The sequence below is a fragment of the Halalkalibacter nanhaiisediminis genome (assembly GCF_007830185.1).
GTDB lineage: Bacteria > Bacillota > Bacilli > Bacillales > Bacillaceae_D > Halalkalibacter > Halalkalibacter nanhaiisediminis.
Genome location: NZ_VLKZ01000006.1, coordinates 57,672 through 173,014, shown reverse-complemented (window position 1 = coordinate 173,014; position 115,343 = coordinate 57,672). Strand labels below are relative to the sequence as shown.

At 36.8% G+C, this 115,343-nt stretch carries 118 protein-coding genes, 1 tRNA gene, 5 pseudogenes and 1 riboswitch (2 of these 125 cut by a window edge); of the genes and pseudogenes, 96 read left to right on the top strand and 28 right to left on the bottom strand.

Annotation, left to right across the window (positions count from 1 at the left end):
* The 23 genes and pseudogenes from IQ10_RS12085 to tnpB all read left to right on the top strand — a co-directional run.
* A protein-coding gene (locus IQ10_RS12085; protein ID WP_242009819.1) for a DNA polymerase IV crosses the window boundary here: on the top strand, positions 1-994 show its 3' portion. 242 nt of this gene lie to the left of the window's left edge; 994 of the gene's 1,236 nt are visible here — the last part of the coding sequence; the start codon falls outside the window, past its left edge; its stop codon occupies positions 992-994.
* 232 nt (positions 995-1,226) lie between these two features.
* Positions 1,227-2,939 carry a PAS domain S-box protein gene (locus tag IQ10_RS12080; protein ID WP_144450765.1) on the top strand — a complete coding sequence of 571 codons (1,713 nt, stop codon included), beginning with the start codon at positions 1,227-1,229 and terminating at the stop codon, positions 2,937-2,939.
* 194 nt (positions 2,940-3,133) lie between these two features.
* The gene (locus tag IQ10_RS12075; RefSeq protein ID WP_144450899.1) at positions 3,134-3,805 is read left to right on the top strand and encodes a GTP pyrophosphokinase; all 672 of its coding nucleotides are present in this window, start codon (positions 3,134-3,136) and stop codon (positions 3,803-3,805) included.
* Positions 3,806-3,957: 152 nt separating this feature from the next.
* Positions 3,958-4,030 (top strand) — tRNA-Val (locus IQ10_RS12070).
* Positions 4,031-5,103: 1,073 nt separating this feature from the next.
* Positions 5,104-5,469 (top strand): annotated as a pseudogene (locus IQ10_RS18415) (ATP-binding cassette domain-containing protein); the annotation flags it as partial.
* A 93-nt stretch (positions 5,470-5,562) separates the two neighbouring features.
* Entirely contained in the window at positions 5,563-5,820 is a 258-nt protein-coding gene (locus IQ10_RS12060) for a hypothetical protein (RefSeq protein ID WP_144450763.1), read from the top strand.
* A gap of 19 nt (positions 5,821-5,839) precedes the next feature.
* Positions 5,840-6,156 (top strand): annotated as a pseudogene (locus tag IQ10_RS12055) (transposase); the annotation flags it as partial.
* 225 nt (positions 6,157-6,381) lie between these two features.
* On the top strand, positions 6,382-7,290 hold the full coding sequence (locus IQ10_RS12050) for a PucR family transcriptional regulator (RefSeq protein WP_144450762.1): 909 nt from the start codon (positions 6,382-6,384) through the stop codon (positions 7,288-7,290).
* Between the two features lie 110 nt (positions 7,291-7,400).
* Complete coding sequence (locus IQ10_RS12045; RefSeq protein ID WP_144450761.1) at positions 7,401-8,498, top strand: ABC transporter ATP-binding protein; 1,098 nt, start codon at positions 7,401-7,403, stop codon at positions 8,496-8,498.
* Positions 8,499-8,766: 268 nt separating this feature from the next.
* Positions 8,767-9,150, top strand: a complete 384-nt coding sequence (locus IQ10_RS12040) for a hypothetical protein (protein WP_144450760.1) — start codon at positions 8,767-8,769, stop codon at positions 9,148-9,150.
* 195 nt (positions 9,151-9,345) lie between these two features.
* Positions 9,346-10,233 (top strand): carbohydrate ABC transporter permease, encoded by an 888-nt coding sequence (locus IQ10_RS12035; RefSeq protein WP_437177686.1) that lies wholly within the window; start codon positions 9,346-9,348, stop codon positions 10,231-10,233.
* On the top strand, positions 10,233-11,060 hold the full coding sequence (locus IQ10_RS12030) for a carbohydrate ABC transporter permease (protein WP_144450758.1): 828 nt from the start codon (positions 10,233-10,235) through the stop codon (positions 11,058-11,060). Before IQ10_RS12035 ends, IQ10_RS12030 begins: the two co-directional genes overlap by 1 nt.
* Positions 11,061-11,144: 84 nt before the next feature.
* Positions 11,145-12,443 carry an ABC transporter substrate-binding protein gene (locus IQ10_RS12025; protein ID WP_144450757.1) on the top strand — a complete coding sequence of 433 codons (1,299 nt, stop codon included), beginning with the start codon at positions 11,145-11,147 and terminating at the stop codon, positions 12,441-12,443.
* Between the two features lie 121 nt (positions 12,444-12,564).
* On the top strand, positions 12,565-14,337 hold the full coding sequence (locus tag IQ10_RS12020; protein WP_144450756.1) for a cache domain-containing sensor histidine kinase: 1,773 nt from the start codon (positions 12,565-12,567) through the stop codon (positions 14,335-14,337).
* Positions 14,318-15,301 carry a response regulator gene (locus tag IQ10_RS12015; protein ID WP_144450755.1) on the top strand — a complete coding sequence of 328 codons (984 nt, stop codon included), beginning with the start codon at positions 14,318-14,320 and terminating at the stop codon, positions 15,299-15,301. Before IQ10_RS12020 ends, IQ10_RS12015 begins: the two co-directional genes overlap by 20 nt.
* Positions 15,302-15,313: 12 nt before the next feature.
* On the top strand, positions 15,314-15,850 hold the full coding sequence (locus IQ10_RS12010; RefSeq protein ID WP_144450754.1) for a helix-turn-helix transcriptional regulator: 537 nt from the start codon (positions 15,314-15,316) through the stop codon (positions 15,848-15,850).
* Positions 15,851-15,984: 134 nt separating this feature from the next.
* Entirely contained in the window at positions 15,985-16,971 is a 987-nt protein-coding gene (locus tag IQ10_RS12005; RefSeq protein ID WP_144450753.1) for a LacI family DNA-binding transcriptional regulator, read from the top strand.
* 129 nt (positions 16,972-17,100) lie between these two features.
* Complete coding sequence (locus IQ10_RS12000; protein ID WP_144450752.1) at positions 17,101-17,823, top strand: ThuA domain-containing protein; 723 nt, start codon at positions 17,101-17,103, stop codon at positions 17,821-17,823.
* A gap of 68 nt (positions 17,824-17,891) precedes the next feature.
* Positions 17,892-18,917 (top strand): Gfo/Idh/MocA family protein, encoded by a 1,026-nt coding sequence (locus IQ10_RS11995; protein WP_144450751.1) that lies wholly within the window; start codon positions 17,892-17,894, stop codon positions 18,915-18,917.
* Between the two features lie 15 nt (positions 18,918-18,932).
* Positions 18,933-19,973: a Gfo/Idh/MocA family protein gene (locus tag IQ10_RS11990; protein ID WP_144450750.1), complete on the top strand. Its 1,041-nt coding sequence runs from the start codon at positions 18,933-18,935 to the stop codon at positions 19,971-19,973.
* Between the two features lie 12 nt (positions 19,974-19,985).
* Positions 19,986-20,954, top strand: a complete 969-nt coding sequence (locus IQ10_RS11985; RefSeq protein WP_144450749.1) for a sugar phosphate isomerase/epimerase family protein — start codon at positions 19,986-19,988, stop codon at positions 20,952-20,954.
* A gap of 164 nt (positions 20,955-21,118) precedes the next feature.
* Positions 21,119-21,289, top strand: coding sequence for a hypothetical protein (locus IQ10_RS11980; protein ID WP_242009818.1), 171 nt, complete (start codon positions 21,119-21,121; stop codon positions 21,287-21,289).
* Between the two features lie 49 nt (positions 21,290-21,338).
* A pseudogene (tnpB, locus tag IQ10_RS18795) lies at positions 21,339-21,656 on the top strand (IS66 family insertion sequence element accessory protein TnpB).
* 5 nt (positions 21,657-21,661) lie between these two features.
* Here the strand turns inward: tnpB and IQ10_RS18900 are convergent.
* From IQ10_RS18900 to IQ10_RS11960, 3 genes and pseudogenes are all read right to left on the bottom strand, one after another.
* A pseudogene (locus tag IQ10_RS18900) lies at positions 21,662-21,841 on the bottom strand (IS4 family transposase); the annotation flags it as partial.
* A gap of 15 nt (positions 21,842-21,856) precedes the next feature.
* Complete coding sequence (locus IQ10_RS18575) at positions 21,857-21,988, bottom strand: hypothetical protein (RefSeq protein ID WP_277878013.1); 132 nt, start codon at positions 21,986-21,988, stop codon at positions 21,857-21,859.
* Positions 21,989-22,185: 197 nt separating this feature from the next.
* A complete protein-coding gene (locus IQ10_RS11960; protein WP_144450748.1) occupies positions 22,186-23,136 on the bottom strand; it encodes a peptidylprolyl isomerase in 951 nt (316 codons plus the stop codon).
* 325 nt (positions 23,137-23,461) lie between these two features.
* Between IQ10_RS11960 and pdxR the strand changes: the two genes are divergently transcribed.
* The 4 genes from pdxR to IQ10_RS11940 all read left to right on the top strand — a co-directional run bounded on the left by pdxR (position 23,462) and on the right by IQ10_RS11940 (position 27,975).
* A complete protein-coding gene (pdxR, locus tag IQ10_RS11955; protein ID WP_144450747.1) occupies positions 23,462-24,895 on the top strand; it encodes a MocR-like pyridoxine biosynthesis transcription factor PdxR in 1,434 nt (477 codons plus the stop codon).
* A gap of 199 nt (positions 24,896-25,094) precedes the next feature.
* Positions 25,095-25,280: a BshB3 potential contributor to bacillithiol synthesis gene (locus IQ10_RS11950; RefSeq protein WP_144450746.1), complete on the top strand. Its 186-nt coding sequence runs from the start codon at positions 25,095-25,097 to the stop codon at positions 25,278-25,280.
* Positions 25,281-25,426: 146 nt separating this feature from the next.
* Complete coding sequence (locus IQ10_RS11945; protein ID WP_144450745.1) at positions 25,427-26,338, top strand: DMT family transporter; 912 nt, start codon at positions 25,427-25,429, stop codon at positions 26,336-26,338.
* A 260-nt stretch (positions 26,339-26,598) separates the two neighbouring features.
* Positions 26,599-27,975, top strand: a complete 1,377-nt coding sequence (locus tag IQ10_RS11940; protein WP_144450744.1) for a YjiH family protein — start codon at positions 26,599-26,601, stop codon at positions 27,973-27,975.
* A 55-nt stretch (positions 27,976-28,030) separates the two neighbouring features.
* On the opposite strand, the gene IQ10_RS11935 is transcribed toward IQ10_RS11940, so the two are convergent.
* The gene (locus tag IQ10_RS11935; RefSeq protein WP_144450743.1) at positions 28,031-29,212 is read right to left on the bottom strand and encodes a GTP-binding protein; all 1,182 of its coding nucleotides are present in this window, start codon (positions 29,210-29,212) and stop codon (positions 28,031-28,033) included.
* A gap of 765 nt (positions 29,213-29,977) precedes the next feature.
* Between IQ10_RS11935 and IQ10_RS11930 the strand changes: the two genes are divergently transcribed.
* Positions 29,978-30,946, top strand: coding sequence for a bile acid:sodium symporter family protein (locus IQ10_RS11930; protein WP_144450742.1), 969 nt, complete (start codon positions 29,978-29,980; stop codon positions 30,944-30,946).
* Between the two features lie 281 nt (positions 30,947-31,227).
* Here IQ10_RS11930 and sda read toward each other — a convergent pair whose 3' ends face one another.
* Positions 31,228-31,413: a sporulation histidine kinase inhibitor Sda gene (gene sda / locus IQ10_RS11925; protein ID WP_144450741.1), complete on the bottom strand. Its 186-nt coding sequence runs from the start codon at positions 31,411-31,413 to the stop codon at positions 31,228-31,230.
* 355 nt (positions 31,414-31,768) lie between these two features.
* Here sda and IQ10_RS11920 point away from each other — a divergent pair, with 355 nt between their 5' ends.
* The 5 genes from IQ10_RS11920 (at position 31,769) to IQ10_RS11900 (ending at position 34,877) form a co-directional block, all read left to right on the top strand.
* On the top strand, positions 31,769-32,179 hold the full coding sequence (locus IQ10_RS11920) for a sulfurtransferase (RefSeq protein ID WP_144450740.1): 411 nt from the start codon (positions 31,769-31,771) through the stop codon (positions 32,177-32,179).
* Between the two features lie 103 nt (positions 32,180-32,282).
* The gene (locus IQ10_RS11915; RefSeq protein ID WP_144450739.1) at positions 32,283-32,579 is read left to right on the top strand and encodes a rhodanese-like domain-containing protein; all 297 of its coding nucleotides are present in this window, start codon (positions 32,283-32,285) and stop codon (positions 32,577-32,579) included.
* A gap of 72 nt (positions 32,580-32,651) precedes the next feature.
* Positions 32,652-33,365, top strand: coding sequence for a hypothetical protein (locus IQ10_RS11910; protein ID WP_144450738.1), 714 nt, complete (start codon positions 32,652-32,654; stop codon positions 33,363-33,365).
* On the top strand, positions 33,362-33,901 hold the full coding sequence (locus tag IQ10_RS11905; protein WP_144450737.1) for a TlpA family protein disulfide reductase: 540 nt from the start codon (positions 33,362-33,364) through the stop codon (positions 33,899-33,901). Before IQ10_RS11910 ends, IQ10_RS11905 begins: the two co-directional genes overlap by 4 nt.
* A 130-nt stretch (positions 33,902-34,031) precedes the next feature.
* Positions 34,032-34,877 carry a sulfurtransferase gene (locus IQ10_RS11900; RefSeq protein ID WP_144450736.1) on the top strand — a complete coding sequence of 282 codons (846 nt, stop codon included), beginning with the start codon at positions 34,032-34,034 and terminating at the stop codon, positions 34,875-34,877.
* A gap of 184 nt (positions 34,878-35,061) precedes the next feature.
* Here IQ10_RS11900 and IQ10_RS11895 read toward each other — a convergent pair whose 3' ends face one another.
* Positions 35,062-35,376, bottom strand: a complete 315-nt coding sequence (locus IQ10_RS11895) for a hypothetical protein (RefSeq protein ID WP_144450735.1) — start codon at positions 35,374-35,376, stop codon at positions 35,062-35,064.
* Positions 35,377-35,440: 64 nt separating this feature from the next.
* A riboswitch (cyclic di-GMP riboswitch) is annotated at positions 35,441-35,527 on the bottom strand.
* Between the two features lie 297 nt (positions 35,528-35,824).
* Positions 35,825-36,553 (bottom strand): class I SAM-dependent methyltransferase, encoded by a 729-nt coding sequence (locus IQ10_RS11890; protein WP_144450734.1) that lies wholly within the window; start codon positions 36,551-36,553, stop codon positions 35,825-35,827.
* 209 nt (positions 36,554-36,762) lie between these two features.
* Between IQ10_RS11890 and IQ10_RS11885 the strand changes: the two genes are divergently transcribed.
* The 8 genes from IQ10_RS11885 (at position 36,763) to IQ10_RS11855 (ending at position 44,110) form a co-directional block, all read left to right on the top strand.
* Positions 36,763-37,029 carry a hypothetical protein gene (locus tag IQ10_RS11885; protein WP_144450733.1) on the top strand — a complete coding sequence of 89 codons (267 nt, stop codon included), beginning with the start codon at positions 36,763-36,765 and terminating at the stop codon, positions 37,027-37,029.
* 445 nt (positions 37,030-37,474) lie between these two features.
* Positions 37,475-37,606: a hypothetical protein gene (locus tag IQ10_RS18570; RefSeq protein WP_277878012.1), complete on the top strand. Its 132-nt coding sequence runs from the start codon at positions 37,475-37,477 to the stop codon at positions 37,604-37,606.
* 62 nt (positions 37,607-37,668) lie between these two features.
* Positions 37,669-38,115, top strand: a complete 447-nt coding sequence (locus tag IQ10_RS11880; protein ID WP_144450732.1) for a DUF6376 family protein — start codon at positions 37,669-37,671, stop codon at positions 38,113-38,115.
* A gap of 75 nt (positions 38,116-38,190) precedes the next feature.
* Positions 38,191-38,811 carry a protein kinase family protein gene (locus IQ10_RS11875; RefSeq protein WP_199757420.1) on the top strand — a complete coding sequence of 207 codons (621 nt, stop codon included), beginning with the start codon at positions 38,191-38,193 and terminating at the stop codon, positions 38,809-38,811.
* Positions 38,812-38,939: 128 nt separating this feature from the next.
* Positions 38,940-40,589, top strand: coding sequence for a catalase (locus tag IQ10_RS11870; RefSeq protein WP_206751988.1), 1,650 nt, complete (start codon positions 38,940-38,942; stop codon positions 40,587-40,589).
* A gap of 330 nt (positions 40,590-40,919) precedes the next feature.
* Positions 40,920-41,789: a cation diffusion facilitator family transporter gene (locus IQ10_RS11865; protein WP_144450731.1), complete on the top strand. Its 870-nt coding sequence runs from the start codon at positions 40,920-40,922 to the stop codon at positions 41,787-41,789.
* Positions 41,790-41,848: 59 nt separating this feature from the next.
* Positions 41,849-42,049 (top strand): YczO family protein, encoded by a 201-nt coding sequence (locus IQ10_RS11860; RefSeq protein ID WP_144450730.1) that lies wholly within the window; start codon positions 41,849-41,851, stop codon positions 42,047-42,049.
* A gap of 363 nt (positions 42,050-42,412) precedes the next feature.
* A complete protein-coding gene (locus IQ10_RS11855) occupies positions 42,413-44,110 on the top strand; it encodes a methyl-accepting chemotaxis protein (RefSeq protein WP_144450729.1) in 1,698 nt (565 codons plus the stop codon).
* A gap of 100 nt (positions 44,111-44,210) precedes the next feature.
* On the opposite strand, the gene IQ10_RS11850 is transcribed toward IQ10_RS11855, so the two are convergent.
* The gene (locus tag IQ10_RS11850; RefSeq protein WP_144450728.1) at positions 44,211-44,780 is read right to left on the bottom strand and encodes a CBO0543 family protein; all 570 of its coding nucleotides are present in this window, start codon (positions 44,778-44,780) and stop codon (positions 44,211-44,213) included.
* Positions 44,781-44,935: 155 nt separating this feature from the next.
* Between IQ10_RS11850 and IQ10_RS11845 the strand changes: the two genes are divergently transcribed.
* The 6 genes from IQ10_RS11845 to IQ10_RS11825 all read left to right on the top strand — a co-directional run bounded on the left by IQ10_RS11845 (position 44,936) and on the right by IQ10_RS11825 (position 50,616).
* Positions 44,936-45,076, top strand: coding sequence for a YfhD family protein (locus tag IQ10_RS11845; protein ID WP_144450727.1), 141 nt, complete (start codon positions 44,936-44,938; stop codon positions 45,074-45,076).
* Positions 45,077-45,209: 133 nt separating this feature from the next.
* Entirely contained in the window at positions 45,210-45,332 is a 123-nt protein-coding gene (locus IQ10_RS18565) for a hypothetical protein (protein WP_277878011.1), read from the top strand.
* 228 nt (positions 45,333-45,560) lie between these two features.
* On the top strand, positions 45,561-45,764 hold the full coding sequence (locus tag IQ10_RS11840) for a cold-shock protein (protein WP_144450726.1): 204 nt from the start codon (positions 45,561-45,563) through the stop codon (positions 45,762-45,764).
* Positions 45,765-45,885: 121 nt separating this feature from the next.
* The gene (locus IQ10_RS11835; protein ID WP_144450725.1) at positions 45,886-47,007 is read left to right on the top strand and encodes a mechanosensitive ion channel family protein; all 1,122 of its coding nucleotides are present in this window, start codon (positions 45,886-45,888) and stop codon (positions 47,005-47,007) included.
* Positions 47,008-47,964: 957 nt separating this feature from the next.
* The gene (locus tag IQ10_RS11830; RefSeq protein WP_242009817.1) at positions 47,965-49,464 is read left to right on the top strand and encodes a glycine betaine uptake BCCT transporter; all 1,500 of its coding nucleotides are present in this window, start codon (positions 47,965-47,967) and stop codon (positions 49,462-49,464) included.
* 114 nt (positions 49,465-49,578) lie between these two features.
* Positions 49,579-50,616: an HD-GYP domain-containing protein gene (locus tag IQ10_RS11825; protein ID WP_144450724.1), complete on the top strand. Its 1,038-nt coding sequence runs from the start codon at positions 49,579-49,581 to the stop codon at positions 50,614-50,616.
* A 238-nt stretch (positions 50,617-50,854) separates the two neighbouring features.
* Here the strand turns inward: IQ10_RS11825 and tenA are convergent, their stop codons facing one another.
* A complete protein-coding gene (gene tenA, locus IQ10_RS11820; protein WP_144450723.1) occupies positions 50,855-51,523 on the bottom strand; it encodes a thiaminase II in 669 nt (222 codons plus the stop codon).
* 581 nt (positions 51,524-52,104) lie between these two features.
* On the opposite strand from tenA, the gene aceA reads away from it, so the two are divergent.
* From aceA to IQ10_RS11790, 6 genes are all read left to right on the top strand, one after another.
* The gene (gene aceA, locus IQ10_RS11815; protein ID WP_144450722.1) at positions 52,105-53,397 is read left to right on the top strand and encodes an isocitrate lyase; all 1,293 of its coding nucleotides are present in this window, start codon (positions 52,105-52,107) and stop codon (positions 53,395-53,397) included.
* Between the two features lie 427 nt (positions 53,398-53,824).
* Positions 53,825-54,721: an AEC family transporter gene (locus IQ10_RS11810; protein ID WP_144450721.1), complete on the top strand. Its 897-nt coding sequence runs from the start codon at positions 53,825-53,827 to the stop codon at positions 54,719-54,721.
* A 142-nt stretch (positions 54,722-54,863) separates the two neighbouring features.
* Complete coding sequence (dapD, locus tag IQ10_RS11805) at positions 54,864-55,586, top strand: 2,3,4,5-tetrahydropyridine-2,6-dicarboxylate N-acetyltransferase (protein WP_144450720.1); 723 nt, start codon at positions 54,864-54,866, stop codon at positions 55,584-55,586.
* A 92-nt stretch (positions 55,587-55,678) separates the two neighbouring features.
* The gene (locus tag IQ10_RS11800) at positions 55,679-56,890 is read left to right on the top strand and encodes an aspartate aminotransferase family protein (RefSeq protein WP_242009816.1); all 1,212 of its coding nucleotides are present in this window, start codon (positions 55,679-55,681) and stop codon (positions 56,888-56,890) included.
* Between the two features lie 2 nt (positions 56,891-56,892).
* Positions 56,893-58,026 carry an N-acetyldiaminopimelate deacetylase gene (locus tag IQ10_RS11795; protein ID WP_144450719.1) on the top strand — a complete coding sequence of 378 codons (1,134 nt, stop codon included), beginning with the start codon at positions 56,893-56,895 and terminating at the stop codon, positions 58,024-58,026.
* 126 nt (positions 58,027-58,152) lie between these two features.
* Positions 58,153-58,404, top strand: a complete 252-nt coding sequence (locus tag IQ10_RS11790; protein WP_144450718.1) for a YkuS family protein — start codon at positions 58,153-58,155, stop codon at positions 58,402-58,404.
* 42 nt (positions 58,405-58,446) lie between these two features.
* Here IQ10_RS11790 and IQ10_RS11785 read toward each other — a convergent pair whose 3' ends face one another.
* Positions 58,447-59,295: a mechanosensitive ion channel family protein gene (locus IQ10_RS11785; protein ID WP_144450717.1), complete on the bottom strand. Its 849-nt coding sequence runs from the start codon at positions 59,293-59,295 to the stop codon at positions 58,447-58,449.
* A 350-nt stretch (positions 59,296-59,645) separates the two neighbouring features.
* Here IQ10_RS11785 and IQ10_RS11780 point away from each other — a divergent pair, with 350 nt between their 5' ends.
* The 3 genes from IQ10_RS11780 to IQ10_RS11770 all read left to right on the top strand — a co-directional run bounded on the left by IQ10_RS11780 (position 59,646) and on the right by IQ10_RS11770 (position 62,118).
* Complete coding sequence (locus IQ10_RS11780; protein WP_144450716.1) at positions 59,646-60,197, top strand: peroxiredoxin; 552 nt, start codon at positions 59,646-59,648, stop codon at positions 60,195-60,197.
* A gap of 110 nt (positions 60,198-60,307) precedes the next feature.
* Positions 60,308-60,760, top strand: a complete 453-nt coding sequence (locus tag IQ10_RS11775) for a TlpA disulfide reductase family protein (RefSeq protein ID WP_144450715.1) — start codon at positions 60,308-60,310, stop codon at positions 60,758-60,760.
* Between the two features lie 116 nt (positions 60,761-60,876).
* Positions 60,877-62,118, top strand: coding sequence for a peptidoglycan recognition protein family protein (locus IQ10_RS11770; protein ID WP_144450714.1), 1,242 nt, complete (start codon positions 60,877-60,879; stop codon positions 62,116-62,118).
* Between the two features lie 54 nt (positions 62,119-62,172).
* Here IQ10_RS11770 and rnjA read toward each other — a convergent pair whose 3' ends face one another.
* The 4 genes and pseudogenes from rnjA to IQ10_RS18410 all read right to left on the bottom strand — a co-directional run.
* A complete protein-coding gene (gene rnjA / locus IQ10_RS11765) occupies positions 62,173-63,840 on the bottom strand; it encodes a ribonuclease J1 (RefSeq protein ID WP_144450713.1) in 1,668 nt (555 codons plus the stop codon).
* 3 nt (positions 63,841-63,843) lie between these two features.
* The gene (locus IQ10_RS11760) at positions 63,844-64,053 is read right to left on the bottom strand and encodes a DNA-dependent RNA polymerase subunit epsilon (RefSeq protein ID WP_144450712.1); all 210 of its coding nucleotides are present in this window, start codon (positions 64,051-64,053) and stop codon (positions 63,844-63,846) included.
* A 478-nt stretch (positions 64,054-64,531) separates the two neighbouring features.
* The gene (gene def, locus IQ10_RS11755; RefSeq protein ID WP_144450711.1) at positions 64,532-65,074 is read right to left on the bottom strand and encodes a peptide deformylase; all 543 of its coding nucleotides are present in this window, start codon (positions 65,072-65,074) and stop codon (positions 64,532-64,534) included.
* Between the two features lie 141 nt (positions 65,075-65,215).
* A pseudogene (locus tag IQ10_RS18410) lies at positions 65,216-65,305 on the bottom strand (YjcZ family sporulation protein); the annotation flags it as partial.
* Positions 65,306-65,679: 374 nt separating this feature from the next.
* Here IQ10_RS18410 and IQ10_RS11745 point away from each other — a divergent pair.
* From IQ10_RS11745 to IQ10_RS11720, 6 genes are all read left to right on the top strand, one after another.
* On the top strand, positions 65,680-66,330 hold the full coding sequence (locus IQ10_RS11745) for a YkyA family protein (RefSeq protein ID WP_144450710.1): 651 nt from the start codon (positions 65,680-65,682) through the stop codon (positions 66,328-66,330).
* A gap of 489 nt (positions 66,331-66,819) precedes the next feature.
* Complete coding sequence (gene pdhA / locus IQ10_RS11740) at positions 66,820-67,905, top strand: pyruvate dehydrogenase (acetyl-transferring) E1 component subunit alpha (RefSeq protein WP_144450709.1); 1,086 nt, start codon at positions 66,820-66,822, stop codon at positions 67,903-67,905.
* A gap of 3 nt (positions 67,906-67,908) precedes the next feature.
* The gene (locus IQ10_RS11735) at positions 67,909-68,886 is read left to right on the top strand and encodes an alpha-ketoacid dehydrogenase subunit beta (protein ID WP_144450708.1); all 978 of its coding nucleotides are present in this window, start codon (positions 67,909-67,911) and stop codon (positions 68,884-68,886) included.
* Between the two features lie 93 nt (positions 68,887-68,979).
* Entirely contained in the window at positions 68,980-70,266 is a 1,287-nt protein-coding gene (locus IQ10_RS11730) for a dihydrolipoamide acetyltransferase family protein (RefSeq protein WP_144450707.1), read from the top strand.
* Between the two features lie 3 nt (positions 70,267-70,269).
* Positions 70,270-71,679, top strand: coding sequence for a dihydrolipoyl dehydrogenase (lpdA, locus tag IQ10_RS11725; RefSeq protein ID WP_144450706.1), 1,410 nt, complete (start codon positions 70,270-70,272; stop codon positions 71,677-71,679).
* 266 nt (positions 71,680-71,945) lie between these two features.
* The gene (locus tag IQ10_RS11720) at positions 71,946-72,242 is read left to right on the top strand and encodes a hypothetical protein (RefSeq protein WP_144450705.1); all 297 of its coding nucleotides are present in this window, start codon (positions 71,946-71,948) and stop codon (positions 72,240-72,242) included.
* 78 nt (positions 72,243-72,320) lie between these two features.
* Here the strand turns inward: IQ10_RS11720 and IQ10_RS11715 are convergent, their stop codons facing one another.
* From IQ10_RS11715 to IQ10_RS11705, 3 genes are all read right to left on the bottom strand, one after another.
* Positions 72,321-72,737: a thioredoxin domain-containing protein gene (locus IQ10_RS11715; protein ID WP_144450704.1), complete on the bottom strand. Its 417-nt coding sequence runs from the start codon at positions 72,735-72,737 to the stop codon at positions 72,321-72,323.
* A gap of 172 nt (positions 72,738-72,909) precedes the next feature.
* Positions 72,910-74,526, bottom strand: a complete 1,617-nt coding sequence (locus IQ10_RS11710; protein ID WP_144450703.1) for a glycine betaine uptake BCCT transporter — start codon at positions 74,524-74,526, stop codon at positions 72,910-72,912.
* A gap of 135 nt (positions 74,527-74,661) precedes the next feature.
* Positions 74,662-75,708 carry an FUSC family protein gene (locus tag IQ10_RS11705; protein WP_144450702.1) on the bottom strand — a complete coding sequence of 349 codons (1,047 nt, stop codon included), beginning with the start codon at positions 75,706-75,708 and terminating at the stop codon, positions 74,662-74,664.
* A 486-nt stretch (positions 75,709-76,194) separates the two neighbouring features.
* Here IQ10_RS11705 and IQ10_RS11700 point away from each other — a divergent pair, with 486 nt between their 5' ends.
* The 4 genes from IQ10_RS11700 to IQ10_RS11685 all read left to right on the top strand — a co-directional run bounded on the left by IQ10_RS11700 (position 76,195) and on the right by IQ10_RS11685 (position 79,166).
* Positions 76,195-77,037: a polysaccharide deacetylase family protein gene (locus IQ10_RS11700; RefSeq protein WP_144450701.1), complete on the top strand. Its 843-nt coding sequence runs from the start codon at positions 76,195-76,197 to the stop codon at positions 77,035-77,037.
* Between the two features lie 147 nt (positions 77,038-77,184).
* The gene (locus tag IQ10_RS11695; protein WP_144450700.1) at positions 77,185-78,252 is read left to right on the top strand and encodes a M23 family metallopeptidase; all 1,068 of its coding nucleotides are present in this window, start codon (positions 77,185-77,187) and stop codon (positions 78,250-78,252) included.
* Positions 78,253-78,441: 189 nt separating this feature from the next.
* Positions 78,442-78,894, top strand: coding sequence for a hypothetical protein (locus tag IQ10_RS11690; protein ID WP_144450699.1), 453 nt, complete (start codon positions 78,442-78,444; stop codon positions 78,892-78,894).
* 137 nt (positions 78,895-79,031) lie between these two features.
* Positions 79,032-79,166 carry a GapA-binding peptide SR1P gene (locus IQ10_RS11685; protein ID WP_437177685.1) on the top strand — a complete coding sequence of 45 codons (135 nt, stop codon included), beginning with the start codon at positions 79,032-79,034 and terminating at the stop codon, positions 79,164-79,166.
* A gap of 196 nt (positions 79,167-79,362) precedes the next feature.
* Here IQ10_RS11685 and IQ10_RS11680 read toward each other — a convergent pair whose 3' ends face one another.
* Entirely contained in the window at positions 79,363-80,838 is a 1,476-nt protein-coding gene (locus tag IQ10_RS11680; RefSeq protein ID WP_277878007.1) for an aminotransferase class I/II-fold pyridoxal phosphate-dependent enzyme, read from the bottom strand.
* A gap of 202 nt (positions 80,839-81,040) precedes the next feature.
* Between IQ10_RS11680 and IQ10_RS11675 the strand changes: the two genes are divergently transcribed.
* Together IQ10_RS11675 and IQ10_RS11670 are read left to right on the top strand one after the other, a co-directional pair.
* Positions 81,041-81,991, top strand: a complete 951-nt coding sequence (locus IQ10_RS11675) for an NAD(P)H-dependent flavin oxidoreductase (RefSeq protein ID WP_144450696.1) — start codon at positions 81,041-81,043, stop codon at positions 81,989-81,991.
* Positions 81,992-82,028: 37 nt separating this feature from the next.
* On the top strand, positions 82,029-82,277 hold the full coding sequence (locus IQ10_RS11670; protein WP_144450695.1) for a UPF0223 family protein: 249 nt from the start codon (positions 82,029-82,031) through the stop codon (positions 82,275-82,277).
* A 52-nt stretch (positions 82,278-82,329) separates the two neighbouring features.
* Here IQ10_RS11670 and IQ10_RS11665 read toward each other — a convergent pair whose 3' ends face one another.
* On the bottom strand, positions 82,330-82,977 hold the full coding sequence (locus tag IQ10_RS11665; RefSeq protein WP_144450694.1) for a YktB family protein: 648 nt from the start codon (positions 82,975-82,977) through the stop codon (positions 82,330-82,332).
* Positions 82,978-83,208: 231 nt separating this feature from the next.
* Here IQ10_RS11665 and IQ10_RS11660 point away from each other — a divergent pair, with 231 nt between their 5' ends.
* From IQ10_RS11660 to IQ10_RS11650, 3 genes are all read left to right on the top strand, one after another.
* Positions 83,209-83,397 (top strand): YkzI domain-containing protein, encoded by a 189-nt coding sequence (locus IQ10_RS11660; protein WP_144450693.1) that lies wholly within the window; start codon positions 83,209-83,211, stop codon positions 83,395-83,397.
* A gap of 142 nt (positions 83,398-83,539) precedes the next feature.
* On the top strand, positions 83,540-84,340 hold the full coding sequence (locus tag IQ10_RS11655) for an inositol monophosphatase family protein (RefSeq protein ID WP_144450692.1): 801 nt from the start codon (positions 83,540-83,542) through the stop codon (positions 84,338-84,340).
* A 3-nt stretch (positions 84,341-84,343) separates the two neighbouring features.
* Positions 84,344-85,234 (top strand): NAD(P)-dependent oxidoreductase, encoded by an 891-nt coding sequence (locus tag IQ10_RS11650; RefSeq protein ID WP_144450691.1) that lies wholly within the window; start codon positions 84,344-84,346, stop codon positions 85,232-85,234.
* A 33-nt stretch (positions 85,235-85,267) separates the two neighbouring features.
* Here the strand turns inward: IQ10_RS11650 and IQ10_RS11645 are convergent, their stop codons facing one another.
* A complete protein-coding gene (locus IQ10_RS11645) occupies positions 85,268-85,453 on the bottom strand; it encodes a DUF5325 family protein (protein ID WP_144450690.1) in 186 nt (61 codons plus the stop codon).
* Positions 85,454-85,703: 250 nt separating this feature from the next.
* Between IQ10_RS11645 and typA the strand changes: the two genes are divergently transcribed.
* Complete coding sequence (gene typA, locus IQ10_RS11640) at positions 85,704-87,542, top strand: translational GTPase TypA (protein ID WP_144450689.1); 1,839 nt, start codon at positions 85,704-85,706, stop codon at positions 87,540-87,542.
* Positions 87,543-87,716: 174 nt separating this feature from the next.
* Positions 87,717-88,046, top strand: a complete 330-nt coding sequence (locus IQ10_RS11635) for a YlaH-like family protein (RefSeq protein ID WP_437177684.1) — start codon at positions 87,717-87,719, stop codon at positions 88,044-88,046.
* Between the two features lie 19 nt (positions 88,047-88,065).
* On the opposite strand, the gene IQ10_RS11630 is transcribed toward IQ10_RS11635, so the two are convergent.
* Positions 88,066-88,266, bottom strand: coding sequence for a YlaI family protein (locus IQ10_RS11630; protein WP_144450688.1), 201 nt, complete (start codon positions 88,264-88,266; stop codon positions 88,066-88,068).
* Positions 88,267-88,471: 205 nt separating this feature from the next.
* On the opposite strand from IQ10_RS11630, the gene IQ10_RS11625 reads away from it, so the two are divergent.
* Together IQ10_RS11625 and IQ10_RS11620 are read left to right on the top strand one after the other, a co-directional pair.
* The gene (locus IQ10_RS11625; protein ID WP_144450687.1) at positions 88,472-88,927 is read left to right on the top strand and encodes a pyridoxamine 5'-phosphate oxidase family protein; all 456 of its coding nucleotides are present in this window, start codon (positions 88,472-88,474) and stop codon (positions 88,925-88,927) included.
* 189 nt (positions 88,928-89,116) lie between these two features.
* Positions 89,117-90,448, top strand: a complete 1,332-nt coding sequence (locus tag IQ10_RS11620) for a PhoH family protein (protein WP_144450686.1) — start codon at positions 89,117-89,119, stop codon at positions 90,446-90,448.
* A 101-nt stretch (positions 90,449-90,549) separates the two neighbouring features.
* On the opposite strand, the gene IQ10_RS18045 is transcribed toward IQ10_RS11620, so the two are convergent.
* On the bottom strand, positions 90,550-91,101 hold the full coding sequence (locus IQ10_RS18045) for a molybdopterin-binding protein (protein ID WP_158640038.1): 552 nt from the start codon (positions 91,099-91,101) through the stop codon (positions 90,550-90,552).
* Positions 91,102-91,211: 110 nt separating this feature from the next.
* On the opposite strand from IQ10_RS18045, the gene glsA reads away from it, so the two are divergent.
* The 4 genes from glsA (at position 91,212) to IQ10_RS11595 (ending at position 97,841) form a co-directional block, all read left to right on the top strand.
* A complete protein-coding gene (gene glsA / locus IQ10_RS11610; protein ID WP_144450685.1) occupies positions 91,212-92,141 on the top strand; it encodes a glutaminase A in 930 nt (309 codons plus the stop codon).
* Positions 92,142-92,250: 109 nt separating this feature from the next.
* Positions 92,251-92,532 carry an Fpa/YlaN family protein gene (locus IQ10_RS11605; RefSeq protein ID WP_144450684.1) on the top strand — a complete coding sequence of 94 codons (282 nt, stop codon included), beginning with the start codon at positions 92,251-92,253 and terminating at the stop codon, positions 92,530-92,532.
* Between the two features lie 255 nt (positions 92,533-92,787).
* A complete protein-coding gene (gene pyc / locus IQ10_RS11600) occupies positions 92,788-96,240 on the top strand; it encodes a pyruvate carboxylase (RefSeq protein WP_144450683.1) in 3,453 nt (1,150 codons plus the stop codon).
* 158 nt (positions 96,241-96,398) lie between these two features.
* Complete coding sequence (locus IQ10_RS11595; RefSeq protein ID WP_144450682.1) at positions 96,399-97,841, top strand: cryptochrome/photolyase family protein; 1,443 nt, start codon at positions 96,399-96,401, stop codon at positions 97,839-97,841.
* Between the two features lie 41 nt (positions 97,842-97,882).
* On the opposite strand, the gene IQ10_RS11590 is transcribed toward IQ10_RS11595, so the two are convergent.
* Positions 97,883-98,782, bottom strand: a complete 900-nt coding sequence (locus IQ10_RS11590) for a COX15/CtaA family protein (RefSeq protein ID WP_144450681.1) — start codon at positions 98,780-98,782, stop codon at positions 97,883-97,885.
* Between the two features lie 301 nt (positions 98,783-99,083).
* Between IQ10_RS11590 and cyoE the strand changes: the two genes are divergently transcribed.
* From cyoE to IQ10_RS11560, 6 genes are all read left to right on the top strand, one after another.
* Positions 99,084-100,022 carry a heme o synthase gene (gene cyoE / locus IQ10_RS11585; RefSeq protein WP_144450680.1) on the top strand — a complete coding sequence of 313 codons (939 nt, stop codon included), beginning with the start codon at positions 99,084-99,086 and terminating at the stop codon, positions 100,020-100,022.
* Positions 100,023-100,093: 71 nt separating this feature from the next.
* The gene (gene coxB, locus IQ10_RS11580; protein ID WP_144450679.1) at positions 100,094-101,125 is read left to right on the top strand and encodes a cytochrome c oxidase subunit II; all 1,032 of its coding nucleotides are present in this window, start codon (positions 100,094-100,096) and stop codon (positions 101,123-101,125) included.
* Between the two features lie 35 nt (positions 101,126-101,160).
* Positions 101,161-103,029 carry a cytochrome c oxidase subunit I gene (gene ctaD, locus IQ10_RS11575; protein WP_144450678.1) on the top strand — a complete coding sequence of 623 codons (1,869 nt, stop codon included), beginning with the start codon at positions 101,161-101,163 and terminating at the stop codon, positions 103,027-103,029.
* Positions 103,030-103,032: 3 nt separating this feature from the next.
* On the top strand, positions 103,033-103,653 hold the full coding sequence (locus IQ10_RS11570) for a cytochrome (ubi)quinol oxidase subunit III (protein ID WP_144450677.1): 621 nt from the start codon (positions 103,033-103,035) through the stop codon (positions 103,651-103,653).
* A 4-nt stretch (positions 103,654-103,657) separates the two neighbouring features.
* Positions 103,658-104,005, top strand: a complete 348-nt coding sequence (locus IQ10_RS11565; RefSeq protein ID WP_144450676.1) for a cytochrome C oxidase subunit IV family protein — start codon at positions 103,658-103,660, stop codon at positions 104,003-104,005.
* Positions 104,006-104,168: 163 nt separating this feature from the next.
* A complete protein-coding gene (locus IQ10_RS11560; protein WP_144450675.1) occupies positions 104,169-104,717 on the top strand; it encodes a DUF420 domain-containing protein in 549 nt (182 codons plus the stop codon).
* Positions 104,718-104,764: 47 nt separating this feature from the next.
* Here IQ10_RS11560 and ytvI read toward each other — a convergent pair whose 3' ends face one another.
* On the bottom strand, positions 104,765-105,823 hold the full coding sequence (gene ytvI, locus IQ10_RS11555; RefSeq protein ID WP_144450674.1) for a sporulation integral membrane protein YtvI: 1,059 nt from the start codon (positions 105,821-105,823) through the stop codon (positions 104,765-104,767).
* 199 nt (positions 105,824-106,022) lie between these two features.
* On the opposite strand from ytvI, the gene IQ10_RS11550 reads away from it, so the two are divergent.
* Entirely contained in the window at positions 106,023-106,478 is a 456-nt protein-coding gene (locus IQ10_RS11550; protein WP_144450673.1) for a TcaA NTF2-like domain-containing protein, read from the top strand.
* 48 nt (positions 106,479-106,526) lie between these two features.
* Here IQ10_RS11550 and IQ10_RS11545 read toward each other — a convergent pair whose 3' ends face one another.
* Positions 106,527-106,877 carry a YugN family protein gene (locus IQ10_RS11545; RefSeq protein WP_144450672.1) on the bottom strand — a complete coding sequence of 117 codons (351 nt, stop codon included), beginning with the start codon at positions 106,875-106,877 and terminating at the stop codon, positions 106,527-106,529.
* A 356-nt stretch (positions 106,878-107,233) separates the two neighbouring features.
* Between IQ10_RS11545 and IQ10_RS11540 the strand changes: the two genes are divergently transcribed.
* On the top strand, positions 107,234-108,313 hold the full coding sequence (locus IQ10_RS11540) for a CAP domain-containing protein (protein WP_242009825.1): 1,080 nt from the start codon (positions 107,234-107,236) through the stop codon (positions 108,311-108,313).
* A gap of 88 nt (positions 108,314-108,401) precedes the next feature.
* Here the strand turns inward: IQ10_RS11540 and IQ10_RS11535 are convergent, their stop codons facing one another.
* Positions 108,402-108,908 (bottom strand): PaaI family thioesterase, encoded by a 507-nt coding sequence (locus tag IQ10_RS11535; RefSeq protein ID WP_144450670.1) that lies wholly within the window; start codon positions 108,906-108,908, stop codon positions 108,402-108,404.
* Between the two features lie 131 nt (positions 108,909-109,039).
* On the opposite strand from IQ10_RS11535, the gene IQ10_RS11530 reads away from it, so the two are divergent.
* The 3 genes from IQ10_RS11530 (at position 109,040) to IQ10_RS11520 (ending at position 110,320) form a co-directional block, all read left to right on the top strand.
* Positions 109,040-109,465 carry a YlbD family protein gene (locus IQ10_RS11530; RefSeq protein WP_144450669.1) on the top strand — a complete coding sequence of 142 codons (426 nt, stop codon included), beginning with the start codon at positions 109,040-109,042 and terminating at the stop codon, positions 109,463-109,465.
* A gap of 3 nt (positions 109,466-109,468) precedes the next feature.
* Positions 109,469-109,747 carry a YlbE-like family protein gene (locus IQ10_RS11525; protein ID WP_242009815.1) on the top strand — a complete coding sequence of 93 codons (279 nt, stop codon included), beginning with the start codon at positions 109,469-109,471 and terminating at the stop codon, positions 109,745-109,747.
* Between the two features lie 147 nt (positions 109,748-109,894).
* Complete coding sequence (locus tag IQ10_RS11520) at positions 109,895-110,320, top strand: hypothetical protein (RefSeq protein ID WP_144450668.1); 426 nt, start codon at positions 109,895-109,897, stop codon at positions 110,318-110,320.
* Here IQ10_RS11520 and IQ10_RS11515 read toward each other — a convergent pair.
* On the bottom strand, positions 110,317-111,084 hold the full coding sequence (locus IQ10_RS11515) for an ATP-grasp domain-containing protein (RefSeq protein WP_144450667.1): 768 nt from the start codon (positions 111,082-111,084) through the stop codon (positions 110,317-110,319). The genes IQ10_RS11520 and IQ10_RS11515 overlap by 4 nt on opposite strands.
* Before the next feature lie 108 nt (positions 111,085-111,192).
* Here IQ10_RS11515 and IQ10_RS11510 point away from each other — a divergent pair, with 108 nt between their 5' ends.
* From IQ10_RS11510 to IQ10_RS11495, 4 genes are all read left to right on the top strand, one after another.
* A complete protein-coding gene (locus IQ10_RS11510) occupies positions 111,193-111,408 on the top strand; it encodes a hypothetical protein (protein ID WP_144450666.1) in 216 nt (71 codons plus the stop codon).
* Positions 111,409-111,476: 68 nt separating this feature from the next.
* Entirely contained in the window at positions 111,477-111,917 is a 441-nt protein-coding gene (locus tag IQ10_RS11505; RefSeq protein WP_144450665.1) for a YlbF/YmcA family competence regulator, read from the top strand.
* A gap of 144 nt (positions 111,918-112,061) precedes the next feature.
* Positions 112,062-112,340, top strand: coding sequence for a YlbG family protein (locus IQ10_RS11500; RefSeq protein ID WP_144450664.1), 279 nt, complete (start codon positions 112,062-112,064; stop codon positions 112,338-112,340).
* Between the two features lie 153 nt (positions 112,341-112,493).
* Positions 112,494-113,738, top strand: coding sequence for an MFS transporter (locus tag IQ10_RS11495; protein ID WP_144450663.1), 1,245 nt, complete (start codon positions 112,494-112,496; stop codon positions 113,736-113,738).
* Between the two features lie 26 nt (positions 113,739-113,764).
* On the opposite strand, the gene IQ10_RS11490 is transcribed toward IQ10_RS11495, so the two are convergent.
* Positions 113,765-114,154: a DUF7147 family protein gene (locus tag IQ10_RS11490; protein ID WP_144450662.1), complete on the bottom strand. Its 390-nt coding sequence runs from the start codon at positions 114,152-114,154 to the stop codon at positions 113,765-113,767.
* Between the two features lie 396 nt (positions 114,155-114,550).
* On the opposite strand from IQ10_RS11490, the gene rsmD reads away from it, so the two are divergent.
* On the top strand, positions 114,551-115,111 hold the full coding sequence (rsmD, locus tag IQ10_RS11485; RefSeq protein WP_144450661.1) for a 16S rRNA (guanine(966)-N(2))-methyltransferase RsmD: 561 nt from the start codon (positions 114,551-114,553) through the stop codon (positions 115,109-115,111).
* A 21-nt stretch (positions 115,112-115,132) separates the two neighbouring features.
* Positions 115,133-115,343, top strand: the beginning of a protein-coding gene (gene coaD, locus IQ10_RS11480) for a pantetheine-phosphate adenylyltransferase (RefSeq protein ID WP_144450660.1). 272 nt of this gene lie beyond the right edge of the window; the window shows 211 of its 483 coding nt (coding positions 1-211); its start codon is at positions 115,133-115,135; its stop codon lies off the right edge, out of view.

Sequence of the window (115,343 nt, the reverse complement as noted above, 5' to 3'; positions counted from 1 at the left end):
TTATATCGATGTATCGATCCAAATAACAGAGATTTTAGAACAATACACGAACTTAGTCGAGCCCTATTCAATCGACGAGCAATTCATGGATGTGACAGGAAGTCAAAAATTGTTCGGTGAACCATATGAAATAGCCAAAAAAATTCAAGATCATATTAGGTTAGAGACGAGTGTCCACGCAAGAATTGGTATTGGTGAAAACAAAGTTCTGGCGAAAATGGCTTGTGACAATTTTTCTAAGAAAAATAAATCAGGTATCTTTTGGCTTAAGAAAGATACTCTTAGCGAAACTCTATGGTTATTACCCGTTGAGAAAATGTTTGGCATTGGGTCAAAAATGAGTGCTCATCTACGGAATATGGGCATTCGAACGATCGGTCAACTTGCAGATCTACCACTAGAACGATTTAAAAAAAAATGGGGGATAAATGGTCAAGTGCTTTGGATGACGGCTCACGGGGAGGATTATTCACCAGTAAACACTACCTCTCATGAAGGTTCAAAGGCTATTGGACATGGTATGACTCTTCCGAGGGATTATAGTACTCTCGATGACATTCATGTTGTTCTTCTCGAATTGTGCGAAGAAGTTTGTATGAGAGCTAGAAAATCAAATGTAGTGGGAAAAACGATTTCTGTTAGTGTGAATGGAGCCAGTTTTGAAGTGAAAACCGGTTTTCATAGGCAGACTACTTTGTTTGAACCTACTAATTACGTCATGGATGTATTTCATGCTTCACATAAACTTTTTACTCAATTTTGGGATGGGCAGCCTATTAGACGAGTTGGAATTAGTCTTTCTAATTTATCTCCTGATCATGAATTACAGCTTAGTTTATTTGATACCGAAAGAGACAAAAAATTAGACCTTGGTTATGTAATGGATAAAATTAGAGAAAAGTATGGAGTAACATCTCTTGTTAGAGCTTCTTCATTAACCAAAGCCAGTCAAATGGTTGAAAGATCTAAAAAGATTGGAGGGCACTACAAATAATGTATACCTCCTATCAATATTTGATAGGACACTATGTCGTTTTGGCGACAGTTTTTTCAAACTAATAAATAAAAATCCCCCTTATAAAAAATAAGACAAAAGTAGTTAATTTGGATTTTATTGGTTATAAGAAAAGGGTTATTGCTCTTGTTGTCGAATAATAATGGAACGACTATTTTTGACATTGTTTAACAACATGTGATGATCATAGAGAAGAGGGGGTGGAGTATTGTTGAGCGAAACTATGCAAGTAGAGACTTTTAACCATATGATTCACAGCATGAATAAACCAACTTTATTGTATAGGGGTATGAGAGAAAAAGGACAGATTATCACCATTAATGATTGCGCATGTCAGATTTTAAAACAACAAGGGATGGTACTCACTGAGATCGAAGAACAAATGAACATGCCTCACCCTTTTACAGATAAAGAATGGTCAATAAAAATAAACAATCACATTCATGTTCATATTAAGCCACTTGTTTGGAATGAGCAGCATAGTTATTATCTTGCCACCTTTGAAGTTGAAGGTGAAACAGAAATAATTCCTGGACCTAGAACATTATTCCAAAAAAATAGTGATGCAATATTTATATTTAATACAGATGGATGTTTGATCGAATTCAATGAAAGAGCAAAGAGCATCGCTGGTTATGATAGAGATGCAATAAAAGGAAAGCATTTTGAGTTTCTATTATCAATAGAAGAGGAACGCAAACAAATTCGTACATATTTTGATAAATCTCTGCAAGGCCAGGTTCAGGTCTTTAAAGCTACCTTAAGGACACCTAGTTCCCAGAAATGTCTGTACGTCGTTATGATTCCATTCATCGAAAATGACAAGGTAACGTGTGTATACGGCATTGCAAAAGAAGAAACAAGTGAACAAGTATTTAGAAATTTACTAATGGAAACGGAAAACAAGTACAAGACGATTGTAGAGCATTCCTATGACCTTATATGCTTCATTGATCCCTTAGGTCAGTACAAGTTAGCTTCAAAGTCTTATGATGAAATTTTAGGCTATCATCCTCAGGAAATGATTGTAAAGAATGTTCTCGACCTCATTCACCCGCATGACCAACCAAGAATTCAAATGGTCATTAAAAGAATGATTGAAACAAAAGAGTCGTGTGAAGGATTAATGTATCGGAAGCTAAGAGCTGATGGGACTTATCAATTGTTTGAAGGGAGAGGCACCCCTGTCATTGATACATATGGGACAGTACAATCCTTTGTTTTTATTAGCCGAGATCTATCGAAAGTGCAAGAAGGGGAAGAATTAATGAGAAAGACAGAAAAGCTAGCGATTGTCGGTGAGCTAGCTGCTGGAATTGCTCATGAAATTCGTAATCCGTTGACGACTGTTAAAGGTTTCTTAGAGTTGAGCGCAAATAAGCTGGGAAAATACGAAACGATTATTTTGCAAGAGCTTAAACAAATTGACGACACCGTCGAAGAACTATTACTTGTTGCACGTCCGCGTCACTACATTTATGAGAGTGTAAGTGTGAGGAAGCTTGTCGAAGAAAGCGTTCAATCGGTCGGGAAAGAGGCATGGATGAAACATGTTTCGATTCGAATAAATGGCAGTGAGCAGCTTCGTATTCACTGTGTAAAGCATCAGATGGTACAAGTCTTAATTAATTTCTACAAAAATGCAATTGAAGCCATAGAGGAAGAAGGCGTGATTCACACCGACATAATAGCGGATAAAAACGATGTGATCATTAAAATAAAAGATAACGGATGTGGGATGAGCCAAAGCCAGATTAAGAAGCTTGGAGAACCATTCTACTCTACAAAAGGACGCGGGGCAGGCATCGGCTTAATGGTATGCTATAAAGTCATTGAAAACCATCACGGTGAGCTTAACATCTCAAGCGAGTTAAATGTTGGTACATTAGTAACGATTCGATTGCCAATTCATGATGCACTTTAGCAAAGGAAAGTAAACAGAAGAGCTAGTAAATAAAATAAAAGACCTTCCTAGATTGACTTTATGTCCTTAGTACATCAAAATTAAGAGGAGGAATCTTACCATATAAAAGACTGGAGAGGTATAAATTGAACCCGACAGTAACAAGCATTGATCTAAATCAGCTGAAAACCTATCGAACTGAAGCAACTCGATTTATGATGCTCTACAAATTTGCTTTAGATGAAATGAATACGAAAATTAAAATTTTGCAGGAAGAATTTCAATTAATGCATGAGTACAATCCAATAGAGCATGTTAATTCACGCTTAAAGTCACCAGAGAGCATATTAAAGAAACTTCACCGAAAAAATTATAAGATTTCCTTAGATAGTATTAAAGAAAACATAAAAGATGTAGCTGGTATTCGAATCACTTGTTCCTTTATTTCAGATTGTTATCACCTAAGCGAAATGATCCAAAAGCAAAGTGATATCAAAATAATCGAGGTAAAGGACTACTTGAAAAATCCAAAACCAAACGGCTATAAAAGTCTCCATCTTATTCTTGAAGTTCCAGTCTACATGTCAGATCGTCACGACAGCGTCTGTGTAGAAGTACAAATTCGTACAATTGCCATGGATTTTTGGGCAAGCCTTGAACACAAAATTTACTACAAATACAACAAAGAAATACCAGAAAGACTCATTCAAGAACTAAAAGAAGCCGCCGATTCAGCAGCGATATTAGACCAAAAAATGGAGGAGCTTCACAAAGAAGTCGATGAGCTCAAAGGCCAAGAAAAAACACATGAGCTAGAGCAGTTGTTAATGACTAATGAGAGCATTAACCTCCCACCAAATTTCTTAAAGTCCTTGTTTAACGATTAATTTTATGGTTAAGAGAACTAGCGTAAATCCAAACGCTGATTCTCTTAACAAATCCGTTCTTTTGATTAGAATGAAAAGCACCAATAAAAAACAATTGATTTCTCATTTTAAATGGTGTATAGTGATAGATGTCGACATCGACTACATAACTTGATCCGTTAGCTCAGCTGGGAGAGCGCTACCTTGACAGGGTAGAGGTCACTGGTTCGAACCCAGTACGGGTCATTCATAAGAAATTCAGTAATGACGCGCCATCTCAGGTTTTGAGAGGCGTGTTTTTTTTTGGTACCTTGAAGCGGTCAGTTCCTTTCCTTTCAATGATCAAGTGAAAAGATGCGCATCTCACGATTGAGGTGTGCTTGATTGTTTTGAGATACGACGAACAACAGTGATGATTGGTTGAAGTGTTCTTATTCTTTCCATTTTTAAGGGGTGAAATGATGAGTCAGTTAAAAATGATTGGAGCATTATATTGGAAAATTAATCCTATTACAAAATAAGTGCTTAATGCTTTTGAGTGAGGGAGCTTTTCTGTTTAAAGTGTACATGGACTCTCTATTCCTAATTAAGAACCTCCTGCTAGCAACGATTATATTAAATTTCAAGTGGTAAAATTGTAGTCGGTATGCTAATGTTCTAGACAAAGAATTTAAAGTAGGATGACTAAACTTACAAATTGATCTTTGAAGAATGAACAAGACTTACAATGCCGTATAAAATCTTTAGATAAAATGTAAGGGGTTTCTTTTATCTTATCCGGAAAGAAGGCTGAAATGTTTTTTACATTACGCAATCGTTTATTTCTTATTTTTACATGTTTGCTAACGATTCCATTTATTCTATTATCAATTATTATTCCAAGCTGGTTTACAACTATTATTAGAGATCAGGCACAAGATTTAACAATTGAAATGATGGATCAATATTTGTTGTATGTTGATTCGATTACGACACAGGCCGAGGATTTAGGCAAGCAGGTGCTCATTAATGAAACGACTCAAGAGTGGTTAAGGCTGGAAAAAGAGAATGGTGCGGATGATGAGACTTTGCTGGTGAAGAATGAACTAAGAAGATTGTTATCATCCATGATGGTGAACAATTCAAATTTTATGTCCATTTCAGTACTTCTTTATGATGGTACTGGGATTTGGGGGAGTAATCCAGACCTCGATGAGGAAGAGTGGTTCCAAGATTTTATTAAAAATGAACAACAGTTTGCTAAGTCACATATTGACCAATTGCAGCCATATCCAGGTGAAATAAACAGTTATATTTTGCCTCTCTTTGATACAAATACATTAGAGGATGGTTATTTTACAGAAGTAAATGAAAGAGGCACAAGGCTTTCTTCTGGGCAAAGGCAGCTGATCTCCTTTGCAGGAGCATTACTCGCAGATCCGAAAATTTTGATTTTGGATGAAGCAACATCAAGCATCGATACGGAAACGGAGCTCGCCTTACAAAAAGGATTGGAGACGTTGCTTTCGGGAAGAACGTCCTTTATTATTGCACACCGTCTTTCTACTATTAAGAACGCTACCAAAATTTTGTATATTGAAAATGGTAGAATTATTGAAAAGGGGACTCATAATGAATTAATGGAAATGAAGGGTCATTATTGGAAACTGTCTAATTCCCAAGGTCATTCTATAGAAGCTGGGTAAGTGTTCGATTTATGGAAAGAGAGAAGACTTTAACATTTTAAGAAGTTAATTGGCTATGGAAAATCTCTACTTATGTCAAAGGTGATGAATCTAATGGGCATCTGGATAGGAAAAATCAAAGGAAATAATGCAGATGGGAAATTTATTGGAACGTATCGAGCTGTTATTTCAAAAGAGGGTCATTTCCCGTTCAAAATGACCCTTCATTTTGATGGAACTAACAATTCTAGTAATAAACCTTATAAAAAAGTAGAATTTGTTAGTTCGAATGTTAATGTATTGAAGAGAAAGTTTAGAATGTCTTTGCCTACAAAAGAAAAAGAGAAAATACTCTGGGTAAAGAAAGTTTAAAATTAATTTAGTCAGTAGGACGATGGAGAACTACATTAAGGAAGCCAAGAATAGGGTTGGTTTAGATCACATGAAAAGCCATTCTTTCCAAGTAAACGAGGTGAAGATGATGTTGAGTCTCTTAGCTTAAAACCTAACGAATTGACTGCGTACGCTTTATTTTCCGGAATGAGGAAAAACATGCAAATCGAAACCATACGTACACGGATCATTAAGATTGCTAGTAAATTAGTAAAGTCAGGACGATCCCTTTACTTTAAATCATCTTCGAGTTTTGTGTACCAAGATTTCTTTTGTAAAGTACTTCAGCGAATTCAGCAGCTAAAGCTAGAGTGAGCTACCCTGAAAGCTATTTTTAAAATCCAATGTCAGAACAAAAGAAAAGTCTGTCCAAACACCAACTATTTTTAGATATTCATTTTAAAATTACGTCTTATGTAACGAAATCACCTTGATGTTTGCCAATGGGGCAGGAAAATGTTTGATTTTTGCTTCAATCATGATTTAAATAGGAAGTATGAATAATTCAGGCTAATATTTCATTAACGAAAGGATTTTTCTATGTTAGATAAACTGAAACAACATTTTGGTTATAAAATAGTTTTGTGGAACGATGAATTAGACCATGAGGAATATAAATGGTTTAAAACACCAGATAACCTTACTGTAGGTTTTCCTATAGATCAATTGAGTGTAAACGAATTATCTTTAATAAAGATCTTCTTAACTCCTATTACTATAACAAAGAAACGTTATTTTAGATCAAATGAAGAGAGGACTTGGTCAGACATCTTATTTGAACCAGAAAACGTGGTAACACCATTAGAAACAGATAGCACACCCTATCGTTACATTCACATTAATATAAAAGGGGAGTTAACAGACCTTGACGTATTAACCGAAGCAATAGCTAGTTTATTTTCTACGAAAACAGTGATTCTATGGGAATCGGACACTCAGGGTGTCATCATAGACTTACAACCAGACATAACCGATTCGATTGAGAACTTATATGACTCCATTACAAATACAATTACAAGTGATTTTTACATTGATTTATCCTTATACATAGGTTTAAAGAATTCTATGATCAACGAAGCAAAGAGACATTTTGTATGGGAAAAAATATGTTTTTCTATAGTGAGTCAGTCACATAGAATGAACGTTTATAACGGGGAAGCTGTCATTCCTTATCTTCTCTTGCACGAGACAAGTTCTTCAACTCTTCAGCAAATCTCTGAGCAACTTTTATCAAACGTGATCAATGATAAAGATCTGATTAAAAGTATAAAAATGTACTTAGATTGCAATATGAATATTTCTTTAGCTGCAAAGAAACTCTATCTCCACCGCAATACTATGCAATACCGCGTTGAGAAATTCATTGAAAAAACGGGTATAGACATCCGCCATTTCAGTCATGCTGTTTCTATCTATCTTGCCCTACTCATTAACGATTCTAAGAAATAATGCATTGTGCACAAAAACAATGCATTATTTATTATGCACTTTTACAATATGAGAAAAAGCTTACTTGAGTTAAACTTACATCATACTTAGAAACGAAGGGGCGAGTTCATATGGGTGAAATTCGATTAGAAAACGTTTACAAGATTTATGATGGTGATGTTACAGCGGTTACTGATTTCAATTTGAAAATAGAAGATAAAGAGTTTATCGTGTTTGTTGGTCCTTCTGGTTGTGGTAAATCAACTACATTACGTATGATCGCAGGTCTAGAAGAAATTTCCAAAGGCGATCTATACATTGGGGATCGTCGCGTAAACGATGTTGCTCCAAAAGACCGTGATATTGCGATGGTTTTCCAAAACTATGCTCTTTATCCGCATATGAATGTATACGATAACATGGCTTTTGGTCTGAAATTACGTAAATTTAAAAAAGATGAGATTGATAGACGTGTACAAGAAGCTGCTAAGATTCTAGGTCTAACTGAGTATCTCGATCGTAAACCAAAAGCAATGTCTGGTGGACAACGGCAGCGTGTTGCATTAGGAAGAGCAATCGTTCGTGATCCACAAGTTTTCTTAATGGATGAGCCATTATCCAACCTTGATGCTAAACTTCGTGTTCAAATGCGAGCTGAAATCGGGAAATTACATCAACGTCTTCAAACTACGACGATCTATGTAACACATGATCAAACTGAGGCAATGACGATGGCTACTCGTATCGTCATTATGAAAGACGGTTTTATTCAACAAGTGGGAACGCCTAAAGAAGTTTACGATAATCCTGATAACGTTTTTGTTGGTGGTTTCATTGGCTCACCTGCCATGAACTTTTTGAATGGTACATTAGCTGATGGTGTCTTTACTATGGGAGACTTTAAAATTAAAATCCCAGAAGGAAAAATGAAGTTACTAAAAGAAAGAGGCTATGCAGGTAAAGAGGTTATACTTGGTATTCGTCCTGAGGACATCCATGACGAGCTCCTTTTCCTAGAAGCTTCACCAGAAACTCAAATTGATGCAACCATTGAAGTAGCAGAATTACTAGGAGCAGAGTCTTACCTATACTCTAAAATTGCTAATCAAGATTTCATCGCTCGCGTTGATGCTCGTTCTGATGTGAAGAATGGAGAGAAAGTCAAATTAGCATTCGATATGAATAAAGTACATTTCTTTGATACTAAAACAGAATTAAGAATTCACTAAATCAAAACCACCAGTGTGAACTGGTGGAATACTGCTGGTTGAACTTATTGTATTTTATCGATTCGAAAGTTGAGTTAGTTATATACTAAAAAAATGGATTTGAACATTCCAATTTATCCTCAGGAAACCTGCTTTCATCCCCCCATTAGACCCAAGATCAGTTACTTAATTTCCGAGTCTCTACGATGAGAGAATTGTATTAATAAAGATATTCGAGTATGGTTTAAGTTAGGTTAAATCGTTGAAAATAATGAATTTAGGAGGAGCTATGTCAACATTACGAACAATTACAGGGTTATGGAAGAACCATGAAGAAACTAGCGAGCAACCGAAATTACCTGGTCTTAAAACCCGCTATTATAAAAAAAGTAGAGAAACAATGATTGAAAACGTGAAAAAAATAATAAACAATAAGAAGTTTCCAAATTGGGAAATCACTCAAGTAGATGTTGAGCGAGGAGAAATTTCATTAAAAAAACAAGGTGTAGGCTCTTCAATCATGGTTGTAACCGTTTTTAAACTAAATCCTATAAAATCAGCAATTGATGTGTATTGTGCAAAACAAGGATCTTTTGGGGACTTTGGTAGTAGTTACAGATCCATCCTCACTTTTTTACACGCGCTTGATACGGAAGTAACACCTGAAGGTTAGAGAGAGCATGGTTGAAACCGTGCTTTTTTTATGGTCAAAATAGTGCACCTTTTTAGTCAATCTAGTTAGTATTCAATTTGAAACCGCTTACTTTAAAATATAAATATGAAAGCGATTACAAGTGAGAGCGGTGAGTTAATAGTGAAAATAGACATCGATACAAAAAAAGCGAAAGTGGATACAGATCTGAGAAGAGTGGTTAAAAATAAAGCAAAAACGAAAAAGATATTATCTTACGCCGCTTTTGTTGGACCAGCACTTATATTTTTCATTGTTATTCAGATCATTCCATTTTTTATGGGTGTTTATTACTCCTTTACTTCTTGGAATGGAATCAGTTCAGCTACGGAATGGGTAGGTTTTGAAAACTATAAAAGGATTTTCACGAATGATGAGAGGTTTTTTGATTCTTTTCTTTTTACAACGAAATTCATGTTTGCTGCAGTAGCTATAAGTAATATTATAGGTTTTTCTTTCGCGTTACTATTAAACTCAGCATTAAAAACAAGAAATATCTTAAGGACAGCTTTCTTTATTCCCAATGTTATAGGTGGCTTACTATTGGGTTTTATCTGGCAATTTATCTTCGTAAGGGGTTTTGCTGCAATTGGAGAACTAACAAATCTTTCATTCTTTCAACAAGCTTGGTTAGGGGATGCAAAGACAGCATTTTGGGGAATTGTTATTGTTTTTGCATGGCAAATCAGTGGATATATGATGGTTATTTATATCGCTGCCTTACAAGGTGTAGATACATCCTTATTAGAAGCAGCAAAAATTGACGGAGCTAATGCTTTTACTTCGTTAACGAAAATAATTATTCCTTTAATTTTACCAGCCTTTACGATTTGCTTCTTCTTAACGATCTCAATGGCCTTCAAAATTTTCGATTTAAACTTATCATTAACCGGTGGAGGACCATTTAACTCAACTCAATCGGTAGCAATTAACATTTATCAAGAAGCTTTTACAAACAACAACTATGGCCTAGGGTCAGCGAAATCGATTCTGTTCTTCGCTATTGTTGCTGTTTTTACAACGTTACAAGTCATGATTACTAAAAAAAGGGAGGTTGAGGCGTAATGAATAAAAAATACACTAAAGGCACATTTATCTTAGAAATCTTTGCGATAATTATTGCTCTCATCTTCTTAGTACCATTTTATTTTGTCATTGCAAATTCATTAAAAGGATTCTCTGAAATTTTAATAGATGCTGCTGCATTACCGACTGAATGGTTATTTTCTAATTACGTGAAGGTATGGGAGATTCTTGACTTTCCGAGAGCGTTCTTAAACTCACTGATTATTACGGTTGTAAGTAATCTTGGTTTAGTCATCATTAGTTCGATGGCCGCGTGGAAAATGGTTCGTACACCGGGAAAGTTCAGTAAGATTTTGTTTGTGTTCTTCGTAGCTGCAATGGTTATTCCATTTCAGACTGTGATGATTCCTTTAGTGAAATTAGGTGGAATGCTAGGAATTATGAATAGTATTCCAGGAATTATTATTATGTACTTTGGTTTTGGAGTTCCGCTATCATTATTTTTGTATCATGGTTTTGTGAAAACGGTACCAGTTGAAGTGGAAGAATCAGCTCGCATTGATGGTTGTACTCAATTTGGGGTATTTTGGAGAATTGTCTTTCCGCTTTTAAAACCAATTACGGTAACCGTATTGATCTTAAACACGTTGTGGATTTGGAATGATTATTTGCTTCCACTACTAGTTCTACAGGATGCTTCATTACGTACGATTCCATTAGCGACTAGCTCTTTCTTCGCTCAATATACAAAGCAATGGGATATGGGTCTTGCTGCACTTGTATTAGGGATTACTCCAGTTGTTATTTTCTTCTTATTTTTGCAAAAGCATATTATTAAGGGAATTGCTTCAGGATCAATCAAATAACTTAAGTTTATAAATTTTGTAGCTATCGCTACAAAAATTAAAATAGTAAGATAAAAATTAGGGGATTAGAGGAGGGCAATTGCAATGAAACGTTTACTTTTTCTTTGCTTGTCAATGTTGTTAGCGGTCGGAATTATTGTGGGGTGTTCATCTGACAAAACGGATAACTCTTCGGGCGATACTGGTACAGATGGAGATTCTGATGCAAGTGTTAGTGAAGAAGTGGTTACTTTGAATTTCTTCCAGTTTAAAGTAGAAATCGCTGATCAACTACAAGAAATGCTAAAAGAGTTTGAAGCGGAGCATCCGAATATCAAGGTGAAACTTGAAACAGTTGGTGGTGGTGCTGACTATAATGCTGCGTTAAAAGCGAAATTTGCTTCTGGAGAAAAACCTGATATTTTCAATAATGGCGGTTTCAATGAACTAGAACTTTGGAAAGAGCATTTAGCAGATCTTTCAGGTGAACCTTGGGTAGAACATTTACTACCAATTGGTAAAATTCCGATGACCGATGAAGATGGAAAGCTTTACGGGATGCCAGTAAACCTTGAAGGATATGGCTTTGTCTACAACAAGGATTTATTTGAGCAAGCTGGTATTACAGAACCGCCAGCTACAATGGCAGAGTTACAAGTAGCTGTAGAAAAGTTAGAGGAAAATGGCATTACTGCATTTGCTGCTGGTTATGGTGAATGGTGGGTAGTTGGGCAACATTTATTAAATATCCCATTTGCACAGCAAGATGACCCTGTTGCATTTATTGAAGGATTGCATGCAGGAACAGAGACATTTGCTGGTAATAAACACTTTCAAGATTTCAAACAAGTGATTGACACGGAAATTAAATATGGTAATCCAAATCCATTAACAACAGACTATAACACTCAAGTTACACTTTTTGCATCGGGTGAAACAGCTATGATTCAACAAGGTAACTGGACTGAAAATATGATTTATCAAATTAATCCTGATATGAATATGGCATTCTTACCAATTCCATTAAACGATGAGGCGGATGCTAATAGAATCCCTGTTGGGGTTCCAAACAACTGGGCTCTAAATAAAAACTCAGAAAACCTAGAGGAAGCTAAACTTCTTTTAGATTGGATGGTTTCTTCTGAAACTGGCCAACGATATATGACTGAAGAATTTGCGTTCATTCCTGCATTTGATAACATCGAACCAGCCGGCTTAGGTGATTTAGGTGAATCGATTCTTGAATACTCTGTTAATGAGCAGACGATTCCTTGGACATGGTTCAGATGGCCAGATGGTGCAAACCAAGATTTTGCAGCTGCAATCCAAGAATATGTGGCAGGTCAAATTGATTATGAGGAAGTTTTAGAAAAATTCCAAGCTACTTGGGATAATCTTAAGTAATAGCTCGAAACAATAGTAGAAAGCATGTCTATACATAGATATGCTTTCTGCATTATAGTTTAATTGTAATGGAACCAAAATTTTTACGAAGAATGTAGTGGTTTTGAAGGGAGGTACTTCGTTGTTGAAAACTAGCATTAGAAACAAATTAATTGTCCTCCTATTACTTATAACCATTATTCCTTTTGGAAGTTCCATTATTGTGACTTATTTATATACGAAAGAATCATTAAAAGATCAATCCATACAAGAGAATATTAATTTACTTTATCAGGGAAAGGTAAACATTGAAAGTTATCTAAAAGAATTAAACAATTTCACTTTTTCTTTTTATAATAATTCGAATTTTATGAACTATTTAAGGAAGCAAGAGATAGGTGACTATGGGTCAAGAAGTTTTGTTCATAACGTTATACAATCGCTTTTATATAGTGATGAAAGTGTTTATAAGGTTTCTATGGCGATTGTGAAACACCAGGAATTATTAACGGTCTCAAGGCGTTCGGCAATTGCCTATTCTCGTCTAATAGGTCTAGAGGAAATTGATTATTATAAAAAGGCAAAGGAAAACTCCGCTAATTTATATATGGAACCGTTGAATGAATTTAACCGCTTCACGATTCATCGCGCATTTAAAGATATTCCTGCTAATCATATTCTTGCTTATGTGTCTTTAGAGATAAGGCCAGATAAGATTAATGAATTAAGTAAGTATCTTTATCATGAGGAAACTGAGGAATTTTATATCTTAACTCAAGAGGGTCATTTAATTTATAGCTCAGAACCTCTGTCAAGTGAAGATCGTTTATTTAAGTGGAAAGAATCCTTGTTAGACTCAGTAGAAACAAGCGGTACTATGGCTTGGAAGGACGAGGACTTTGATGGAGTTATGATTTATGAAACGATCTCAGATGCAACGGGCAACTGGATCTTAGTGAAGAGGATTCCAAATACAACTCTCTATGAAAGTGCATACGGTGTTGCGTTGATTAATATCTTTTTTGGAGTGATTGGATTGGTTCTTGTAATATTAGCAACATTACTTGTATCTTTTAAAATAACATCACCTATAAGAATATTACTACAAAATATTAAGCAAGTTGAAAAAGGGAATATGCAAGTACAGTTTCAAACTCTTGGGAAAGATGAAATTGGCATTCTTGGGGATCGTTTTAAGACAATGATTGAAAAAATTAATCAGCTAATTAATAGAGAATATAAATTAGAACTAGAAAATAAAACGAATCAACTAAAGGTTCTTCATTCGCAAATTAATCCGCATTTTTTATATAATACGTTACAATCAATTGGGACAATGGCATTAAAAAGCAAGGTGCCTGAAATTTACTCTTCGCTTACGGACCTCTCGCAAATTATGAGATATAGCATGAATATGGAGGAAGATATTGTACCACTAGAAAAAGAAATCAATTACACAAAAGCATATATGTTATTACAAAAACAAAGATTCGGTGAAGATTTAGAATATCAATTAGATATTGATGAAGAGGTGCTGAATATCAAAGTACCTAAGATGATATTGCAACCTATTATTGAAAACTACTTTAAACATGGATTTGATGGGAGAGATCATATCGGGAAGCTTATTGTAAAGTGTAAATTAAAAAATCAAATGTTGTTAATTTCCATTAGTGACAACGGTCATGGTGTATCTGAAGAACGTCTCAAAGAGATAAGACAGCAATTAAATGAAGAAGCGAACCGGAGTTTAAGTGGAGATAGTATAGGGTTAAAAAATATCTATGAACGGTTAAAGCTTTATTATGAAAATGATATTACGTTTAAATTGAAAAACCGAGATTCGGGAGGTTTCCTTATCACAATTAGATTACCGATAGAAATGGGGTTTTTTCATGAAGGCCATAATCGTTGATGATGAAAAACATGTCCGCGAAGGACTTCTATTGTTAGCTGATTGGGAAAAGCTAGGGATTAACACTATTTTAGAAGCGGCAGATGGTAACCAGGCCATGCAACTAATCTCGAAACATCGACCAGAAATTATTTTTACAGATATGAGTATGCCAAGGTGTGATGGAATAGATCTTTTGAGATGGATTTATGAAAACGAATTAACAGCTAAAGTCATTGTTATAAGTGGTTATGATGATTTTAAATATACTAAAAATGCCATTATGTATGGGAGTTTTGATTATATTTTAAAGCCAATAAACCCAGCTGAGCTTAACGAAACGCTAACTAGGGCTGTCGTAGAGTGGAAGCAACAGAATAGTGCTAGATTATCTACTTTAGAAAATAACCGAGCGGTTTTGGACCATCTACTTTCAGATAGTTTGAGTCAACCTCATTTACCTGACCGAGTCTCCTCGCAGCTGAATATTGTTATCTGTAAGCCATATTCGGTGGCTATTATTCAAATGGCAGGGATTATTCAGACGGCATATAAGAAAAATGCAGATATAGCGTTCGAAAAGGTTATAGAGACTTGTAACCAGTTCCTTACAAAAAAAGATAAGGGAGTGGCATTCAAAAACACGAACAAGGATGAGGAATTGGTTTTGATCCTTTGGAAGACTCCGGATATAAAAGAAATCATTAATCAAGTTGTTCTCGAGATTAAACGAGCAAATGAATTAGATTGTTTGATTGTAGCAGGGGAATCATCTGATGAGCTAATGCTTGCTTATAAGTCTGCTAAAAACACTCTAGATAAATTTAATCTACTAACGCTAACGGTTCAAGCTAACGAGGGAGAGCATTATGATTTAGCGTACCTTCTAGATTTTTCAGTAGAAGTTAAATGGGCCATTCAAAGTGGTAGTGTGGAGCAGCTCGATCGTATATTAGATAAAATTTTTAACAAGATTGAGGACTGAGGCCATTTTACTATGGGACAGCTTGAGGTGTGGGAGACACAATTTGATTTATTAAAAGCACATTGGTTAAAAGAGTATGAGATTAATTACTCAGACTCCATCTATGAAGGAATTCATTACTGGGATCAAAACGGTCGTTTTTCTTTTGCTCTTTTTAAGAAAGAAAAAAAGGAAGAGTTTTATGAACTTATGAAGTTGGTGTATGACTGTAAATATTCAACTAAAAAAAATACCGTTCAGCAAATTGAAGAGTATGTTAGAAGAAATTATCAACAAGATATTAAATTGCATGAAATAGCAGATCGTTTTTTTCTAAGTAGGGAGTATATTTCAAGGAAATTCAAACAAGAATACCACGAGACTATTACTGATTATGTAACGAAGATTAAAATTGAAAAAGCAAAAGAATTATTAGGGAATCCTTTCTTAAAAATTTATGAAATTGCTGAAACGGTTGGCTATCAAAATGATAAATATTTCATAAAGGTATTTAAGAAACGTGAAGGGCAAACACCTAAGGAATATAGATTATCTTTACAAAAGAGCTAGAATGTTGTAAGAATGTATCCTTCCTTCAAGAAAAAATTTTAGGTGTTGTCATTCGTATCGTTTTGAATTAGACTGAGAGTGCAGTTGCTTTTTCTTTTTGGAAAGCGTTTTCACTATTGGCGAAGGAGAGACTAATGGCAACGATAGAAGATGTCGCTAAACGGGCTGGATTATCAAGATCGACTGTATCTAGAGTAATCAATCATCACCCTTATGTATCAGAGAAAAAAAAGAAATTGGTTTATGATGCTATGAAGGAATTAGAGTATCATCCTAATTCATCAGCACAAAGGTTAAGAACGCAAAAGACAGATACGATTGCTGTACTTGTTCCACGTCTAACGAACCCATTTTTCCCTTTCTTAATAGAGGGGTTAGAAATGATAGCGGTGGAATACGGTTTCCAACTATTAATCTGTCAAACGCACCAAGACAAGGAGAAAGAACTTAATTTTTTGAATTTGTTACAAACGAAGCAAGTAGATGGTCTCATTTTTACATCAATTGAAAATGATTGGGAAACAATTGCTACCTATAAAGAATGTGGTCCAATTATTCTATGTAATGAATATAGATCGGAGGCTACATTCCCAGTAGTAAGACTCGATCAGGTTAAGGGAAGTTATTTAGGAACTCGTCACCTAATTGAAAAGGGGCATAAAAAAATAGCATATTGTGGCGGTACAGCAAGTGAACTTGGAATAGACCGTGAAAAAGGATTTAGGAAGGCTATTAATGAATTTAGTCTAGAGGTAAGGGAAGAATGGGTTTTCCGTGATCCTTATAGTATTGACTGTGGGAAAAGAGTTCTAAGAGAAATACAAGTAATGGAAGACCGACCTACAGCTATTTTCACAGGTAGTGACGAAATTGCTGCGGGGATAATTAAACAAGCAAAAACTTTAGGTGTAAAGATTCCTGAAGAGATTGCAGTCATCGGATTTGATGATCAACCGATTGCTGAATTAATGGAGCCGACATTGACAACAATTAGGCAACCGATTAAAGAGATGGGACAGAAAACAATGGAAGTTATGCTTTCAATGTTAAATAATCCTAGTGGTAACGAAAAACAAATCATTGAATTACCGATACAAGTGATTAGTCGAGAATCCGTTTAATGTTAGTATTTGTGGGAACGATCCCACACTTCTGAAGCGGTTTCTCATGTATTTTATGGGATCGTTCTCATATGTATGAGAACGATCCCATAAAAGCTGCAATTCAATTAACTTATAGGGGGAACTAATATGTTAAACGTAACAGTATGGAATGAGAACCGTCATGAGCAAAAGAATACGGTCGTACGAGATATTTACCCAGAAGGAATCCACGGGGCTATCGCTAGCTTTCTACAAGAAGCAAAGCTAGATGTGAAAACAGCAACGCTCGATGAACCTGAACACGGACTAACTGAAGAGGTTTTGAACAATACCGATGTTTTAATTTGGTGGGGACATCTTGCGCACGATGAAGTAGAGGATGTTATTGTGGAGAAGGTGAAGAAAAGAGTATTAGAAGGAATGGGATTAATCGTTCTTCATTCAGGACATTTTTCTAAAATTTTCAAAACGTTAATGGGAACGAGTTGTGATTTGAAATGGCGTGAAGCAGATGAAAAGGAGCGCATTTGGATTATTGAACCAAGTCATCCGATTGTAGAAGGAATTGGTGAATATATCGAACTTGATAAAGAAGAAATGTATGGTGAGCACTTTGATATTCCTACACCTGATGAACTAATCATGATGAGTTGGTTTGAGGGCGGAGAAGTGTTCAGAAGTGGTTGTACGTACCAAAGAGGCAATGGAAAGATCTTTTATTTCCGTCCTGGGCATGAGACATACCCTACGTATCATAATAAAGAAATTCAACGAGTAATCAAAAACGCAGTTGAGTGGGCAAAGCCAGTCAATCGCTCTTATCCTGTTTATGGTAACGCTAAGCCGCTTGAGGAAATTAAAGCAAAATAGAAATCGTGATTTAGTATCAGTTAATTAATGTTTGGATAAAAAGCATTTAAATAATAGGGGGAAACATAATGAGTAAATTAAAAGTAGCTGTTATCGGTTGTGGGAGCATTGCTAAGAACCGTCACTTACCGGAGTATGTCAATAATAAAGACGTAGAAATTGTCGCTGTTTGTGACATTGTTGCAGAACGTGCAAAGGAATTCGCAGACTTGTATAAAGCAACTGCTTATACAAGATATGAAGAGCTACTTGCCAATCCTTCGATTGATGCAGTGAGTGTATGTACACCAAACTATTTACATGCGCCGATTTCAATTGCTGCCTTCCAAGCAGGAAAGCATGTACTTTGTGAAAAGCCAATGGCAACATCACGTTCGGATGCAGAGAACATGATTAAGGCTGCACAAGAAAACGACAAAAAATTAATGATCGCACATAATCAACGTTTCGTCCCATCTCACCAAAAAGCGAGACAATTGATTGAAAATGGAGAAGTTGGAAAAATATACAGCTTCCGTACGACGTTTGGCCATGGTGGTCCTGAGGGTTGGAGTGCTGATGGAGCTGAAAGTTGGTTCTTCAAAAAAGAGCAAGCGTTTATAGGTGCAATGGGAGACCTAGGTGTGCATAAAACGGATTTGTTAAGATTCATCTTAGATGAAGAATTTGTTGAAGTTGGTGCCTTTATTGAAACAAGCGCGAAGAGTAACGCTGATGTGGATGATACGGCAGTATGTGTGTTAAAAACAGAAAGTGGTATTATTGGAACTTTAGCTGCTAGTTGGTCCTATGTTTCAAAAGAAGATAATTCAACAATTATCTACGGTGAAAATGCAATTCTTCGATTAGAGGATGATCCAGTCAATTCACTTGTCGTTCAATATAAGAGTGGCGAAGTCGTTAAATATGAGCTTGGTGGTATTCAAACAAATGACTCGGGTGGTCAAACGAACACACAAGTCATTGATCAATTTGTTAACGCTATTATTCAAGATGTTGAACCAGCTGTTTTAGGAGAAGAAGGGATGAAATCTCTACAAATAGTATTATCTGCACTAGAATCTAGCGAAACGAAACAAATAGTTAGTCTTTAAATAAAGGAGAATCACATGAGTAAAATTAAAATGGGAATCATCGGTGCTGGAGGTATTGCTCAAGATCGTCACATTCCGGCATACCTACAATTAACGGACTCTGTCACTCTTGAAGCCGTTTGTGATATGAATATGGAAACGGCACATGCAGTTGCTCTTAAGTTTGGGATCAACAAAGTGTATGCGGAATACAAGGAACTATTAAGTGAAGTTGATGCGGTCACCATTTGTACCCCAAATAAATTTCATGCTGAAATCACCATTGCTGCTTTAAATGCCGGTGTTCATGTTTTTTGTGAGAAACCGATGGCGCTAAATACAAAAGAATGTGAAGAAATGATAGAAGCGGCAGAACAATCAGGTAAAGTTTTGGCAATTGGGTATCATTATCGTTTTATGAAAGATTCACGTGCTGCAAAAAAGGTAATAGTAGCAAATGAAATTGGTAAACCAATTGTAGCTAGAGCACAAGCACTAAGAAGAAGAAAAGTACCAGGTTGGGGCGTTTTCACCAATAAAGACCTTCAAGGCGGGGGAAGTCTTATTGACTGGGGTTGTCATTTTTTAGACTTATCTCTTTGGTTGCTAGGAAATCCGAAACCTGTTGAAGTAATAGGAAGATCATACAATCACTTAAGTAAGATGGCAAATCAAGTGAATCAATGGGGAGAGATTAACCATGAGACATTTGAAGTCGATGATCATGTAACAGCATATATCACTTTTGAAAATGGAGCATCGATGCTGTTTGAAACGTCTTGGGCAGCCAATATTAAAGATGATATTGAAAGCGTTAGTATTTCTGGGCTAACAGGAGGCATTGACTTATTTCCATTTGAACTTAACCAAGCGAGACATGGCATACTCATCAACAGTCAGGCAAATTGGATATCGGGTGAAGAAAATCCTGGGCTTAATCAAGTTAGAAATTTCATTGAGACTTGTTTAGGAAAAGAGGAACTGGTCGTTAAACCCGAAGAGGCTTTACAAGTTTCAAAAATTATTGATGCTATTTACTTAAGTAGTGAGACTGGTAAGAGTATTAAATTAGCATAGAGGAGGATGGCAATGAAGTTAGGTGTGTTCACTGTATTATTTTCAGAGAAAAATGTTGATGACATGCTAGATTACGTTAAACAAGCTGGTGTAAAGGCAGTTGAAATTGGAACAGGTGGCTATCCAGGGAACGCCCATTGTGACATAGATAGTCTGCTTGAAAGTGAAGAGCTTCGTAAGGAATACTTAGAAAAAATAACGTCTAGAGATCTTGAAATAAGCGCCTTTAGCTGTCATGGAAATCCAATTTCACCTGACTCATCATTTGCAAAAGAGTCGCATAAAGCATTAGTTAAAACAATTAAACTAGCAAATCTTATGGATGTACCGGTGGTCAATTGCTTCTCAGGAACAGCAGGTGACCATGAAGACGCAAAATATCCAAATTGGCCTGTAACACCATGGCCTAATGAATACGGTGATGTTTTAAAATGGCAATGGGAGGAGAAGTTAATTCCATATTGGAAGGAATGGGGTCAGTTTGCCAAGGATCATAATGTGAAAATTGGCTTAGAGCTTCATGGGGGATTTTTAGTTCATACACCTTATACCCTTCTTAAATTAAGAGAAGAAACATGTGACGCTATTGGTGCAAATCTTGATCCTAGTCATTTATGGTGGCAAGGCATTGATCCTGTAGCAGCCATTAAAATTTTAGGGAAAGCGAATGCGATTCATCACTTTCATGCTAAAGATACGTACATTGATCAAGACAACGTAAATATGTATGGATTAATTGATATGCAACCATATGGAGAAGTACAAACACGAGCATGGACATTTCGTTCTGTTGGATGTGGTCACAGTGTTAAAGAATGGTCGGATATGATAAGTACACTGCGAACGTTTGGTTATGATTATGTGGTGAGTATTGAACACGAAGATCCAATCATGTCAATTGAAGAAGGGTTTACTAGAGCGGTTAAGAACTTGAATTCGATCTTAATAGAAGAAAAACCTTCTGATATGTGGTGGGTTTAATGAAACTAAATCTTTTGTAGAATGTGAAAGAGCATATATATGTTAAATGTAAATAGACTCTTAGGCCATAAGTAACATAAGTAAGCCCGCATTCAAACAACGCATAATAACACGTAACACCTCCTGGTACGATACATGAATCAACTAAAGGAGGTGCTTTTCTTATGCCGCAACAAAAATTAACGATCGTCCCCGTTATACAACATTCCGAAAATAAAGCTCTCGATACACCAATTTCTCCAACAACTCTTTCAAATAGCGTTTGCACGATCAAAATGGCAACCGCTGAAATATCCTTCTTCAACGGCAAGATGGGAGAACCATCCAAACCGTAATGAGGGAGTTGAAACATCTATGAAACATGATTATACTGGCGTGAAATAGATCTACATCATTTGTGGGAAGACTGATATAAGAAAAGGCATTGACAGATTGGCCACACTGATTCAGGATTCTTTCGAGCTCGATCCGTAAAGCGATTCGCTTTTTTTATTTTCTGAGTGGAGTAAAGATCGCTATAAATGTTTATCTTTCGAAGGTGATGGCTTTGTCATGCTCTATAAACGGTTGGATAACGGAAAACTCCAATGGTCAAAAAATGAAGATGAAGTACGCCAGGTTACTTCGATTTTACCATTTTCGCTAAGATGCATTTTAATTTTTTTGAAAAGTTTACCCCTTTTTAAACACGCACTATATTAATTAACTCAACTTTCGCACACTGAAATAGGCAGGGAGATCTTGATGTAATTAGGTAAGCCCGCAATCCAGTGTTGAAGTTGACTTTAAATTAACTTTTGGATTTTTTTGTTACTTTCTTTTAGGACATCTTGAAGAAGCTCAAGTAGCTGACCAAGTGCAACAGCTCAATCAAGATCGCTGATTTCAACACGCCTGGTTTTTTATACAACTATTGATCGTTGACGTCTAGCAGCGCCTAATTCAACTTTTAGGAAGATCAATCCTGCAATAAACAGTAAAAACGACCCAATGATCGATACTATCCGTCCAAAAATAACTAAATTGATGTTCAATTTTTTCACTCCATTTCAAATACTTTCTTTATAAATATGATTAAGTGAACAAGATTGTTCGTAGTCTATAGCGTAGCGGTAAGTTAGTCCAATTCTTACTTGAAAATCATAGCTTATGCAGACAGGACGTTTGAGTATAAAAAAAGCTTGTCGATTGGCCTCTTAAAAGGTTGTTATCGACAAGCTAATTTTTGTTCTTATTCTTTTTCAGAATCTGCTGGTGCTTCTGTATCTGAAGCTGAACCCGATTGTGTCTTTGTTTCTCCTTTATCGACGATGTTTGAGAAACGAGAATCTTTAATATCAACGTTAGCCCTATCAAATAATTCACTCATCACTTGATCTTGTGATTTTGATTTCTGTTGTATAAGCTGCTCTTCGATATCTGCTTTGAAGTCTTCATATGTTTCTTTACGATCGGTAACTTTAATGATATGGAAACCATGTTGAGATTTTACTGGATCACTAACCTTACCAACTTCTAAGTTAAATGCTGCCTCCTCGAATTCTGGAACCATTTGTCCTTTACTAAAAAAGCCTAAACTTCCGCCCTTTGTAGCTGAACCAGTATCGATTGAATGTTCTTTCGCTAGCTCTGCAAAATCTTCACCAGCTTTGATTTTCTCAAGAATTTCATTTGCTGTTGTTTCATCTTCAACAAGGATATGGCTTGCTTCGACTTGCTCACCAAATTGTTCTTTGTTTTCCTCGTAGTAGGATTTTTTTTCTTCTTCTGTTACTTCGACACCTTCTGCTGCGAGTTTCTTAAGAACGATTTGAGGCACAATGTATTCATCTGTGAATGCATCGATTGAATCAACTTGAATGTTAAATTGAGTGCTGAGCAATTCGATAAGTGCCTCATCATCGTCTACTCCAAATTGCGTTTTAAAATTGTTAAGCTCTTCGTCAATCTCCTCTTGTGCGATATCAACCGAATTAGCTTCCTGCTTAAGAATTGTACGTTGGATTAATTCTTCTAATGTCGCTTCACCGTAGCGATCTTTTAGTGTATCAACAAATTGGGATTCTGTAATTTCTGTTCCATCAATCGTAGCAACAGTTGTGTTTTCACTATTTCCGTTGTTACAAGCAAAAAGCAAAGTCATACATGCTAGTCCAATCGCGGCTATTTTAGTTTTTTTCATATCAATGGCTCCTTTATTTATTACTCAATGATCTAAACTCTATCCAAAGAAAAATACTATATTATGATAACATTTAATCGTGTGATTTCATTATCTTATTAAAGGTATAGATGGAAATTTGAGCTATATATATGTTTAGCAAAAAAAGTGTGGATTATAACGTAATTTCAAAAACTTAACTTATTAAGTGGGTGGCTTAATCAAACCCGTTTTCAATATGATAGAAATGCGGAGGATAACAGATTAATTTCCATGTATAATGTAATAAAACAGAAATTAAAGAAATATGATCTTCAAACATTATAGAAGACAGGATGATTCAGACATGCATTGGAAACCAAATCGAAAGGATAAAAAACCGATCTATAAACAAATTGCAGAATATATGGAAAGTGAGATCACTTCAGGAAATTTTCCTTCCAAAAGTTTGTTGCCTTCTGAACGAACATTAGCAAAGGAGTTTCAAGTTAATCGAAGTACGGTTGTTGCGGCGTATGATGAGTTGCAGTCAATTGGACTTGTTGATCGGATTAAAGGTAGTGGAACGAGAGTTAGTAGTGATATATGGGGACTCATCAATAAACGAATCCCTAATTGGAATCGATATGTAGAAGATGGCTCGTTCTTACCAAGCTTTCCGCTTGTCCAAAGACTTCGTCAGCAAACGCAAGATCATGATCTTATTAATCTAGCAAGTGGGGAATTGTCAGCGGATTTGTTCCCAACGACGCAGTTTGAACATCTTTTATCTAAGCAGCCTTTTCGAGAACACTTGGGTTATGACCATCCACAAGGAAATGAACAACTAAGAAAAACAATTTCCCATCATGTTCAACAATACAAAAATATTAAGACAACACCGTCTTCTATTTTAATTACATCTGGTGCTCAACAAGCCCTTCATCTTATTGTTCAAGGGCTACTGAAGCCAGGGGATGCAGTGGCGATTGAAGATCCATCTTATTGTTTTTCTCTTCCCTTGTTTGAATCTGCAGGGTTGAAAGTTTATTTTCTTCCTGTCGATAAGGATGGTGTTCATCCAGAAGATCTAATTTCACTACATAGAAAACATCGCATTCGGATGGTCTTTTTGAATCCAGATTATCAAAATCCTACTGGAACTGTGCTTAGTATGGAGCGTCGAAAACAGATTCTTGAATTGTCAGCTAAGTTCGGTATTCCGGTTATTGAGGATGATCCTTACAGCTTGACGTCCTATAACGGCAAAGTGAATCCAACGTTGAAATCAATGGATTCGAATGGGAATGTGCTATATGTAAGTTCTTTATCTAAAATTGTCGCCTCTGGTTTGAGAATTGGCTGGATTATTGGTCCTACACCTGTTATTCAAAGGCTTGCGGATATAAAACAGCAGGTTGATTTTGGGCATAGCGTCTTTCCTCAATGGATCGCAAATCAATTTTTACGTTCAAATGATTTTGATCATCATATTCGTCATTTGCGAAATCAATTGGAACAACGTAGAAATGAAATGACTTCAACTTTAAGTAGCTTGTTAGGTAACAAAGTCGAATGTATAATGCCAGATGGTGGCATTCATCTGTGGTGTAAAATCAATGAACCATTTGATGAAGCCAGATTAATGGAGGAAGCAATGGAAAGAGGAGTAGCCTTTGCACCAGGTAGCATTTTAGGAACAGAGAAAGGCTATGTTCGTTTTACATACGGGAGAGGTAAGGTGGACGATATCCAAATTGGGATGGTAAGGTTTAAAGAAGCACTAACAAAAATGACATAAAATAGGCCATGTCATTTGTTACATGGCAGCTTTCATTAATAAGACATGAAGTGGATGACCAAATTCCTACTAAAGTGGATGGCTTCATTTGATCCTATTTTTTCTAAAATAGAAAGAGACCCTATTTAAGTCTAGTTCTTAAGAAATATTAGATGGTGAGAGTTCTAATCCTCAACTAAAGCGAAAAAGGAGAAACAAGATGACTTTTTTAATTATTTTAGCCATGATTGTGTGCGTTATTGCACTTGTGATTACATTGGCTCTTACAAAAGCCCAAGACCCTAATTACGGTAGTCAGAGGACGATTAAAAATCTTTCATATATTTATATTGGATTGATTCCCGTTATCGTTATTGTAATCGGTGTTTTTTGGATGTTCTTATAGGAAAGAATAAGAAAATGAGAAGCTAATTTATTAATAGAACTGATTGCTTTAATTTAACAAAGTTAGAAATGTAAAAACATTTCACCGTAGATACGAGGAGAACTAACGGGACAGGCTATCTGTCCTTTAGTTTGTAGGAGAAGGATATGAACAAGCTTTTATATAGCTTTCTTGTAGTATTAACAACTGCGTTAATGGGCTCAGCATTTGCGATAGGAAAAATTGGTTTGGAATACTCTTCACCCATTTTCTTAGTGGCATTACGATTTACATTTGCAGGCATCATGATGGCTATTATTGTCCTGTTACTTAAACGACGACATCCAGATTCTATTTCCGATTGGATCAAAATTGTTTCGATAGGATTTTTTCAAACTGCAGGTGTGATGGGATGTATTTTTGTAGGGTTGCAAACCGTTCCTTCTGGGGAGTTATCAATCCTTACATTTACAAATCCTTTATTAGTTGTAGTATTTGGTACATTTATTTTGAAAATGAAATATAATCTTCGCCAATGGGTAGGCGTTCTTTTAGGATTTGTTGGAGTTTATATTACGATTGGCGCGAATCTAGAATTGAGAGTTGGAACTATTTTAGGTATATGTTCTGCAATTTCTTGGGCAGTAGGGACGTTGCTTATCAAAACATATGCCAAGCAACTTGATACATGGGTATTGACAGCCTATCAAATGTTATTTGGAGGGCTTATCCTTTTAATGTTAAGCTTCCTAATGGAGAATCCACATTTTACAATCAATGTTGACTCTATTTTTATCCTAGTATGGTTAACGCTCATGGCATCAATTGTCCAATTTGCCGTTTGGTTTTATCTTATTCAAAATGGCGATCCAGGCAAAGTAAGTGCATTTCTGTTTTTAGCACCCTTTTTTGGCGTGATTTCAGGCTGGTTATTACTTGGTGAGAGATTAACATGGAATGTATTAGTTGGTGCTGTGTTCATTTTTGTTGGTATTTTCTTAGTGAATTGGACGAGGAAAGGGAAGCAGGATAGAGCAGTAGGTTTCAAGAAGATACAAAAGGAAAAAGAGGTTATGTAGTTTAATTGTGAATCGATATAGTTTGATGAATAATCTACTTATCTTTATAAATATAAATGTAGACTCGACATTCGCTCTTTTTGAAGCTAATATATATAATTGAAACACAGGCTAATGAGTATTGTGCTCATTAGCCTGTGTTTCATTATGTTAAGTAGTGGTGCATTGATTTTAAATAATGTCGAGCGGTATTAGCGACAATACAATACTATCTTGTTTCTTTATACTGATTGACTGTTTTGATAGTAGGAGGAGATACAATGGAAGGAAAAGAATCGAAAAAGTCTCATGAACAAGGACGTTTTTCGTTAAAGGAATATCTGCTTTTTATTTTGCCTTCATTACTTGGGGTTTTTCTATTTATGGTTCCAATACCAAATGAAGAAGGTATCACAATCCCTGTCGCATTAATGGCAAGTTATGTAGAAGGCTTATTATATGAAGCCTTACCATTTACAATGACAGTGATTTTATTTATTGTTGCCCTTTTAACAAGCTGGGTGACGTTTATGAAGCCAGACGTCATGATGAAAAATCGTTTTTTAAAAGGGTTATTTCTCGTTCATCGAGGCTGGTGGTTTGTTAGAATCTTAGGGTTTGTATTTGCAGTGATGACTCTTTTTGAATTAGGTCCAGAGTGGATTTGGTCTGAAAATACGGGTGGTCTGTTATTGTATGATCTCATTCCATTGCTGTTTACAGTCTTTTTATTTGCTGGATTATTTCTACCGCTTTTATTAAATTTCGGTCTACTTGAATTATTTGGTCGTTTACTAGATAGAGTAATGAGGCCGCTATTTACCCTGCCTGGTCGATCCTCGATTGACTGCTTAGCTTCATGGATGGGGGATGGAACGGTTGGTGTGATGTTAACAAATAATCAATATGAAGAAGGTTTTTATACGAGACGTGAAGCAGCGGTTATTAGTACGACCTTCTCTGTTGTTTCGATTACGTTTAGTATTGTCATCTTGACGTATATGGATCTTGGACATTTGTTTATCCCTTATTATTTCACTATTATTCTTGCTGGATTAGCAGCGGCTTTAATTTGTCCACGAATTCCACCGCTTTCAAGAAAGCCAGATACGTATTTTATTGAAAATCAAGAGAGTGTGGAAGAGAGTCCATTAAACGGACAGAGTGCCTTTCGTTATGGCCTCGTTAAAGCCGTTGAGCGTGCCAAAATGAATAAAGGATTTGGAGAGACGGCAAAAGGTGGAATAAAAAATGTTGTTGATTTATGGTTTGGCGTGACTCCAGTTGTCATGGCATTTGGTACACTTGCTTTAATCATTGCGGAACAAACACCTCTTTTTCAACTGCTCGGAGCGCCTTTTGTACCATTGTTAAATCTGATGCAAGTTCCTGAAGCGGCAGAGGCTGCGCAAACAATGGTGATCGGCTTTGCGGACATGTTTTTGCCAGCCGTTATTGGTAGTGGAATTGAAAGTGAATTTACGCGTTTTGTAATTGCATGTGTGTCTGTCACGCAACTCATTTACATGTCTGAAGTTGGTGGCCTGTTATTAGCATCAAAACTACCAGTTACGTTTACCGATTTAGTGATTATTTTTTTAGAAAGAACATTAATCACGTTACCGATTGTTGTAGCTATCGCACATTTAATCTTTTAAATAAGAGATGCAATAAAATGGCTGTTGAGATCAATCTCAACAGCCTTTATGTCGTTTATGCCTCAACATATTGTGGAAGAGGATCAGGGAATTGCGTCCAATCTTGGGTCATTTCATGATCTGTTAATAAACATTGATCAAGAGAGGCAGCAACTTGTTCGTGATTCATATCAATACCAATTAACACGAGTTCTGTCATTCGATCGCCGTATTCTGGATCCCATTTTGCTTGAAGTTCAGGTTCTTCCAGTAATGTTTGCTGCTTTTCTGCTTCTGAATAGGCAGCCACCCATTCCCCTGCACCTTGAATGGTCACAGCAGAACCAGCTTGTGAAACCATACCTGCCATATTATTACGCGTCGCGATCCAGATGAAGCCTTTTGCTCGTACAACATCAACAGGCCATTCTTCCATCCATGTCATCAGTCTTTCTGGATGAAATGGTTTTCTTCTACGGTAAACGAATGAAGAGATGCCATATTCCTCTGTCTCAGGTGTATGCTCTTCATTTAATTCTTTTATCCAACCAGCTGACTGACTTGCTTTTTCAAAATCAAATTTTCTTGTATGTAAGATACTAGGTAATTCTACTTTCGAATAGGAGGTAGGTATAATATCTGCGTCTGCATTTAACTTTCGCATAAAATCCATTAGTTCTTTTTGATCAATTTCCTCTAACATGTCGACTTTATTAAGGATAATGACATCAGCAAATTCAATCTGGTCAATGAGAAGGTCTGCAACTTCTCGCGTATCAGATTCGTCTGTTCCTTGCTTTCGGTCAAGTAGGGATTCACCTGATCCATAATCTTCCCAAAAGTGATTTGCATCAACAACGGTAACCATCGTATCGAGTGTACATTTTTGTGTTAAATCAATTCCAAGTTCTTCATCAATATACGTAAACGTTTGAGCGACAGGAACAGGTTCACTAATTCCAGACGATTCAATTACGATGTAATCAATATCTCCAGCATCAACGATCCGTTCAACCTCTTGCATTAAATCTTCACGCAGAGTACAGCAAATACAGCCATTTTGTAGCTCTACTAATTTTTCCTCTGTCCTTGAAAAGCCATTGTTTTTGACAAGTGTTGCATCAATGTTTATTTCACTCATGTCATTAACAATCACAGCTACTTTTAATCCTTCGCGGTTTGTTAAAATATGGTTGAGTAATGTTGTTTTTCCTGCTCCTAAATAGCCACTTAGGACAGTGACAGGTATTTTTTTCATGGAAATATCCTCCTTGGAAACATTTAAACATGCCAGTTAAGGGAAACATATTTAAAGTCGTACGATCTAATTTCTTTAAATAGTAATTATTACGATTTATATTGTAGCTTTGTTTTCTTTTCTTGTAAAGAGAAGACGAATGTTTGTAGAAAAACATTTTGACATCAAAAAAGATTAAAATTTTCAGAAAAAAGGTTTTGTGTGAGACAAATAAGGATATAAAAAGGATAAAGATGGAAAAAGGTGAATGGAAGCTTGTACACTGTTATTAAAACTGAAATAAAGATAAGCACAATTGTCTAAAATGATTTGAAAGTCCAATACAAGTATAGACACCGTTCCAAAATAACATTGAATAAATCGTCATATCATAAGGCTACCTACACCAATTTAATTGAGAGGAGTTTTTAATTATGAATATTCATGTAGGAGAGTGGCGAAAAATGAGTGCAAAAGAGCGTTTTGAATTAATTTGTCAGCAAGCAGCTAATAATTACAAGTTATGGATAAGAAGGATAGAAAAGAGTAGATAAGAGAGCTTCTCTAACGGTAAAGTAATAGGAAAAAGATAAATAAAGGTTTTTTAAAACAATTAAGGACAAGCTTTTGCTACTATTTATTTGAATCGGTAGCAGAAAGCTTTTTTTGTTTTAAAGAATGTTTCTTCACATTGTAAGAATGTTAAATCTTTTTTTGATTAATTAACTAGATTTATATAGAATAGTAAGAGAATTACAAATAAAAAGTCATCGGGGGATCAACAGTATGCAAGGTTTAAGATCGTTTAGTCAATTTGTAAGTAGGTATTTTGCTATTATTGTTATTTTCATTAGTATCGTCGCTTATTTATCACCAGCATCATTTACGTGGATTGTTCCACACATCACACTACTCCTTGGAATCGTCATGTTTGGAATGGGGTTAACGCTAAAATTATCTGATTTTGCAGTAGTGGCGAAAAAACCTGTTCCTGTTTTTATAGGTGTTGTTGCACAGTTTGTGATTATGCCACTTACAGCATTCGGTTTAGCTCTGTTATTGAATTTACCGCCTGAGCTGGCAGCAGGACTCATATTAGTTGGAGCTTGCCCAGGAGGAACTGCATCAAATGTGATGGTGTATTTAGCAAAAGGAGATCTTCCATTATCCGTTGCAATGACATCCATTTCGACCTTGCTCGCTCCAATTTTAACACCACTTATTTTGTTAATCCTTGCTGGTCAATGGCTTCCTGTTGATGCTTTTGCCATGTTTACTTCTATTGTAAAGGTCATCATCATTCCAATCACTTTAGGAATTATAGTGAATAAGCTCTTACCGACTGTTGTAGAGAAAGGGACTTCAGCATTGCCAATCATCTCCATCATTGCTATATTAGCCATTGTGTCAGCAGTTGTTGGGGCAAATCAAGAGAATATCGCTACTACTGGATTATTATTGTTCCTTGCGGTCATGTTACATAATATGATTGGGTTATTTTTAGGATATGTCACAGCAAAATTAGTTGGTCTAGATGAAGCAAAGCGTAGAGCGATTTCACTAGAGGTTGGAATGCAAAATTCTGGTCTCGGTGCATCTTTAGCAACTGTCCATTTTTCACCATTAGCAGCTTTACCAAGTGCGCTTTTTTCAGTCTGGCACAATATTTCAGGACCAGCTCTTGTGACGTTATGGGCACGTCATGATTCACATAAAGGAATAAAGGATACAGAAAAAACAACTCGTTCTTTATAAAAAGGTTGTGTAAGTCAAAGGTCTTAGCTAACGCTAAGACCTTTGACCGTTTAGATAATGTGAATAAATGGTTTTTAAATACACTTAAATCATTGTAAATAGATCGGAATTGTATTATATTATGGTGGAGGAGTGAGATGGTTGATTAATATGGTAAAGGCATCATATTTAAAAAATGTTTTTCAAAACAAATTAGGTCGTAAACTAACAAAAAGGGAGCAAGAGTTTATCATATGGATCGCTAATTGTGATAAAAATAAGAAAAAAAACAAAACGTAAGTTCAACTAACGTTTTGTTTTTTTGGGTCTATATGTATATTTCTTTGATCTAGCTCTTGTTTTAAAATAAAAATAAAATCCTCATCTAAATTTAATTCAATCGATCTGTAATAAGCTTCTAGAACCGCTTCATCATCTAAGCAACCAAGCATATTTTTCTTCCTTTCTTCCCTTTTTCCTTTAGCCATTTTACCGCAGTTTGTTAGTCTATAAAAGCGTCACATTCATATAAATTTGACAATTTTCTAACATAATCATTCAAAAAGTGTCAAAAACCTTAAGCAAACTTTCATTAATCCTCATCTTCTTTCATTTTAATTGGATGTTTTTCCAGTTTTGATTATGGAAATAACCATTAAATGAGTGGGGAGAGACATAAGAATTCATTTTGCACCAAAAAGTTTAGCCTTTGATAGTACAGAATAATTTGATCCAATTGTTGTGCAGAGCTCTGTCTTATAGGTGCCTTTTATCAGCGCTACACAAAACTCACACATTTTGCGAGCTACTAGACTTGACTACATACCCTATTAGGTATAATATATGCGTATAAATAAAAAGATTCTTTTTAAGGGGGTGTTTAATATTCTTTATATACTCTTCATTTTGTTGCTACTGTTCATTGTTAGTCTATATAAACGCTATTATCCTCTTAAGAATATTCCTTGTCTAGAAATTGGCTTGAATGATTCTAACACTGTCATCGTTGATATTAGAGATTTTAATATAGGGATGCATGATGAAATTAATGGTACAGTAAGAATTCCTTATGCCTATTTGAAACGCTATTACTCGGGAATTCCCCGTGAAAATTTACACGTCATTGCGACGAATAGATTAGAACTGAATTTAGGAGTGCGTTTTTTATTAAGAAAGGATTTTAATGTGACAAGCTATGAAATAGAGGAATGCCCTTGTGGATATAGATATAAGAAAGAAGCATTAGATTATTAAAAGAAAGTGTTTGAAGAGTGAAAAATTGTCTAGGTCGTGTTGTTAACTAAAAGTAGAGAGGCGTGTATTCCATGATTAATTCAGGAATCGTTATAAATGTACAATGAAACAAATTATGCCGAACGAAGTAGAGGTCTTGTTAAAAGAAAAGAAACCAATTCATATGATCGATGTGCGCGAGGTAGAAGAAGTCCAAACTGGTAAAATTCCAACTGCGATGCATATTCCTTTAGGATTAATTGAATTTAAAATGAATGAACTAGATAAAGCAAAGGAATATATTATGGTATGTCGTTCTGGAGCCAGAAGTTCAAGAGCTTGTACATTTCTTGAAAGTCATGGATTTAAAGTAATTAACATGACTGGTGGTATGATGGAGTGGTCTGGGCCAACTGAATAATGATTTACACCTATTCGAGCTGTTCATACGTTGAACAGCTTTTTCTGAAAAATTTAGGAGCGAGGTGGTTTGGTGGACGGAATATGGACAGTGGGACCATTTATGATTAAACATGCTTGGTTATTAATTATAGCCATCATAATCGGTGGATTGTATCTAAGTAAGCAGCTCTTTCATCATGAGTTAACAGGCCAAGAAGAACTGAAAGAAACGTATTGGAACGGTATTTTTTGCTTTTTCATCACCTTTCAATTTTCTACGTTGCTCGTTTATCCAATGATTACCGTGCAAGATCCAATTGCAGTGCTTGCAATGCCTAGTGGTTCAAAGGAATGGATGATTGCTTGGTTGTTTATCTTTATTTATTTCTTGTGGATGAGCTGGAAGAAGAATCTAAATAGGGATCTTTTGTTTCTTTATTTTTTCAGTAGTTATATGGTCATTGAAACAGTCTATCTATCTTTTCATCCTTTTGTAGACTATAGGAGTGAGATTGACATTCCATTTTACATAGGACATCCTGTTAGTCTCTATCAAATGATTCTAAATGTAACCATTCTTGTGATCTTTTTATGGCTAAAGAGAAAAAAGGTAGTATCTAAGCTTATGCTTTCACGCTTACTTGTCATGTACGGGGGAAGTCACGGCCTACTTTCGATGATGGTGACAACAAGGATGATGGGAGTTGCGGTGCCTTTTTGGTTTTACTTCCTTATTGCTTTTATAGGGCTATTTGCAACGTCATCTATGCTAAAGAATAACCAAAGTCAGGAGTTGATCAAGTGAGGGAATGGGGCGTTATTGTCATTTTGGTTCTATTAGTAGGTTGGTCAACATTTACTATACCTGAAACAGAAAAGGGAGCGGAAGTGGTTCATAATGGAGCAAATTCATTTGGTACAACTGTCGGCGAGCAAGCACCACCCTTTACGTTGAAAACACTAGAAGGGGCTGCCATTTCCCAAGCTGATTTTGAAGGTCAACCTGTTATGATAAATTTTTGGGCAACATGGTGTCCGCCTTGCCGAGCGGAGATGCCAGAAATGGAGAGATTTTACGTGAATCATGATATCGAAATTTTAGCTGTTAATCTCACGTCAACGGAATCTTCACAAAATGATGTACAGGAATTTGTAGAGAATATGGATTTGTCATTTCCAATCTTGCTTGATGAAACAAGAGATATAGCGTCACTCTATAATATTCAGCCATTGCCAACATCTTTATTTATAGATGGAGAAGGTGTCATTAGGCATGTGAACGTGGGGCCAATGAACGAAGAAATGATGATTCGAGTGCTAGAAAATATAGAGAATGAATAAGGAGAAAATAAAATGGTACATACAGTAAGTTGTGTACAGAAGGAATTTGTTCGTTTCATATTGAATTTAATTTAATTACTGATTTCTATATATTTAAGCAAGTTCAATAAAAATTAAGAAGGTGTTCAAGATGGATGATATTGTTAAAGTGAAATGGTTATATAATGAGTTAAAAGAAAAGAAAAATAATCTCGTTATTGTTGATGCAAGGTTTCATTTAGCAGATCCTGAAGCAGGTAAAAAGGATTATTTTGATGGTCATATTCCTGAAGCGGTTCATGTTGATTTAAAAGATGATTTATCCTCTTTGATTAAGGAGCATGGTGGTAGGCACCCATTACCTGACTTAAATGAACTGGCCGAAAAGATGGGGAATATCGGAATTGGTGACGATACAAATGTTGTTGTTTATGATGACCAAGGAGGAATGATGGCCTCTCGTTTTTGGTGGTTAATGAAACGCCTTGGACATAATAAGGTTGGTATTCTAGACGGGGGATATTCAAAATGGCTCGCTGAAGGCTACGAAATCACAAAAGATATACCTAGAACGAAACCTAAAACAATCACACCAGAAATAAATGAGAAGTGGGAATGGGTGGATGCGAGTTATGTAAAAGAAAGATTGCATAATCCAGATACTATTTTAATTGATTCAAGAGAAGCAAATCGATATTTGGGAATTGAAGAACCGATCGACCGAGTTGCTGGGCATATACCAGGTGCAGTCAATCATTTTTGGAAAGACGTTCTAAAGTCAGATGGATCTTGGAAAAACACTGAGGAAATTAGAAAGAATTTTTCTGACGTGCCTTTAGATAAAGAAATCATTGTATACTGCGGATCTGGTATTTCCGCTTGCCCGAACATTCTCGCATTAAAAAAGGCTGGATACGCTAATGTTAAGCTCTACTCGGGTAGTTGGAGTGACTGGATCACTCACGAAAATTATCCAATTGAATCCAACAAAAATTAAATGCCGAACGTTAAAGAACAAACTAGCTTAGATTCATTCCAAGCTAGTTTGTTTTTTAACTATACTAATTGTAATTTTGCGCTTTTGAGGTAAAGTATGTGTAATTGTAATAGCTCGTGATAAGTTGCTAGACATGTATACTTTCATTAATCTTAGTTGATCATATAGCAGATAAAAAAATTCTTCAATTGAGCGATTCTTTAAGAGAAGTAAGTTTTTTGTTAGCAGTATGATAATCCATATTGATATTCGTTAAATAGTGAAGGTAAGCAATATCAGTTGATTGTAGCTTAAGGGTTCTAAAAATTTGCGGCTTGTCATTTTTTAAAACAGCAATGATTTCAGCTGCAGGTAAGTTTATTTGCTTTGGTTTTACTCTTAAGAGTTGTCTTAGAAAAATTTTAAATGTAATCACATGCTCTGGCTTGTCAGGGGTCCTGTTAAGCAATTGTTCAAACTGCTTAATAACTTCTTTTAATTCTGGTTCATGATATTTCAACTAGCAACACTCCTGTATTAAATATAAAGCCTAATGAAAACTCGAGTCTTAGGAGTGTTTCAAATTAGGCAGCTGGCTGACATAAAAATTGAATTCCTTAGTCCCTATAGCTTTGCGTCCTCATTTTTCAATAAGTTTGCCTTTTCTATCAAGTTATTATAGAAATAATCATGCTAAAAGTAAATGGTAATTTACATACTTATTCTAGTTTAATAATACTAGAGGCCTATATGAAATGATTGTTTAGATAATATTTGTATATGCATTTTTCTGTGTAATAGTTGGTTCGTTTCTAGTTAGATAGAAAAAGAATCATGCTTTTTCATTCTAGATTGAGAATAGAAGCTTATGAAAGTTTTATATGATTTTGATGAAGGTACATGCTACATTCAATCTAAAATTTATCTGTCTTATAAATAAATCGGCTTTTCAACTCTCGTCATGGTAGTCACTTTTTAACCTTGAAAACACGATAGCCTAATTTATCTCCATAAGAAAACAATAAATTTTGATGAGTTTGGAGGACTTCATCATAAATTGGATTGGATTGTTCAAAAAGAAGTGGCTCTAGATCTACATCTTCTTCTACGATATATTCATCTAATTCCTGAAAAACGGAATGAGATCTTAGGACTTCGACGGTTTTGAATCCAGCAGTATGAAATGCTTTTACCCAATCTTCTTCAGTTAAGATCTTTTGCATGTCATAAAAATGAATGATTTCTGCTTGTTCCTTTTTACTGAGCTGTTGTTCAGCTGTCATGTCTATAGTAAGTAATGTCCCTCTAGGTTTAAGTACTCGAATATATTCTGCGAGTGATGAAGGGATATGAGTAAAAGCAGTCGAGGATTCTGCCAAAATATAATCAAATGAATCATTTTGGAACGGAAGGTTTTCAATCGTCCCATTAAACACTTTTACATTTGCATTTTCTTTTAAGAATCTTTGAGCTGCTCTTTTCATCATTTCAGGATGATTATCGATGGCATACACTTCACAATCATATGTTTTGGCTAAATAGCTGGACGTTTGACCAGTTCCACAGCCTGCATCAAGAATCTTAGAATGGCCACCTATTAATTCGTTTTGAAGAATTTTTTTAGTCACAGTCATTCCACCAGGGTGCGCTCCCTCAATATTGAAAAATGCTAAGGCATCTTGATATGAAATTCTCACGTTATCGACTCCTTTTTAATCATTATAAGATGGAGTATTTTATGAAAAGCTTGCAAATTATGACACTACACCAAATAGAAATGGCGTATGTTGGAATTATATCGCTTTTTCCACTATCGCCTTGTGCTTCTAACTATTCCAAAACAGGATAATGGACATAACCTGTTAAAGAGCATGACCATTATAACTATATTGGAGGTTTTGCATATATGTCAGCGGAGCATCATTATCGAATGTGTTGTCAAGGTATTGGAAGAGCTGTAGAACTTAGAATGCATGATGGAACTGTTCATCGGGGCATTATTGATCGAGTAGATCGAGAGCATGTATATCTTCGTTCAATGGGAAGAGGACAAAGTTTTGGCGGATACAGTTATGGCTGGGGCTGGGGGTGGAGACCAGGCTTAGGCTTAGCCACAGGCTTTGCATTAGGAGCAATAGCAAGTTTGGCATTCCTTCCTTTCTTCTGGTGGTAGGATAAAAGTAAATGAAATAGATTAAAAGGTTTACGTAGAGATTCGCTATATTTATAAATTGATAAAAGGCTATCCTTGTTTTTTTCAAAAAGAATAGTCTTTTCTTTTTAGAAATATGGTGAAAAGATAGTAAAATCAGTTAGTGCATTACATATTTTATATTTAATAAAAATCATTTAGATCAAACGAATTAATTGACCAAATTACTAACTTGCGCTATGATTAGAGCAAATAAACTTGATATTTTTCCCAAAGGGGAGTAGCTGGACAGCAAAGTCGTCATTACGGGATTTAATCCTCGGCTTTGTTGGCAACTTTATGTTGTTAGCGAGACCTTTGCCATTTTATTCTGGTAAAGGTCTTTTTGTGCGTTGAGGTCTTTACTATTAAATGGTGAGGACCTCTTTTTTGTTGGAGAATATGAATTGAAAAAGGAGATTAGGTTATGTCAAAACTATCAAAACTAACCCAAATTGCTAAAAGTAAGGCATTCAAACAAGGTGTCAAGGTTGCGCAAGAAAAAGTACTACCAGTTGTCATGAAAGAAGTGAAGAAAAGAGTAGGTAAGAAGAAGTAAATGACTGTATGTTCTAATAAAGAAAATCGTTTAAAGGCAACTAGAACTTTGGAGGTGTGTAAATGAAACGTATGATTGCATTACTGTCTTTACTTTCCCTTTTATTTGTAGCTGGATGTTCTGAGCTAACTGGACTTACTGATTCTGTTGAATACGTACAAGAAACAACTGCTTACCTAGCTGAAATAAATCAATTTGCCGAAGAGGTCCCAGCAATGCTTGACCAAGCAATAAATGATCAGGAAATAAGAGAAGAACTTGAACAAGGCCTAATAGAAATGAAACAAGAAATCCAGAATTTTAGTGAACTAACTCCACCAGAGGCGATTTTAGATCTTCATGATCAAATTAGTATGGAAAGTGAAAAATTAGAGCAAGGGATTAATCAGACTCTAGCTATTTTAGAGGATGGAAATGTGGACTTAAGTATCTTAGAAGAGACGGAATTTCTTCAAACAGTCACAGAATTAAATGGTCTAATCAATCAATTGAAGCAATTGGGTCAATAAACGACAAATTGTATCATGTTTAACGTATCAACGCACACTCTTACTTGATAAATTAAGCAGAAAAGAGCGAGTACATTGAATTCACTCGATAAATTAGCAAGCAGTGTAAAGTTTCAAAAGAAAAATGACCGAATGTACGTGAAAAGTAAGGATGAGACTCTATCAATCATAGGTTCAGGTCGAAGTGCGTTTGTATTTAGACTGCAATCAACGAATCAAGTGATCAAAGTCTTTTATCCACCATTTGAGCATCTTGCAACGAAAGAAGCCGAAATTTATAAGGAACTTAAAGGGATTTCTTACTATCCAAATTTGTACGCAAGCGGCCCTAATTATATAGTGATTGATTTTATTGAAGGTCACACTTTATTTGAATGTTTAACAATTGGAATTCCAATAACAAAAAAACATGTAGAGGAAATTGATCATGCCCTTTATTTAGCGAAAGAGAGCGGACTGAATCCTTCTGATATTCATTTACATAATTTACTCATTTCTAATAACGGAGAGGTGAAGATTATCGATGTTGCTCGCTTCAGGCAACAAAAGGATTGTACCCAATGGAAAGACTTGAAAAAGGCATTTTATAAATATTATTTTCTTACGTACTTTCCAAAGAAAATACCTGAATTTATCTTAAATCTCATCTCTGCTATATATAAAAAGAAGCTTTTTCCAAAATTTCTTTTACGATAAGGGGTTCTATAAACTTGAATCGTAGGAAAATAACTTTAAAAAAACACCTGTCTCCTCATGTTTATTCGAATTTTTATTGGACATAAATGGTATATGCCTTTAGAAAATGATATGAAGGAGGATGTACATTGGACAATAAAAACGAAGAAACATTGAACACATCTATTGAAGGGGTAGGTGGTCCAAATGATCACAGAACAGGCACAGGTGAAACAGAAGAGTCATTAACCAATCGTCAAGGGCATCCAGTCACTGATAATCAAAATATAAGAACGGTAGGAAATAGGGGACCTGCTACTTTAGAGAACTATGACTATATTGAGAAAATATCACATTTTGACCGAGAACGTATTCCTGAGCGGGTCGTACATGCTCGTGGGGCAGGTGCGCACGGTTATTTTGAAACATATGGTAAAGTTGGCGATGAACCCGTCTCTAAATATACTCGTGCAAAGGTATTTCATGAGCCTGGAAAACGCACACCTGTATTTGCTCGTTTTTCAACTGTAGCAGGGGCAAAAGAATCTCCAGAAACGGCCCGTGATCCGAGAGGGTTTGCCGTGAAATTTTATACGGAAGATGGCAACTGGGACCTAGTTGGAAACAATTTAAAAATCTTCTTTATTCGTGATCCTTTAAAATTTCCAGATATGATTCATGCGTTTAAGCCTGATCCAGTATCAAATATTCAATATCCTGAGAGAATGTTTGATTTTGTTGCTGGGTCACCAGAATCACTTCATATGATTACTTTTCTTTTTTCTCCTTGGGGGATTCCTGCCAATTACAGACAAATGCAAGGCTCAGGTGTAAATACGTACAAATGGGTCAATCAAGATGGGGAAGCAGTATTAGTTAAATATCATTGGGAACCTCTTAGCCAAGGGATTAGAAATCTTACGCAAAAAGAAGCGGAAGAAATTCAAGCGGAAAACACGAGCCATGCTACTCAAGACCTTTATGAAGCGATCGAAAGAGGAGATTTTCCAGAATGGGAGCTATGTATTCAGATAATGAGTGATGATGAGCATCCTGAGTTGGATTTTGATCCGCTTGATGATACAAAGTTATGGCCAACAGATAAGTTCCCATTCCTTCCAGTAGGGAAAATGGTGCTAAATAAAAATCCTGAAAATTATTTTGCAGAAGTGGAGCAGGCAGCATTCGGTACAGGTGTGCTCGTAGATGGTCTTGACTTCTCCGATGACAAAATGCTACAAGGCAGAACGTTTTCTTATTCGGACACACAACGCTACCGAGTTGGGGCAAACTATTTACAGTTGCCAATTAACGCACCTAAAAAGCGTGTAGCAACAAATCAGCGAGACGGGCAGAGTACTTATTATGTAGATACTCCTTCTGGTCGAAATCCGCATGTGAATTATGAACCTTCTGTCCTTGATGGTTTACAAGAATCAAAACAAGTCGGGAAAGTCCATGAACCTCATTATAACGATAAATTAGTTCGCGAACCTATTGAACGTACGAATCATTACGGACAAGTGGGAGAAACCTATCGACAGTTTGAAGAGTGGGAAAGAGAGGAGCTTATTTCTAACCTAGTTGCTGCACTTGAAGTTAGTCATGAAAAAATTCAAGAAAAGATGATTGAACATTTTACAAAGGCTGATTCAGACTATGGCAGACGTGTATCAGAAGGTTTAGCAAAAGCGAAAGAAGCTAACAAAAATCAAAACAAAAAGCACACAACGACTGTTAAGGCCCAAAAAGCTATGTATAGTGCCCAACGCAAAGGACACAAAGCAGATCCTTATTAATGGAGAAAGCTTGGATTATAACCTCTCTAGTTTCTTCAACTAGAGGGGTTATTTATTTCGGGGTGAAGGCAATAATAAGAACAACTAACATAAAGAACGTTAAATTAATAAAATGATCTGTTGAAACAAGATAAGAGAATATGGTGAATGTCAAATAGATTATTTTCGTTTATTCTTAAAATAACAAAACAGATCTGTTTACAATTTCACCTATAGAAACTTTTTTTACCGCTTATAACTACTATAGAAGAAGGAAAAAAGGTTGCTATAGACCCACACATTATTTGCTTGCTATGATATGTCAAGAAAATAACGCGGAGGATAAAAAACATGGACGAGCAAAAGTATAAAAATTTAAAGCTTGGAGAACGTGGGGCCATCATTAGTATTGTTGCTTATTTGTTTCTTTCGGCATTAAAGTTATTTGTGGGTTATGAGGCAAACTCGGAGGCACTACGAGCAGATGGTTTAAACAATGCAACAGATATTGTTGCCTCGGTTGCCGTTTTGATTGGACTGAAATTATCTCAAAGACCGCCTGATCACGATCATCGTTATGGTCACTTTAAAGCTGAAAGTGTAGCATCGTTAGTAGCTTCTTTTATTATGATGGGAGTTGGGATTCATGTCTTAATTGAAGCCATTACAACGATTTTTAGTAGAGGAAACGAAGCTCCAGATATGATTTCGGCATGGACTGGTGTTTTTAGTGCAGGTGTGATGTATTTCGTTTATAGGTATAACAGAAATTTAGCTAAACAAATTAACAGTCAGGCTGTGATGGCTGCTTCAAAAGATAATATATCAGATGCTTGGGTAAGCATTGGAACGGCAATTGGTATTTTTGGTGCTCAGTTAGGTCTTGCTTGGTTAGATCCATTAGCAGCATTTCTTGTAGGGATTCTTATTTGTAAAACGGCTTGGGAAATCTTTCGAGAAGCGTCTCATCATTTAACAGATGGTTTTGATGAGAAGGAATTAGAATCTTATGAGGAAAGTGTTCTCTCAATTTACGGTGTAGAAGATGTAAAAGTAATTAGAGCAAGAAATTATGGAAATAACTCAGTTGTAGACATCGTTATTGGGGTAAATGCTAAATTGGATATAACAGATGCTCATGATATTTCAACAAAGGTAGAAGAGATCTTATTACATAAGCATGGAGTATATGATGCCCATGTTCATGTTGAACCAAATTAGCATTAATATGTTTAAGAAAAGTACCCTTAGGGAAAATGTGTTGTAGAGGAGGGGTTACTTTGAATAACAAGGAAAGAGAACGAGTATTAGAAGAACGAAACGACAAAGAAAAAGCATTTCAGAAGGATAAACAAGAACAAAAAGAGCGAGATCAAACGATCATGCCAGTTGATGATTTACCATTGGAAGATATTAAACAAGAAGCTGAAGAAGAGAGGAATAAAGATCAAACGAAAAACCGTTCATCTAGTGATAAATAAGGTTAAAGCTGTATGTTCAGCTTTAACCTTATTTATTTTTCAAATGAACTTTTATAAATGGGTAATATTAACAAATTTAATGAGGCTTTTGTCATGAAAATCTTTGTGAGAAAGCATGGTAGATCAAACTAATGTATAATAAAAAATGAAAGATTACATAATTTTATTGAATATTGTAGTGATTTGTATTTTCCTGTAAAATTGATCTGGAAATAGTATAGTGAAAATGGAGTGTAAGAGTTTACAAGACATTTGGAAATAGGGGGATCATTTCGTTAATTAATCAAAAAAGGACTTCTGAAATCAACTAATCTCGTTTAATTGGTTAAAATGAACGGTTGATAATGAAAATGGGGGAAGAGCATGAGCATATTCAACAACTTTAGAATCGCTACGAAAATTAATATTTTAGTTATTTTGATCTTACTGCTTTTTACAATTGGCCTTGGTATTGTCGTTCAAATTCTTGTGTCAGATGGAGTAAAAGATAGTGCTGTTGAAAAAGCACAATCAGATATGCATTTATCCTATCAAGCGGTCAATCAAGAATTTCCTGGTGAATGGACGATTAGAGACGGACAATTATATAAAGGCGATTTTTTGGTGAATGGAAATTTTGAAATAGTGGATTATATTGCAGGAATGACAGGTGGTACTGTAACAATCTTTCAAGGTGATACGCGAGTGAGTACCAATGTTGAGATTGACGGAGAGCGAGTTGTAGGAACGCAAGCCTCTGATGAAGTGATCCAAGCCGTTTTGAATGGAGGTCAGGATTATTTTGGGGAAGCGAATGTCGCAGGTACAATGATGCAGACTGCCTATCAACCGATTCATAATGAGAATGGTGAAACGATCGGGATGTGGTATGTGGGGGTTTCTCAAGCCTTTATTGATGATACAATTGGAGCGATCTTTAAAGGATTTTTAATCGTGTCTGCTATTGGAATCGCTTTAGCAGTTGTGATTGTCTTTTTATTTGCTAATCAAATCAAACGACGTCTAAATGCAGTTGGAGTGGCTCTTGAAAAAGCAGGGAATGGCGATTTTACGATGGATCCAAATGATGATTCAAAAGATGAAATCGGTCAGTTAACACAAAGCTATAATCTGATGAAAAATAACCTTTCTACCCTTATTAAGCAAGTTATTGATACGTCAGAACAAGTTGCTGCATCTTCTGAGGAGCTATCGGCTGGTGCAGAAGAAACAAGCAGGGCGACTGATCAAATTTCTGAATCAATTCAATCCATTGCATCAGGATCAGAAAAACAAGTAAGTACGACAACAAAAGCAAATCAATCAGCAAGTGGAATTTCAAGAAGTATGGAGCAAATTTCAGCAAGTGTTGAAAGTGCTAATCATTCTTCTGAAATCACAAGAGAGAAGTCAAATAGTGGACATGAAGTGATTCAACAAACGGTTGCACAAATGAGCTTAATTGATGATAAAACTGGAGAGATTTCAACAGTCGTTGAACAATTAGGAAATAAATCGAATGAAATTGGTAAAATCATCTCACTTATAACTGAGGTAGCAGAACAAACCAATCTACTGGCTTTAAATGCAGCAATTGAGGCAGCGAGAGCTGGAGAGCATGGAAAAGGTTTTGCTGTTGTTGCAGATGAAGTACGAAAATTAGCTGAACAGTCTAGTGGTTCAGCAAATCAAATTAGAAATTTAATTCAAGATATTCAAAACGATATTAATCGATCTGTCGTATCAATGAATGAAACAAAAATAGCGGTGAAAGATGGCATAACGTCTGTCGGTCAAGCTGGTAATGAGTTTGAGGATATTTCTGTCTCTGTTAATGAAGTGACAACGCAAATTCAAGGAGTTTCTCGAGCCGTTCAGCAAATTACAGGTGATATGGGGGCGATGATTAACTTTATTAACGAAGCATCAAGTATTGCAGGGGAGTCAGCGGGTTACTCCGAGGAGGTAGCTGCTTCAGCCGAAGAGCAAAATGCCACAATGGAAGAAGTAGCTTCAGCAGCGATGACGCTTGCTAAAATGGCTGAAGATCTCCAAGAATCAGTGAAAAAGTTTAAATTATAATAAAAAAGATCAGTTCCTAATGCAAAACCCTTCCAAGAGACATTCTTCTGGAAGGGTTTTAAAATTGGTTTGAAAAGATTTTTAAGAATATAGTTTCCAGCTATTTATCCTGTTTTTTTAGTGAAATGAAAATATTAGTAATGATTTTTGAGATGATTGCTATCGTCACATATGCTAAGAACAAATGAATATAACTCATGTCACCATTTAATGTAAATAAATTGAACGCTGTTAAAATTGGTTTAAAAACAAACGCTAAAAACAGACAAAGACCGAGGGTATAAAGATAATAATTTTTATTGTGATTAATTGTCCATTGGTAAATTAGCATATATACAACAGGAACGAAGGAAGCATCTAATGCGAAACTAACCGGTAAAACAGGAAGAATTTTATAAGGGTAAAACCACCAGTCCATACTTACGCCTAAAGCATCGATATAAGTAAACCAAACATGGACGTTGAAACCAAAAAAGCCTAAAAGAAAAGCCTTTCTTCTATCAATAACTATGTAAAGAGCAATTAAAGGAATAACAAAAAAGCCGAGGTTAACCCAAAATGGCCAAGTGCTTAAATCTGAGAATTGCTGCCAATAATTGTACCATAGGTTTGTAAGTTCGAGCTGTGTTGCTTTTATATGTTCAATTTGGATTTGCTGTGTAACATTCATCTTTTTCTCCTTAACAAAAAGAATATGATGTTATAGTTCCAAACCTTTTTGATTTTATTCATAAATAGTACCATTAATATAAGGCTCATATTTTATTTTAATATGCTCATATTAAAAAAGGAGATGTGAGTTTTATTACACAAGGAGGCAGGATAATGAGCGATAAAAAAGTAAAGCAACAAGGGGAATTTGATGAAGTGAAATTTTCAAGCGAATTGGCTGATACTGACGACAAGGAAGCGATGGCTCGCATGGAAGAGGCCGATAAACGAGCTGAAATAAAACAGAAGAATTAGCAAAAAATAGAGTCAGCAACAATGCTGGCTTTTTTTGTTGAAGGTATAGAAAAGATATTGCAGAAGAAATTTGTTTATCAATTCATTTGCTTGGGTATATGTATCGTGAAGAAAAAACAAGAGGTGTTTCAATATGACAGATGAAATGAAAATAAATAAATTGATTAGTTATTTTGAAAATAAGTTTTCGCGGAGCTTAAAATTTGTTGAAATTGAAATTATAAAACAGATGATAAAAAAAGAGAAAGTCAATTAATACATTCACTATTTAGAACATGATTGATAGTCGACTTATAAAATATTTTTACCTAATTTCATTAAAAGCTATCTTTTTTTCACTTAGACTGTTATACTAAAGTTAATTATTTTTGATCGTTCTTAGGATAAAGATGGATTACTCTTAAAGTAGATTTCCTCTTGAATGTTATTAATGACAAGAATAGTAATAAATTGTGTGATTATCACACTACAGGAGGAAAACAATATGGCTCAAGGTACAGTAAAATGGTTTAATGCAGAAAAAGGTTTCGGTTTCATCGAACGTGAAGATGGTGACGATTTATTCGTTCACTTCTCAGCTATCGCTGGTGAAGGCTTCAAATCACTTGATGAAGGTCAACAAGTTACATTTGATGTAGTTCAAGGCGACCGTGGCGATCAAGCTGCTAACGTTAAAAAAGGCTACTAATTGATAAAAAACCCTCAAAATGAGGGTTTTTTTTGTTTTTGTCTTTGTTATCTTAAACGATACTATTCACAAACACTATCCTATGTTAAAATATTTGTCGAAGTGATAAAGGTGGGATTAGATGGAGAGATGGGATGCATTTGTCCGATCATTAGAAAGGCTAGAATGGACAGACGTTGGTATAGCAATAGCGATTTTTATTGTTTTTCTGTTATTTCGTAAACTATTTACAACGTATATTTTTAAAATTATTGTCGCGACTTCAAGGAAAACACCGACTGAATTATTTACAAATATACTATTGTCGTTTGAGCGACCATTGCGAGCGTTTTGGGTTGTGCTAGGAACCTACTTAGCTCTTGTTTATTTGCCGTTCAATTTTACGACGATTGATTTTGTTGAGCATTTGTATCGCTCGTTTATTATTATGCTGATTGGGTGGGGGATATATAATTATACATCTATACATTCAATGACATTTATTAGACTTGCAAGAAAAGTTGAAATAGATGAAGATAGTATGCTTGTTCCTTTCGTATCAAAGTTGTTACGCTTTGCTGTCATTGCTTTAATCATAGTTATTATCGCAAGTGAGTGGGGATACGATATTAGTGGATTTGTCGCTGGTCTTGGACTTGGAGGATTAGCGTTTGCCCTTGCTGCTCAAGATACGATTGGAAATTTCTTCGGTGGGATTATTATTATTACAGAAAAGCCATTCTCAAAAGGGGATTGGATTGAAACACCATCTGTGGAAGGTGTTGTGGAAGATATTACGTTTCGCAGTACGCAAATTCGAACGTTTTCCGACGCGATCGTGACTGTACCGAACTCAACACTAGCAAACGAACCAATTACCAACTGGTCTCAAATGAAAAAGCGACGTATTTCGTTTTCACTTGGTATTGAGTATGGTACACCTAGTGATAAAATTGAGATATGTGCAAGAAGAATTGAATCGTTACTTCGTTCAAATGAGGAAGTTGATCAAGATTTGATCATGGTTCGCTTTGATCAATTTAGCGAATCTAGTTATGATATATTTATTTACTTCTTCACGAAAACGACAGCGTGGGCTGAATGGTTTAGAGTGAAAGAAGAAATTAACTTTACCATTCTTAACATCCTCGAAGAAGAGGGAGTTTCCGTATCGATCCCTACAAGTAATATCTACCTTGAGAATGAAGAGCAGATGAAACAATTTGAAGGGAAATTAAAAAAGGAGAGCCCAAGCGAAAGCTAACGGGTTTAGTTTTGGGAGAGGAAATGACAAATAATAAGTGTTTTGGAGTGCTAAAATCATTGTGATTTAGCACTCCATTTTTTATTGGTATATCAACATTTATATCAAATAAACACACAAATTAGTATAGCTTTTAGCATATGCTGTTGCAAACAGAACGTACCTTTATGGACTGTTGTGAATGTAGTTGCTAATTCAATTACCAATTCATATGTTAATGTCAAAACAAAAAGCCGATAGAAAAATATCGACTTAAAATGTTAATTATTACTTTTGTATGTCATACTTGAGATCAGAAAATTTAGGGTTGTCAAAATTCTTCCTATTTAGGTTTGTTTTTGTGAATTCTAATACCAAAATAAATCCAACACACTAAATACAAAATTGGTGCAGCAAACTTTATTATTGTGTAGAGTATTTTTTCTAATGATATTACAGAAGAAGTTTCAAATACATCAATAAATAATATTCCTAAACCACTAAGAAATATTATTAAGTAAACAGGAATGCAACCTAAAATAAATAATACATGAAACAAGATTTTTTCCAACATTCAATCACACAACCTATTCGAGAAAATTTGTACATATTGCACCTTTGTCTTTTTTCATTAACTTATTTTACTACAAAGATAATTTTTTGAGGGAAACAACTAATTTTATTGTTAAATCTCGTGTTAAATAAATTACCAAAAGTAGTGTTATTTTGGGAGAGAAATAAACTAGCAAATGTGTTTTTCTCTCCCAAAACTGAATCCCTTAAGCAAAAGCTAAGCTCTCTTTTTTAATGTAAAATATTAAAAGTAGGTATGTTAAAATATAAAAAACGTTGTAAAAATCCCGTTTTGATTTTTGTATAGATGGGTATAGGTTAGTTGGGAGAACTTTGTGCAATAAATGTGCTCGTTTATCTCTATTCACTATCATGAAAACAACGGAAAAGGAAGGGATATGGCACGTGAGAAATTTAACAATTACATATAAGGTTTCAATTTTGATTGCTCTTATTTTTGTTTTGTGGGGAGCGTTTTTTCCAAACCAATTAGGAGAAATAATGCTGCTTGCTCAGGCGTTCTTTCTTAATTCATTCGGTTGGTTTTACAATTTAGCAGCGACATTCTTTTTAATATTTGCGCTTTTTTTGATTTTTAGTAAGTACGGAAAGATTAAGCTTGGTAAAGATTCGGATAAACCAGAGTTCAGTCGACCAACTTGGTTTGCCATGCTGTTTAGTGCAGGGATGGGGATTGGACTGTTATTCTATGGTGTCTCAGAGCCAGTATCTCATTATTCTGTGCCTCCATACGGGGAAGGGAATACTCGTGAGTCTGCATTACTAGGATTGCGTTATACCTATCTACATTGGGGATTTCATGCATGGGCAATTTACGCTGTCATTGCATTATCGCTAGCGTATTTTAAATTTCGAAAAGACGCACCTGGGCTTATGAGTGCTACCCTCCATCCAGTATTAGGGGATCGAGTAAAGGGACCAATCGGACATACAGTTGATATTATCGCTGTTTTCGCTACCCTTTTTGGTGTCTGTGCTTCGTTAGGTTTAGGGGCACAGCAAATCAATGCAGGCTTAAATTATTTATTGGGAATTCCGATTAATTTTACCGTGCAGTTATTGATCATCAGTATTATTACTGTCCTCTTTATCACATCAGCTAGTACTGGTATAAAAAAAGGGATTAAGTATTTAAGTAATACGAATATGATTTTAGCGACTATATTGTTAATTGCTATGATTGTTCTTGGTCCAACTTTATTTTTATTAAACTTATTTACTCACACACTCGGAGAATATATTCAAAACTTGCCACAAATGGGCTTACGTCTATCACCTTTTAATGAAGAACGGGCTGCTTGGACACAAGGCTGGACAATTTTTTATTGGGCTTGGTGGATTTCTTGGTCTCCTTTTGTAGGAATGTTCATTGCTCGTGTATCAAAAGGACGGACAGTTCGAGAATTTGTTATCGCTGTTCTCGTTGTACCTACACTTGTTTGTGTGTTTTGGTTTGCTGTGTTTGGTGGTACAGGTATTTACCTTGACTTAATACAAGGTGTAGATGTAGCTGGACAAAGTCTAGAAACTGGTTTGTTCTTTGTCTTTGAACATTTGCCGTTTGGTGGATTGTTAACGGTAGTGACCGTGTTACTTATTAGTACATTTTTCATAACTTCCGCTGATTCAGCAACGTTTGTTCTAGGAATGCAAACAACAAATGGTGATCTTAACCCTTCCAATTTTGTGAAAATTTCATGGGGGTTAATCCTTACGTCTTCAGCTATCGTTTTAATGGCGTCAGGAGGTTTAAATGCGCTCCAGACGGCAATTATCGTCAGTGCATTCCCTCTGTCATTTATATTGCTTGTGATGAGTTATAGCACATTAAAAGCATTTAAGGAGGAAATCAAATCTAGTCAAAAGTCGAAGAAGATACTATAATCGTCACAAGAGGTGGGTAATAATAGCCGCCTCTTTGACGTGAATCGATAAGTTGATGTTCAAATAGATGTGAATCAATTATAATAAAAGAAATGACCATCAGGGGAGTTTATGATGAGGTATACTTTAATTGATAATGTTCAACAAGGGGAACGTTTAGGAAAACATATTTTTGCAAGTGATGGTCGAATTTTACTACAAAGTGGAGCGCAATTGACGGTTGGAATTTTATCACGTCTTCGTCACATGGGTGTACAAGCTATTTATATAAAAGATGAACGTGTTGAAGATATCGAGGTAGAAGAAGTCGTTTCTGAATCGGTCAAACGCTCGACAATTGCTACGTTAAAAGATTCTTTTCATTTTGTTCAGTCAGGAAAAAATATCGATTTCCAGTCGATTCAGAAATCGATAACAAGTATAATTGATGAAGTGTTAATGAATCACCAAACATTATTAAGCTTAACCGATATCCGTACAGAAGATAATGAATTATTTATTCATTCTGTGAACGTTTGTATTATTTCAACGATATTAGGTGTGAAGGTTGGTCTAGATCGTACGAAGTTACAAGAATTAGCTACAGGTGCTCTTCTTCATGATATTGGGAAAATCCTCCCGTCAGAAAAGGGTAAAGAAGATGATGTTGAGAATGATCATACTTGGAAGGGCTTTAACGCGTTGCGGAAAAACAAAGAAATCAGTACATTATCAGCTCATATTGCACTTACGCATCATGAGCATATAGATGGTAGTGGTTACCCAAGGCAGCTAAAAGATGAGGAAATTCATTACTTATCAAAAGTTGTTGCGATAGCAAATACGTATGATCGTTTGATTTCTAAAGGGGAAGACAACCGAGGTCTTTATCCGCATGAAGCATGTGAACATTTACTTGCGTTAACGAATGTTCAATTTTCTCATCCTATTATGTGGCGTTTCTTAAGGGCTGTTGCTTTTTATCCGACTGGAAGTCAAGTGAAGCTTTCAACGAACGAAACAGGTATCGTTGTTGGCCAGCATACTGGGCTACCTCAGCGCCCGATTATTCGGGTTTTTGAAATGACTGGTTCTGACTCTGGGGATTATGATGTGAAGCACATTGATTTAGCAAAGGAAACAACTGTATTTATTGAAAAAGTTCTCATGTGATATTTAAATTTAACGTCCATTTAACTGGGCGTTTTTTTGTTAGGGAGTCGAGAATACATGATCAAAGAGAGTTAAATGTGATAGATATTAATGAATGTATATGATTTGGATCAGTATATGGAAAAAGGGTCTATACCAGTGAGCCTTGTTGAACATGATAGGCGAGGTTATTTGGTAAGAGACCCTTATTTAAGTGTGTTAAAATGAAGGAATTTCATTGGATATGAATACTAGTTTGTTAGATTGTCCATTGCGATTTATCCCACGCCATATCCCAAAAAAGATATTCAAATCGACTTGTATTGATAAAAATCGTTTCAAGCTGCTTGAGTTCTGTTTCTGATTTTCCTTCAACTAATTGATTAAGCAGATCGATCAACCAATCGGCAAGTTTCGTAAATTCCTCCGACTGATACATTGTAATCCACTCACCATACACTGGATGCTCCATTGCCCCAGGACGTTTAGCTAAACGTTGACCGATTTCACCATAGCTCCACGCGCAAGGAAGAATAGCGGCAATTAATTCAGCTAAAGAACCTCTTTGAGATACATTGAGCATATAGCTACTATAGGCGAGTGTGGTTGGTGCTGGTTCAGTTGATTCAAGTTCTGTCTTTGATATACCTAGTTTTTCGGCATATTGACGATGTAATTCCATTTCCATGTTTAGTGTTGCATCCAACAGCTTAGCAAATGTTGACATCGTTTGAAGATCAGGAGCTTTTAAGCTTCCTAATGCATAAAGGCGTGCATACTCAATTAAATAAACATAGTCTTGACACATAAAGAATTGAAAACGATCAAGTGTTAAAGATCCATCACCAATCCCTTGTACAAATGAATGTTCATATCCTTTTTCCCAAATTGGTTTTGCTGCTTCATAAAGGTGATCTGTGAATTTCATTTATTTCATCTCCTTTTTTTGTGTAAAAGCTGGTTCGTTTCTAGTTGGATAGAAAAAGAATAATGCTATTTCATTCTAGTTGAGAGTAGAAGCTTATTTGATAAAACTAATATTTAGTTAGGTAGGAATTTGGAAAAGAGAGCATACTTAGTCCATTTCAAAGCTCTCTTCTTCCTTGAGATAAACTAGACCAAGTTAAAAGGTTAAGATAAGCCGTATCTTGTTCTTCTAATAGTTGTCTACAATAACAGTATCATAGGCAAAACTGGGTGACAACACGAACGAAAGGAAGAAAATTTAGAAAAATTGAAAAAAGCGGTTGATTTTCCAATGCTTCTGTTATATTATAAATGCATAAGATAAAAACTGTATTAAAACAGTTGAATGGAAAATAAAGGGGGAATAAAGACGATATCTAGTCAACAAACAAAAGGGTAAATATGACTAGAACACTAATAACTTTAGCACCAACTCGAACGCTAGCATTTGGTGAATTGTAGCAAGAATAATGACTCTGTTAATGACAAGTGATTTGAAAGAAGAAATCTAACAAACACATAATGGAATGGGAGAGGATTATTATGACAAAGCAATCAATTCAAGAGCAAGGACAACAGTTAGAACAGCAATGGGAAAATGATGAAAGATGGAATGGTATTGAACGTACATATTCAGGTGAAGATGTTGTTCGCCTTCGTGGGTCTTTGCAAATCGACCATACACTTGCACGAGTAGGATCAGAAAAACTATGGAAAATGTTAAATAACGAAGACTACATTAACGCTTTGGGAGCATTAACTGGAAATCAAGCAGTTCAACAAGTGAAGGCAGGTTTGAAAGCGATTTATTTAAGCGGATGGCAAGTTGCAGCAGATGCGAACCTTGCAGGTCAAATGTACCCTGACCAAAGCTTATATCCGGCAAACAGTGTACCAAGTGTTGTTAAAAGAATAAATCAAGCACTGCAACGCGCTGACCAAATTCAGCATATGGAAGGCGAAGGAGATGTTGATTATTTCGCACCGATTGTTGCAGATGCAGAAGCAGGATTTGGCGGTCAGCTTAATGTATTTGAATTAATGAAAGGTATGATCGAGTCAGGAGCTTCGGGTGTTCACTTTGAAGATCAGCTTGCATCAGAGAAAAAATGTGGCCATCTAGGTGGTAAAGTTCTTATTCCGACTCAAACAGCGGTTCGCAACCTTACTGCTGCAAGACTAGCAGCTGATGTAAGTGGTGTACCAACGATCATCGTTGCTCGAACAGATGCAGATGCTGCGGATTTAATTACAAGTGACATTGATCCAGTTGATCACCCGTTTATTACAGGTGAACGTACTGCTGAAGGTTTTTACCGTACAAATGCTGGAATTGATCAAGCGATTGCTCGCGGACTTGCATATGCACCGTATGCTGACTTAATTTGGTGCGAAACGTCAAAACCATCTCTTGAAGAAGCACGCCAATTTGCTGAAGCGATCCATGCGAAGTTCCCTGGTAAGATGCTTGCTTATAATTGCTCGCCATCATTCAACTGGGAAGCGAACTTGGATAAAGAAACAATTGAGACGTATCAAGTTGAGCTTGGTAAGATGGGATACAAGTTCCAATTTGTTACACTTGCTGGATTCCATGCCCTTAACCATAGCATGTTTGAACTTGCGAAAGGCTACAAAGAGCGAGGAATGGGTGCTTACTCTGAGCTTCAGCAAGCAGAGTTTGCAAGCGAATCAAAAGGATACACAGCGACTCGTCATCAGCGTGAAGTTGGTACTGGATACTTTGATGAAATTTCACAAGTTGTATCTGGCGGAACATCTTCAACTACAGCATTAAAAGGTTCCACTGAGGAAGCGCAATTCCAAAAAAGCTAAATAATTGTTTACTAAACAGACTCTACATGCCATGTAGAGTCTGTTATACTACAAAAACAAATAACGGTATGTTGTTATATGACAATACACCGTTATTTGTTTTTGTTTATTTATATGATTCTCGATAATCTATTTATTTCCTTTATGCAGCTCAATTTTTTTAACGTTTTTTCTGAGGGAAAAATAGAATGAGGTAAGAAGGGAGAAGTGGTTAATTAAATAAAATAATTCTGAATTTGGACGAGCCAAGGTAATGGAAATAAATGATATAATGAATTTCTGTAAGCATTTGTTGAAAAGTTGAAAGAATAGCTCTTATGTACCTAGCCATTTCTTTTATATATAGGAATATAAAAGTTGCAAGGTATTTATCACTAATTTAAAATACTACACGAAAATGATAAATAAAGTTGGAGAGGATGCACAGATGCAGATTTTTATCCAAGTAGTCTTACCAGTATTGCTTGTTTTTTTAATCGGTTTTGTTGTTCAAAAATGGAAAAATATCGATATCAAACCTATTTCGACTGTTGCTATTTTTATTATGACTCCTTGTCTTGTTTTTAGAACTTTTTATAATTCTGAAATAAACATACAATATATGTACATGGTTTTTTTTGCTTTTTTATTATTATTTGGAATCATTTTCATTAATAAGGTTTATGCGAAATTAAAAAACTATGACCGTTCGACAGAAAATGGATTAGTCCTTTCCACTGCTTTCATGAATTCAGGTAATTATGGTGCTCCAATTATTTTATTCGCGTACGGTGAAGCGGGCTTTGCTTATTCAGTATCGTTTCTCGTCTTACAATCGATTATTATGAATTTTTTTGGCGTTTATTATGCTGCAAGTGGTAAGGCGGGGATAAGTGTTGCTTTAAAAGAAGTGATGAAAATGCCTGCAACATATGCAGTGTTGGTTGCAGGCATTTTCAAAGGGTTGAATTTATCCATGCCTAACAATCTCATGTTAACAGTTGATATCATTGCAGAGGCTGCCATTCCGACAGTGATGATCATACTGGGAATGCAGTTAGCAAAAATTAAATGGGGAAATTTCGAGTGGGGGAAAGTGACCTATGGGACCATTTTAAGACTAGTCATTTCACCATTTCTTGCATATGTGATTACGCTGTTCTTACCATTAGACCCTCTTATGGCAAAGGTTTTAATTGTTTCAGCTGCTATGCCTTCTGCGGCAACGATTGTTATGTATGCTGTTCAATTTCAATCGCAGCCAAAACTTGTTTCAAGTATTACGCTAATAACAACAGCAATAAGTATTCTAACCATTACTTTTCTGCTGCTCATTTTAGGATAAAGGTAGAAATGGATTAAAATGGTGAGGTTTGGTTGAATTTAATAGATTGAGGGAATTAAATCGTTGTTTTCATTGCAATTTGTCGCCTGAATCTTTATCATAATGAGGAGATTATTTTAATTGTATGAGGAGGAAAAGAAAAATGAAAATGATGGATGCAAATGAAATTATTCAATTTATTTCACAAAGTGAAAAGAAAACACCAGTAAAAGTACATATTAAAGGTGAACTAGACGGACTTGATTTTGGTGCGAATACAAAATCATTTATTACTGGTAATGTGGGCGTTCTGTTCGGTGAATGGAGCGAGATTGAAGCAGTTCTTAATGCGAATGAAGCAAAAATTGAGGATGTTGTTGTTGAAAACGATCGTCGTAACTCAGCGATTCCTCTTCTTGATATGAAGAATATCAAAGCGCGTATTGAGCCAGGTGCTGTTATCCGTGACCAAGTTGAAATTGGCGACAATGCAGTTATTATGATGGGTGCAAGTATTAACATTGGTGCAGTTATTGGTGAAGGTACGATGATTGATATGAATGCGGTTCTTGGTGGGCGTGCAACAGTAGGTAAAAATTGTCATATCGGTGCTGGATCAGTTCTTGCTGGAGTTATTGAGCCACCATCAGCACAACCTGTGATTGTAGAAGATGATGTTGTTGTAGGTGCAAATTGTGTAATCCTTGAAGGCGTTCGTGTTGGTAAAGGTGCAGTTGTTGCAGCGGGCGCTATTGTAACAGAAGATGTACCACCAAATACAGTAGTTGCAGGTACGCCAGCACGCGTTATTAAAGAAATTGATGAAAAGACTAAAGGTAAGACGGAAATTAAGCAAGAGCTTCGTCGTTTAAACGAAGATAACTAAATAACTGAGTTAATCGGAAGCAGCTTTGTTGTTAGGTTTTAAACCTATCGGCAAGGCTCTTTCCTTACATAGAGTGAAAGGGGAATAAGACGGTGTCAAATTGGATAGAGCGTGACCAACAGTCTATCATGTCAACGTATGGACGACTTCCAATCGTGATTGAGCGTGGAGAAGGAAATTATTTATTTGATGAAAGTGGGAAAAAATATCTTGATCTTTTTACGGGTCTTGCAGTCAATATTCTTGGACATTCTCATCCAGCGATTATCAAGGCATTAACTGAGCAGGGTACAAGCTTCCTTCATATTTCCAATGTCTTTTATAATAAACCTGCAATTACGTTAGCTGAGAGATTAATCAATCATTCGATAAAAGGCAAGGTATTTTTCACAAATTCAGGAGCTGAAGCGACTGAGGCTGCACTGAAACTAGTTCATAAATGGTCAAAGGAGCAGAGGGAAGACCGCAGTGGTGTGGTTGTTTTGAAAAAGAGCTTCCATGGAAGGACACTTGGGGCTCTAAAGCTAACAAGGCAACCTGGTGTATATCAAGATTTTCCTGTAACTGATATTCCTGTATTTGAAGTCGAACCTCATGATACTCAAGCTCTTGAGGATGTTTTCCGAACACATAAACCAGCTGCTATTATTGTTGAGCCTGTACTTGGTTCTGGTGGTATAGTGCCACTTGAGGAGTCTTATCTACAAGAAATTGAAAAACTTTGCCGCAGTTATGGTGTCCTATGTTGCATGGATGAAATTCAAACTGGTGTCGGCCGAACAGGAGAATTTTTCGCTTATCAACACGCGGGTATTGAACCAGATGTGATTTTGTTTGCAAAAGGAGTCGGAGGAGGTCTCCCTTTAGGAGGGATTATTGTGGCTGAGCGTTTCTCTCACTTGTTCAAGCCAGGTGATCACGGTACAACTTTTGCGCCATCTCCACTAAGTGCTGCGCTAGGTAATGCGGTCATTGATGTATTAATAAATGAAGGCCAACTTGTTAAGGGGGCAGAAATGGCTGCTCAATTATTTTCGAAAATAGACTCATTAAAACAGAAATATCCAGAGCGCATCGTTGGTGTTAGAGGTAAAGGGATGATGCTGGGGATCGTTATGAACGCTGAAGCTTCTGTTGTAAAAAGCATTCAACAGCAGTTGCTTGATAAAGGCATTATGGTTGATGTGACGCAACAAACGATTATTCGCTTACTACCGCCATTAACAATGAAATCAAAAGAGGTAGATTTCTTAATTGATACACTTGAAGAACAAATTCATATAATGCAAAAGGTAGGGGAATAATTATGATCTCCCAAGAGCAATTAGTTCAAATAAGACGTGAGTTACATCAGATTCCAGAATTAGGATATGAAGAAGTGAAAACTCAACGTTATTTGCTCGAACAAATAGAACAGATGAACGATGAGTTCTTAACCATTGAAAAGTGGGAAACGGGAATATTTGTCCATGTTCAGGGACGAGAGCCATCAAGAACGATCGCGTATCGAGCTGATATTGACGGTCTACCAATTGAAGAGCAAACAACTTATAATGGGTTTCGTTCTGTTCATCACGGAGCAATGCATGCATGTGGGCATGACGTTCATATGACGATTGCTTTAGGAGTATTAAGTTATTTTGCTGAAAATCAACCAAAGTGGAATCATTTATTTATTTTCCAACCTGCGGAAGAAGGACCGGGTGGGGCGAAACAAATGCTTGAATCAGAACAGCTAAAAAAATGGTGGCCTGATGAAATGCTCGCGCTTCATATTGCACCAGAGTATCCTGTTGGGACAATCGCGACAAAGCCTGGACTCCTTTTTGCGAATACGTCTGAATTATTTATCCGATTAAAAGGCAAAGGTGGGCATGCTGCTTTCCCGCATACAGCAAATGATATGGTTGTTGCGGCAAGTCACCTCGTTACCCAATTGCAAACAATTGTTGCGCGTAATGTGAACCCATTAGATGCTGGAGTTGTCACAATAGGTGTGATTAAAGGTGGTACGAAGCAAAATATTATCGCTGAGACTGCTGTGATCGAAGGAACAATTAGATCACGTTCTATAGAAACAATGCAGACGATAAAAAAGCGGGTTGAAGCACTCGTTAATGGAATCGAAGTCGGATTTGAATGTGAGGCATCGATTGATTATGGATCAAATTATTGCCAAGTATATAATGATGAAGCTCTGACTGGAACATTTATCGAATTTGCAGAGAGAAATGAATCTATTAATCTTGTCATTTGTCCTGAAGCGATGACAGGAGAGGATTTTGGCTATTTTCTCGAACAGATCCCTGGTATGATGTTTTGGTTAGGTGTTGATAGTGAGTATGGTCTTCACGACGCAAGGCTCGAGCCGAATGAAAAGGCAATTCCATTTGCCGTTCAAACGATCATTGATTACTTGATTGAACGAGAAAACAAATGATAAATTAACCCTTAAGCTACCTGAATAGTAAAAGCAGGTAGCTTATTTTGATATTGTTAAGTATATATACTCGTTTTCTGGGTATTGTAATGAGTGCAAATACACTACTTAATGGAGGTGCTGAAAATGCCGAAAATCGGTGTTGAGCAGTCATTGACAGATGTTCAAGAGCAATTACAATCAATGGGATTTGATGTTGTACAATTACAGAAAGAGTCAGATGCCAAAGGTTGTGATTGTTGTGTGATCACAGGGATGGATCAAAACATGATGGGTGTACAAGATGTGGAAACTGAAGGATCAATTATTAATGCACATGGGATGACCTCGGAGGAAATTTGTCAGCTAGTCCAAACCAAAGTAGAGCAACAGCATTAAAAAAGAGGGTGACTGCTTTGGGGTCACCCTTAACTTCAACTATCATATAGATGATTGTTCTTTCTTTTCGATATATACTTGATGGGGAAATGGAATTTGTATATTGTTAGCATCAAGTGCTTCTTTCAATTCTTTACGCAATTTGCGTTCTACCGCCCACTGGGCCATGTTTTCTGTTTTAGCTAAAATACGAATAATAACGTCTGAATCACCAAGTCCTTGAACGCCAATTACATTTGGACCGTCTTTAATTGAACTATCTTCCGCGGCAATTCGGTCACAGGCATTTTGAAGCACAGCAATAGCTTCGTCAATATTATCGTCATAAGAAATACTCATATCAACAAGGGCGCGCATATTTCCTCGTGAATGATTACTTACACTGCTTATTTCTCGATTAGGAATATAGTTAAGAGTCCCATCAAATCCACGAATTTGCGTTGTGCGTAAGCCGACTTCTTCAACGATCCCATCAATACCACCAGCTGTGACATAATCATCAACATCAATTTGCTTTTCAAGCAGTAGGAAAAAACCTGTCACGACATCACTGACAAGTCCTTGTGCTCCAAAACCAATCGCAAGACCTACTATACCAGCACCTGCGATAAGAGCAGTGGCATCAAGCCCAAAAATACTAATAACGATCGTAATAAAGATAAAGACTAAAACATATGAAAAAACATTAATCGATAATTTTTTTAATGTTTTTATTCGACCACGTGAGATGTTTTTTTGTGACTCCATTTTATTGAAGCTACTTTTAATAATCCTTTTTCCGACTAAGCGAGCAATTAAAAAAGTGATAATTGCTAAGATTACTTGTCCAATAATCAGCGCAACTCCGACAATGAACGTTCCTTCTGTCAAGTTATTAAACCATTGTTCCATCAAAATCACTCCTTCATCCTATTGTTTTCCCATTTGCCTAAAGGTAAAACATCCTATTTTCTCAATTGCTTCTTTGGGACAATTTTTGTTTTCGTCAAAAAGCTAATAGCTTTATATAAATGAGAATGAAAAGCAAATAAGTCGCTTTATTGGGTAGACATTGTTATAATGTAAAAATGCATTGCCGTTTTAGAATGAATCAAGAAGGGTATACTACGACTATTGCGTCTGATGGATAAAGAGTCATAAAGTTGTTTATATTAATTATTAGTTAACATTGACTAGCAATTGATCTTCTTTTATAATGACGGCAGTGAGAAAATTTTATTTTTTTTAGGAGGTTTATACATATGACTGATAAGCGTATGGTAGGAAAACAAGCACCAAGATTTGAAATGGATGCGGTAATGCCTAATAAAGAATTTGCAAAGGTAAGCCTTGAAGAAAATATGAAAAACGACAAGTGGACGGTTCTTTTCTTCTATCCAATGGACTTCACATTTGTGTGTCCAACAGAAATTACATCACTTAGCGATCGTTTTGATGAATTTGAAGACCTTGATGCAGAAGTAATCGGAGTTTCAACAGATACAGTTCATACTCATAAAGCTTGGATTAATACGTCACGTGATGATAATGGTCTTGGCGAATTGAATTATCCAATCGCAGCTGATACAAACCATGCTGTATCTCGTGAATATGGTGTACTAATTGAAGAAGAAGGAATTGCTCTTCGTGGTCTTTTTATTATCAGCCCAGAAGGTGAACTAATGTATTCTGTTGTTAACCACAACAATATTGGCCGTGATGTAGATGAAACACTTCGTGTACTTCAAGCTTTACAAACTGGTGGATTATGCCCAGCTAACTGGAAGCCAGGTCAAGAAACACTAAACGTGTAAGAAGATGAATGTTGAGGTCTAGCAGCAATGTTAGGCCTTTTTTTCTCTAATATAAAAGTATAAAATGTAATAATTAATGGTAGTTAAGTATCGAGGAGGAATAACATAAAATGGCTTTAAAATTACGTTCGCAAATGCCTGAACTTGATGGGGCAACAACTTGGTTAAACGGTGAAGTTAAAAAAAGTGATCTTGTAGGTAGTAAGCCAACGCTTATTCATTTCTGGTCAATTAGTTGTGGTTTATGTAAAGAAGCGATGCCAAATGTTAATGAATTTCGTGATCAATACAAGGATCAATTAAATGTAATTGCTGTTCATATGCCGCGATCTGAAAAAGATTTAGATTTAGATGAAATTAAAAAGGTTGCTGATGAACATAGTATTACACAACCTATTTTTGTAGATAGTGCGCATAAGTTAACGGATGCATTTGAAAATGAATATGTACCAGCTTACTATGTTTTTGACGAAGAAGGGCAATTACGCCACTTTCAAGCTGGTGGTGGTGGCATGAAGATGCTAACAAAACGTGTAAACAGAGTACTTGGAATTAAAGAATAGTGATAATTAATAATAGAGGTTGACTCATAGTAGTCAGCCTCTTTCTTGTGTATTTGCAGCTTTAGATCTCACCTTTTATTCGCTCTCTTGATATATATAAAGGAGAGGTGAATAAAATGAATGTTATTGATAAGCGTAATTTTCTTGCTTCAAGCCGATCTAGATCATACCGACGAAGAGCCAAAAGCTCCATTCGAAATATTGCGATTCATCATAGTGCAACAGCAACAGGCAGTGCAGAGGCTTTTGCTCGTTATCACGTTAATGAATTAGGATGGCCGGGTATTGGTTATCACTATGTTGTTGATAAGCAAGGTATGGTAAGTATCTGTCATGATTTAGAGGTAGTTAGTTATCACGTAGGTAATAGTAATGGGTACGCTGTTGGTATCTGTATGGTTGGCGATTTTCGAAATGAGGCTCTAGGATATCAACAAAGAGAATCGACATTAGAGCTAACGAGAAATTTAATGAGAGAATTAAACATACCAGTAGAAAATGTTTGGGGCCACATTGAATTTCCAGGATATTCGTGGAAACCTTGTCCTTCTATTAATATGGAGTTCTTTAGAAATCAACTCCGAGAGGACGGAGCAACTAGTATAGGGTCTGGGTTGACTACTCCTTCTTCTTTATATATTAGTGGTGAGAGGCAGCGTACGATTCTTACAATGGGCGATCAAGGTGATGATGTTAAGGCTTTGCAGGAACGTTTAATGGAGTTAGGTTTTCAACCTGGTCCAATTGACGGTATATATGGACCCTTGACAGTGGATGCTGTTAGTCGCTTTCAACGCGTAGTATCCATATTAGTAGATGGAATTGTTGGACCACAAACAAGAGCAGCTTTAAAAGACTTCTCTCCATTGTCTGAACAACCAGAGCAAGGATCACCGACAGATGAGCCTGATGATCGGGAAGAACTATATAACGGGGAAACACGAAGAATATTGCTTTATATTCGTCCAATGATGCGAGGTACAGATGTGCAAATGGTTCAGGAAAAAGTCGGTGCGATTGTTGATGGTATATATGGACCTGATACAGAAGAAAAAGTTCGGGTGTTTCAACGAAAAGAAGGACTGACCATAGATGGAATTGTTGGACCACAAACATGGCGAGCTCTAGACCGAGTTCAAAAAACGTCGGCAGTAAGTTATCAGCGGCTCCTTTCACTACAAACACCTTATTTACGTGGGGAAGATGTAAGACGTGTTCAACGAGCTTTACGTATACCTGCAGATGGTTTGTATGGTCCAGTTACGGAAAGAGCGGTTAGAAAATTCCAACAAAGAGAAGGGATTGTAGTAGATGGGATAATGGGTCCTAGAACATGGAGCCGTCTATTTAATGAATGACAAAAAAAGGTATACCACATTCGTTTTGTTGTGGTATACCTTAAAAATGTAAATTTAAACTTCCATAATGATTGGAAGAATCATTGGCTTACGTTTTGTTCGCTCATATAAGAAAGGTCCGAGTAGATCTGTAATCTCATTTTTAATTTCAGACCACTGAGAGGTTTTTCTTTCCATTACTTCATTTAGGTGAGTAGCTAGAAGCTTTTGTGCTTCATAAATTAAGTCGCTCGATTCTCTCATATACACAAATCCACGAGAAATGAGGTCTGGTCCTGCTGTCACTTTAAATTCTTTCATGTTTAGGCTGACAACAACGACAACGAGCCCTTCCTCAGAAAGGATTCGACGGTCTCTTAATACAATATTACCGATATCGCCAATTCCGTTACCATCCACATAAACAGAACCGGATGGAATCTTTCCAACGACCGCAGCTTCTTCAGGATGAAGAGCAAGAACATCTCCATTATCCATTATAAAACTGTTCTTTTCATCTACACCGCAATCTTTAGCAAGTTTAATATGCATTTTCAACATCCGATATTCACCGTGGATTGGCATGAAGTATTGAGGCTTCATTAAACGGAGCATAAGCTTCTGTTCTTCTTGTCCACCATGTCCAGATGTGTGAATATCATTTAATGAACCATGAATGACATCGGCTCCAGCACGGTATAATTGGTTAATTGTTTTACTCACACTTAAGGTATTACCTGGGATTGGCGAAGATGAAAAGACAACGGTATCGCCAGGAATTATTTGAATTTGACGATGGGTGCCATTTGCAATACGTGAGAGAGCAGCCATCGGTTCACCTTGGCTACCAGTACAAAGTATAGTTACTTGATTGTCAGGTAGCTTATTTAATTGTGAAGTTTCAATAAACGTACCTTTAGGTGCCTTAATATAGCCTAATTCTTGTCCGATTGTAAGAGCAGATTCCATACTTCGCCCAAAAACAGCAACTTTGCGACCGTGATGCACGGCTGCTTCTACAACTTGCTGCAAGCGATGAATATTCGATGCGAATGTCGCAAATATAATTCGTCCATCGACTTTGCGGAAGATAGTATCAATGCTCTCTCCTACTTTGCGTTCTGACATCGTAAATTCTGGGATTTCACTGTTAGTGCTATCTGATAGGAGGCATAGAACACCTTCCTCACCGATTTTTGCCATCTTCGTTAAGTTGGCAGGTTCACCTACTGGAGTGAAATCAAACTTAAAATCGCCAGTATGAACGATATTACCTGGTGGTGTTTTAACGACAATCCCGTATGAATCGGGAATGCTGTGAGTTGTTCTAAAGAATGTTACTGATGTTTTTGTGAATTTAACGACTTGATCTTCGTGAATTTCATAGAGCTTTGCCTTACGAAGTAGTCCGTGCTCCTCGAGTTTCCCTTTTAATAAGCCTAATGCTAACTTTCCGCCATAGATAGGAACATTCACTGCTCTAAGTAAGTAAGGGATTCCGCCGATATGGTCTTCATGTCCGTGCGTGATAAAAAGACCTTTAATTTTATCTTCATTTTTCACTAAATACGTATAATCTGGGATTACATAATCAATACCGAGAAGTTCGTCCTCTGGAAACTTTATTCCGGCATCAATTAAAATGATTTCATCTTGAAATTGAACGGCATACGTATTCTTTCCGATTTCGCCTAATCCTCCAAGAGCAAATACAGCTGTTTGGTTGTTTTTTACTTGTTTCATTGATTAAATAGACTCCACTTTAAAGAATTCACTTTTTTGCTCGTATTCAAGATACGCCCCAGAGATTGGTGTTACGAATTCAATATTATAGTTTCTTGGGGCTAGTTTCTTTCGCACGTCAGCCTCTGTTTCGCCTTCTACATATACTGTTTTAGTGAATTCACGAACGGGAACTTCATTAAATTTTTGCTGAAAAAAAACTTTAAAAATCATAGTGTTACCTCTCCTTAACATTGGTTATATTTTCATTATAAAGCAATTGACGATGTATTTCATGTTTTTCTTTTCTTTCAGAAACGTTTGTTTATTCTCATACTCTCCATTTCGGCATGACAAACCTTTATTGTTGGCAAAAAGGTGGAATACTATACTTCGATTAGTCTTTTTTTAGGTAAAAGATTTTTACATCCGTTTATAATTTTTCTGCGAAGTTTTTTCAACATATGAATCCTCCTTACTAGATAATGGGATGTTTTCAAATGGATTTATTATCAATGCACGACCAATTAGAGAGGCTTTTGTTATAAATAGTATGTGCTACTTCTTTATTCTCTGTTCGAGGGAATAATTGGGATAGTGTTTATTTAGAAAGTTAGATACTAATAACGAAGGAAGCATTATTTACTTGAGTTAATGAATAAATAAAAAAAGAAGGATCTAAGCGACTGCTTACGATCCTTCTTTTGCTTCATTAGTTAGGAAGTTCTTTTTTTAGTTTATCTTTAAAGCCTTCAATACGGTCATAAAACATGATGCCATTTAAATGATCAAGCTCATGTTGAAATACAATTGCTACTAAGCCACGTAACCGTAATGTTACTTCTTTATCATCTAGGGTTGTTCCCTTCACTGTTATTCTTGCGTACCGGGGGACATCTCCTAGAATATCTCTGTCAACAGATAGGCAGCCTTCTCCGCCATCTAAATGAGTTTCTTCGATGGAATGACTGATAATTTTCGGATTAAACAATCCCATACTATATAATTGATCTTGTTCATCTGTTACATGAACAGCGAACATTCTTTTTGAGACACCAATTTGAGGGGCGGCAAGACCGATACCTGGTCTAAGGTCATATTTCTCCGCAATTTCAGGGTCTTGACTATTTTTTACGAATTCAAGCATTTTTTGAAGAATTTTTTTTTCTTCTTTACTTGCGGGAAGAGTTACTTCCTTAGCGATTTGTCTCAGAACAGGATGACCTTCGCGAACTATATCTTTCATCGTTATCATTTATGTATCACTCCTTTTACACATACGTTTACTTTATGAAGAAATAGGGGAAAGATCAAGTGGTTTTACAAATGGTCACTTTTTTAAGAAGAAAAAAAGCAGATATAAGCTTAAAAAGCCTTATTTCTGCTTTATTATACGTTAGCAATGGCCAAAACGCGAAGCTCCTACAATAATAAGTAGGATAAAAAGAACAACGATTAAAGCAAAGCCTCTTCCGCCGCAGCCGTACCCAGGACCGTAACCAACGCCTGCAACTGGCGCAACGGGAGCGCCATACCCATAACCTGCAACAGGAGCACCGTATCCACATGGATCATAACAACAATGTCCACCATATCCGTACATCATACATTCCTCCTTTTTGTCATCAACCGCATTAGCTGCGATTCACTAATTACAATATGCACTTTCATCAACGGTGGTTGGATGGATGCCCATTTTTAAAAATTTATTTATTTGTTCAGACAAGTTCATATTGAAAGAATTTTACTCATATACTAGCATCGTTTAAGTTTGAAAAAGGTATTGTCAATACGATTTTGTTGATTTAGTGTAAGAGTTAGATAGTAGGTCGATAGATAAAGAAACTTAGGGGGAATAGGATGAGTTTGAACAGATGGTTACCTTTACTTGGTGTAGCTGTAATAGTATTAACTGCCTGTGGTGAGGAACCTACTGAGGTAGTTTACCAACATTTGGAGAATTCCGTTGAACATGAGCAGGTTTTCGAAGAACAGCAAGAACCTCTGCATAGTGCAGAAGAAAGGGAAAATGAACTATTTGAAGAAATTGTTGCTCTAGGGACGGATGAGTTTGAACAGATTTCTACTCTGGCTGACGAGGCACTTGTATCAATTGATTCACGCGTAACGATGATTGAACAAGAAAAAGAGAGCATTGAAGCAAGTTATGAAGAATTTATACAAATAGAAGAACAAGTTAGTAATATTGAAGGAGAAGAGTTGAGATCGCTATTAGAAGATCTTAAGAAAACGATGAATGAGCGGTTTGAGAACTACCAAGCTTTATACGTTGCATACTCTGAGGCTATTAATAGTGATCGAACACTATTTGAAATGTTAAAGCAAGAAGATTTAACATTAGAAGAATTACAATCACACATTGAACTTGTAAATGAATCGTATGGACAAGTGAATGAACAAAAAGAGAAATTTAATCGGTCAACCGATGAATATAATGAAATGAAAAGATCCTTTTATAAAGCAGCTGAGCTAAATGTACGCTATGAATAGGTACTAGAGCAGCTGCTCTTTTTTTTAATGAAAACACCAGTAAAAAAAACAAAACTGTACTATTATTATCTCTTTTTGATATATAACACAGTTTTTGTGGATTACTAAAATTTCTTTTTAATATTTAAATTAAAAACGATGGAACAAAAGAATTGACGAATTTCAATAAAGTGATGTAGACTTATTCTCGTAGGATATATTGTATTACTTTATAGGTGAAATAACTGATACAGTTTTATTTTTGCCTGAAAATAACTATCGGCAGATATATTTCTTACACGGGTAAAGACAAATGTCACTGCTGGATATCTAAATAAACGATCTGAGGTCTGTTTCATTCTTTTGTGAAGCGGTTATGGATTAGTAAGTATTGGGTATCCTATAGGAAGAGTTGTCGAGTGTTCGTAAATAACATAGTTGCCGACTAATGTTATACGTTGAAAGAAGGATTATTTAATCTTTTTGAATTATAAGAAAGAGGTGAAGGTAATGAGCACAAAAACGTTAGAGCAAGTTGAAGATCAATTTGAAACGTTTCAAATTTTAAATGAAGAAGGCGAAGTCGTTAACGAAGCTGCTATGCCTGAATTAAGCGATGAAGAGTTACAAGAATTAATGCGTCGTATGGTTTATACACGTATTTGGGATCAACGTGCTATCTCATTAAACCGTCAAGGACGTCTTGGTTTTTATGCACCAGTTGCAGGGCAAGAGGCATCTATGCTTGGTTCACATTTTGCATTAGATAAGGAAGATTGGATTTTACCTGGATATCGTGATATTCCTCAAATTGTTTTTCATGGTCTACCGTTACACCAAGCATTTTTATGGTCACGTGGACATTTTGCAGGTGGAGTAATTCCAGATGGCTTAAACATTATGGTTCCACAAATTATTATCGGTGCACAAATTATTCAAACTGCTGGTGTAGCTCTTGGACTTAAGCGTAAAGGAAAAGAGAATATTGCAATCACTTATACTGGTGACGGTGGAGCTTCACAAGGTGACTTCTACGAAGGAATGAACTTCGCGGGTGCATATAATGCTCCTGCTGTGTTTGTTGTTCAAAACAACCGTTTTGCCATCTCTGTACCTGTTGAAAAGCAATCAGCTGCTAAAACGATTGCTCAAAAAGCAGTTGCTGCTGGTATTGAAGGGATTCAAGTAGATGGTATGGATGTTCTTGCTGTATATGCGGTAACGAAACAAGCTCGTGAACGTGCATTAGCTGGAGATGGTCCAACACTTATTGAAACAATGACTTACCGTTATGGTCCACATACAATGGCTGGAGATGACCCGACTCGCTATCGTTCTTCAGATCTTGATGATGAGTGGACGAAAAAAGATCCACTTGTTCGCTTCCGTAAATTCTTAGAAAACAAAGGTTTATGGAGTGAAGAAAAAGAAAACGAAATTGTCGATCAAGCAAAAGATGACATCAAAGAAGCAATGAAAAAAGCAGATGGAACTCCTAAACAAAAAGTAACGGATTTAATTGGTTTTATGTTCGAAGATTTACCTGTAAATCTTCGTGAACAGATGGAAGAATATACAGCAAAGGAGTCGAAGTAAGCTATGGCGCAAATGACGATGATTCAAGCGATTACGGATGCAATGCGTAATGAGCTTAAGAATAATGAAGATGTTCTTGTGTTTGGTGAAGACGTCGGTCAAAACGGTGGCGTATTCCGAGCTACTGAAGGCTTACAAAAAGAATTTGGTGAAGAACGTGTATTTGACACACCATTAGCTGAATCTGGTATTGGTGGTTTGGCAATAGGTTTAGGTTTAACTGGATTCCGTCCAGTTATGGAAGTTCAATTTTTCGGTTTTGTATTTGAGGTGTTTGATTCGGTTGCGGGTCAAATGAATCGTCTTCGCTATCGTACAGGTGGAAAGCAGCATGCGCCAATTACAGTTCGTTCACCATTTGGTGGAGGAGTAAAAACACCTGAAATGCATGCTGATAGTTTAGAAGGTTTAATGGCACAAACGCCTGGTTTAAAAGTTGTTATTCCTTCAACACCATATGATGCAAAGGGATTACTAATTTCTGCGATCCGTGATAATGATCCAGTCGTTTACCTTGAGCACATGAAGCTTTACCGTTCATTCCGTGGAGAAGTACCAGAAGAAGAGTACACAATCCCACTTGGGAAAGCTGATATTAAGCGTGAAGGAAAGGACTTAACTATTGTTACATACGGAGCAATGGTACACGCTTCACTAAAAGCTGCAGAAGAACTAGAAAAAGACGGAATTGATGTTGAGGTTATTGACCTAATGACAATTAGTCCACTTGATATCGATACCATTATTACTTCTGTTGAAAAGACTAATCGTGCAATTGTTGTTCAAGAAGCACAAAAGCAAGCTGGTATTGCAGCTAATGTTGTTGCTGAAATTACTGAACGAGCGATCCTTAGTCTTGAAGCTCCAGTACTTCGTGTAACAGCTCCAGATACTATTTATCCGTTTGCAGCTGTCGAAGATGATTGGTTACCTGATCATACAGAAATTGTAGAAAAAGCAAAGACAGTAGTTAATTTTTAAATAATAGACTAGTTATGATGGAGGAAAGATGAGAGTCTTTCCTTTTCCACTAATTGTTACCGAAGAATGTTTATAATAAAGGAGGCACTTCAAGTGGCATATGAATTTAAACTGCCTGATATTGGTGAAGGTATTCATGAAGGTGAAATTGTAAAATGGTTTGTTAAACCAGGTGATGAGATTAAAGAAGACGATATTCTTCTTGAGGTTCAAAACGATAAAGCGGTTGTAGAAATTCCTTCTCCTGTTGACGGGAAAGTTCTAGAAATCAAAGTAGAAGAGGGTACAGTAAGCATTGTAGGTGATGTTCTTGTCACAATTGATGCTGGTGATGCCAATCCAGCTGAAGAAGAAAGTGCTCCTGCAGAAGAACAAGAAGAGCCGAAAAAAGAAGAAGCTTCATCAAAAGAAGCTAATGCTGATTCAACAAACGACGATGAAAATAATGATACTCGTGTCATTGCAATGCCATCTGTTCGTAAATATGCTCGTGAAAAAGGTGTAAGCATTCAAAAAGTAAGTGGCTCAGGAAAAAATGGTCGAATTTTAAAAGATGATATCGATTCATTCTTAAATGGTGGAGCGACAGCTGAAGCAGCTCCAAGCGCTAATGAAGAAAAAGAAACAACAAGCACTGATACAACTAAAAAGTCAGAGCCTACTACAATTCCTGTTGGTGAGCTTGAAGAGCGTGTACCATTTAAAGGAATTCGTAAAGCAATTGCAAAAGCGATGGTTAACTCTAAACACACGGCTCCTCACGTAACACATATGGATGAAGTTGAAGTTTCTGCTTTAGTTGCACATCGTAAGCAATACAAAGAAATTGCTGCAGAGCAAGGTACTAAGCTTACGTACTTACCATATGTCGTAAAAGCTTTAACATCGGCACTTCGTAAGTATCCTGCGCTTAATGCGTCGATCGATGATGCGAATGAAGAAATTGTCTACAAAAAGTACTTCAATATCGGAATTGCAGCTGATACAGAGCATGGTCTTTTTGTTCCTGTTGTCAAAGATGCAGATCGTAAATCAATCTTTGCGCTAGCAGATGAAATTAATGAGTTGGCAGTTAAAGCTCGTGATGGTAAACTTAGTGGTGCAGAAATGAAGGGCGGCTCCGCCACAATTTCTAACGTAGGTTCTGCTCGTGGTCTTTGGTTTACACCAGTTATTAATCATCCAGAAGTTGCTATCTTAGGAATTGGACGTATTGAAGAGAAGCCAGTTGTGAAAAATGGCGAAATTATAGCAGCACCGGTATTAGCTTTATCTATTAGCTATGACCACCGTCTGATTGATGGCGTAACAGCTCAGAATGCACTAAACCACGTGAAGCGTCTATTAAGTGATCCACAATTATTATTAATGGAGGGGTAATGCATGGTTGTTGGAGATTTCGCAAATGAAGTAGACACACTTGTCATCGGTTCAGGTCCTGGAGGTTATGTTGCAGCTATTCGTGCAGCCCAACTAGGACAAAAAGTAACAATTGTCGAAAAAGGAGAAATGGGCGGCGTTTGTCTAAACGTTGGTTGTATTCCTTCAAAAGCTTTAATTTCAGCTGGTCACCGTTATCATCATGCACTTCATTCTGATGAAATGGGAATTATTGCCGAAAAAGTATCTCTTAACTTTGAAAAGGTTCAAGAATGGAAAGCATCTGTTGTTAAGAAATTAACAGGTGGTGTTGAAGGCCTTTTAAAAGGAAACAAAGTCGAAATCGTTCGTGGTGAAGCATATTTTGCTTCTGAAAACTCTGTACGAGTAATGGATGATAAGAGCGCACAAACATACAATTTCAAAAATTGTATCATTGCTACAGGCTCAACTCCAATTGAAATTCCTGGATTCAAATATTCCGACCGTGTCATTAACTCTACTGGAGCACTTGCTCTTAAAGAAGTTCCTAAAAAGTTAGTTGTTATCGGTGGAGGTTACATTGGTATCGAGCTCTCAGGTGCTTATGCTAACATGGGTACTGAAGTTGTTGTGCTTGAAGGTACTAAGCAAATTCTTGGTGGCTTTGAGAAACAAATGGCTAAGCTTGTTGAGCGTCGCCTGAAGAAAAATGGCGTTGAGTTTAAAATGGAAGCTATGGCAAAAGGTGTCGAAGAAACAGAGAACGGCGTAAAAGTAACAGCTGAAGTAAAAGGCAAGGAAGAAGTATTTGAGGCTGATTATGTTCTTGTTACAGTAGGACGTAAACCGAATACGGATGAACTTGGTCTTGAGCAAGTTGGTGTTGAATTAGACGAGCGTGGTCTTATCAAAATAGACAAGCAATGTCGTACAAGCAATAAAAATATCTTCGCTATTGGTGATATTGTTGCTGGACCACCACTTGCACATAAAGCTTCTTATGAAGGTAAAATTGCTGCAGAAGCTATTTCGGGTGAAAAATCAGAAATCGATTATCTTGCGATTCCAGCAGTTGTATTCTCTGAACCTGAACTTGCTACTGTCGGTTATACTGAAGCGGAAGCAAAAGAAGCTGGGTATGATGTAGTTGCATCTAAATTCCCATTTGCTGCAAATGGTCGTGCGTTATCTCTTAACGATTCAGATGGCTTCATGAAGCTTATCACTCGTAAGGAAGATGGACTAGTAATTGGTGCTCAAATTGCTGGTGCTAACGCATCTGATGTTATTGCTGAGCTTGGTCTTGCGATTGAAACAGGCATGACAGCTGAGGATATTGCATTAACAATTCATGCACATCCATCACTCGGTGAAATCACAATGGAAGCAGCTGAAGTTGCTCTTGGAACACCGATTCATATTGTAAAGTAAGTTAAAATGCAAAAGCTGACGTTATAAGTCCCTAAGTTTTTCTTAGGATTTAACGTCAGCTTTTTTTATTCCACTAAAACCTACTTGACAACTAGGTATAATATGAATAATATAAAAGAAAGAGTAAAAGCTGATCGGAAAACCGAAGGCTGTAACTGTTATATCTAGTTACAGCCTTTTTGTCTATAGAATGTGAGAACTTGGCGTTACTCACAAGACCTGAGTAAATTTAACTAACATTAAACTAAGAGAGGTCGTGATTTTGTATGCTAAAATCTTTTAAAAATATATTTAATGCCATTACGAAAGCGCATGCTCACATTCCATATCCACTCTTATTTACAGAACAATTTATGCAAACATATACAGGTTTTAAGGACTGGGGGGCACTAGTAGAGGCAGTGGGTTTACATGCTCCCTGTGAGGAGGCACTAGAACGTGCATTTCATGAACAAATACATGTACGGACAAAAACATGTTTTTCAAGCTGGGTAGAAATGAGGCAAAAAGCAGAGGAAGTATATTATGAACGACATCCTTTTGGTTTACATCCGTTACATTAAAGATAAAATGAAATTTATAAACAACAAGCTGACTCTTTAAATAAGGAGTCAGCTTGTTATTTATAAATAGAAAATTTTTTAAGAAAGAGATTGTATCAATGGATTTAATACTTCCTTATCTAAATGATAGACTTCAATTAGATGTGCTAATATTTCATCTTTTGAAAATGGACCTTCGATCCTCAAATTTTCTTTTTCTCCCGTTAAAACAATAATCGTTGGGAATTGTTCAATATTAAAGTAGCGAACGATGTCATGTTCTGTGGCATCAATAATGATCAATGAGGGAGTATCTGTTTGATAAGTTTGTTGTAACTCTAATAAGGCATTGTAATAGTTAGTTTCCTTATGCATTGTTGATGTATCTGAAAAAAGAACCGTAAAAGTCTCACTAGGTTGTGACTGAAGTGGATTTTCCATTGTTGAGGCGGAGGACACACAAGCGTTTAATAGAAAAAATGAACTAAAAATGATTATTCCAAAGTACTTGTCCATTATATGTCACTTCCTTATTAATGAATATGTGTTTATATATACCTTATTATATACCTTATTTTATCACGTGCTAAACATGTAAAGGCTATCAGTAAGTAATTGTCATCAAATAGAAATATTTAGAAAAGAAAAAAGACTGACCTCTTAATGAGTCAGTCTCGTTACACATGTATTAATCCTTCTTCTTGAATTCATTTTTTTCTTTTTTGAATTCCACTTTTTCCTGTTTGAACTTTTGTCGTTCCTGTTTTAGTTCGTAACGTTCTTGACGGATACGTTCTTTCTCAGAAGCAAGTGTAGGTTTTTCCGCTCGTAATGATTTCATTAATGAGAAAATCATCATAATCATAATGATTGTAAATGGAAATGCAGCAATAATAGAAGCTGTTTGTAAAGCGCCTAATCCTTGCTCAGAAGATAATAATACAGCAGCAGTAGCGGAAATAATAAGTCCCCAAACAAATTTCACAGAGTTTGGTGGATCTAATTCTCCGTTCGTCGTTTGCATGCCTAGTACAACGGTCGCTGAATCGGCGGATGTGACAAAGAAAGATGCAATTAAGAAAACCGCAATGATTGAAAGAATTATGCCGAGTGGAAATTGCTCTAAAACAGCAAAGAGTGCTACTTCCATTCCGAGATCGTTCATCATACTCATAATATCAGCTGTTCCTTCACGCTGCAAATGAATGGCTGTTCCACCAAATACACTAAACCAGAATGCACCAAATACGGCTGGTACAGCAAGGACACCAATTACAAACTCTCGAATCGTACGACCTTTTGATACGCGGGCAATAAATGCTCCTACGAATGGTGCCCACGAAATCCACCAAGCCCAGTAAAAAATTGTCCATCCTTCAACCCAATGGGTTGAAGGGTTATACACATCAAGACTGAAACTCATGCCAGCAAGGTTTTGAAGATAACTACCGACACCTTGTGTAAATACACCCATAATATAGCTTGTTGGTCCAAAGAAAAGCACAAACAACATTAAGATAATGGCAAGATAAACATTAAACTTACTTAAGATACGAATCCCTTTATTAAGACCAGTTTGAGCGGAAATCATAAATAAAACTGTTACGATTAAGATAACAAGTAATTGTAATAAAGTACCGTTCATTGTCTGCAAGCTAGGCATTAAATAAGAAAGTCCAGCAGTAATTTGGGCAGCGCCAAAACCTAGTGAAGTAGCTACCCCAAAGATTGTCGCAAAAACAACTAGAACATTAATTGCTGTGCCAAGTCCACCATTTGTCCGATCACCAAGTAATGGATTCAGGACAGCACTCATCACACCAGGAGAATCTTTACGAAAATTAAAATAAGCTAATGCAAGGGCAACGACTGAGTAAATAGCCCATGGGTGTAAACCCCAGTGAAAGAATGAATAGCGCATTGCTTCCCCAGCAGCTAAGTTTGATTCGGGTTCTGTTGTAGGAGGATCAAAGAAGTGGTAGATTGGTTCTGCGACACCCCAGAATACAAGGCCAATCCCCATTCCCGCTGTGAATAAAAAAGCAAACCAAGTAAGAAAATTGTATTCGGGCTTTTCATCAGGTTTGCCTAATTTAATTTTCCCGTACGGACTAAAAATAAGGTAAATAGAAAAGATTAAAAAGCCAGTTGACGCAAGGAGGTAAAACCATCCTAGTTCATTCGTAATAAAACTTTGAATAGTAGTTGTAACTTCATCTAAATTCGTTGGAGCAACAACGCCCCAAATAATAAAAGCAACTGCTATCGCAACTGAAATCGTAAATACGGATGTAACCTTTTTCATTAAACGACCACCTTTCAACTTTTATGCACAAATTTAACCATAACATAGATCGACCAATAAAGACAAATAATTTGAAAAACTGCTATAGATCGATTTAAATAGTCGAAAATTCCACATAAACATATATACCCCAAATTACTCATACATAAATTGCTTTCTGAAAATATACTCTGGGTATTTTTTATCTTGTAATGAAATACGACGCTCTTCCGCCGTTAGCTGAGATAGTTCTGTTACCACATCATGCAGTGATAATAACTCATGACATAGTTGGAAAATAAATGAGTTTGAGCTCTGATGTGTGATTTTTAATGCTTTCAACTGCTCAATAGAAGTTAGGTGATTTGAAGTGATTTGATGATAATGGTCGTGAAGGATCAAATGTAATGAATGGATTACTACTAAAATTAGCTTTATTTCTCTGTTCGTTAATGGCTGATTGACCTTTAAGTAAGCGATTTTTCCGATATGATATAAACTCAATTGTAAATAATCTAGTTTCTTATGGAGATAATCAAAAGAACGTTGCTCATACTCACTTGAGCTCCTATATTGCGATTCATCATCTTGATATCGTGCTAACTGATATGCTTTTATTAATTCTTCATGAATGGAGAGAAGGGAGAGGTTTTGATTAGGTTCCCTTTGATTAGATAAATGCATTTCTAGCATTGAATAAAAATCTTTTGCAGTTCTCTTAAAAAGTGAATCTACCTTTTCGACAAGGAGGGGCCCGAACTTTGGGGGAAGAATCACAAAATTGACAAGTGTAGAAACAAAAATACCAATAGAAGTTGCTGATACTCGTGATGCAAAATCAAATAAGGCGTGGTTGGTCGTATCAGGGATCATCGCCACAGCCGTTAACGTTGCAACAAGCGTACCTGTATCGAATTGAAGCTTGGAACAGACTATTATAGTAAGCATTGCAACAAGTGCATAGGAAATGGCATGTTGCCCAAGGACTGTTGTAGCTGTTATCGTAAAAATCGCTCCCAGAGCTGCGGCAGGAAGGCGGATGACACCTTTTCGAATGGAATCAGCTACAGTAGGCTCGGTCGTTACGATGGCTGTTATAACGGCGAAAGTAGGAGATAGGTGCAAAAGCTGGCAAATAGATGCTGTTATAAGCACGGCAAGCCCCGTTTTTATGACACGTCTTCCAAACCACTTTTTCATCATCGTTTCTCTCCTTACAATCCACACATAGATGATAGACCGATGCTCATCATCTTCTTTTATCGATTCTTTCGACTTAGTATGGGAAGCTGCACGACTCGTTATACACTCTATCTCTGCTCATTCGGCGATTAACACTTCAAGACTATCGTAGTCACTTATCAAAATTGCCTCAAATAATCCCGTATTCTGGAACTTTGAAAAGTAGTCTCTTCAACCTGTATACTGTCATCATTGGACGTAAACAATGCTTCCGGGTACATAACAACCATATGTTTCCCGAAATTTTAATGTAAAGGGATTAACCTCCTATCTGATCCGATGCAGTAGATGTCAGGAAATTTTTACATATACATTTGCTCACAATAAAAATGTCATTTTTTCAAAAACATTATCAAAATGACGAGTTGAAGCTAGAGCTTGAAGATAAATGGCGATAGCGCGAAAATTTTGATATGATTGGGGACGGATAAGGTCAAGTTGGAGGGGATGAGGGTGAAATATATCAAGGTTGGTCTACTAGCTTTTTTTATGATGGTAGGTTGTGAGCAAACGGAAACGGTTGGTCATGGACAGAAAGGCGCTGGAGATGAAATAGATACACCTGTTAGTATAGGTGAGGAGCACGAAGCAATCGAAGAGCCAAGCCTTATAGTTGATGATGAGGTAGAGCAAGTGGATATTACTGAAAAAGAAAGCGAGGTCAAATACAAGATTAATCGTGATAATTGGAAGGTCGAACCTTTAGAAGGGGGCATAGAGCAAGTAGTTTTGTTAACAATTGACGATGCGCCGAACGACTTCTCAATTGAAATGGCAGAAACCTTGCAAGAAATAGATGCGCCAGCCATTTTCTTTGTGAACGGTCATTTCATTGCCGATGAAGCAGGAGAAGATAAATTGAGAACGCTTCATGAAATGGGATTTGAAATTGGCAATCATACGATGAATCATCCGAATATGGGGGACATTTCAATGGAAGAGCAACGTCGTGAAATTGTTGAATTGAATGATTTAATTGAAGAAATCATCGGAGAGCGTCCGAGATTTTACCGAGCTCCTTTTGGTGTGAATACAGAAACGTCTGAAGCGGTTATGATAGAAGAGGATATGACATCAATGAATTGGACGTATGGCTATGATTGGGAAGCAAACTATCAAAATGCAGAGGCTTTAGCGGATATTATGGTGAATACACCTTATTTAACAGCAGGAGCAAACCTCTTGATGCATGACAGGCAGTGGACATTAGGTGCTTTGACAGACATTGTTACTGGCTTGAGAGAGAAGGGCTATGAAATTGTTGATCCAAAAGAAATTAAGACAAAATAAAGGAAAGAAGACAGCTAAGGAAATATTCATTCTTTAAGCTGTCTTTTTTATTATATTTCCGAATCGTTCGTTGCTTGTCAATCTATAAATAAAAAAGGTAAAATAGTCGACATATGACGAAATGAAGAGAAAGGTTGGCTAGAAAAAATGAAAGTAACAAAAAAGATCATGTTCTTTGTCTTAGTCCTTTTAATGGTTGGCTGTCAAGAACAAGAGCAAGATCAAAATGAGGAATCTACCCCTAGTAGTGAATTTAATGAGCAGTTAGCGATGGTTATAACAGAGTCAGAAGCTCGTTTTGCACTCGATGACTTAATTGAAATTGTGGGAGGTAGTTATCACTTCGATGATATTCATCGCACATTAGAGGTCACGATAAATGAGGATGAGTTCAAGCTCATTGATGGGGTTCCAGTAGTAGAGAGAAACGGGGAGTACCTACCAACTGAAGAAATTTATCTGATTTCAGAAGGAGAAAAAGGTCAAGAAAAACTGTTTTTACCTGTTGAATTTATAGAAATAGCTTTAGGAGTCCCTGTTCAATTTGAGGAGGAACATGTAACATTTGCATGGTACGGGCCAACGGAAAAAGTTGGTGGACCACCAGAGACGTTTGATTTCGAACAATGGGATGTGGATCAAATGGTAGAATATCTATCTTTCTTGCAAAAACCGATAAAAAATGCAGAAGTAAGTAAAGTTTCAAACCACCTTCCAGGTGCACCTAGGGCTTACCGTAATGGTTTCCATGAGGGAATTGACTGGTATGACTTTGCGTCAGGAGGCAATATAAATACAGATACACCAGTTTATGCAATGGCTGAGGGTGTAGTAGTAAGAGCTGATCATAATTTTGTTGAGTATGAGTCACCAGCAGAACGCAATATTGATCTTGCATATACGGAAGAATTAGGAGAGACACCAGAGTATATTTTTGACCGGTTGAGAGGAAGACAGGTGTGGGTACAATATCCAGGTGGCGTAATGAATCGCTTTGCTCATTTAGATGCCATACCAGAGGGCCTTCAAGTCGGCGATCGAGTAAATGCGGAAACGATCATTGGCTATGTTGGTAACTCTGGAACGAGTGGGGCTGTTAATCAAGATTTAACTGAGTTGCACCTTCATCAAGATTTACTTATTTACGGGGAATTATTTTGGAAGCCTTTATCCCAAGAAGAAGTACTTGAAGTGTTAGAGGGAATTTGGGATTAGACAAAAAACATTAGAATTTTCATCTAATATCCGACAATAGATGTCTTAACGTTACAACCTTTTACAATGTGATTTATGGTAAAATTAACACTATAAAGAAAGTTCGTTCATTTAGCACTTATTTGATCGTTGTATGAACGTAACGGATTATTATCAGTCTTGATCTTGGTCTAATGGAGGTTTATCTCAATGGACAATAAATCACATTTACTGGATGAGTTGCGTCTGGAGGTTGGACTTGTACGTGAACAGGTACATACATTATCAAGCTTTTATATTGGAGTTACGAGAAAACTTGCTAGTCGAATGACAAATCGTTGTTCAGTTAGTATCTATGAAGCAACTGAGAAAGCTTTTAAAATGAAAGTATGTGTAGGTCCTTGTTATTTGAAAAACACAATTTCGTTTGGAGAGGAAATTTTAAGTACAGTAGCGATTCGAGGAGAGTTAGTTTTTCTAATCGATGATCAAATGCAGAAAGTATTTTTACCTTTTTATAGGCAACATCATTTATTAGGAATCCTAAGTTTTCATATTCCTAAAGATGCGTATGAGGTAACAGAAGATGACTTGGTTTTTATAAGAGAAATAGGACGTTTCATTGAAGTTCAACATGAGACATTTGATTCTAACCCTTTTTAAGCAACCTAATTATAGGTTGCTTTTGTTATGTCATTATTTTTTTAATGTGTTATACAAATTAAAGGTTGACGTCTTTAATAGTATGTATTATTATACTAATAAGCAAACGCAAACGCTTTCAAATTAGCATAAAGGAGATGGAGAGAATGGGTACAATTATTTGCCAATCATGCAACAAGACGATCGATGTGTTCGAAGGTGAAAAGGTAACTAAACTTTATGCGAAAGGAAATAGCTGCGTACATTGTAAAACTACAGAACAGAAAAAATAAATGAAAAGCTGAAAGACTTATACAGAAGTCTTTCAGCTTTTTTTCATTAAAAGTAAGAATATATTTTCGATGAGGTTTAGAGTAATCAGGCTAGCTGCTCGAGGTTGCTTCAGCCTGTAAATGAATTACTGAAAACTGAAAGCTCATTGGTAGGCTTCAACAAGCATCGCGGATAACCAAGGCGTTTGTGTCTTTCTTACTGAATCGCTTTATGTTCCTTTATTACACGTAACGTTTTAAAGGTTTCATCTTCTGGACCTTGAACAGGTAAACCGGCATTGATATTTTTTTGAATATAAGCAAGGTTGTCATCAGTTATGACCTCTCCTGGAATAAAGATTGGAATACCAGGTGGATAGACCATAATAAACTCCGCAATAATGCGCCCAGATGATTCATTAAAAGGAATGACCTCTGTTTCAGCATAAAATGCATCACGTGGTGAAAGCGCAAGAGTAGGAATATCGGGAACAAAGACAGGAGTATTTTCCTCTTGTCCTGCTTCTTTAGCGTATTTCGACGCTAGCTCGGTTAACGCTTTGATCAGGATATCTATCTTTTCTTGTGTATCTCCAATGGTCACGATACAAAGTATGTTATAGAGATCAGATAACTCTACTTCAATTGAATAACGTTCTCTGAGCCATTTTTCAACTTCATAGCCGTTTATTGTTAACCCAGTAACAGAAATAATTAATTTTGTTGGATCCATACCGTACGTTGCTTTTGTTCCAAGTATTTCGGAACCAGCACAGGATAGGTGATCAATTTCGTTAATTCTGGCACGCGTTGATTCGGCAAGATCAATTATATGAGATAGAAGTTCTTTTCCTTCTGTTGCTAAACGTTTTCTTGCAACGTCAAGTGATGATAATAATAAATACGATGTTGATGTTGTTGTTAACATACTAATGATTGATTGAACGCGTTTTGATGATACTAGTCCATCTCGTACATTAAGAATGGAGCTTTGTGTCATTGACCCACCGAGCTTGTGAACACTTGTTGCCGCCATATCAGCTCCTGCTTGCATAGCGGAAAGCGGTAGCTCATCATGGAAATGAATATGAACACCATGCGCTTCATCTACAAGAACAGGAACTCCAAAAGAATGGGCAATGTCTACAATTTGTTCTAGGTTTCCAACAATTCCAAAGTACGTAGGATTAATCACAAGCAGGCCTTTTGCGTCAGGATGCGCTTCTAGAGCCTTTTGAACAGAATCAGATGTAATGCCGTGAGAAATTCCTAATTTAGGATCAATCTCTGGATGAATGAATATAGGTGTTGCACCAGAGAAAATGATGGCTGACATAATAGATTTATGGACATTTCTAGGAACGATTATTTTATCTCCAGGACCACAAACCGCCATAATCATTGTCATAATCGCGCCGCTTGTTCCTTGAACAGAAAAAAAAGTATGATCTGCTCCGAATGCTTCGGCAGCTAGTTCTTGTGCTTCCTTTATGATGCCATGTGGATGGTGAAGGTCATCAAGTGGTGCAATATTAATTAGGTCAATGGAAAGTGCGTTTTCTCCTATAAAATCACGGAATTCTGGATCCATTCCAGCTCCTTTTTTATGACCAGGAATATGAAATTGAATAGGTTGTTTTTCGGCGTGACGTTTGACACCGGTGAACAACGGAGTAAGTTGTTGTCGTGACAACAGGTTCACCTCATTTATCAGTTATTGCAGCATATTTATCAAAACAAAATTGAGTATATCAAAAATGCAGGTCCCTGCATAGAAAAATCATGTCTAAAGCATGAACAAAGAGCCAATTTAATTGAGTTCTTTTTTAGCTAAATATGGTACGATTGAATTTGTAAGGCTGTTTAACTATATTCTAAGCAGGGGGAAAGATAATATGTGGAATACGAGAGTAACAGAACTATTAGGAATCAAATATCCAATTGTTCAAGGTGGACTTGCTTATCTTGCTTATTCTGAATTAGCAGCAGCTGTTTCTGAAGCCGGTGGTCTCGGTCAAATTACTGCAATGTCATTATCATCTCCAGAAGAACTTAGAGAAGAAATAAAAAAAGTTAGGGCGAAGACTAATAAGCCTTTTGGTGTCAACTATGCCATTGGTCAGCATGGTCGTCCATTTGAGCATATGCTAGACATAGCAATTGAAGAGAATGTGCCCGTTATCTCGATGACAGGTGGGAATCCGACTCCCATTTTTGAAAAGTTGAAGGGAACGTCTATAAAAACGCTCGTTCTTGTTGCGGCACGCAGACAGGCAGAGAAGGCAGAAGAGCTTGGTGCTGATGCTGTAATGGTTGTTGGACAAGAAGGAGGGGGGCATCTAGGAAGATCAGATACAGGGACTATCGTGCTTATTCCACAAGTTGTAGACGCCGTTTCGATTCCAGTGATTGCATCAGGTGGAATTGGTGATGGTAGAGGCTTAATGGCCGCACTTGCTCTTGGTGCTGAAGGAATTGAAATGGGAACGAGGTTTATTGCAACAGAAGAATGTGTTCATGCTCATCCTTCTTACAAGCAAAAAATTGTCTCATCAACTGAAGAAGATACGACTGTAATTAAGCGTTCGATTGGGGCACCTGCAAGGGTTCTTAAAAATGCTTGGACAGATAAAATTCTTGAAATAGAGGCATCAGAGCCTACATATGAAGCGTTAAAGACGTATATAAGTGGAGAAGCGAACCAATCCTATATCTATAAAGGAAAAGAAGAAGAAGGCTTTGGTTGGGCTGGTCAAGTAGTTGGCCGAATTAATGAGGTATTACCAGTTTCAGAGCTTATGACGCGTATCATTGATGAAGCAGAAGAAATTCGTAAACGTTGGTAACATGATAAAGAGATAATAGAAATAGGAGTGGTTCATTATGGATAAGAGTTTGCCAATATCACTTGATTGGTCAACGAGTGAGGTTATTGACGTCATTCAGTTTTTTGAAACAGTCGAAAAAGCTCATCATAATAAAGTCGGTCGTGAGGAATTACTGGCTCACTATCGTCGTTTTAAAGAGATTGTCCCAAGTAAGAGCGAGGAAAAACAGTTATTTAAACAATATGATGAAGAGCTCGGTCTATCTTGCTATCACATTATTAAAAAAGCAAGAGAGCAATCGTAATAGAAACAAGAGACCAGTGTCTATGCCGGTCTCTTGCTGTTACACATAAAAACTATTTGAGTAAATACTCAGTCGTGCGCATCGCTTGCTGATAAAAAGGGAGTAGCTGTTCGTACGTTTCTTTCGTGAATTTGATAAGTGCTTGTCCATTCTTAACAACGGGATCATCAGGCTTAATATGACGACCAATTAATAATTCAGCCTTCTTTACGTCACGGAAACGTTTAAGGTTAGCTTTAAGCTCATCTTCAGCTAAGCTTGATATTGCTACTGCATCTTTTTTCATATGATCTAGTGAAAGGACAAAATCTATTGGAAGATCGTGAAATAACGAATCTGCCTTTTCTAGAAAAGATTCGGCAATTGCTGACTTATTTGGAAGTTCATATATCAAAGCAAGCCAAATGAACAAGTGATCGTCAAATAAACCAAGCTGGAAATGCGGATGCTTTTTATATCCTCTCTTATTGTCGCAAATTGCGAGCCAAGTGTCATTTGGTGGGTTTACTTTTCGGCGTGCATGTTTGGCAATATGAAGATGCATTTCATTACCGATTGCCATCGAAAGGTCACTTGCCAATACTTCTCCAATTTCCTTGAATTTTGGTTGAATCAGTGTTTGAATTCCCTCCATTCGCTCATCCAATCCTTCTATATGGAATACATCAAAGTCATTTTTTGTAAATCCAGTCAAGTTCATCTTTCGTACCTCACTTTTACCTTTTTTTCTATCGTATCATAATTCCATTCTTGACATCGACTGTTATGCAAAAGAACGTCATTTATACTAGAAGTATTTGTTCGCAATAAAGTTTTTTGATTGCATTTTTTCAATTTTTCACATATGCTATATTAAATAACTGAATATTAAATTAATGATGATTGTCAGTTTAAAAGCTCATACGAGATTATGGTAGAGGAGTGTAGCTGTATGGAAAAAGTCATGAAAGCATTTAGACGTAAAGATGGAGAAATGAGAATTCCTGTGTTGCGACTCGAAATAGACTATGAACTTGTAACCTTACATGATGCTATGCTTAAAGAAGATTTACCAATGATGAAAGAAACAAAACAGAGACTAGAACAATTACGCAAAGAACTTATTCTGTTAGAAGTATAAAGGGTGTGAATAGGGAGAAAAGGGGTACAGTATAGATGCTGTACCTTTTTTCGATTATATTTGGATTTTTCTAAATAGGGAATCTATGTCATAATAAAGGTAGCAAGAATAGCTCCATTTTATTTCTAAGGAGGGTAAGAAAATGGCAAATGACTGGCTAGAACTTGAAAGAGTAGCACGAGAATGGACGTACGAAGCAGCAATGATCATTAAACGTTCGCTTGCAAGTCCTATTCATATCGAAGCAAAATCTAATCCGAATGATTTAGTAACTGAAGTGGATCGAGCTGTTGAAGCCTTCTTTTTTGAAAAAATTCAAGAAACATACCCTGAGCATTATTTTCTTGGAGAAGAAGGAGTTGCTGAGGAGATTCAATCGTTAAATGGTACTGTTTGGATCATTGATCCAATCGATGGGACAATGAATTTTGTTCATCAAAAATACAATTTTGCTATCTCTGTCGCTGTTTATCATGACGGAGTTGGAATGATTGGTTTAGTGTATGATGTTATAAGTGATGAGTTATTTCACGCCGTACGCGGTCACGGAGCATACATAAATGAGGTAGAGTTGGTTCCTGTTAAAGAACGGCCACTTCATGAATCGATTATCGGTTTAAATGCAAGGTGGCTAGTAGAAGAGAGAAATCAATATCGAAATCCGTTAAAAGCGCTTGTTCGTGATGTTCGCAGTGTTAGGTCATATGGATCAGCTGCCATTGAAATTGCCTATGTAGCTGCAGATCGACTTGATGGTTATGTAAGTGTCAACTTATCTCCTTGGGATTATGCTGCTGCCATAGTCTTATTAGAAGAGGTGGGGTGTAAGGCTTCTACATTTAGGGGTGAGCCACTAGACTTGCTCAGTCAAAGTCCTGTCATTGTAGGAAAGCCTCACCTTCATAAAGAAATGATTTCATCTTATGTAGGAGAGGAGCTGTAACGTATGAAACGTATAGGGTTTATTGGACTTGGAACAATGGGTCTACCGATGACAAAACATCTCATTGATTCGGGTTATGAAACGTTTGTGGTAAGCCGCAGCAGAGGGCCAGTTGAAGAAGCGATCGCTTATGGAGCTAAGGAGGCAGATTCACCAAAGGAGTTATTAGAACAAGTTGATATTGTTTTGACTTGTCTTCCTTTACCAGAGACGATTATTTCTGTCTATGAAGGGGAAAATGGATTGATTGCTGGCGCAAGTAAAGGTAAAATTGTCATTGATCATTCAACTGTTGATCGAAAGACAAATGAACGTGTTGCCAATCAGTTAGCCGAAAAAGGTACTGCCTTTTTAGATGCTCCAGTTAGTGGTGGTCCAATGGGAGCAAAAGCAGGAACGCTCACAATTATGTGTGGTGGAGACGAACATGTTTTTACGCAAGCGGAGCCTGTCATGAAAGCATTTGGAGATTATATTGTTCGTATAGGCCCAATTGGCAGTGGTACGGTTGTAAAATTACTGAACAATATGCTAGTTGGTGTGCATCAGGCAGCCCTTGCTGAGTGTTATGTTATGTCTGAGAAAGCGGGCGTAGATCCAGCTAAGGCTTATGATATTATTAAGAAGAGTTCGGGTTTTTCAAAAGCGATGGATTGGTCTGTCGATGCCATTCTGGACAGAACATTTGAGCCGCGCTTTTCGCTTAACCTGTTACATAAGGATGTTCGTCTCGCGCTAGAACTTGCAGAAGAAATCGATATGCCACTTGATTTGGTCAAGTTAGGAGAGCAAAAAGTCGCAGAAGCAAAAAAGAAGTACGGGGATCAAGATGTGAGTGCGATTGTGCGACCTTTAGAAGAAAAAGCTGGTGTTACACTTAAAAGATATAATTAGAAAAAAAAGCTCGATGCAGAGGCATCGAGCTTATTATATTTCACTAGATTCTCTCAATTTCTTACGTAGGGTAAAGCCGAGTCCTGTAGCAATAAAAACCCCAGCAATAGCTAATAATGCAATAATAATACTTCTTTCAGCAATAGCCACACCAATGCTCATAATGCAAATAACAGTAATGACCGCAAGTGCTAGGAACAACACATTCTCTTTTTTCATACGTTTACCCTCCATTGAAAAACAATCACTTTCATTAGTTTAACGTGAAAAGCTGGAAAGAAAAACCCCAACTTTGTGACAAATAGGTTAAACATCTAAATGAAACTTGAAAATGCTCCAAATAAAGATTGGTTATTCTAAAAATAGGGTGTTGAAAAGATCAATAATCGACTTTTCGACGAATGTTCTTTCATTAAAATGAATTTATGATATACTTGTACAGTTAATGAACAAATAAGGAGAGAATAACATGAAAACTCGTAACGATATACGAAATATCGCAATCATTGCCCACGTTGACCACGGAAAAACAACCCTTGTTGATCAACTTTTAAAACAATCAGGTACATTCCGTGATAATGAACAAGTTGATGAACGTGCGATGGACTCAAATGCCCTTGAAAAAGAACGTGGTATTACAATCCTCGCTAAAAATACAGCAATAAATTACGGAGATAAACGTATTAATATTATGGATACGCCAGGACATGCAGACTTTGGTGGAGAAGTAGAGCGAATCATGAAAATGGTTGATGGTGTTCTACTTGTCGTAGATGCTTATGAAGGCTGTATGCCACAAACGCGTTTCGTACTAAAGAAAGCTCTTGAACAAAACCTTACACCAATTGTCGTTGTCAATAAAATTGACCGTGATTTCGCGCGACCTGCTGAAGTGGTTGATGAAGTCATCGACCTATTCATCGACTTAGGTGCAAATGAAGATCAATTAGAATTCCCGGTTGTTTATGCTTCTGCTATTAACGGTACATCAAGCATGAATGCTGAACAGCAAGATGAAAACATGTCTTCGTTGTTTGATACAATTATTGATGCGATTCCAGCACCAATTGATAACAGTGACGAACCTCTTCAATTCCAAGTAACGATGCTTGACTATAACGATTATGTTGGAAGAATTGGAATTGGTCGTGTATTTAGAGGAACAATCACAGTTGGTCAACAAGTTGCGTTAATGAAGCTTGATGGCTCTGTAAAGCAGTACCGTGTAACAAAAATGTTCGGTTTCCTAGGATTAAAGCGTCAAGAAATTCAGGAGGCAAAAGCTGGAGACCTTATTGCAATTTCTGGTATGGAAGAGATTAATGTTGGAGAGACTGTATGTCCAGTTGATCATCAAGACGCTCTTCCAATCTTACGTATCGATGAGCCTACCCTTCAAATGACATTCCTAGTGAACAACAGTCCGTTTGCTGGTCGTGAAGGGAAATTTGTTACAAGCAGAAAACTTGAAGAACGGTTAAAATCTGAACTAGAAACAGATGTGAGTCTTCGTGTGGAAAATACAGAATCACCAGATGTGTGGGTTGTTTCAGGACGTGGAGAACTTCATTTATCAATTTTGATTGAAAACATGCGTCGTGAAGGATTTGAGCTTCAAGTATCAAAGCCAGAAGTAATCATTCGTGATATTGACGGTGTGAAATCAGAACCAATGGAACGTGTACAAATCGATGTTCCTGAAGAATATACGGGTTCTATCATGGAATCGATTGGGGAACGTAAAGGTGAAATGATAAATATGACGAATAATGGTAGTGGTCAAGTTCGTCTTGAATTTTTAGTGCCGGCGCGTGGTTTAATTGGTTACACAACTGAGTTCCTTTCACAAACACGCGGTTATGGGATTATCAATCACTCGTTTGATAGTTATGCACCATTGATGCCTGGACAAGTCGGTGGTCGTCGTCAAGGTGTTCTCGTATCGATGGAAACTGGAAAGGCTAGTCAGTACGGGATCATGCAAGTTGAAGACCGTGGAACAATCTTTATTGAACCAGCTACTGAAATTTACGAAGGGCAGATCGTTGGTGAACATACACGAGATAACGATCTTGCTGTTAACATTACGAAGATGAAGCAGCAAACGAATGTGCGATCTGCTAACAAAGATAATACTGTTACGATGAAGAAGCCTCGTATTATGAGCTTAGAAGAAGCGCTTGAGTATTTAAACGAGGATGAGTATTGCGAGCTTACTCCAGAGTCAATCCGACTACGTAAGAAGATTCTAAATAAATCTGAACGTGAGCGTGAGGAAAAACGTAGAAAGATTGCATTGAAACAGTAATAGTTTGATCTCAGATAATGGGTAGTAAAGCTTGACTTCAAGGCATAGGGGAAGCATGGAAGTTTAAGTCGATATCATTGCTTAATAAAAGCCTAATTGGTTTAACTCACACTCAGTGGACAAAAAACCACTGAGTGAAGTTTAACTTTATGTAAGAAAGGTTAGGTGGAGAGAGTGGAGAATCAACAGTTAACCGAACAAGAATTAGAAGAGCTAACATGGCTTATGCGAGCAACGCTAGAGAATCCTTGGTATGGATTGTTAGCTTATATTGCTATTGTCATTTTGGCACTAATTGTGTTTAATTTAGGTTTTGCTAGAGAATTACCTGTTTTGAAAAAAGTAATTGTTTATATTACATTAATAATCGGTTGTTTCGTTCTTTGGATGATGGAATTTGCTTTTGGTGCGCCGATTATCGTTATATTGATTGTTTCTGGAGTTGTTCTAGGTATATACCGTTTTCGATTGCACCTTCATCGCAAACAAAAAGAACAAGCTTAATGGAAAGAGAGCGAGTGTTTTACCACTCGCTCTCTTTATTTTGCACATATGTTGATTGAAAAGAACCTTTAGCTTTTCTGAACTCTGTTCGTTCTGTTATCCGTTGATGACAGGGATCACACATATACGTATGAATCGGACGATTGCGTAATCGCTTTGCTAGCGGTAATTGATCATCAAGATTGTCGATTTTATCACAAAGAACACATTTAACTCGCATCGTACAATCACTCCATTCTATCCCCATTGTAAGCAAAAAACAGAAAAAAATCTATCTGTATTCGTCAATCCCTTTCATCATAACTGGATAAAGGAGTACATTTTGCCTTCCTATGAAAGGAAAAAAGAAACAAGTTTTAAAACTGGGAAAAAGTAGGTATAGTATAGAGAGTAACAAATGTGATTTTTGAAATGGAGGGTATGAAATGGCAAACCAAGTTGAACAAGGCTTAACAGAAGATCTGTTCCCACTTCTCCAGAAGGAACGCTATGTGACAATTGCAACAGTGGATTATGAAAAGAAAACACCAAATGTGAATGCGATTTCATGGGTGTTTGCACTAAATATGAAGACGATTCGCTTTGCTATTGATAATAGATCTCGTATCATTGAAAATATCAAAGCAAATAATGGTGTTGTCCTAACGATGATCGCAAATGGTTCGACCTATTCTATCGCAGGAGATACTAAAATTATTGCAGAGAAAATGGAAGGTGTTCCATTGAAGTTAGCTCTTATTGAAATGGCTGTTAATGAAGTTCGTGATGTGATGTTTTATGGTGCTAAATTAATAAATGAGCCGATTTATGATAAAACATATGATGCAGAAGCAGCTGCAAAATTAGATCGTCAAGTAATGGATGCAATGAAGAAAGTCTAGTCATGTCTTTGACTGGGCTTTTTCTGATTTATTTCAGAGATTTCAGTTGATTCACTCGTCTATCTCTGATTGCTTGAACATACATTCAATATAAGAAGTCGAATGTAATGTAACTACTATGTACCTACTTAATCTGTCTGCATAATGTAATAGTAAGAATTAGAAATGATTCTTTAGTCAGGAGGCGGAATGTTGAAAAAAATTTACGTTTTGGACACGAACGTACTTTTACAGGATCCTTACTCTATTTTCTCATTTCAGGATAATGAAGTGGTCATACCAGCAATCGTATTAGAAGAGGTCGACTCAAAAAAGCGTTATATGGATGAAATCGGTCGAAATGCTCGTCAATTTTCAAAACTTATAGATAATCTAAGAGGAAAGGGGAAGTTGCATGAAGGTGTCCTAACAGAACAAGGAGGGAGGGTGAGGGTCGAACTAAATCATAGATCCTTTCAACGGTTAAAGGACTGTTTTGCTGATATGACCAATGATAATCGAATCATTGCAGTTGCCCTAAATTTGATGCTAGAAGAGCAAGAGCAAAGTGATGCAAGACAAGTTATTCTCGTAAGTAAAGATGCACTTGTACGTGTCAAAGCTGATGCATTAGGCTTACAAGCAGAAGACTTTTTAAATGATCGAGTGGTCGAATTTGACCATGTCTATCCAGGCTATGTAGAGGTGTATATAGATGCTGATGTAATGAAGGCCTTTTATACAAATGAGGAAATAGCGATATCTGAATTAACGAAACATCCATTTTATCCTCATCAATTCATTATTATGAAAGATGCATTAGGCGGGTCGAGCTCGGCACTTGGAAAAGTTGAACCTGATGGAAAGAAGGTGAAACCTTTTGTGTGTGACCCTGATCAAGTATGGGGGATTCGCTCCCGAAATGTTCAGCAACGTATGGCACTTGAATTATTACTTAGAGACGATATCAATCTTGTTACTATGGTTGGAAAAGCAGGTACGGGCAAGACGTTATTATCACTTGCTGCTGGGTTAATGCAAACAGAGGATTTAGGTAAATTTAAAAAACTTGTCGTTGCAAGGCCGGTTGTCCCACTTGGTAAGGATATCGGTTATTTACCTGGAGAGAAAGAAGAAAAGCTTAGACCATGGATGCAACCAATTCATGATAATCTTGAGTTTCTTTTCAATACGAAAAAGCCTGGTGAATTAGATCGAATCTTAGCTGGGATGGGTTCGATTCAAGTAGAAGCATTGACGTATATTCGTGGTCGAAGTATTCCAGATCAATTTATCATTATTGATGAAGCGCAAAATTTAACAAAACACGAGGTTAAAACGATTTTAACCCGTGTCGGTGAACGCAGTAAAATTGTATTGATGGGAGATCCTCAACAAATTGATCATCCGTACTTGGATGAATATAATAATGGATTAACATACGTCGTCGAAAAATTTAAGGATCAGACGGTAAGTGGTCACGTTAAATTAGTAAAAGGAGAGCGATCAGGTCTTGCCCAACTTGCCGCTGATTTGTTATAAGGGCTTTCCGAAAAAAGGTTGATCTTAATTTTTTAAAGCAATAACAATAGCCGCTATGAGTGCTTTGTCATAGCGGCTTAGTCGTGTCTTGAGGTCTTGTTTCACTTTGTGATGCTATTGCTTACTGGATCTATAGAACTTTCTTTGAACACTGTAAATCGAACAACATTTTTAATGGGTGTTTGACGATTTGCCCCATCACCAAAATATAAGTGGACTGGTCCATCTTCTTTAAGTGGTTGACCTTTATGTGAAAAGCCAACGATACATTGAAGTGCGTCTTCAAAGGTAATGGTATGATGAGCTCCGTCTGCCTGCACAACTTCAACTTGAGTGACTCCTTCTTTAGGCTCCGAATTCTGTAAAAAAGGTTTTAATAGCATCCCAAACGAACCATTGATTAATTTTTGTTTATCGTACCTTATTTCATTTCCATTTGAATTTGGACGTGGTGGAGCTGAACCTTCAATAATCTCTTTATCCCATTGAGCAGAAATCGCTTTCGTATAAGCCGTTTCTTCGTCGTCAATTGATTTTATTTCATCAAAATATGTATCGAGATCTACCTTGCGCTCATCAAAAATCCAAACAGTTGGATCAATGGTCAATGGATGGTGTACATCTCCATCAATAAAAAAAACAAATTCTTGCATGTCGACTCCTCCTTCATGATTTTCTTTAAAGTATAAAGTGTTTCAATCTTTTTGTCACTTTTGGTAAAACTATGGCTATTATCTAAAAAAATTAGCGTGGAGTGATCCTAATGGTCTGTCGTTATGGAGAAGATTTAAAAGACATGGTCAAGCAGGTTAAGTTATATACGAAAAATGGAAAGGTCGCTGATTACATCCCAGCACTTGCTAAAGCAAATACGAATGATGTTGCTGTGGCCATTTATGATGGGAATGATATATGTTTTAGTGAGGGTAATTATGACAAGAAGTTTACTTTACAAAGTATTTCAAAAGTATTGACATTAGCATTAGCTTTAATAGACTGTGGAGAAAACATTGTTTTTAATAAAGTTGGGATGGAGCCAACAGGGGATCCGTTTAACTCGATTGCAAAATTAGAATCTCTTAACCCTTCAAAACCTTTAAACCCGATGATTAATGCAGGTGCGCTTGCTGTGAGCTCGCTTATCAAAGGTAAAACAACTGGTGAGAAATTAGATAGACTCGTGAATTTTATCAAAAAGTTAAGCGGAAACGAAGAGATTTCTTATAATCAAGAAGTGGCTCAATCTGAATTTGAAACAGCAGATTTAAATCGTGCGCTCGCTTATTTTATGAAACAGCACGGCGTTATAACAGGTGATATTGAAGAATTATTAGACTTTTATACAAAGCAATGTGCGATAGAAGTTAGTTGTAATGATTTAGCAAGGATAGGCTTTGCTTTAGCGCATGAAGGGTGTCATCCAATGACAAAGGAACAAATCATCCCACGTGAGATTGCACGTTTAGTCAAAACGTTTATGGTTACGTGTGGGATGTATAATGCTTCTGGTGAATTTGCGATCCGAGTTGGTATTCCAGCAAAAAGTGGAGTTTCTGGGGGGATTGTTGGAGCTGTTCCTCATAAAATTGGCATAGGTATTTATAGTCCTGCCTTAGATGAAAAGGGAAATAGTTTAGCTGGTATGAAGTTGTTAGAGCTTCTTTCAGACCGTTATCAATTAAGTATTTTTTAATGTAGTTGAAAAAAGATAGAAAAATTGATCGATGTGAAAATCATTGCAATTTTCTAGGGAAAAAGATACTATAAAAGACAAGGATATTTCACATGAAGGAGGGGTCAACATGTCAGCAGAAATGGTGACTGGACGTAATGATAAAGCATTTGCCCTTCTGAAATCAGATGCGGAAAAAATTCGTCAGTTAATTGAAGTTCAATTAGAGAATTTAACGATGCCTCAGTGTCCTCTTTATGAAGAGGTGCTTGATACACAAATGTTCGGATTGTCAAGAGAAATAGATTTTGCTACTCGTCTTGGCTTAATTGATGAAGATGCAGGAAGACAAATTCTTGGCGAATTAGAACGAAAGCTTGCTGACCTACACGAAGCATCTATGCGTAAATAAAAATCAAGCTATCAACTAGCTTGGTTTTTATTTTGATTTTTTATGAGAGTTTGTATATGTGTAAGCGCTTTATTGGTATTTAATAAGTTCAGATACTCTAAAAATAGTTTGCAAATTTATAGTAGTTTTATCTATACTATACTAAAGCTCAAGTTCAGATGTCTCAATGGACTGAACAGGATTGCTTGAGATCACAAGAAAACAAACGTACAATGGGAAAAGACAAAATGTTTTTAGTAAAAGAGGAGGTCTTTCATGAACGGTTTAACAAACATCAAGAAAGTGCTAGTAGCAAATCGTGGTGAAATTGCTATTCGTATTTTCCGTGCATGTACTGAGTTACATATTCGAACGGTAGCCATTTATTCAAAAGAGGATACAGGTGCTTACCACCGTTATAAGGCCGACGAAGCTTACTTAGTTGGAGAAGGAAAGAAACCAATTGATGCTTACTTAGATATTGAAGGCATTATTGAAATAGCCAAGCTCCATGATATCGATGCCATTCACCCGGGATATGGTTTTTTATCAGAGAACATCCATTTTGCGAGACGCTGTCATGAAGAAGGTATTATTTTCATCGGACCAGAGCTTGAGCACCTTATGATGTTTGGTGATAAGGTTAAAGCACGTGAGCAAGCTATACAAGCAAATCTTCCAGTCATTCCAGGTAGTGACGGGCCTGTAGATAGCTTGGATGACGTACAGGCATTTGCTAACGAGCATGGCTATCCATTTATAATTAAGGCTGCTCTTGGTGGTGGCGGACGTGGGATGAGAATCGTTCGGACTGCTGAAGATTTAAAAGAATCATACGAGCGTGCTAAGTCTGAAGCAAAATCTGCTTTTGGAAATGATGAAGTGTACGTGGAGAAATTCATTGAAAATCCGAAGCATATTGAGGTTCAAATAGTAGCAGATAAGCATGGAAATATTGTTCACCTTTATGAGCGCGACTGCTCTGTTCAACGTCGTCATCAAAAAGTAGTGGAAATAGCGCCTAGTGTTTCGCTAACGGATGAAGTCCGCGAAAAGATTAATAATGCAGCTGTACAGCTCTCGAGAAATGTGAATTATGTGAATGCTGGAACGGTTGAATTTCTGGTGACAGAAAGTGGAGAGTTTTATTTCATTGAAGTCAATCCGCGTGTCCAAGTGGAGCATACGATTACTGAAATGGTGACGGGCATTGACATTGTCCAGTCGCAAATTTTAATTGCGGATGGGGAACCATTACATGGACCAAAACTAGGCATTCCAAAGCAGGATAAAATTGTGTGTAATGGATTTGCGATTCAATCGCGTGTGACAACCGAGGATCCTAGCAACGGATTCTTACCAGATACAGGTCGAATTAATGCGTACCGTTCTGGTGGTGGATTTGGGGTTCGTCTTGATGCGGGGAATGCCTACGCAGGTGCCGTCATCACTCCTTATTATGACTCCTTACTTGTAAAGGTGTCGACGTGGGCTTTAACATTTGAAAGTGCTGCGGCTAAAATGCTTCGTAACTTACGAGAGTTTCGTATCCGTGGCATTAAAACAAACATTGCCTTTTTAGAAAATGTCGTTCAGCACCGTCAATTTTTAAATGGGGAGTACAATACGTCATTTATTGATACGACTCCTGAGTTGTTCGTGTTTCCAAAGAGAAAAGACCGCGGAACGAAGATGCTTTCCTTTATCGGTGAAACGATTGTGAACGGCTATCCTGGTCTTGATCAAGCAAAGAAGCCAATCTTTGATAAAGCACCAATTCCAAAATTAAAATATACAGATCCAATTCCAAACGGAACAAAGCAGATCCTTGATGAAAAAGGCCCAGAAGGATTAGCACAATGGGTAAAGGATCAAAAAGAAGTTTTACTGACGGACACAACCTTCCGTGATGCGCATCAATCTTTGCTTGCGACACGTATTCGTACGCATGATTTAAAGCAAATTGCCGAACCAACAGCACGGATGCTTCCGAATTTATTCTCAATGGAGATGTGGGGCGGGGCGACTTTTGATGTGGCGATGCGTTTTCTTCATGAAGATCCGTGGGAGCGCTTATTAACACTCAGAAAACAAGCACCTAACGTGTTATTCCAGATGTTATTACGTGCATCAAATGCCGTTGGATATACGAATTACCCTGATAATGTCATCGAGGAATTTGTTGAAAAATCAGCTGCTGCTGGGATTGATGTATTCCGTATTTTTGACAGCTTAAACTGGGTCGAAGGGATGACGCTTGCCATTGACTCTGTAAGAAAGAGTGGAAAAATTGCCGAAGCCGCTATCTGTTACACAGGAGATATTTTAGATTCTTCTCGTTCAAAATATGATTTAACGTACTACAAGAACTTAGCGAAAGAATTAGAACAAGCAGGTGCTCATATTCTTGGGATCAAAGACATGGCTGGTTTACTGAAGCCAGAAGCGGCCTACCAACTTGTGACTGAGCTGAAGAGTTCCATTGATATCCCGATTCATTTACACACACATGATACAAGCGGGAATGGTATTTTCACGTATGCACGTGCGATTGAAGCGGGTATTGACATTGTCGATGTAGCAGTTAGTTCGATGGCTGGTACTACGTCACAACCGAGTGCCAACAGCTTGTACTATGCCTTAAGTGGTTCAGGGCGTCAGCCGAATGTTCCTATTGAATCGCTTGAGAAATTAGGCGAATTCTGGGACTTCACTCGTAAATATTACGCTGGGTTTGAAAGTGGCATGAATGCACCGCATACAGAAGTATATGAGCATGAGATGCCAGGTGGACAATATAGTAACCTACAACAACAAGCAAAAGCTGTTGGTTTAGGAGCTCGTTGGAACGAAGTCAAGAAAATGTATCGAACAGTGAATGATATGTTTGGGGATATTGTAAAGGTAACACCATCCTCTAAAGTTGTTGGCGATATGGCTCTTTACATGGTTCAAAATAATTTAACAGAAGAAGATGTGTATGAAAAAGGTGAAACACTAGATTTCCCTGATTCTGTTGTTGAGCTATTCCAAGGCCAGCTAGGAAAACCATATCAAGGATTCCCGCAAAAGCTACAAGACATTATTCTTAAAGGTCGTAAACCGCTTGAAGGAAGACCTGGAGAAACAATGGAACCAGTTAATTTCCAAGAAATCAAGGAAGAGCTGTTTAAGAAATTAGATCGACAAGTGACGAGTCATGATATGCTTTCATATGCTCTTTATCCAAAGGTATATATGGAATTTGAACAATTCCGTCAACAATTTGGAGATGTTTCCGTCCTTGATACACCAACATTCTTCTACGGACTGCGTTTAGGAGAAGAAATCGAAGTTGAAATTGAAAAAGGAAAAACACTTATTGTGAAGCTTATTTCTCTTTCAAAAGCAAAAGAAGACGGGACTCGTATCGTTTACTTTGAATTGAATGGACAGCCACGTGAGGTTGTTATTAAAGATTTAAATGTAAAAACGTCTACAATTGAACGTCCGAAAGTAGATAAAAACAATCCAAATCAAATTGGTGCTTCAATGCCAGGAACCGTTGTAAAATCGCTTGTCACAAAAGGTGATAAAGTGAAAAAAGGTGATCATTTAATGATTACAGAAGCAATGAAGATGGAAACGACCGTTCAAGCTCAGTTTGATGGTGTTGTAAAAGAAGTGTATGTTAGTGACGGAGAACCAATTTTAACTGGAGATTTGTTAATCGAAGTTACACATGACTAAAAATTCTTTTGTCTTGTGAGAAATGGTAGATCCATGCGTTCAGTAGAAAAGGGAAAAGACTGAGGATAATCCTCAGTCTTTTTATTATTTCATTGATTGTAATTTTGGGGGTAATGTGTATATGATATTTATAAGTTTTGTTTAATTAGGAGGAGAATATGAGCCAATATGTGGTTGTTTGGTTTAGAAGGGATTTCAGATTACAGGATCATACAGCACTTTATTATGCAATAAATGAAGTTAAAAAAAGCGGGAAAGAATGGCTTGCTCTCTTTCATTTAGATCCTCCTGAGCACTTAAAAGGATCGCCACATGAAGATTATTTTTTTCAGACCGTTTCACAATTTAAGCAGCGGTTAAAAGAAAAAGGAATTCATTTACACATTTTAACTGGAGAAATGGAAGAGGCATTGAATAAATTGAAGAAGGAACTTCCATCAACGAGTGATCTTTATGTGAATCTTGATCGTGTCGGTGAGGGAGCAAAGCGGGACGAAAGAGCAAAAGATATATGTGAATCGTTAGGAATATCCTTTCATGGGTTCGATGATGCTTATTTGACAGCGCCTGATCAAGTCGTAAAAGGGGATAAATCCTATTACAAAGTGTTTACCCCTTATTTGCGGACATGGTCCAAAATCCAGAAGAAAAAACCTGTCCGTCTTTCTGAAAGTGAAATTGTGGCTGCTGCAGCAAATGTTCCTGTTATTGATGAAAAGAGTGAAAGAGTTTTTCAGAGTGTTCTGAAGAGATGTTCTACTTCATGGCCATTGCTAGGTGAAAAACATGCTTTAGAGAAGCTTGAAGAATTTTTAGTGGGTAAAATAAATGATTATGAGCAGAATCGTGATTATCCTGAATTACTTGGGACAAGTCAATTATCCCCATGTTTAAAAGTGGGCACCATTTCACCTCGTACGATTTTATTTCGTGTTTTTGAGAAAAAAGATACGAAAGGGCGTGAAGCGTTTATAAAAGAACTAGCATGGCGCGATTTCTACCATATGATTCAGTATTATAATCCAGATTGCAAAGAGCTAGAAGTAAGGAATGAATACCAGGGGTTTAACTGGAATCAAGATAAAAATTTATTAAAATCCTGGAGTGAAGGAAAAACAGGCTTTCCTATAGTTGATGCAGGGATGAGGCAGTTGAAAAAAGAAGGCTGGATGCACAATCGGCTTCGTATGATTACGGCTTCTTTTTTAACGAAGGATTATCTGATCGATTGGCGCTTAGGTGAACGATATTTTGAGGAAATGCTTATTGATTATGATTCATCTTCAAATATAGGTGGTTGGCAATGGGCTGCGTCAGTAGGAACAGATGCGGTTCCGTATTTTAGAGTGTTTAACCCTACAACACAATCTAAACGATTTGATAAAAAAGGTGAGTATATTCGAAAATATATTCCTGAGCTTAGACATGTGGAAGATGCATTTATTCATGAGCCGTGGAAAATGGATGAAAAAAAACAAAAAGAAGCAGGTTGTTTAATAGGAAGAGATTATCCAGCGCCGTCTGTTAATCATCACATTCAACGTAAAAAAGCAATTTCTATGTTCGAGGAGTATAAAAACGTTCAAAATGGTCATGAATGAACAAAATGACAGCATAAGAAAATGCTGTCATTTTTATTATGTTATTTATTTGATTTACGCAACAAAATCATAGCCATGTAACAAAGCGCTGAAAAAAGGACTGAGATTATAAGTGCATGTAATAACCCAATACTTAAGATTTGATTTTGTGTGAAAACAAGTGATACACCACTAATAAGTTGTGCTGTAACGAGAATAAATGAAAGGACACTTGTCCAGACAAGGACACGCTGTTGCTTAAAGCGAAGAATTGTCCAAATCATTAAAATAAATAAGAGCAATAAAAGAGTTGTGCCAGCGATACGATGAAAGAAATGAACACCGACTGTCCCTTCAAATCCTGGGAACAATTGACCATTACAAAGAGGGAATCCAGAACAGGCAAGTGTAGCATCTGTGTGTTTAACGTAAGCCCCCGTGTAAATAACAGCATAACAATAGGCTAAAACGAAAAAGAAATAATTCTTGAAAGATTTCGTAACGCTTGCTGTAACTTGTTTCTTTCGCCCGTCTTCAAAGGACAAGATCGTTAACAAGACAACAGCCGCGAGTGACATTGCTGAAATTCCAAAATGTAAGGCTAGTATTGCTTTCGATTGTCCGAATACAACTGCTCCTGCTCCTAATAGTCCTTGAAAAATAATCAAGATCACTGCCATGATCGCCATAAACCTTGCTTCTTTCACGTGCTTTAGTTGTTTCCAAGACCATATAGCAAGTACGATGATCATCGCACCGACTAATCCAGATACGATTCGGTGGCTGTACTCAATAATTGTTTCAAGGGCAGGACTAGTTGGAATCACTTCGCCAAAGCATAATGGCCATGTTGCCCCACAGCCTTCACCAGAGCCAGTCTTAGTAACTAATGCGCCCTGTAAGAGAACAATAAGGACACCGATCGAGGTCAGAATGCCGTAGATTTTTAATCTTTTATGCATTCAATTCACCTTTCCTTCTATAAAATTGTCGAAATATGTGCTAGAGTAAGCAAAGGTAATATTCATTGCTTTCATGTTTGATATTAAAAATAAACGGAATAAAAGTCAATTTTACTAGAGTGAATTTTTTATGGACATATGTAAATGTGAAGATAATGTGAAACTCGCGAATTTAATGAAACAAAGTAGATTTTGAGATATAATGTGTTTGTGTGAAATATTAGGTGATCCAATATTCTCCTAATATATTTTTGTAGAAGTGTGTAATGTTAGTTGACTCTACAAAGGGGGTGAAGAATTGATGAATAAGACCAATACAGTCTTTGAAGCAACAGAAGTAATCAAAACTGGTCCAGATTCATCAGTTGCGAGTGAGCAGCAAAGGTCTTGGAAGGACTATCTTGTGCTTGCGAAGCAAGGGATTGTAACATCTAACTTGATTACAACATTTGCTGGTATTTATTTAGCAGCAGTCTATACAAGTACTGGTATAGGAGCACATCTGGATTCAATGATATTTGCTCTTTTAGGAGCAGCGCTTGTTATGGCAGGCGGTTGTACGTTGAACAATTATATTGATCGTGATATTGACCCTATCATGGAGCGGACGAAAGACCGGCCAACAGTTACAGGTCGTTTTACGGCTAATCATGTTTTAATAGTAGGTCTGTTACAAGCTGCTTTAGGTTTAGGTTTCTTAGCACTGACAACGCCTACAGCCGCAGTTATCGGTCTCATCGGCCTGTTTATTTATGTCGTCCTTTATACGATGTGGACAAAGCGTACAACAACATTGAATACGGTTGTTGGTAGTTTTTCAGGAGCGGTTCCTCCGCTTATTGGGTGGGCTGCTATTGATGGAAGTTTACACTCATACGCGTGGTTATTGTTTTTCATTATGTTCTTTTGGCAACCACCACATTTTCTCGCACTTGCGATGAAGCGTGTTGAAGAATATCGTGCTGCTGGAATACCGATGTTACCAGTTGTTGCTGGCTTTAAAATGACGAAGCGTCAAATGGTTGTATATGTTGCGGCACTTTTGCCAGTTTCTTTAATGCTATACCCATTTGGAGTTGTTTATACAATCGTAGCAGCGATACTCGGTTTAGGATGGTTAGCGCTTGGTATTGCTGGTTTTATGATGAAAGATGATATAAAATGGGCAAGATTAATGTTTGTTTATTCGTTAAACTATTTAACGATTCTATTTGTTCTTATGGTCATTGTTCATATTTAAGTGAATAATGATTGTAGATATATTTATTTGTAGTAAATTACTACGTTACGAAAGTGAGGTTGGATTGTCAGATGAAACTTTGGAAAACTGCATGGCGTTTTCTACCTCTTTCATTACTAGTGCTCGTTTTAACGGGTTGTTTGGGAGAGACGAACTTAACTGCCCTTGATCCAAAGGGACCACAGTCACAATGGATTTTTGACAACATGCTTTTATCAGTGTATGTCATGGCATTCGTGACAATTGTCGTATTTGCAATCTTTTTCATTATTCTTGCAAAGTATCGTCGTAAGCCTGGAGACGACGAAATTCCTGAGCAAGTACACGGGAATACGGCACTCGAAATTACTTGGACAGTTATTCCAATTATTTTGTTAGCGATTTTAACTGTTCCGACTATTACGGGAACATTTATGTTGGCGGATAAGGAACCAGACCCAAATGTTGGGGAGGATACTGTTCGAATTAAAGTGACTGGACACCAGTTCTGGTGGCAATTTGATTATGAAGAAGAAGGCTTCACTGCTGGTCAGGAAGTTTACATTCCAGTCGGTGAAAAGGTTCTTTTTGAATTGCATGCACAAGATGTTATTCACTCTTTCTGGGTACCAGCACTAGGTGGTAAGGTAGATACGATTCCAGGGATTACAAATAATCTTTGGTTGCAAGCTGATGAACCAGGTGTCTTTAAAGGAAAGTGTGCGGAACTTTGTGGACCTGCACATGCTTTAATGGATTTTAAAGTCATTGCACTTGAGCGTGACGAGTATAATGCTTGGGTTGAAGGGATGCAAGCTGAAGTTGCTGAACCTACAGAAACGCTTGCTCAACAAGGACGTGCTGTATTTGAAGCAAATAGCTGTATTGGATGTCACGCAGTTGGTGGCGTCGGAACTGCAGCAGGACCTGCTTTGACAAACTTTGCAGATCGTGAAGTGATTGCAGGCTATCTTGAAAACACAGATGAAAACCTTGCAGCTTGGATTCATAATCCAGAGTCATTAAAACAAGGTAATAACATGCCTGCATTCCCAGATATTAGCGATGAAGATATGGAAGCGCTTATCGCTTACTTACGCTCATTAAGCGTAAAGGAAGATTAATTGAACCAATTTGACGTAAGAAGGAGGTAAATCCATTGGCTGGACATAAACAGGAAAAAAGCGTCATTATGGATTGGTTAACAACGGTTGACCATAAAAAGCTTGGAGTCATGTATTTGATTGCAGGGGCGCTTTTCTTTGTAAAAGCTGGTGTGATGGCATTATTTATGCGTATCCAGCTTATGTATCCACAAATGAATTTCTTAAGTGGTCAAACATTTAATGAATTTATTACGATGCATGGTACGATAATGCTTTTCTTAGCCGCTACACCTTTATTATTTGCATTTATGAACTATGTCATTCCACTACAAATTGGAGCCCGTGATGTTGCGTTTCCATTTGTGAACGCACTAGGTTTTTGGATCTTCTTTTCTGGTGGAGTATTACTTAGTATGAGCTGGTTCTTCGGTGGGGGACCAGATGCTGGATGGACAGCGTATGTACCACTATCAAGCCGTGATTATGCGGGAATTGGACTTGACTTTTATGTATTAGGTTTACAAGTATCAGGTATCGGTACACTTATTTCAGCGATTAACTTTCTTGTAACGATCGTTAATATGCGTGCTCCTGGTATGACAATGATGCGCCTACCATTATTTGTGTGGACATCGTTTATTGCATCAACATTAATTCTTTTTGCATTTACACCACTTGCAGCAGGTCTGGCATTTTTAATGTTAGATCGTGTATTTGATGGACAGTTCTTTATTCCGAATATGGGTGGTAATGCTGTTTTATGGCAACATATTTTCTGGATCTTTGGTCACCCAGAAGTTTACATTCTTGTATTACCTGCTTTCGGGATTATTTCAGAGGTTATTCCAGCCTTTTCAAGAAAGCGTCTATTTGGTTACACAGCAATGGTATTTGCAACAATGATTATTGCTTTCTTAGGTTTCATGGTATGGGCTCACCATATGTTTACTGTAGGAATAGGACCAGTTGCCAACTCCATTTTTGCAATTGCAACCATGACAATTGCGGTTCCAACTGGTATTAAAATCTTTAACTGGCTCTTTACAATGTGGGGCGGAAAGATCACGTTTAATACAGCAATGTTATTTGCATCGTCTTTCGTACCAACATTTGTACTTGGTGGGGTAACAGGTGTTATGCTTGCGATGGCTCCAGTTGATCATCTATATCATGATACTTACTTTGTTGTAGCCCATTTCCACTACATTGTTGTTGGTGGTATTGTCCTTGCTCTTTTCGCGGGTCTCTTCTATTGGTATCCGAAAATGTTCGGACATATGTTAAATGAAACACTTGGGAAGCTGTTTTTCTGGATTTTCTATATTGGCTTCCATTTAACATTCTTTATTCAACATTTATTAGGTCTTATGGGGATGCCTCGTCGTGTGTATACATATCTTGGCGATCAAGGACTTGATACGTTTAACTTCATTAGTACAATCGGAACATTTTTCATGTCTGCCGGTGTCATCTTACTCGTTATTAACATTATTTACTCAGCGTTCAAGGGTGAGCGTGTAACAGTGGCAGATCCTTGGGATGCTCGTACGCTTGAGTGGTCAACACCAACTCCTGTACCTGAGTATAACTTTGCACAAACACCGCAGGTTCGTTCACTTGATCCATGGTTCTATGAAAAGGTTCATGGAGATGGGACAATGAAGCCAGCAGAACCTATTCAAGAAATTCATATGCCGAATGGTTCGATTCTTCCACTAATAATTTCTATCGGTCTTTTCTTTGCTGGATTTGGAATTATTATGATGAATATGGATAACCCTAGAATAAGTCCATGGATTGTGTTTATCGGTGGTATGGTTATTACATTTGGAGCGATGTTTGTCCGTTCTATTAAAGAAGATCATGGCTATCATGTTCCAGTAGAGCAAATTAAAGCTGAGCTTAAGAAAGGAGGTAACTAAGAAATGGCGGGTGCAGTTGATGCTTCAAAAGGACTTCCTTCTCATCCAGAGAGGGCAACATTAGAAGGTAAAAACAAGTTTCTCGGTTTCTGGTTCTTCCTTGGTGGCGAGACGATTTTATTTGCGACATTTTTCGGGACGTATTTAGGGCTACGTAACGGGGTAGCAGATGGACCAACTTCACAAGAACTTTTCCATCTAGATCTTGTGTTTATTATGACAATGCTTCTACTTACAAGTAGTTTGACTAGTGTTCTTGCTATGTTTGCGATGAAGAAAAACAAGTTCAAAACGTTTTTAGCATGGATGTGGATTACTGTTCTTCTTGGTCTAGGTTTCATTGGCTTTGAAATCTATGAGTTCTATGTTTATGTGAATGATTATGGACTTGGATTTTCTACAAGTGCATTTGCTTCATCTTTCTATTCGTTAGTAGGTTTGCACGGTGCTCACGTGGCGTTCGGATTAAGCTGGATTATCGTCTTGCTTATCCGCTATAGCAGAAGTGGTATCACTTTAACGAATGCTCCTAAATTTTACCTTGCTGGTCTTTACTGGCATTTCATCGACGTTGTGTGGGTATTTATCTTCACAGTTGTCTATCTTATGGGAGTAGGAGGTTGATCATATGGCAGATAATATCTTAAGTCAACGATTTGATAAAAGTGCGATGACAGAAGAAGAAAAACGTCAAACGAATAAAGAAATTAAAAAGCAGATTATCGTTTTTGCTTTAATGATTTTCCTTACAATCATGTCGTTTTTAGCTGTCGGTGCAGACTTTATTCCACGCTCTTTTGCGATACCGTTCATTCTTCTTTTAGCGGTCATTCAGTTTGCTCTTCAGCTGATTTTCTTCATGCATTTGAAGGATAAAGATCATGCTTGGGCTACTGCTTTTATGATTACTGGAATTTTTGTTACGATGCCAACAATTGCAGCATTAATGTTATTAATTGGTGTTGTTAAATACTAATTATAAACAAAGAAAGAACGGCTCTCGTCAATAGATGGGAGCCGTTCTGTTTTGTTCATCAGATTGTAAAAAGCTGCTTTAGGTGCTATCGTTATCGATCATGTATAATAGAATTGAATAGCAGAGATTAATTAATAGTAGTTTCAAAAAAGGAGTGACTAGATTGAATCAAGATACAACGCAGCACGCACATACAAAGCGAAATTATAAGCCTGCAATCATTATTATCACGATTATTGTAAACGGGATTGTCATCCTCTTATCTGGATTACCAGGTGTAGAAAATTTTAATGCTTTTGATATAACGATTTTGCCGATGATGAATGCCATTTTTAATAGCTTTACGTTTCTTTTTTTAGTTGGTGCTTTAGCTGCTATTCTTAAGAAAAATGTGACAGTGCATCGCCGATTTATTTATGCTGCATTTACTTCAACAACGTTATTTCTTGTAACATATGTTGCGTACCATTTCCTTTCTGAATCTACGCCATATGGCGGTTCAGGGTTTATGGCTGGCTTATATTATTTTATTCTAATTACCCATATTGTTCTTGCGGCGATTATTGTTCCACTTGCGCTGACGTCAGTTGCTCGCGCTTGGAATATGGAAAATGAGCGCCATCGTAAAATTGCACGCTGGACAATGCCGATATGGTTGTATGTAAGTATTACAGGTGTTATTGTTTACCTTATGATTTCACCTTATTATTAATACAAAAAAGGCTGGTCAAATTTTGACCAGCCTTTTTGAGTACCGCTTTATATTTTAAAATTCATTTTAATTATGCCAGCTTCTTTTGCAGAAGTAAAAGCAATAACAATTAATGGTCCAATAACGAAGCCCATTATACCGAAAAATACTAAACCAAGATACATCGCAATCAACGTTGCTAAAGGAGATAAGCCAATTTGCTGTCCCATCACTTTTGGTTCTACTGTACGACGAATGATAAGTAACACAGCAGCAAGAATCAGTAGCTGTGTCCCAGTTGACACATCACCCACGATTAATTGGAAAATAGCCCAAGGAGCTAATATGACAATTGATCCAATCAATGGAATAAAATCAATAATCCAAATGATAAATGACATTAATAGCGCAACTTCAGGATCAATGAACAATAATCCAATTAAAGACACGATAAAAATAATGATACTTACTAAAAACTGTGCTTTGAAGAAGCCCCATATGACAAACGTTAGTCGTGCAGTCATAAAATTGACTTTCTCCTTTGTTTTCTCTGAAAAGAATGTGTATAATTTTTGTTTTAAAGAAGGTAGTTCTAGCATGAATAAAAATAAAGCAATTAAATAAACAATAAAAGTAACGAAATAACCAGGGATACTTGAGATGATAGAAGCCACATCATTGATTAAATTCCGATCACTTATCGTTGCACGCATTTCGTTTAATGCTTGTGTTACTTGAAAATTAATCTCTTGTACAAGGTCAGGTGGTAGATTTTCAAATTCACTTTCAAGGTTTCGTTGAAAATTGAGCCATGCACGATTTAAATCGTTTATGTATTGTGGTAAATTCTCAATAATCAGTGTTCCCTGTGTTACTGCTTGGGTCGTAAGATAGTAACCTGTAAATCCGATGAAACAGACAAATAAGGTAAAGACAATCAAGACGGCAATATGTCGTTTTATTTTCACTCGTTTATGGAGAGCATGAACAGCGGGTGATAAAAAAAGTGCGGTCACCAAGGCTGTAATAAGCGGAATCGATACTGGTAAAATAAAATAGGCTGCAGCCAAAATTACAATAAGGGAAAGCAAGAGGATAAATGTTCGTTTTTTCAATAGTGCTGCCAATTTGAGACTCCTTTCTCTTACACATAAATACTATCTTTATTATAGTACGTCGACAAACGAATGAACAGATTAAACACTTTTTATTTTGCAAGACGTTCACATTTCTGTCTCCTCTTACTTCAACCTTTTTCTGACATTTTGTGTTATAATCGTTCGGTAATAAAGTTGGGTAAGTAAAACAAACAAGGAGCGTTTCTTAATGAAAAAAATGAATTTAGTTTTTACCTTAACAGTGATTATGTTACTAATGGTAGCCTGCAGTTCAGCAGAACCACAACAGTTAACTGAGATAGAAGGTCCTGAGGCAGAAGAAGTAAAATTATTTGTTAAATCCTATAAGGAACTTATGGTAGAAGCGGTTAATACGGGTGATTTTAATCCACTTGAACCTTATTTAATTACTAATAATAGCTTCTATCATTCATTAAGACGTTATGCTAGTGATTTACATGATGAAAAAGCTACAAAAGAACTCATTTCATTTGAGGTTGAGTCTGTTTATAAAGATGAAATAGATGAGCTTTTCGTCGATGCAAAAGAAAAAGTAATCATTCACGAAAAACGAGGCGACGATACAATTGAGCGAAATGTTCGCTTTGAACTAGTTCGTGGTGAGGATGATTCATTACGAATTGTGACAATTAAACAAAGATAATAAGACAATGAGGATGATCATCCTCATTGTCTTATTTCAAGTCATAGATTAATTTGATTCAAGATTTTTCTTAAGAAGTTCAAGTTTATTGTTGCATTTATCAACGATTGGTTTAGGGAACGTTTCTCCCTCGTATTCAACACCGTGTGGATAATAATGCTTACCAAGAATTGGAGTCATTAGCTTAACGATTGTATCATCTTTAGGGATATCACCTTTTATCGCGTATGCAGGAACACGAAGATAATAAATGTCCCCTTGATTCACGATTTTATAATCAAACATTACACGCTCATAGTCCCATTGACCTGCATGGACCAAACCAATCGATTCTGCTGCATGACGAAGTGTTTCAAACTTCAATTCTTTATCTGCTAGCTCAATATGATCAAACTTCACGACAAAACCGCCTCCAATTTATCTTATATGTACTCTCCTTATGATAGTATGAAAAGGCTTCAGTTGCAACGCTTTAATGATGAATGTTTTATGGAGAATGTGAAAATTCAATTGAATAAATTCAAGCAAATCATGAATCACTATGGAATTTAGTTGTCTATTATTTTTATTTCGTTTTATAGGATACATTTATTGTGATAAAGATTACACTATTAGTGGAAGGAGTTAAGCAACATGAATCCGAATGTATTGAATATGGTAGAAAGATTGAACATTTAAAAACGATGTTTAGATTTAGCTATATAGTGAATATTACCAAAAATTAATAATAAGTAAGGAGGATCAATTTGAAAAAGATGTTTGGGGTGATGATAGCGGTTGTCTTGTTAATATTTCTTGTTACATTTGAAACAACCTTTGAAGATGAAATTAAGGAACGTTTTGATCAGCCACCTATACTTTCTGAGATAATGGATAAAGACATCAATGACACTGAACCATTGTTAGATAATAAAGAAGAGTCGCCAGTTTCAGAAGAAATGACGTTATTACTAGATGAGCATGAATATTTTATTGGCATGACGGTTCAAGAAGTGATTGACGAATTTGGAGAGCCAGATAGAAAGGATCTTTCAGCATACGGATATGAATGGTGGATTTATCCGCTTTCTAAAAAGACCTATATGCAAATTGGAGTCGAAAAAGATCAAGTGGTAACGGTATTTCTAACTGGTGATATTCGTGGACAAGCTTTTTCTCTTGGTGAAACGTACCAAGCTTTAAATGAAAAGCTCTCATTTCAAGAACGAGTAGATGTAAGCACTAGTGAGGGCGTCTTTCAATTTCAGTTATCAAGTGAGGATTTAAGAATGAGGCCGCTCACCGAGCTAGATGGTCAATGGATTCAACTTTATTTTGATACGTTTACAGGTACATTATCTAGCATTCGGATGATGACAAACGACGTACTCTTGATGCAACAGCCTTATTCAGTTACCTATCGTGGTACTTTGCCAGAACGACCAGAACTATCAGCTGAACAATGGGTTGCTATTGAGGCTGGAGATGCTAGACAAATTTTTGATTTTACAAATATTATTAGAGAACGCCATGAACTAGAACCATTTAAATGGGAAGAGGATGTCGCAGGTATCGCTTATTTGCATAGCAGAGATATGAGTATTCATAATTATTTCTCTCATACATCGCCGACATACGGAGAACTAGTCGATCGTTTTGAAAATGGAGAAGTTCGTTTCAGCCTTGCGGGTGAAAATATAGCAGCAAAATATGTGGATGGTGTAGCGGCAGTAGAAGGTTGGCTCAATAGTGAAGGGCATCGTATCAATCTCTTACATGAAGAATTCACACATTTAGGAGTAGGTGTTTATCAAGATTACTATACTCAAAATTTTATGACTCCAAGATTATTTTAGAACAGGAAGGTAACAAAAGTGTCTGAGCTATGTGATTGATTTAAATAATAGACCAGACACTTTTGAGTTACCTTTTTTAGTATGTCGATCATTTCTTTGGACGCTTCATAATAAAAAATGTACCTGTCCCCATTGCGATAAGTTTTTCTTTCTCATCATAAACTTTTGCCTCAGTGACACAAAGTTGTCGCCCTTTGTTTAAAATGCTGGCGACACATCTCAAATGGCTTCCTACGCCTGGTTTAATATAATGCACATTCATTTCTGTTGTGACAGCGGCCAAGTCTGAGGATATGGACTGATTAACTAAGGAACCCATCGCTGTATCTAATAATGTTGCAGTCATTCCACCATGAACGATTTTAAGAGGATTTTCAATAAGAGGTTGAATGGGTAAAATCACTTCATAATCTCCATTTTCAAGAAAGCGAGTTTTAATCTGTGTTAATGCTGCTAAATACGTTGTGTATGTACCATTTTGCTTTTCGGAAAATCCGTTGATGATTGTTGATAACAGGTGACGCTCTTCATCAGAGGAGTTAGTAAGGAAATTCTCTACTCTTTGAAGCAATTGCTCATTCGCTACATCATTCATAGGGTGCCCTTCCTTCGTTTTTTAATAGGTTTATCTTCATCTATAATTTTAGCATAAAGGTTGAAAAATGGGCGAACTAAGGACTAGGCTTTTTTGTAAGCTATAGAGAGAAAAAGGTAGGGGGTGATGAGATGGAATCGAATGAGGAATTACATCCTTCGGTACAACAATTTAAAGAATTTATGAGGCAGCATCCATTGCTTATCAATGAAGTGAGGGAAGAGCGAAAGTCTTTACAGAATCTTTTTGAGGAATGGTCGATCCTTGGGGCAGAACATGAACAATGGCAAGCGTATAAGCAAGTAGAAACGAATCAATCAACGGATTCTTCTCAAGATACAGAGCAAGATGAACAACCTTCACAAAGTGCCACTGCTACTCTAGGGCAAATAATGTCTTTGTTAAGACGAGTAAATGTACAGGATTTACAAAATCATCTTTCTCAGTTTAGCTCAGTTTTGACAAATGTTCAAGGCGTGATTCAATCATTTCAACGCCCTAATGATCCACCGAGTCAAGGACCACAGGATCACCCATTTTCATTTTGGCGTGATTAATTGATGAAGGGTATGATCAATTTGCGTGCAGATATACAACATGTTTTATCTCAACATCCTGAGATACGTCAATATGTTCGACAGCATCCTAACTGGTATCGAAAATTGGGCCGAGACCCTAGTCAACTTTCCTTGGTAGAGAAAGAAGCAAACTATTTTTACGGCAGAACGTTTCCACAACGTGTAGAGAAGGTCCAAAATCATTTAGGTCTAGCGATGATGATGATTGAAATGTTAAAAGCAGGCCAAGCAACCGTGGCCCAAGCGTCACAAAGGAGATAACTCTTGAAAAGTCTAATCTAAGCTTGTTTGCTATCTTGAAATTAAAAAAGAGATAGCAAATGGAAGAGCTTGGCTTAGGCTTTTTACATAGAGAAGGATCTTTTGAGGAAGCCTAAATTAAATTCTTTATTAAGGGGACAAAAAGAGATGAAACGAATCACTTTCTTATTCATGATTGTCTGTTTTATACCTTTAAACACTACGTTTGCTGAAGAATCTATCATTAATCATTCGAGCCTAACGATTGCTCCCCTTCAAAGCATTGGGATTGTAAAAGTAGTAGCTAGTGATGAACAAAAACTGATTGTAAATCACAATATATTCAATCAAGAGCTCTTAATCGAATGCTTTATAAATGGTTTTCGTTTTTCAAAAGAAAAAGCCGGTACCAAGCACCAAGAAGGCGAAGGGCATCTACGGCTTTATATAGACGGAGAACATATCGGCACTCTTTATGAAGCTGCATTTGTCATTAATGGGTTGCCTAGAGGGGAACATGACATTCAAATTGCTGTTGTAAAAAATGATCGAACACCTTATGAAATGGAAGAAACCATTCACATACGTATTTAAGTTAGCCTGTTTTGAAGATATTTGTAAATACTTTTCTCTACTGAAACTCCTAATTGTTGAAAGCCTTGATTGCCAAAAAGAGTATTAAATTCTAGAAAATAAAACTTACCTCCGACTGAGACAACATCAAAGCCAGCATGATTGACACCTAGACTTCTAGCGGTTTTACGAACAAGTTCGATCGCTTCTTCAGGGATATCGTCAAATGAGATGCGAGCACCTTGAGCGACATTATTTCGAAACGTATTACGTTCATTGATTCTCCAATAGGAAGCGATGACGTCATCACCGACAAAGCAAATACGAAGATCTCGATCAATCGGTAAGTACTCTTGTACATAAAAATAAGGATTATTCTCAGCATATTCATTAAATTGCTTGTGATTTTCGATGAGAAAAACACCCTTGCCCATGGAATTACGAATTTCTTTTACGACAAAAGGAAATGGGAATTCAGCAAATACGCGATCTATATTATCATGATTGCGACCTAAAATGAGCGTTCTAGGTACATGTTCAGGACAAACACTCCATAATGCTCGTGTCACTTCAATTTTGTTAAAGCCGAGCTGAATCGATTGAATACTTGGGAATATTTCTTTTTTCATGCCATACACTAAAGCATTCACTTGCCAATTTTCAGGGAATAAACAAACATCTGCTTCATCAATTTTTTCACGCTCTTCAAACATATGCTCAGGTTTGACATATTTAATACCTGGGATACCAATTGTTCGAAATGGATTAAACGTCACAATTTTCAACTTTCATGCACCTACTTTATACAATTTCTATGCCCATTTGAGGATGGTACATAGCTGTTTTCACAATAATAGACGAATGAATTATAGTCGTACGAAGGAGGATTGTCAATGTCTGGCATGATTAAGCCATTAACCATTCGACTAGGATATGTTGCCATGAGCTTAATGCTCGAAAATGCTTCACCTTCACAGACAATTAAGGTAAAAAATCTCCAAAAAATGTTGAATAAACAAGCAGCAATAGAATCTTCCTTAAGCTTGTACAGTACCTTCAACTCATGCCAAAAATACAGATGCAGACAAAAGCTACTTTTACCTATTTAATGAAAGAAGTGTGATTCATTTCGTATCCGATATGTACATGTTATAATACATGTGAGGAGGTGTGGCTAATGCTTGCAACTATGTCAACCTATGAGTTAATAGATGAAGCGAGTGATCTCGGCCAAGCTGTTCTTCAATCCCAGCCTTTTTTAACGTATGTAATGATGAAACGAGAGCTTGAGTCTGATGGGGAAGCACAAGAGCGTATTCGTCGTTTTAATGCGATGAAAGAACACTATGAAGAAGTACAGCGTTTTGGTAAATATCACCCTGATTACGATAAAGTTTCAGCCGATATACGTAAGATTAAACGTGAGGTTGATTTATCACCGAGTGTCATTGCATTCAAAAAAGCCGAAAATGAGCTTGAATCCCTTTTGAATGAGATAAGTGGAATAATCGCAAAAGCCGTTTCTGATACAATAAAGGTACCAACAGGTAATCCTTTCTTTGATAGCATGTCTTGCAGTGGAGGCTGTGGATCTGGCGGAGGCTGTGGATGTAAATAAAGCAGGGGTGGAGCGTAACGCTTCACCCCTTTTACAATGATCCATACGAAACAAATTCATAATCAGCTTTAAACCAATGATTGCTGTTGGTAACTGAACATGCTAGACTAAAATTGAAGATGACGATAAAAGGAGTACAAACTTATGTTAGGTGCAAAGCGTCAAAGTATTTCTGTTTGGTTGACATCGTTAAAGTTTGCTAGACAACTTCGTCGATTTGGTAATGTTCATTATGTGTCGAAAAAGATGAAGTATGTGGTCTTTTACTGTGATCAGGAAAAAGTCGATGACACCATTCAGAAGTTAAGGTCATTCCATTTCGTTCGTGATGTTAAGCCATCAATGCGTCCGTTTATTGAAACAGAATTTCAAAACGCTAAACCAGATAAAGCTAAAGAATATGATTACAAGATGGGAATTTGACCAGGTGAATAGCCTGGTTTTTTAAATTGGTTAAAAGAAGAGAATAGAGGACAAAATAGTCGGGAAAGTAACGTGAGGTCCCTAAAGTACCCTATATCGCGGTTGATTATTTCGTAAAGCGAAATATACAATAGGAGGATAGGAAGTGATCAAATGGACGAATGGAAACGTAATTTACGTATATTAGTTGTCGGTCAATTTATCGTAATGGGTGCCATGACGATGATTATTCCTTTTCTTCCACTGTATTTGCAAGAACTAGGGGTTAATGACCCTAAAACGTTAAGTGTTTGGGCTGGGATTATTTTTGGAGCTAACTTTTTAACAGCCTTTTTATTCTCGCCTTTTTGGGGAAGAATGGCAGATAAATATGGCCGGAAAATGATGATTTTACGATCGGGATTTGGAATGGCCATAATTGTGAGTCTAACAGGGCTTGCAGCAGGTCCTATTTCTCTTCTTTTGCTTCGTTTGTTAAACGGAGTTGTTTCGGGTTTTATCCCAGCATCCATTGGTCTAGTATCAACTAATACCCCTAAGGAGAAAGTTGGTTATGCTCTTGGCGTTTTGCAATCCGGCGCGGTAGCAGGAGCGATTTGTGGACCTTTAATGGGTGGGGTTTTGGCACAAGCATTTGGATATAGAATGATTTTTTTCTTAACAGGAATCTGCATATTGACTGCTGCGCTTGTCGTTCTTTTCTTTGTGAAAGAACAATTTACTCCATCTCCTCAAGCAGAGAAAAAAAGTACAAAACAAGATCTCAAAACCATTACATCACACAAGCCAATCTTATCATTGTACGTTGTTATTTTCTTCATTCAACTTGCTGTGATCGGTGTAAATCCTCTTATCTCGTTATTTGTTGAAGAATTAACTCACGGGCAACATGTTGCTTTTTATGCTGGGTTAGTTATTTCAGTGATGGGATTTGCCAATATGCTTACATCACCACAGCTTGGTAAGCTTAGTGATAAACTAGGCGCTCATCACATCTTAATTTATTCGATGCTTGGTGTTGCCCTGTTTTCAATTCCACAAGCGTTTGTAACAGATATATGGCATTTAATTGTTTTGCGCTTTCTAGTTGGATTATGTCTTGGTGGATTGCTTCCAGCTGCTAATACACTGATTAGAATGCATGCCCCGCCAGGAATGGAAAGTCGTACGTATGGATTTTCAAACAGTGCGATGTATTTTGGTATGATGATTGGACCGATTATTGGGGGCTGGATAGTTGCAAATATTGGTATGAGGGGCTTATTTCTAGTTAGTGCAATCGTCTTATTAATAAATGTGGTGATTGTCAAATTAAAAGTTCTTTCTCCAGCTAGTCGAACTTTTCAAGCTGAGAAACGTCGTCGCACCCAACGAAAAAAAGTCGTCACGCATACGTAAATGTGTGGCGACTTTTTCTATCCTTCTTATTGGAGAGGTGGTAAGTACTTGTTTAAACGAAGAACACCAATTAAATATTGATAGTACAATTCTAATTCTTTAAATTGAGTTGAGTTTTTCACCTCAAGTTGATGAATCGGTAGGTTAAGCTCAGTAGCAAGCTCATTAAATAATTGGTATCGCACAGTATCTTTCACATCTGGATGGTAAATTCCTTCTAATGATAGATATAATGGCATCAATTTTCCAGGATCAGCTGGCTTTAAGATAACGATAAGGGAGCATTTCTGCTGTGAATTGATCGTTGTATCAAGTCGCAGGAGCATATGTATACGGGATTGGTTTGACCGAGCAATTTCCAGTAACTCATATAGATCAGAGTATCCCTCGCCTAACAAAATAAAGCGTTGCATCATCGCGCATCTCCTTTCTTTAAAAGAGTTCTACGTGAAAATGTAGCATGATTTATGCTTCTTGTCGAGAAAAAAACCTCACAAGGATTTCCTTGTGAGGCGCCTACACACATACGAATTTGTATGCTATTAGGCTATGGGAGAGGAGAAACCGGAGGAAGAACTTATGGGGAAACGTAAGCCTTCTCCGCGGTTGTCGTAACACTACAAGAGTGTCACTAATTGAAGTATGGTCGAATGAGGATTGATTCATACGTCAAAATAAGGAAACAATTTTTTAACGATTATTTTAGATGAATTTATAACCATGAGAAGGGCACGAACAAGGTGAATGTTTTTGTTTTTAATTTTATGATAGGATAAAGAAGAATATGGATGAAAGTAAGAAGGTGATTAAAAATGAGAGTCATATCAGGAGAAAAGCGTGGTTTACCTTTAAAAGCTGTACCTGGGGCATCAACGCGGCCAACAACAGATAAAGTAAAAGAATCAATATTTAATATGATTGGTCCTTATTTTAATGGGGGGAATGCCCTCGATTTATATGCGGGAAGTGGTGGACTTGGAATTGAAGCGTTAAGCCGTGGAATTGATCATGTCATCTTTGTCGATCAAAATCGTAAAGCAATTGAGATTGTGAAACAAAATATTGCTTTTTGTGGCTTTGAAAAGCGCGCAGAAGTGTACCGCAATGATGCGGACCGAGCTTTAAAGGCCCTTATAAAACGAGAGATTGCATTCTCGTATGTTTTTCTTGATCCACCGTATGCGAAGCAAAATCTCGTCAATGAAATTCGTATTCTTATTGATTTTGAGTTACTTACTCGTGATGGAATGATTGTGTGTGAACATGGGCGAGAGACAGCCCTTCCTGATACAATTGGTGAGGTATATAAGCAACGCGAAGAGAGTTATGGTGATACCACGATTACGATTTATACATATGAAGAACAACAATAAGAATAAGGGGGGAAGTCATTCATGGCTAGTATTGCAGTTTGTCCTGGTAGCTTCGATCCAGTAACCTATGGTCATTTAGATATTATCTCAAGGGGAGCAGCTGTTTTTGATAAAGTCATTGTAGCTGTTCTACATAATCGAAATAAGCAACCGATGTTTTCAGTTGAAGAACGTGTTGCGTTACTTCAAGAAGTAACGCAACATTTAGATAATGTTGAAATTGATTCGTTTA

What these genes read in the sequence shown, in the direction of transcription:
- IQ10_RS11745 (WP_144450710.1), top strand. Translation starts at nt 65,680, where the DNA reads ATGAGTTTGAACAGATGGTTACCTTTACTTGGTGTAGCTGTAATAGTA.
- IQ10_RS11655 (WP_144450692.1), top strand. Translation starts at nt 83,540, where the DNA reads ATGGCAAATGACTGGCTAGAACTTGAAAGAGTAGCACGAGAATGGACG.
- IQ10_RS11630 (WP_144450688.1), bottom strand. Translation starts at nt 88,266, where the DNA reads ATGCGAGTTAAATGTGTTCTTTGTGATAAAATCGACAATCTTGATGAT.
- IQ10_RS12060 (WP_144450763.1), top strand. Translation starts at nt 5,563, where the DNA reads ATGGGCATCTGGATAGGAAAAATCAAAGGAAATAATGCAGATGGGAAA.
- IQ10_RS11760 (WP_144450712.1), bottom strand. Translation starts at nt 64,053, where the DNA reads ATGATTTTTAAAGTTTTTTTTCAGCAAAAATTTAATGAAGTTCCCGTT.
- IQ10_RS11535 (WP_144450670.1), bottom strand. Translation starts at nt 108,908, where the DNA reads ATGAATGATGTAGCGAATGAGCAATTGCTTCAAAGAGTAGAGAATTTC.
- IQ10_RS11710 (WP_144450703.1), bottom strand. Translation starts at nt 74,526, where the DNA reads ATGAAAAAGGTTACATCCGTATTTACGATTTCAGTTGCGATAGCAGTT.
- IQ10_RS11675 (WP_144450696.1), top strand. Translation starts at nt 81,041, where the DNA reads ATGTGGAATACGAGAGTAACAGAACTATTAGGAATCAAATATCCAATT.
- IQ10_RS11645 (WP_144450690.1), bottom strand. Translation starts at nt 85,453, where the DNA reads ATGAAAAAAGAGAATGTGTTGTTCCTAGCACTTGCGGTCATTACTGTT.
- IQ10_RS11850 (WP_144450728.1), bottom strand. Translation starts at nt 44,780, where the DNA reads ATGAATGTTACACAGCAAATCCAAATTGAACATATAAAAGCAACACAG.
- IQ10_RS11785 (WP_144450717.1), bottom strand. Translation starts at nt 59,295, where the DNA reads ATGGAACAATGGTTTAATAACTTGACAGAAGGAACGTTCATTGTCGGA.
- IQ10_RS11985 (WP_144450749.1), top strand. Translation starts at nt 19,986, where the DNA reads ATGAAGTTAGGTGTGTTCACTGTATTATTTTCAGAGAAAAATGTTGAT.
- IQ10_RS11920 (WP_144450740.1), top strand. Translation starts at nt 31,769, where the DNA reads ATGCGTATAAATAAAAAGATTCTTTTTAAGGGGGTGTTTAATATTCTT.
- IQ10_RS18570 (WP_277878012.1), top strand. Translation starts at nt 37,475, where the DNA reads ATGTCAAAACTATCAAAACTAACCCAAATTGCTAAAAGTAAGGCATTC.
- sda (WP_144450741.1), bottom strand. Translation starts at nt 31,413, where the DNA reads ATGGCTAAAGGAAAAAGGGAAGAAAGGAAGAAAAATATGCTTGGTTGC.
- IQ10_RS12045 (WP_144450761.1), top strand. Translation starts at nt 7,401, where the DNA reads ATGGGTGAAATTCGATTAGAAAACGTTTACAAGATTTATGATGGTGAT.
- IQ10_RS12030 (WP_144450758.1), top strand. Translation starts at nt 10,233, where the DNA reads ATGAATAAAAAATACACTAAAGGCACATTTATCTTAGAAATCTTTGCG.
- IQ10_RS11620 (WP_144450686.1), top strand. Translation starts at nt 89,117, where the DNA reads ATGTTGAAAAAAATTTACGTTTTGGACACGAACGTACTTTTACAGGAT.
- IQ10_RS18565 (WP_277878011.1), top strand. Translation starts at nt 45,210, where the DNA reads ATGACAGATGAAATGAAAATAAATAAATTGATTAGTTATTTTGAAAAT.
- IQ10_RS11720 (WP_144450705.1), top strand. Translation starts at nt 71,946, where the DNA reads ATGCTAAAATCTTTTAAAAATATATTTAATGCCATTACGAAAGCGCAT.
- IQ10_RS11780 (WP_144450716.1), top strand. Translation starts at nt 59,646, where the DNA reads ATGACTGATAAGCGTATGGTAGGAAAACAAGCACCAAGATTTGAAATG.
- IQ10_RS11510 (WP_144450666.1), top strand. Translation starts at nt 111,193, where the DNA reads ATGTCTGGCATGATTAAGCCATTAACCATTCGACTAGGATATGTTGCC.
- IQ10_RS11915 (WP_144450739.1), top strand. Translation starts at nt 32,283, where the DNA reads ATGAAACAAATTATGCCGAACGAAGTAGAGGTCTTGTTAAAAGAAAAG.
- IQ10_RS11490 (WP_144450662.1), bottom strand. Translation starts at nt 114,154, where the DNA reads ATGATGCAACGCTTTATTTTGTTAGGCGAGGGATACTCTGATCTATAT.
- IQ10_RS11700 (WP_144450701.1), top strand. Translation starts at nt 76,195, where the DNA reads ATGAGGGTGAAATATATCAAGGTTGGTCTACTAGCTTTTTTTATGATG.
- IQ10_RS11690 (WP_144450699.1), top strand. Translation starts at nt 78,442, where the DNA reads ATGGACAATAAATCACATTTACTGGATGAGTTGCGTCTGGAGGTTGGA.
- IQ10_RS11520 (WP_144450668.1), top strand. Translation starts at nt 109,895, where the DNA reads ATGAAACGAATCACTTTCTTATTCATGATTGTCTGTTTTATACCTTTA.
- IQ10_RS11940 (WP_144450744.1), top strand. Translation starts at nt 26,599, where the DNA reads ATGGAAGGAAAAGAATCGAAAAAGTCTCATGAACAAGGACGTTTTTCG.
- IQ10_RS11775 (WP_144450715.1), top strand. Translation starts at nt 60,308, where the DNA reads ATGGCTTTAAAATTACGTTCGCAAATGCCTGAACTTGATGGGGCAACA.
- glsA (WP_144450685.1), top strand. Translation starts at nt 91,212, where the DNA reads ATGGTCTGTCGTTATGGAGAAGATTTAAAAGACATGGTCAAGCAGGTT.
- IQ10_RS11500 (WP_144450664.1), top strand. Translation starts at nt 112,062, where the DNA reads ATGTTAGGTGCAAAGCGTCAAAGTATTTCTGTTTGGTTGACATCGTTA.
- IQ10_RS12015 (WP_144450755.1), top strand. Translation starts at nt 14,318, where the DNA reads ATGAAGGCCATAATCGTTGATGATGAAAAACATGTCCGCGAAGGACTT.
- IQ10_RS11995 (WP_144450751.1), top strand. Translation starts at nt 17,892, where the DNA reads ATGAGTAAATTAAAAGTAGCTGTTATCGGTTGTGGGAGCATTGCTAAG.
- IQ10_RS11495 (WP_144450663.1), top strand. Translation starts at nt 112,494, where the DNA reads ATGGACGAATGGAAACGTAATTTACGTATATTAGTTGTCGGTCAATTT.
- pyc (WP_144450683.1), top strand. Translation starts at nt 92,788, where the DNA reads ATGAACGGTTTAACAAACATCAAGAAAGTGCTAGTAGCAAATCGTGGT.
- IQ10_RS11825 (WP_144450724.1), top strand. Translation starts at nt 49,579, where the DNA reads ATGAGGTATACTTTAATTGATAATGTTCAACAAGGGGAACGTTTAGGA.
- IQ10_RS11505 (WP_144450665.1), top strand. Translation starts at nt 111,477, where the DNA reads ATGCTTGCAACTATGTCAACCTATGAGTTAATAGATGAAGCGAGTGAT.
- IQ10_RS11880 (WP_144450732.1), top strand. Translation starts at nt 37,669, where the DNA reads ATGAAACGTATGATTGCATTACTGTCTTTACTTTCCCTTTTATTTGTA.
- lpdA (WP_144450706.1), top strand. Translation starts at nt 70,270, where the DNA reads ATGGTTGTTGGAGATTTCGCAAATGAAGTAGACACACTTGTCATCGGT.
- IQ10_RS11695 (WP_144450700.1), top strand. Translation starts at nt 77,185, where the DNA reads ATGAAAGTAACAAAAAAGATCATGTTCTTTGTCTTAGTCCTTTTAATG.
- IQ10_RS11770 (WP_144450714.1), top strand. Translation starts at nt 60,877, where the DNA reads ATGAATGTTATTGATAAGCGTAATTTTCTTGCTTCAAGCCGATCTAGA.
- IQ10_RS11935 (WP_144450743.1), bottom strand. Translation starts at nt 29,212, where the DNA reads ATGAAAAAAATACCTGTCACTGTCCTAAGTGGCTATTTAGGAGCAGGA.
- pdhA (WP_144450709.1), top strand. Translation starts at nt 66,820, where the DNA reads ATGAGCACAAAAACGTTAGAGCAAGTTGAAGATCAATTTGAAACGTTT.
- IQ10_RS11590 (WP_144450681.1), bottom strand. Translation starts at nt 98,782, where the DNA reads ATGCATAAAAGATTAAAAATCTACGGCATTCTGACCTCGATCGGTGTC.
- IQ10_RS11930 (WP_144450742.1), top strand. Translation starts at nt 29,978, where the DNA reads ATGCAAGGTTTAAGATCGTTTAGTCAATTTGTAAGTAGGTATTTTGCT.
- IQ10_RS11835 (WP_144450725.1), top strand. Translation starts at nt 45,886, where the DNA reads ATGGAGAGATGGGATGCATTTGTCCGATCATTAGAAAGGCTAGAATGG.
- IQ10_RS11950 (WP_144450746.1), top strand. Translation starts at nt 25,095, where the DNA reads ATGACTTTTTTAATTATTTTAGCCATGATTGTGTGCGTTATTGCACTT.
- coxB (WP_144450679.1), top strand. Translation starts at nt 100,094, where the DNA reads ATGAAACTTTGGAAAACTGCATGGCGTTTTCTACCTCTTTCATTACTA.
- cyoE (WP_144450680.1), top strand. Translation starts at nt 99,084, where the DNA reads ATGAATAAGACCAATACAGTCTTTGAAGCAACAGAAGTAATCAAAACT.
- IQ10_RS12075 (WP_144450899.1), top strand. Translation starts at nt 3,134, where the DNA reads ATGATGCTCTACAAATTTGCTTTAGATGAAATGAATACGAAAATTAAA.
- IQ10_RS11525 (WP_242009815.1), top strand. Translation starts at nt 109,469, where the DNA reads ATGAAGGGTATGATCAATTTGCGTGCAGATATACAACATGTTTTATCT.
- IQ10_RS11980 (WP_242009818.1), top strand. Translation starts at nt 21,119, where the DNA reads ATGCCGCAACAAAAATTAACGATCGTCCCCGTTATACAACATTCCGAA.
- tenA (WP_144450723.1), bottom strand. Translation starts at nt 51,523, where the DNA reads ATGAAATTCACAGATCACCTTTATGAAGCAGCAAAACCAATTTGGGAA.
- IQ10_RS11945 (WP_144450745.1), top strand. Translation starts at nt 25,427, where the DNA reads ATGAACAAGCTTTTATATAGCTTTCTTGTAGTATTAACAACTGCGTTA.
- IQ10_RS12025 (WP_144450757.1), top strand. Translation starts at nt 11,145, where the DNA reads ATGAAACGTTTACTTTTTCTTTGCTTGTCAATGTTGTTAGCGGTCGGA.
- IQ10_RS12040 (WP_144450760.1), top strand. Translation starts at nt 8,767, where the DNA reads ATGTCAACATTACGAACAATTACAGGGTTATGGAAGAACCATGAAGAA.
- IQ10_RS11790 (WP_144450718.1), top strand. Translation starts at nt 58,153, where the DNA reads ATGCCGAAAATCGGTGTTGAGCAGTCATTGACAGATGTTCAAGAGCAA.
- IQ10_RS11565 (WP_144450676.1), top strand. Translation starts at nt 103,658, where the DNA reads ATGGCAGATAATATCTTAAGTCAACGATTTGATAAAAGTGCGATGACA.
- IQ10_RS11885 (WP_144450733.1), top strand. Translation starts at nt 36,763, where the DNA reads ATGTCAGCGGAGCATCATTATCGAATGTGTTGTCAAGGTATTGGAAGA.
- IQ10_RS11660 (WP_144450693.1), top strand. Translation starts at nt 83,209, where the DNA reads ATGGAAAAAGTCATGAAAGCATTTAGACGTAAAGATGGAGAAATGAGA.
- IQ10_RS18045 (WP_158640038.1), bottom strand. Translation starts at nt 91,101, where the DNA reads ATGCAAGAATTTGTTTTTTTTATTGATGGAGATGTACACCATCCATTG.
- rsmD (WP_144450661.1), top strand. Translation starts at nt 114,551, where the DNA reads ATGAGAGTCATATCAGGAGAAAAGCGTGGTTTACCTTTAAAAGCTGTA.
- IQ10_RS11530 (WP_144450669.1), top strand. Translation starts at nt 109,040, where the DNA reads ATGGAATCGAATGAGGAATTACATCCTTCGGTACAACAATTTAAAGAA.
- IQ10_RS11990 (WP_144450750.1), top strand. Translation starts at nt 18,933, where the DNA reads ATGAGTAAAATTAAAATGGGAATCATCGGTGCTGGAGGTATTGCTCAA.
- IQ10_RS11735 (WP_144450708.1), top strand. Translation starts at nt 67,909, where the DNA reads ATGGCGCAAATGACGATGATTCAAGCGATTACGGATGCAATGCGTAAT.
- IQ10_RS12050 (WP_144450762.1), top strand. Translation starts at nt 6,382, where the DNA reads ATGTTAGATAAACTGAAACAACATTTTGGTTATAAAATAGTTTTGTGG.
- IQ10_RS11705 (WP_144450702.1), bottom strand. Translation starts at nt 75,708, where the DNA reads ATGATGAAAAAGTGGTTTGGAAGACGTGTCATAAAAACGGGGCTTGCC.
- IQ10_RS11625 (WP_144450687.1), top strand. Translation starts at nt 88,472, where the DNA reads ATGGCAAACCAAGTTGAACAAGGCTTAACAGAAGATCTGTTCCCACTT.
- IQ10_RS11715 (WP_144450704.1), bottom strand. Translation starts at nt 72,737, where the DNA reads ATGGACAAGTACTTTGGAATAATCATTTTTAGTTCATTTTTTCTATTA.
- IQ10_RS11605 (WP_144450684.1), top strand. Translation starts at nt 92,251, where the DNA reads ATGTCAGCAGAAATGGTGACTGGACGTAATGATAAAGCATTTGCCCTT.
- typA (WP_144450689.1), top strand. Translation starts at nt 85,704, where the DNA reads ATGAAAACTCGTAACGATATACGAAATATCGCAATCATTGCCCACGTT.
- IQ10_RS11550 (WP_144450673.1), top strand. Translation starts at nt 106,023, where the DNA reads ATGAAAAAAATGAATTTAGTTTTTACCTTAACAGTGATTATGTTACTA.
- rnjA (WP_144450713.1), bottom strand. Translation starts at nt 63,840, where the DNA reads ATGAAACAAGTAAAAAACAACCAAACAGCTGTATTTGCTCTTGGAGGA.
- IQ10_RS11840 (WP_144450726.1), top strand. Translation starts at nt 45,561, where the DNA reads ATGGCTCAAGGTACAGTAAAATGGTTTAATGCAGAAAAAGGTTTCGGT.
- IQ10_RS12010 (WP_144450754.1), top strand. Translation starts at nt 15,314, where the DNA reads ATGGGACAGCTTGAGGTGTGGGAGACACAATTTGATTTATTAAAAGCA.
- IQ10_RS11570 (WP_144450677.1), top strand. Translation starts at nt 103,033, where the DNA reads ATGGCGGGTGCAGTTGATGCTTCAAAAGGACTTCCTTCTCATCCAGAG.
- IQ10_RS11595 (WP_144450682.1), top strand. Translation starts at nt 96,399, where the DNA reads ATGAGCCAATATGTGGTTGTTTGGTTTAGAAGGGATTTCAGATTACAG.
- IQ10_RS11845 (WP_144450727.1), top strand. Translation starts at nt 44,936, where the DNA reads ATGAGCGATAAAAAAGTAAAGCAACAAGGGGAATTTGATGAAGTGAAA.
- def (WP_144450711.1), bottom strand. Translation starts at nt 65,074, where the DNA reads ATGATAACGATGAAAGATATAGTTCGCGAAGGTCATCCTGTTCTGAGA.
- IQ10_RS11795 (WP_144450719.1), top strand. Translation starts at nt 56,893, where the DNA reads ATGATCTCCCAAGAGCAATTAGTTCAAATAAGACGTGAGTTACATCAG.
- IQ10_RS11810 (WP_144450721.1), top strand. Translation starts at nt 53,825, where the DNA reads ATGCAGATTTTTATCCAAGTAGTCTTACCAGTATTGCTTGTTTTTTTA.
- IQ10_RS12000 (WP_144450752.1), top strand. Translation starts at nt 17,101, where the DNA reads ATGTTAAACGTAACAGTATGGAATGAGAACCGTCATGAGCAAAAGAAT.
- IQ10_RS11650 (WP_144450691.1), top strand. Translation starts at nt 84,344, where the DNA reads ATGAAACGTATAGGGTTTATTGGACTTGGAACAATGGGTCTACCGATG.
- IQ10_RS11670 (WP_144450695.1), top strand. Translation starts at nt 82,029, where the DNA reads ATGGATAAGAGTTTGCCAATATCACTTGATTGGTCAACGAGTGAGGTT.
- IQ10_RS11540 (WP_242009825.1), top strand. Translation starts at nt 107,234, where the DNA reads ATGTTTGGGGTGATGATAGCGGTTGTCTTGTTAATATTTCTTGTTACA.
- IQ10_RS11685 (WP_437177685.1), top strand. Translation starts at nt 79,032, where the DNA reads ATGGAGAGAATGGGTACAATTATTTGCCAATCATGCAACAAGACGATC.
- IQ10_RS11855 (WP_144450729.1), top strand. Translation starts at nt 42,413, where the DNA reads ATGAGCATATTCAACAACTTTAGAATCGCTACGAAAATTAATATTTTA.
- IQ10_RS11900 (WP_144450736.1), top strand. Translation starts at nt 34,032, where the DNA reads ATGGATGATATTGTTAAAGTGAAATGGTTATATAATGAGTTAAAAGAA.
- IQ10_RS12005 (WP_144450753.1), top strand. Translation starts at nt 15,985, where the DNA reads ATGGCAACGATAGAAGATGTCGCTAAACGGGCTGGATTATCAAGATCG.
- dapD (WP_144450720.1), top strand. Translation starts at nt 54,864, where the DNA reads ATGAAAATGATGGATGCAAATGAAATTATTCAATTTATTTCACAAAGT.
- pdxR (WP_144450747.1), top strand. Translation starts at nt 23,462, where the DNA reads ATGCATTGGAAACCAAATCGAAAGGATAAAAAACCGATCTATAAACAA.
- aceA (WP_144450722.1), top strand. Translation starts at nt 52,105, where the DNA reads ATGACAAAGCAATCAATTCAAGAGCAAGGACAACAGTTAGAACAGCAA.
- IQ10_RS11665 (WP_144450694.1), bottom strand. Translation starts at nt 82,977, where the DNA reads ATGAACTTGACTGGATTTACAAAAAATGACTTTGATGTATTCCATATA.
- IQ10_RS11960 (WP_144450748.1), bottom strand. Translation starts at nt 23,136, where the DNA reads ATGAAAAAAACTAAAATAGCCGCGATTGGACTAGCATGTATGACTTTG.
- IQ10_RS11865 (WP_144450731.1), top strand. Translation starts at nt 40,920, where the DNA reads ATGGACGAGCAAAAGTATAAAAATTTAAAGCTTGGAGAACGTGGGGCC.